The organism is Flavobacterium sp. JAS, assembly GCF_020991455.1.
Taxonomy (GTDB): Bacteria; Bacteroidota; Bacteroidia; order Flavobacteriales; family Flavobacteriaceae; genus Flavobacterium.
In genome coordinates this window covers 1-115343 of the sequence record NZ_JAJMOX010000003.1, presented here as the reverse complement: position 1 = coordinate 115343, position 115343 = coordinate 1, and the positions used below count along the sequence as shown (strand labels likewise).

General features: G+C 33.4%; 90 protein-coding genes (1 of these 90 running past the window's edge). 48 read left to right on the top strand and 42 right to left on the bottom strand.

Going from position 1 to position 115343, the window contains the following annotated elements; all coding sequences use genetic code 11:
- The 3 genes from LPB88_RS04540 to LPB88_RS04530 form a co-directional block, all read right to left on the bottom strand.
- Positions 1–875, bottom strand: partial view of a glycosyltransferase family 4 protein gene (locus LPB88_RS04540; RefSeq protein WP_230712893.1) — the 5' portion only. Its footprint begins 412 nt before the window's first position; only the first 875 of its 1287 coding nucleotides appear in the window; the start codon lies at positions 873–875; its stop codon lies beyond the left edge, outside the window.
- A 333-nt stretch (positions 876–1208) separates the two neighbouring features.
- Positions 1209–3656 (bottom strand): hypothetical protein, encoded by a 2448-nt coding sequence (locus LPB88_RS04535; protein WP_230712891.1) that lies wholly within the window; start codon positions 3654–3656, stop codon positions 1209–1211.
- 51 nt (positions 3657–3707) lie between these two features.
- Positions 3708–3992 carry a DUF4834 family protein gene (locus LPB88_RS04530; protein WP_230712889.1) on the bottom strand — a complete coding sequence of 95 codons (285 nt, stop codon included), beginning with the start codon at positions 3990–3992 and terminating at the stop codon, positions 3708–3710.
- A gap of 124 nt (positions 3993–4116) precedes the next feature.
- On the opposite strand from LPB88_RS04530, the gene LPB88_RS04525 reads away from it, so the two are divergent.
- On the top strand, positions 4117–5094 hold the full coding sequence (locus LPB88_RS04525) for a transporter (protein WP_230712887.1): 978 nt from the start codon (positions 4117–4119) through the stop codon (positions 5092–5094).
- 50 nt (positions 5095–5144) lie between these two features.
- Positions 5145–6263, top strand: a complete 1119-nt coding sequence (locus tag LPB88_RS04520; protein WP_230712884.1) for a GNAT family N-acetyltransferase — start codon at positions 5145–5147, stop codon at positions 6261–6263.
- Positions 6264–6309: 46 nt separating this feature from the next.
- Here the strand turns inward: LPB88_RS04520 and LPB88_RS04515 are convergent, their stop codons facing one another.
- Together LPB88_RS04515 and LPB88_RS04510 are read right to left on the bottom strand one after the other, a co-directional pair.
- Positions 6310–6786 (bottom strand): hypothetical protein, encoded by a 477-nt coding sequence (locus tag LPB88_RS04515; RefSeq protein ID WP_230712882.1) that lies wholly within the window; start codon positions 6784–6786, stop codon positions 6310–6312.
- Positions 6787–6903: 117 nt separating this feature from the next.
- Positions 6904–8166 (bottom strand): pyridoxal phosphate-dependent aminotransferase family protein, encoded by a 1263-nt coding sequence (locus tag LPB88_RS04510; protein WP_230712880.1) that lies wholly within the window; start codon positions 8164–8166, stop codon positions 6904–6906.
- Positions 8167–8455: 289 nt separating this feature from the next.
- On the opposite strand from LPB88_RS04510, the gene LPB88_RS04505 reads away from it, so the two are divergent.
- Positions 8456–9238, top strand: coding sequence for an NYN domain-containing protein (locus tag LPB88_RS04505; protein ID WP_230712878.1), 783 nt, complete (start codon positions 8456–8458; stop codon positions 9236–9238).
- A 32-nt stretch (positions 9239–9270) separates the two neighbouring features.
- Entirely contained in the window at positions 9271–10782 is a 1512-nt protein-coding gene (locus tag LPB88_RS04500; protein ID WP_230712876.1) for an FMN-binding glutamate synthase family protein, read from the top strand.
- A gap of 85 nt (positions 10783–10867) precedes the next feature.
- Here the strand turns inward: LPB88_RS04500 and LPB88_RS04495 are convergent, their stop codons facing one another.
- Together LPB88_RS04495 and LPB88_RS04490 are read right to left on the bottom strand one after the other, a co-directional pair.
- On the bottom strand, positions 10868–11272 hold the full coding sequence (locus LPB88_RS04495; RefSeq protein ID WP_230712874.1) for a hypothetical protein: 405 nt from the start codon (positions 11270–11272) through the stop codon (positions 10868–10870).
- 13 nt (positions 11273–11285) lie between these two features.
- Positions 11286–12464: a glycoside hydrolase family 88 protein gene (locus LPB88_RS04490; RefSeq protein ID WP_230712872.1), complete on the bottom strand. Its 1179-nt coding sequence runs from the start codon at positions 12462–12464 to the stop codon at positions 11286–11288.
- Between the two features lie 121 nt (positions 12465–12585).
- Between LPB88_RS04490 and LPB88_RS04485 the strand changes: the two genes are divergently transcribed.
- Positions 12586–12969, top strand: coding sequence for a DUF2809 domain-containing protein (locus tag LPB88_RS04485; protein WP_230712870.1), 384 nt, complete (start codon positions 12586–12588; stop codon positions 12967–12969).
- Between the two features lie 90 nt (positions 12970–13059).
- Here the strand turns inward: LPB88_RS04485 and LPB88_RS04480 are convergent, their stop codons facing one another.
- Positions 13060–13533: a hypothetical protein gene (locus LPB88_RS04480; protein WP_230712868.1), complete on the bottom strand. Its 474-nt coding sequence runs from the start codon at positions 13531–13533 to the stop codon at positions 13060–13062.
- Between the two features lie 277 nt (positions 13534–13810).
- Positions 13811–15589, bottom strand: coding sequence for an ABC transporter ATP-binding protein (locus LPB88_RS04475; RefSeq protein ID WP_230712866.1), 1779 nt, complete (start codon positions 15587–15589; stop codon positions 13811–13813).
- An 83-nt stretch (positions 15590–15672) separates the two neighbouring features.
- Here LPB88_RS04475 and LPB88_RS04470 point away from each other — a divergent pair, with 83 nt between their 5' ends.
- The 5 genes from LPB88_RS04470 (at position 15673) to LPB88_RS04450 (ending at position 21367) form a co-directional block, all read left to right on the top strand.
- Positions 15673–16251, top strand: coding sequence for a non-canonical purine NTP diphosphatase (locus LPB88_RS04470; RefSeq protein ID WP_230712864.1), 579 nt, complete (start codon positions 15673–15675; stop codon positions 16249–16251).
- A 204-nt stretch (positions 16252–16455) separates the two neighbouring features.
- Positions 16456–18381: a DEAD/DEAH box helicase gene (locus LPB88_RS04465; RefSeq protein WP_230712862.1), complete on the top strand. Its 1926-nt coding sequence runs from the start codon at positions 16456–16458 to the stop codon at positions 18379–18381.
- A 255-nt stretch (positions 18382–18636) separates the two neighbouring features.
- Positions 18637–19410, top strand: a complete 774-nt coding sequence (locus LPB88_RS04460) for a carboxypeptidase-like regulatory domain-containing protein (protein WP_230712860.1) — start codon at positions 18637–18639, stop codon at positions 19408–19410.
- A gap of 104 nt (positions 19411–19514) precedes the next feature.
- Positions 19515–19853, top strand: a complete 339-nt coding sequence (locus LPB88_RS04455) for a DHCW motif cupin fold protein (protein WP_230712858.1) — start codon at positions 19515–19517, stop codon at positions 19851–19853.
- Between the two features lie 203 nt (positions 19854–20056).
- Positions 20057–21367, top strand: coding sequence for a TIGR00341 family protein (locus LPB88_RS04450; protein WP_230712856.1), 1311 nt, complete (start codon positions 20057–20059; stop codon positions 21365–21367).
- Positions 21368–21615: 248 nt separating this feature from the next.
- Here LPB88_RS04450 and LPB88_RS04445 read toward each other — a convergent pair whose 3' ends face one another.
- Positions 21616–23076 carry an aminoacyl-histidine dipeptidase gene (locus LPB88_RS04445; RefSeq protein ID WP_230712854.1) on the bottom strand — a complete coding sequence of 487 codons (1461 nt, stop codon included), beginning with the start codon at positions 23074–23076 and terminating at the stop codon, positions 21616–21618.
- A gap of 252 nt (positions 23077–23328) precedes the next feature.
- On the opposite strand from LPB88_RS04445, the gene LPB88_RS04440 reads away from it, so the two are divergent.
- From LPB88_RS04440 to LPB88_RS04430, 3 genes are all read left to right on the top strand, one after another.
- The gene (locus tag LPB88_RS04440) at positions 23329–24390 is read left to right on the top strand and encodes a DUF3810 domain-containing protein (RefSeq protein WP_230712852.1); all 1062 of its coding nucleotides are present in this window, start codon (positions 23329–23331) and stop codon (positions 24388–24390) included.
- A 171-nt stretch (positions 24391–24561) separates the two neighbouring features.
- A complete protein-coding gene (locus LPB88_RS04435; RefSeq protein WP_068843197.1) occupies positions 24562–25056 on the top strand; it encodes an RNA polymerase sigma factor in 495 nt (164 codons plus the stop codon).
- Positions 25057–25064: 8 nt separating this feature from the next.
- Positions 25065–25697, top strand: coding sequence for a hypothetical protein (locus tag LPB88_RS04430; protein WP_230712850.1), 633 nt, complete (start codon positions 25065–25067; stop codon positions 25695–25697).
- Positions 25698–25781: 84 nt separating this feature from the next.
- On the opposite strand, the gene LPB88_RS04425 is transcribed toward LPB88_RS04430, so the two are convergent.
- Entirely contained in the window at positions 25782–26612 is an 831-nt protein-coding gene (locus LPB88_RS04425; protein WP_089352671.1) for a 1-acyl-sn-glycerol-3-phosphate acyltransferase, read from the bottom strand.
- A 124-nt stretch (positions 26613–26736) separates the two neighbouring features.
- Positions 26737–27387, bottom strand: coding sequence for a CoA pyrophosphatase (locus LPB88_RS04420; RefSeq protein ID WP_230712848.1), 651 nt, complete (start codon positions 27385–27387; stop codon positions 26737–26739).
- 92 nt (positions 27388–27479) lie between these two features.
- On the opposite strand from LPB88_RS04420, the gene LPB88_RS04415 reads away from it, so the two are divergent.
- Entirely contained in the window at positions 27480–27917 is a 438-nt protein-coding gene (locus tag LPB88_RS04415; protein ID WP_230712846.1) for a DUF4268 domain-containing protein, read from the top strand.
- 124 nt (positions 27918–28041) lie between these two features.
- Here LPB88_RS04415 and LPB88_RS04410 read toward each other — a convergent pair whose 3' ends face one another.
- From LPB88_RS04410 to mnmA, 5 genes are all read right to left on the bottom strand, one after another.
- On the bottom strand, positions 28042–28740 hold the full coding sequence (locus LPB88_RS04410; protein WP_230712844.1) for a DUF4386 domain-containing protein: 699 nt from the start codon (positions 28738–28740) through the stop codon (positions 28042–28044).
- A gap of 162 nt (positions 28741–28902) precedes the next feature.
- Positions 28903–29313, bottom strand: a complete 411-nt coding sequence (locus LPB88_RS04405) for a hypothetical protein (RefSeq protein ID WP_230712842.1) — start codon at positions 29311–29313, stop codon at positions 28903–28905.
- A gap of 20 nt (positions 29314–29333) precedes the next feature.
- Positions 29334–30278, bottom strand: coding sequence for a nitronate monooxygenase family protein (locus tag LPB88_RS04400; RefSeq protein ID WP_230712841.1), 945 nt, complete (start codon positions 30276–30278; stop codon positions 29334–29336).
- 12 nt (positions 30279–30290) lie between these two features.
- Entirely contained in the window at positions 30291–31898 is a 1608-nt protein-coding gene (locus LPB88_RS04395) for a S8 family serine peptidase (protein ID WP_230712839.1), read from the bottom strand.
- Positions 31899–31943: 45 nt separating this feature from the next.
- Complete coding sequence (gene mnmA, locus LPB88_RS04390) at positions 31944–33131, bottom strand: tRNA 2-thiouridine(34) synthase MnmA (RefSeq protein WP_230712837.1); 1188 nt, start codon at positions 33129–33131, stop codon at positions 31944–31946.
- 143 nt (positions 33132–33274) lie between these two features.
- Between mnmA and LPB88_RS04385 the strand changes: the two genes are divergently transcribed.
- Positions 33275–35152: a PEP/pyruvate-binding domain-containing protein gene (locus tag LPB88_RS04385; RefSeq protein ID WP_230712835.1), complete on the top strand. Its 1878-nt coding sequence runs from the start codon at positions 33275–33277 to the stop codon at positions 35150–35152.
- On the opposite strand, the gene LPB88_RS04380 is transcribed toward LPB88_RS04385, so the two are convergent.
- The 10 genes from LPB88_RS04380 to LPB88_RS04335 all read right to left on the bottom strand — a co-directional run bounded on the left by LPB88_RS04380 (position 35153) and on the right by LPB88_RS04335 (position 47824).
- Positions 35153–35710 (bottom strand): DUF4956 domain-containing protein, encoded by a 558-nt coding sequence (locus LPB88_RS04380; protein ID WP_230712833.1) that lies wholly within the window; start codon positions 35708–35710, stop codon positions 35153–35155.
- Positions 35711–35784: 74 nt separating this feature from the next.
- On the bottom strand, positions 35785–36837 hold the full coding sequence (locus LPB88_RS04375; protein ID WP_230712831.1) for a tetratricopeptide repeat protein: 1053 nt from the start codon (positions 36835–36837) through the stop codon (positions 35785–35787).
- Positions 36838–36902: 65 nt separating this feature from the next.
- A complete protein-coding gene (locus tag LPB88_RS04370) occupies positions 36903–37619 on the bottom strand; it encodes a toxin-antitoxin system YwqK family antitoxin (protein ID WP_230712829.1) in 717 nt (238 codons plus the stop codon).
- Positions 37620–37712: 93 nt separating this feature from the next.
- Positions 37713–39620: a membrane protein insertase YidC gene (gene yidC, locus LPB88_RS04365; RefSeq protein ID WP_230712827.1), complete on the bottom strand. Its 1908-nt coding sequence runs from the start codon at positions 39618–39620 to the stop codon at positions 37713–37715.
- 80 nt (positions 39621–39700) lie between these two features.
- Entirely contained in the window at positions 39701–41314 is a 1614-nt protein-coding gene (locus LPB88_RS04360; protein ID WP_089352741.1) for a CTP synthase, read from the bottom strand.
- Between the two features lie 552 nt (positions 41315–41866).
- The gene (locus LPB88_RS04355) at positions 41867–42100 is read right to left on the bottom strand and encodes a DUF3820 family protein (RefSeq protein ID WP_230712825.1); all 234 of its coding nucleotides are present in this window, start codon (positions 42098–42100) and stop codon (positions 41867–41869) included.
- Positions 42101–42327: 227 nt separating this feature from the next.
- Positions 42328–44256: a glucosamine-6-phosphate deaminase gene (gene nagB / locus LPB88_RS04350; RefSeq protein ID WP_230712824.1), complete on the bottom strand. Its 1929-nt coding sequence runs from the start codon at positions 44254–44256 to the stop codon at positions 42328–42330.
- A 28-nt stretch (positions 44257–44284) separates the two neighbouring features.
- Entirely contained in the window at positions 44285–45664 is a 1380-nt protein-coding gene (locus tag LPB88_RS04345; RefSeq protein WP_230712821.1) for a sugar MFS transporter, read from the bottom strand.
- A 183-nt stretch (positions 45665–45847) separates the two neighbouring features.
- On the bottom strand, positions 45848–46723 hold the full coding sequence (locus LPB88_RS04340; RefSeq protein WP_230712818.1) for a sugar phosphate nucleotidyltransferase: 876 nt from the start codon (positions 46721–46723) through the stop codon (positions 45848–45850).
- Between the two features lie 9 nt (positions 46724–46732).
- Positions 46733–47824, bottom strand: coding sequence for a galactokinase family protein (locus tag LPB88_RS04335; RefSeq protein WP_230712811.1), 1092 nt, complete (start codon positions 47822–47824; stop codon positions 46733–46735).
- Positions 47825–48055: 231 nt separating this feature from the next.
- Between LPB88_RS04335 and LPB88_RS04330 the strand changes: the two genes are divergently transcribed.
- Entirely contained in the window at positions 48056–49096 is a 1041-nt protein-coding gene (locus tag LPB88_RS04330) for a LacI family DNA-binding transcriptional regulator (RefSeq protein ID WP_230712809.1), read from the top strand.
- 251 nt (positions 49097–49347) lie between these two features.
- Here the strand turns inward: LPB88_RS04330 and LPB88_RS04325 are convergent, their stop codons facing one another.
- On the bottom strand, positions 49348–49986 hold the full coding sequence (locus LPB88_RS04325) for a sugar-binding protein (protein ID WP_230712807.1): 639 nt from the start codon (positions 49984–49986) through the stop codon (positions 49348–49350).
- A 712-nt stretch (positions 49987–50698) separates the two neighbouring features.
- Here LPB88_RS04325 and LPB88_RS04320 point away from each other — a divergent pair.
- The 12 genes from LPB88_RS04320 (at position 50699) to LPB88_RS04265 (ending at position 75963) form a co-directional block, all read left to right on the top strand.
- Positions 50699–53797, top strand: coding sequence for a TonB-dependent receptor (locus LPB88_RS04320; RefSeq protein WP_230712806.1), 3099 nt, complete (start codon positions 50699–50701; stop codon positions 53795–53797).
- 31 nt (positions 53798–53828) lie between these two features.
- A complete protein-coding gene (locus LPB88_RS04315) occupies positions 53829–55340 on the top strand; it encodes a RagB/SusD family nutrient uptake outer membrane protein (RefSeq protein ID WP_230712804.1) in 1512 nt (503 codons plus the stop codon).
- Positions 55341–55439: 99 nt separating this feature from the next.
- Positions 55440–56852, top strand: a complete 1413-nt coding sequence (locus LPB88_RS04310) for an aryl-sulfate sulfotransferase (protein ID WP_230712802.1) — start codon at positions 55440–55442, stop codon at positions 56850–56852.
- A 69-nt stretch (positions 56853–56921) separates the two neighbouring features.
- A complete protein-coding gene (locus LPB88_RS04305) occupies positions 56922–57911 on the top strand; it encodes a c-type cytochrome (RefSeq protein WP_230712800.1) in 990 nt (329 codons plus the stop codon).
- Between the two features lie 42 nt (positions 57912–57953).
- Entirely contained in the window at positions 57954–60962 is a 3009-nt protein-coding gene (locus tag LPB88_RS04300; RefSeq protein ID WP_230712798.1) for a glycoside hydrolase domain-containing protein, read from the top strand.
- Positions 60963–61342: 380 nt separating this feature from the next.
- Positions 61343–64438 (top strand): DUF5107 domain-containing protein, encoded by a 3096-nt coding sequence (locus LPB88_RS04295; protein WP_230712796.1) that lies wholly within the window; start codon positions 61343–61345, stop codon positions 64436–64438.
- Positions 64439–64705: 267 nt separating this feature from the next.
- Positions 64706–66256: a M60 family metallopeptidase gene (locus LPB88_RS04290; protein WP_230712794.1), complete on the top strand. Its 1551-nt coding sequence runs from the start codon at positions 64706–64708 to the stop codon at positions 66254–66256.
- A 55-nt stretch (positions 66257–66311) separates the two neighbouring features.
- On the top strand, positions 66312–68492 hold the full coding sequence (locus LPB88_RS04285) for a M1 family metallopeptidase (RefSeq protein ID WP_230712787.1): 2181 nt from the start codon (positions 66312–66314) through the stop codon (positions 68490–68492).
- A gap of 120 nt (positions 68493–68612) precedes the next feature.
- Entirely contained in the window at positions 68613–70472 is a 1860-nt protein-coding gene (locus tag LPB88_RS04280) for a hypothetical protein (RefSeq protein WP_230712785.1), read from the top strand.
- A 357-nt stretch (positions 70473–70829) separates the two neighbouring features.
- Positions 70830–72152: a DUF3472 domain-containing protein gene (locus tag LPB88_RS04275; protein ID WP_230712783.1), complete on the top strand. Its 1323-nt coding sequence runs from the start codon at positions 70830–70832 to the stop codon at positions 72150–72152.
- 28 nt (positions 72153–72180) lie between these two features.
- Positions 72181–73560, top strand: coding sequence for a Gfo/Idh/MocA family protein (locus LPB88_RS04270; RefSeq protein ID WP_230712781.1), 1380 nt, complete (start codon positions 72181–72183; stop codon positions 73558–73560).
- Positions 73561–73653: 93 nt separating this feature from the next.
- Positions 73654–75963 carry a glycoside hydrolase family 95-like protein gene (locus LPB88_RS04265; protein WP_230712779.1) on the top strand — a complete coding sequence of 770 codons (2310 nt, stop codon included), beginning with the start codon at positions 73654–73656 and terminating at the stop codon, positions 75961–75963.
- Positions 75964–76035: 72 nt separating this feature from the next.
- On the opposite strand, the gene LPB88_RS04260 is transcribed toward LPB88_RS04265, so the two are convergent.
- The 4 genes from LPB88_RS04260 to guaA form a co-directional block, all read right to left on the bottom strand.
- Positions 76036–76437 (bottom strand): OsmC family protein, encoded by a 402-nt coding sequence (locus tag LPB88_RS04260; protein WP_230712777.1) that lies wholly within the window; start codon positions 76435–76437, stop codon positions 76036–76038.
- On the bottom strand, positions 76437–78539 hold the full coding sequence (locus tag LPB88_RS04255) for a LysM peptidoglycan-binding domain-containing protein (RefSeq protein WP_230712775.1): 2103 nt from the start codon (positions 78537–78539) through the stop codon (positions 76437–76439). The genes LPB88_RS04260 and LPB88_RS04255 overlap by 1 nt, the downstream gene beginning before the upstream one ends.
- Positions 78540–78635: 96 nt before the next feature.
- A complete protein-coding gene (locus LPB88_RS04250; protein WP_230712773.1) occupies positions 78636–80552 on the bottom strand; it encodes a LysM peptidoglycan-binding domain-containing protein in 1917 nt (638 codons plus the stop codon).
- Positions 80553–80613: 61 nt separating this feature from the next.
- Positions 80614–82143 (bottom strand): glutamine-hydrolyzing GMP synthase, encoded by a 1530-nt coding sequence (guaA, locus tag LPB88_RS04245; RefSeq protein ID WP_230712771.1) that lies wholly within the window; start codon positions 82141–82143, stop codon positions 80614–80616.
- An 839-nt stretch (positions 82144–82982) separates the two neighbouring features.
- Between guaA and LPB88_RS04240 the strand changes: the two genes are divergently transcribed.
- Positions 82983–83510, top strand: coding sequence for a hypothetical protein (locus LPB88_RS04240; RefSeq protein WP_230712770.1), 528 nt, complete (start codon positions 82983–82985; stop codon positions 83508–83510).
- Positions 83511–83605: 95 nt separating this feature from the next.
- On the opposite strand, the gene LPB88_RS04235 is transcribed toward LPB88_RS04240, so the two are convergent.
- On the bottom strand, positions 83606–84319 hold the full coding sequence (locus LPB88_RS04235; RefSeq protein WP_230712768.1) for a hypothetical protein: 714 nt from the start codon (positions 84317–84319) through the stop codon (positions 83606–83608).
- A gap of 256 nt (positions 84320–84575) precedes the next feature.
- Positions 84576–84761: a hypothetical protein gene (locus tag LPB88_RS04230; RefSeq protein WP_230712766.1), complete on the bottom strand. Its 186-nt coding sequence runs from the start codon at positions 84759–84761 to the stop codon at positions 84576–84578.
- Between the two features lie 485 nt (positions 84762–85246).
- On the opposite strand from LPB88_RS04230, the gene LPB88_RS04225 reads away from it, so the two are divergent.
- The 15 genes from LPB88_RS04225 to LPB88_RS04155 all read left to right on the top strand — a co-directional run bounded on the left by LPB88_RS04225 (position 85247) and on the right by LPB88_RS04155 (position 98748).
- The gene (locus tag LPB88_RS04225) at positions 85247–86170 is read left to right on the top strand and encodes a DnaJ C-terminal domain-containing protein (protein WP_230712764.1); all 924 of its coding nucleotides are present in this window, start codon (positions 85247–85249) and stop codon (positions 86168–86170) included.
- Positions 86163–86471 (top strand): chaperone modulator CbpM, encoded by a 309-nt coding sequence (locus LPB88_RS04220; RefSeq protein WP_230712762.1) that lies wholly within the window; start codon positions 86163–86165, stop codon positions 86469–86471. Before LPB88_RS04225 ends, LPB88_RS04220 begins: the two co-directional genes overlap by 8 nt.
- A gap of 293 nt (positions 86472–86764) precedes the next feature.
- Positions 86765–87148 carry a RidA family protein gene (locus LPB88_RS04215; protein ID WP_089352738.1) on the top strand — a complete coding sequence of 128 codons (384 nt, stop codon included), beginning with the start codon at positions 86765–86767 and terminating at the stop codon, positions 87146–87148.
- Between the two features lie 154 nt (positions 87149–87302).
- Positions 87303–88559: a voltage-gated chloride channel family protein gene (locus tag LPB88_RS04210; protein ID WP_230712760.1), complete on the top strand. Its 1257-nt coding sequence runs from the start codon at positions 87303–87305 to the stop codon at positions 88557–88559.
- Positions 88560–88862: 303 nt separating this feature from the next.
- Entirely contained in the window at positions 88863–89867 is a 1005-nt protein-coding gene (locus tag LPB88_RS04205) for a bifunctional oligoribonuclease/PAP phosphatase NrnA (protein WP_230712758.1), read from the top strand.
- Positions 89868–89871: 4 nt separating this feature from the next.
- Positions 89872–90561: a gliding motility-associated peptidyl-prolyl isomerase GldI gene (gene gldI, locus LPB88_RS04200; protein WP_230712757.1), complete on the top strand. Its 690-nt coding sequence runs from the start codon at positions 89872–89874 to the stop codon at positions 90559–90561.
- Positions 90562–90576: 15 nt separating this feature from the next.
- Entirely contained in the window at positions 90577–91650 is a 1074-nt protein-coding gene (locus LPB88_RS04195; RefSeq protein ID WP_230712756.1) for a peptidylprolyl isomerase, read from the top strand.
- Positions 91651–91699: 49 nt separating this feature from the next.
- Entirely contained in the window at positions 91700–92836 is a 1137-nt protein-coding gene (locus tag LPB88_RS04190) for a peptidylprolyl isomerase (protein ID WP_230712755.1), read from the top strand.
- A gap of 221 nt (positions 92837–93057) precedes the next feature.
- Positions 93058–93954 carry a DMT family transporter gene (locus LPB88_RS04185; RefSeq protein WP_230712753.1) on the top strand — a complete coding sequence of 299 codons (897 nt, stop codon included), beginning with the start codon at positions 93058–93060 and terminating at the stop codon, positions 93952–93954.
- 87 nt (positions 93955–94041) lie between these two features.
- Positions 94042–94398, top strand: a complete 357-nt coding sequence (locus LPB88_RS04180; protein ID WP_230712751.1) for a DoxX family membrane protein — start codon at positions 94042–94044, stop codon at positions 94396–94398.
- Between the two features lie 31 nt (positions 94399–94429).
- Positions 94430–95137 carry an aquaporin Z gene (gene aqpZ, locus LPB88_RS04175; RefSeq protein ID WP_089352619.1) on the top strand — a complete coding sequence of 236 codons (708 nt, stop codon included), beginning with the start codon at positions 94430–94432 and terminating at the stop codon, positions 95135–95137.
- 42 nt (positions 95138–95179) lie between these two features.
- Positions 95180–95422: a GlsB/YeaQ/YmgE family stress response membrane protein gene (locus LPB88_RS04170; RefSeq protein WP_089352618.1), complete on the top strand. Its 243-nt coding sequence runs from the start codon at positions 95180–95182 to the stop codon at positions 95420–95422.
- Positions 95423–95562: 140 nt separating this feature from the next.
- On the top strand, positions 95563–96390 hold the full coding sequence (locus tag LPB88_RS04165) for a sterol desaturase family protein (RefSeq protein ID WP_230712749.1): 828 nt from the start codon (positions 95563–95565) through the stop codon (positions 96388–96390).
- Between the two features lie 120 nt (positions 96391–96510).
- Positions 96511–96789, top strand: coding sequence for a DUF2805 domain-containing protein (locus LPB88_RS04160; protein WP_055098339.1), 279 nt, complete (start codon positions 96511–96513; stop codon positions 96787–96789).
- A gap of 99 nt (positions 96790–96888) precedes the next feature.
- Positions 96889–98748: a peptidase M61 gene (locus tag LPB88_RS04155; protein WP_230712747.1), complete on the top strand. Its 1860-nt coding sequence runs from the start codon at positions 96889–96891 to the stop codon at positions 98746–98748.
- Positions 98749–98859: 111 nt separating this feature from the next.
- On the opposite strand, the gene LPB88_RS04150 is transcribed toward LPB88_RS04155, so the two are convergent.
- Both LPB88_RS04150 and LPB88_RS04145 read right to left on the bottom strand, forming a co-directional pair.
- The gene (locus LPB88_RS04150) at positions 98860–99303 is read right to left on the bottom strand and encodes a hypothetical protein (RefSeq protein WP_230712745.1); all 444 of its coding nucleotides are present in this window, start codon (positions 99301–99303) and stop codon (positions 98860–98862) included.
- A 240-nt stretch (positions 99304–99543) separates the two neighbouring features.
- A complete protein-coding gene (locus LPB88_RS04145; RefSeq protein ID WP_370635819.1) occupies positions 99544–101865 on the bottom strand; it encodes a GH92 family glycosyl hydrolase in 2322 nt (773 codons plus the stop codon).
- Positions 101866–102053: 188 nt separating this feature from the next.
- Between LPB88_RS04145 and LPB88_RS04140 the strand changes: the two genes are divergently transcribed.
- Complete coding sequence (locus LPB88_RS04140) at positions 102054–102677, top strand: M949_RS01915 family surface polysaccharide biosynthesis protein (protein ID WP_230712741.1); 624 nt, start codon at positions 102054–102056, stop codon at positions 102675–102677.
- A gap of 336 nt (positions 102678–103013) precedes the next feature.
- Here the strand turns inward: LPB88_RS04140 and LPB88_RS04135 are convergent, their stop codons facing one another.
- The 4 genes from LPB88_RS04135 to LPB88_RS04120 all read right to left on the bottom strand — a co-directional run bounded on the left by LPB88_RS04135 (position 103014) and on the right by LPB88_RS04120 (position 108228).
- On the bottom strand, positions 103014–103622 hold the full coding sequence (locus tag LPB88_RS04135) for a GNAT family N-acetyltransferase (protein WP_230712738.1): 609 nt from the start codon (positions 103620–103622) through the stop codon (positions 103014–103016).
- A gap of 156 nt (positions 103623–103778) precedes the next feature.
- Positions 103779–104135: a hypothetical protein gene (locus LPB88_RS04130; protein ID WP_230712737.1), complete on the bottom strand. Its 357-nt coding sequence runs from the start codon at positions 104133–104135 to the stop codon at positions 103779–103781.
- A 191-nt stretch (positions 104136–104326) separates the two neighbouring features.
- The gene (locus LPB88_RS04125; protein ID WP_230712735.1) at positions 104327–105505 is read right to left on the bottom strand and encodes an AIR synthase related protein; all 1179 of its coding nucleotides are present in this window, start codon (positions 105503–105505) and stop codon (positions 104327–104329) included.
- Positions 105506–106038: 533 nt separating this feature from the next.
- On the bottom strand, positions 106039–108228 hold the full coding sequence (locus LPB88_RS04120) for a glutamine synthetase III (RefSeq protein ID WP_230712733.1): 2190 nt from the start codon (positions 108226–108228) through the stop codon (positions 106039–106041).
- 428 nt (positions 108229–108656) lie between these two features.
- On the opposite strand from LPB88_RS04120, the gene LPB88_RS04115 reads away from it, so the two are divergent.
- From LPB88_RS04115 to LPB88_RS04105, 3 genes are all read left to right on the top strand, one after another.
- A complete protein-coding gene (locus LPB88_RS04115) occupies positions 108657–109673 on the top strand; it encodes a glutamine synthetase beta-grasp domain-containing protein (protein WP_230712731.1) in 1017 nt (338 codons plus the stop codon).
- 607 nt (positions 109674–110280) lie between these two features.
- Positions 110281–111249 (top strand): TerC family protein, encoded by a 969-nt coding sequence (locus LPB88_RS04110; RefSeq protein WP_230713492.1) that lies wholly within the window; start codon positions 110281–110283, stop codon positions 111247–111249.
- Between the two features lie 188 nt (positions 111250–111437).
- Positions 111438–113252, top strand: coding sequence for a T9SS type A sorting domain-containing protein (locus tag LPB88_RS04105; RefSeq protein ID WP_230712729.1), 1815 nt, complete (start codon positions 111438–111440; stop codon positions 113250–113252).
- Positions 113253–113315: 63 nt separating this feature from the next.
- Here the strand turns inward: LPB88_RS04105 and LPB88_RS04100 are convergent, their stop codons facing one another.
- Positions 113316–113837, bottom strand: a complete 522-nt coding sequence (locus LPB88_RS04100; RefSeq protein ID WP_230712727.1) for a hypothetical protein — start codon at positions 113835–113837, stop codon at positions 113316–113318.
- Positions 113838–114052: 215 nt separating this feature from the next.
- A partial coding sequence (locus tag LPB88_RS04095; RefSeq protein ID WP_230712725.1) for a T9SS type A sorting domain-containing protein occupies positions 114053–115343 on the bottom strand: 1291 nt, incomplete at its 5' end.

Sequence of the window (115343 nt, the reverse complement as noted above, 5' to 3'; positions counted from 1 at the left end):
TGGCTAACAGCACCAATTAATTTAATTTCTAAATGTGATTTAAAATCTGGAATTTCCTGCAATAATTCGACCAGACATTCCCATAAAAATCTAGGATTTCTATCCGATAAAAACGATCCGATATGAGCCAAAGTAAATTTGGCATCTAAAATCTGTTTCTCGACATTTTCGATATCATAACCATTTGTAATTACCGAAATTGGCTTATTAGTAATTGCCTGAAATTCGGCTTTTGTAGTTTTACTGGTTACAATAATAGTATCGGCAGCATTAAGAACTTTATGCTCTAATTGTTTGTGTTTTTTGTCTGCGTAAGCAGATAAACGCAAAGCTTTATGATAACCAATTGTTGTCCATGGATCACGGAAATCAGCAAACCATTTTACATTTAGTTTTTCTTTTAATTCTAAACCTATTAAATGCAAACTGTGCGGTGGTCCCGACGTTACAATAGTATCAATATTATTTTCTTTGATGTATTTTTCAAGATAAGAAACTGAAGGTTTTACCCAAAAAACGCGAGCATCGGGAATAAAAAGATTTCCTCGAACCCACAAAAAAGTCTTATCTAAAAAAGTCTGCTTCTTTTTATGCGGAAAAATTCCTGAGCTAATCTTCTTTGTTTTGTTTTTCGAAAAAATAGAAGCCAATTGATAAGGCTCCCAAATTTTATTTTTAAGAACAATTACCTGATCAGAAACTTCACTAACCAAACCTTTATCAACTATTGGATAAGTTGGATTCTCTGGAACATAAACAATTGGCTGAATATTAAATTCAGGCAAGTACTTTACAAATTTCAACCAACGCTGAACACCTGGTCCGCCAGCTGGTGGAAAATAATAGGTAATGATTAAGAGTTTTTTTTGTTCCAAGAAAATTGGGTTTACTGTTTTAAAAGTGCAAATTTAGAAGTTATTACAATCATTAAAAAGTTATTTCATAGTTGATTTCCTAAATGTTCTAAATAAGATATATAATAAAAATAGACAATTTAAAACAATCCAAAAATTATAGAAAATCCAAACCACTTTATATTCTGTTTGCATGCTTGAAAGGCTAAAATATTCTCCCTGACTTTCATCATAAAAATCATCATAACCCATCATATAAACTCCACAAAAAATAAATACTGCAATATCTAAAAAGACAAATAGGGTAATTTTTAGAACTTTCAGAAACATAATTAAATTGAGACTAAAAACGGATTACTGGTTACTTGTAGCTTTCTTTCTCTCAAAATAAATCCCACCAATTAAAAGTAAAAACATTCCAATAGAACTTGCCAAAACAATTGTTCCTCCAGTTTTGATAACCTGAGGTTCAAATTTAAACTCGATTATGTGTTTTTCTCCGGGAACTTTTTCTCCAGGAATCTCCATTGCTCTTAATACATAATCAACTGGGAAATGATCCGTCAATTTACCATCGATATAAGCATTCCATCCATTTTTATAATACATTTCAGAGAATACCGCCAAACCGTCTTTTTGGTTATCAGATTCGTATTTAATGTAGTTTGGTTTGTATTCTATTACTTTAATAGTTCCAGTTGTGTCCCAATCTTTTTTCATTCGGGCACTTTTAAATTTACCTTCATGTTCATGAACATTAAAAACTGCCACAGTTTTAGTATCAATATGATCTAAAGCTTTCATGACGTCATCTGGTTTATTTACCAATTTTACAGCACTAACAAACCAAGCATTTCCGTTAGCTGCGGGATTTGCAACAGGAAACTCTTTTCCTTCTTTATCCACTTGAATTACATACTTAACATTTAACATATTAAGTACTCCAATATTACCTTTTGAAATTTGATAATCCATTAATTGCTGCATTCTTCTTGGTCTTACAGCACTATATCCTCCAATTGTTTTATGAAAATAAGAAGATCTTCCTTGCAATTGTCCTTGTACATCAAATACTCGGTAAATTGATTTATCTTCTAAAATTTTCGCATCAATAGGAGTTTCCTGAAAAGGAGCTGCAATTTCAACCGGGCTCACAAAATCTTTTGCCGAAACGTATCTTTTATCTACAAAAAACAAATCAAAAATCATTAAAATACCAACTACAATTAAAGTTGTATTCTGACTTAATTTATTTTTAACAAACAACCATAAAATTCCAAAAGTAACTACAATAAAAAAGCCTGAACGCAATAAATCAGCAGAATAAAGACTCATTCTGTCTTCTTTTAATGCATCCACAAAAGCTGGTCCATACGCTTGCATGTAACTGCTGTCACTCATTCCTGTAAAGTGGAACATGCTTTTAGCAACTACTAAAATCAATAAAACTCCAAGACCAAAAACTCCTGTTTGCACTAAAGCTTTTTGCTGTAATTTTGGTTCGTCTTTTGCTTTAAAAAACGATTGTAATCCCATTACTGCAAGTACTGGGAAACATAATTCTAATATAACCTGAATAGAAGATACTGCTCTAAATTTATCATACATTGGAACGTATTCGATAAAAAAGTCTGTTAAAGCAGAAAAGTTTTTCCCCCAGGAAAGCATTAATGTAAATAAAGCTCCTGTAAGAAATACATATTTTATTTTTCTTTCGTCAATGAATAAAGCCAGAACTGCCAAAAAGAAAACCACAACTCCTATATAAGCCGGAGCTGAAACAATAGGCTGATCTCCCCAATACGTTGGCATTCCTGAAACAAAATCTTCTGCCTGACTTGCCGGCACACCTTGCTCTACCATAAAAGAGTACATACGACTGTCTGTACCAACATTTTCATGACTTGAACCTCCAAAAATTCTTGGTGCAATTAAGTTCAGACTTTCCGCAATTCCATAACTATACTCCGTAATATAGTCTGTTGTCATTGCTGCCGTTGTTGTGTTTTTAGAACCGTTAGGATTAAAAGTTAATTCACTTTTATCGCGAATACTATATTTAGCATATTCGCTTGTTGCCATCAAATTAGTGGCATTTGCTCCAATTGCAAGAATTCCGGCTACACCCAAAACTCCAATCGCAGTTAAAAGTGGTTTATATTCTTTTGCTTTAATAAAATTAAAGACATAATAACCTGAAAGTATCAATAAGAAAATCAATAAATAATAGGTCATTTGAAAGTGGTTAGCATTAACTTCTAATGCAACCGCAAACATGGTGAGCAGACCTCCCCAGACATATTTTTTCTGAAAAACCATTATAAATCCTGCAATAACCAGTGGCATATAAGCAATCGCATGCGCTTTTGCATTATGTCCTACACCAAGAATAATGATTAAATAAGTAGAGAAACCAAAAGCGATGGCTCCTATAAATGCTTTTAAAGGATCTGTTTTTAAAACTAATAACAATCCGTAGAAACCTAAGAAATATAAAAATAAATAATCTGCAGGGCGAGGTAAGAAACGTAAAACATCATCTAAATGCCCCACAAAATCGTTAGGATAATTTGCTCCTAACTGATATGTTGGCATACCGCCAAAACCAGAATTTGTCCAATAAGGTTCAGAATGCTCTGTTGCTCTAAAATCATTTTGCTCTTTAGCCATTCCGGTATATTGAGCAATATCAGACTGGTAGATTTGCTTTCCTTGTAAAACAGGATAAAAATAAATTAAAGAAACGAGAATAAAGCCCAATATAACAAGGGCATGCGGATAGAACTTATTTACTATTTTCAATTTAGGCTGATTTGGGTTAAATGATGAATCCTATATTTCTAGGACACAAACTTAATCTATTTCTTCGTAATCAACATAATCGCCAACCTTTTTGGTTTCGCGAGGATTTTTAGCATTAGCGGTATTAATGATTATTTCATCATTGTTTGTACGCGTTTTTTGCCATGTATTATCCTGACTATATTGTTGTTGTCTCTGAAAATTCTCCCCTGCTTTTTCAACCGCTTTTTTCACCAATACCGGCAAAAAGATTTTAGCCAAAAATTTAAAAATATAATAAAATGCCACCATATAGCATATGGCTTTTATTAAACCTGTAAAAGATGCTTCTTGCATAATCGTATAATTTTTTCCAAAATTAATAAATCCATTGTTTAAAATTAAAATATCAATCTTAAATAAATAATAAAATATAGTACATTTGAAATGCGTTATTACTTTTTAATCCAAAAACACATTTATGTTAAAAACTAAAAACTTATTTATTACAGCTCTTTTTTTTATACCGCAAGTTTTTTTTGCTCAATATACTGACATCATCAATTCTAACCGTCCCGGCGAAACAATGTCTGCATACGCAGTTGGGAAAACCGTATTTCAAGCAGAATTGGGTATTTATGGAATCAAAGAAAAACATGATTTATTAAACTATGACGCAAATGGTTTTGGCACAGATTTAACGCTTCGTTATGGTGCATTTCTTGAAAAACTGGAATTCATTCTTGACCTTCAGTATCAAATGGAAAATTTTGATACTCCTTTTACCAGTTATAAAAAAAACAACTTTAGACAAACTGTTTTAGGGGCCAAATATTTGATTTATGATCCTTATAAAAATTATAAAAGAGTGGAAAACATATATAGCTACAAAGCCAATCACAGCTTTAACTGGCATGAATTAATCCCTGCAGTTTCGATATTTGCAGGAGCTAATTTTGTGGGCGCCGATAATCCATATTATTTTTCTCCTCAATCAGCTATTTCTCCAAAAGTTGCATTGATTACCCAAAATCTTTTTGGAGGCGGAAAATGGGTTTTTGTAACCAACATCATCGCCGATTATATTGGTACTGATTATCCTAGTTATGGCTATGTATTAACTTTAACACACGGTTTTAATAATAAATGGTCTGGTTTTATCGAAAATCAGGGCTATAAAAGCGATTTCTATAGTGATGCCATTATTCGTGGTGGAGCTGCTTATTTGATTAATTCTAATCTTCAGGTTGATGCGTCTATTAGTACAAACTTCAAAAACACACCTTCTGTATTATACGGAGGAGTTGGAGTTTCATGGCGTTATGACGGACGCTACAAAGAGAAAGAAGTAGAATTCAAAAGCAATGAAAAAGCTAAAAAGAACAAAGATAACGAGCTAGAAAAAAAAGAAACAGATTATCAGGAGCAAGAAAGAAAACGTAAGTCTAAATACGAATAAGAATTTAACAACCAATCTCTCCTAAAGAGACTTTTTATAATACCAACTGAATGATTACAATAAAAGAAGCCAAAACCAAAAAAGAATTAACCGAATATATTAAGTTTCCGTTTTCATTATACAAAGACAATCCGTATTGGGTTCCGCCTATTATTGCTGATGAATTAGAATCGTTTGATAAAACCAAAAATCCAGCTTTTGATAATGCCGAAGCTTATTTTTATATCGCATACAAAAACAACGAAATTGTTGGTCGTGTTACGGCTATCATAAATTGGTCTGAAGTTAATAATCAGCATAAAAGAAAAGTTCGTTTTGGCTGGTTTGATGTTATTGATGATATCGAAGTTACAAAAGCTTTATTAGAAAAAGTTTATGAACTGGGAAGACAACATAACCTGGAGCATGTTGAAGGTCCGATGGGATTCTCGAATCTGGATAAAGTTGGAGTTCTTACTGAAGGTTACGACCAAATGGGAACCATGATTACATGGTACAACAATCCGTATTATGTAACTCATCTTGAACAATTAGGTTTTCAGGTTGAGAAGGAATATCTCGAAAGTATTTTTCCGTTTTCTAATGTTAAACCGGAATTTTTCCTTAAAGCACAGGAATTAATCAAGAAAAGATACGGTTTACGTGCTTTAACGTTCACTAAAACAAAAGACATTATGCCACATGTTGACAAAATGTTTGATTTGTTTAATGATTCTTATGCCAGTTTAGCTTCGTTTGTAGCAATTACAGATGTTCAAAAAGAGTATTTCAAAAAGAAATACATCAGTTTTATCAATCCGGAATACATTAAGTTTGTGGTTGACAAAGATGATAATCTAGTTGCTTTTAGTATTGTAATGCCAAGCTTTTCTGAAGCTTTACAGAAAGCAAAAGGAAAGTTATTTCCATTTGGATTCATACATTTATTGAGAGCCCGTAAAAAGAGTAAAGACGTTGTTTTTTACCTTATCGGAGTTCATCCTGATTACCAAAACAAAGGTGTTACGGCAATTATCTTTGATGAATATTTTAAAACTTTCTCTGAAAAAGGAATCAAAAATTGCATCAGAACTCCGGAATTAGCAGAAAATACAGCAATTCATTTATTATGGAAAAACTTTGACCCAAAAGTTCACTGTCAAAGAAAAACATATTTGAAATATCTTTAAAAAAGAAACCCGACAGTTATAAAATCTGTCGGGTTTTATTTTTTATTTATTCTACTTTACAATCTACTTTTGTCAAAATCATTTTCGGCTCAAACTTAAGTTTCTTTTTATCCTTAAAAGTTACTTTGCCATTTGCTTCCGTAATATCTCCATAGCCTTCTATATAAGTTCCGTCTTTTTGCAGAAAAGCTACTTCTCTAACAGATGAAATTCCTTCAGACATAAAAGTATAATCTGCAATTAACGTATCTCCTTTTATATTCCCTATCAAAGTACCTTCATTTTTATCTTTTCCATACAGCTTATAGCTTAGTTTTCCATTTACCTCCTGATGCGAATTCACATTAAAACTTAACTCAATAGTACTGCTATCGTTTGCAAAAGCAAAACACTGATCTCCGGAAGGCTCTGCATTTTCAGCTTCTTTTGGAGGGTCTGGAGCAATTTCAGGTACAGGTTCTGTCTTTTTACAAGAAACCAAAACAACTAAAATAATTACGGTCATTGCTAATACTTTTTTCATAATCTTATTTTTTACTATCGTTTAGAAGTATAAATTTAGCTTAAATAAAAAAAATCCATTCGCATAACGAATGGATTTTTTTACATAATTCCCATAAAGGAATCTATTCTCTAGAAATTAAGCGTCTAAATCGACTGTAGTTCTGCTTGCAATTTCTTTATAAGTACCGTTTTCTAATTTTTCACGAATTGCTTCAAATGCCGTAAGTGTTTCATCAATATCACCTAAAGTATGTGAAGTTGTTGGAATCATTCTCAACAAAATAATTCCTTTTGGAATTACAGGATAAATTACAATCGACAAGAAAATACCGTAGTTTTCTCTTAAATCGTTTACCATTACCATTGCTTCAGGAACACTTCCTTGCAAATAAACCGGCGTTACACAAGTATTTGTATCTCCAATATTGAAGTTTCTAGAACGTAATCCGTTTTGTAATGCATTTACATTCTCCCAAAGTTTATCTTTCAATTCCGGGTGATTACGCAATAACTCTAAACGTTTCAAAGAACCAATTGTTTGAATCATTGGCAATGCTTTTGCAAACATCTGAGAACGTAAATTATATTTTAAATAATCGATAATATCCTGATCAGCAGCTACAAAAGCTCCAATATTAGCCATTGATTTTGCAAATGTAGAGAAGTAGACATCAATACCGTCCTGAACTCCTTGCTCCTCACCTGCTCCTGCTCCTGTTTTACCAAGAGTACCAAAACCATGTGCATCATCTACTAATAAACGGAAATTATATTTTTCTTTTAAGGCAACAATTTCTTTTAATTTCCCTTGTTGTCCTCTCATTCCAAAAACACCTTCGGTAATAAACAAAATTCCACCACCAGTTTCTGTAGCCATTTTAGTAGCACGTTGCAGGTTTTTCTCCATACTTTCAAGATCATTGTGTTTGTATGTAAAACGCTTACCCATGTGCAAACGAACACCATCAATAATACAAGCATGAGAATCTACATCATAAACAATAATATCATTTTTAGTAACTAATGCATCAATAGTAGAAACCATTCCCTGATAACCAAAATTCAATAAATAAGCTGCTGGTTTCATTACAAATTCAGCCAATTCATTTTCTAATTGTTCGTGGTATTTAGTATGTCCAGACATCATACGAGCACCCATTGGATAAGCTGCACCGTATTGAGTTGCAGCATCAATATCAGCCTGACGAACCTCCGGATGATTTGCAAGACCTAAATAGTCATTCAAACTCCAATTTAAAATATTTTTTCCACCAAATTGCATTCTTGGACCAAGTTCACCTTCTAATTTAGGGAAAACAAAATAACCCTCAGCTTGTGAAGCCCATTTTCCTAATGGCCCTTTGTTGTTCTGAATTCTTTCGAATAAATCTTTTACCATAAATATATTTTGAAGTAATAATTTTAATTTATACAGGGTGCAAAAATAAATATTTATTCTATGGTATCATAATTATTTAAAATGATTATGATCAAAATTGTCGATTCCTATTTTTTTAACACCAAACAATATTCCATGTACTTTTTTTCTCAACAAATAAAGGTGCTGATCATAAAGTTTTATAATTTATACCTGTTATAAATTCAGGCGAAAAGACTGGAATTGTTTTATTTTTAGTAATTTTAAAAGCATTTTAAAAAAATGAATCATAAATTCTAACACCTAAATAATGGCTTTAAGCAACTCAAAAGATTTAAAATTAGCCGTTCTTATTGATGCCGACAACGTGCCTTACAGTAACGTAAAAGGTATGATGGAAGAAATAACAAAATTTGGAACACCAACCACAAAGCGTATTTATGCAGACTGGACCAAACCAAACGCTAATGGATGGAAAGGTGTTTTACTTGAACATGCCATTACTCCTATTCAACAATACAGTTATACTGTTGGAAAAAATTCCTCAGATTCTGCTCTAATTATCGACGCAATGGATTTGCTTTATTCCGGTAAACTAGACGGATTTTGCATTGTTTCGAGCGACAGCGATTTTACACGACTTGCCATTCGATTGCGAGAATCAGGCATGAAAGTTATTGGTATTGGCGAAAAGAAAACACCAAACTCTTTTATAGTTGCCTGCGACAGGTTTATCTATATTGAAGTTTTGGATGGTGCAATCCAGAAGAAAAAACCAAAAGTTGCTGCTACCGCTGATGCCAAAAAACCTGTTGAAAAACCCGCCGAAAAAGCATTGCATAAAATTGACAAGCAAACCATCGAACTTATTGAAGCTACTATTGAAGATATTGAAGACGACGATGGCTGGGCATTTTTAGGCGATGTTGGAAACTTAATCGTTAAGAAAAAACCCGAATTTGACCCACGAAATTATGGCTTTTCTAAGCTTACGCCAATGTTAAAATCTTTGACAGATATTCTTGAAATCGACGAAAGAGAATCAGACAAAAAAGGAATCAAACATGTTTACGTTCGGTTACGATTCAATTAATTACAAATTATTATATATTAAATTTTAAAAACATGAGAAAAAAATTCTTTATCTACGGATTCTTATTGTTTCTAATTGTTGCAGTTACTTATTATTATACTGATCGCGGTTTTTTACTAGTTATTATTCTACCAATATTATTAGTCGTTGGTATCTACAATGCAACTCAAACTAAACATGCTATTTTAAGAAACTTCCCAGTTTTGGGTTATTTCAGATATTTGTTTGAAATGATTGCTCCTGAAATTCAACAATATTTTATTGAAAGATCTACTGACGGAAAACCTTTTTCGAGAAATCAGCGTTCTTTAGTCTATCAAAGAGCTAAAAATATCGATTCAAGTACCCCTTTTGGAACACAGCAAAACTTAAATCATGATAGTTACGAAGGAATAAAACATTCTGTTTTTCCGGCAAAAGTTAATGAAGAATTACCTCGTGTATTAGTGGGAGGAAAAGATTGCAAACAACCATATCTTGCTTCTTTATTTAATGTTTCGGCTATGAGTTTTGGTTCGCTAAGCGAAAATGCTGTTCGCGCCATAAACATTGGTGCCAAAAAAGGAAATTTCTATCAAAATACAGGAGAAGGTGGTCTAACTGAGTTTCATCTTGCCGGTGGTGGCGATATTACCTGGCAAATTGGAACAGGATATTTTGGATGCCGAAATGCTGAAGGAAATTTTGATCCTGAAAAATTCTCAGAAAAAGCCAATCTTCCTAACGTAAAAATGATTGAGATTAAGCTTTCGCAAGGTGCAAAACCGGGTCATGGCGGTGTACTTCCTGCGGCTAAAAACACCGTACAGATTGCAAAAATAAGAGGTGTCGAACCACACACGATGATTCTTTCTCCTCCCGGACATCATGCTTTTTCAGACAGCAAAGGACTTATTCATTTTATTGCGCGATTGCGTGAATTATCAAACGGAAAACCTATTGGATTTAAATTATGTATTGGTAATACGAACGAATTTGAAGCTATTTGTCACGAGATGATTGCCGAAGATATTTTTCCTGATTTCATAACCGTTGATGGTGCCGAAGGAGGTACCGGAGCTGCTCCGTTAGAATTTGCAGATGGTGTTGGAATGCCTTTTGAACCGGCTTTAATCTTCGTAAACAAAACATTGGTCAGATTGAATATTCGCGATAAAATACGCATTATTGGCAGCGGAAAAATTATTTCCGGATATTCTATTTTACATGCCGTTGCTTTGGGTGCAGACATGTGCAATAGCGCTCGTGGTTTTATGTTCTCCTTAGGTTGTATTCAGGCATTGCGTTGTCATAATAACGAATGTCCGACAGGAGTTGCTACTCAAAACAAAATGCTAATGAAAGGTCTTGTTGTAACCGATAAATCAGATCGCGTTTATCATTTCCATAAAAATACTTTGCACGCTGCGAATGAACTTTTGGCCGCAGCCGGTAAGAAAAATTTTGCCGATGTTGACATTAACATCTTTATGCGTGGTGACGAATTTGGAAATTTATCCGATTCTTATTTCCCGGATATTTTAACGAATGTAACTAAACATTAATAACAAAAAGCCTCTTTGAAATTTCACAAAGAGGCTTTTTTATTAGAACTATTTTTACCAAATGCTGTTTAAAATCACACTCTCGTTATTTCAATAATTCAGCTATTACTTCCTTATTAATTATTTGTTTCATAAGAACTGTATTGTCATTCGCTAAAAAATAAGTATCAAATTGCACACCTTGCTCGACTAGATCTTTAGGAATCTCATTTTTATTTATCATTTCTTTCAGCAAGTTCGGAAATTCTTTATTAGCTGCAGCTTCATTCGATGCATTTTTTTCTAAACTGGTCTCAAAACGCAATTCAATTTTATTATCGTTTATATATCCTCTGGCGGTTGTAAGCGTAACATTTTCATGTTTAAAATTTACTGCAGTTTTATTGTATGAAGTAACATATTCCTGAAGTTTTTGTTTGGTGTTTTTACAGCTTACCAGCATTAAAACAATCATAATTGCAAAAGAGATTTGGCTTATTTTCCTGATCATAATTTTTATAAATTTATTTTAGTTTTTGAAGTCTTAAAAGTGCTTCAAGATAATAATAATCTGCGTAATTTATAGAACAATCAATTTCACTTCCGCCAGGTTTGTGTCCTGTTGAATGAAGTAAAAAAGCCGAATTAACATCGTGACTTTGATAATGATCTGAAAGTGAAACAATCATTTTTTTAGATTTCGTCAAATATTCGTTTTTCAAAGTTTCGTCTTTTGTATAAGAACTTAATTCAATAAGTGCCGAAGATACAATCGCAGCCGCAGAAGCATCTCTTGGTTCATTTGGAATCCCAGGTGCATTAAAATCCCAATACGGAATTAAATTATCCGTTGTTAATCTGTCCAAATATACACGAGCTACTTTATGAGCAAAATCAAGAAATTTAGGATCTTTTGTTTCTCTATAAACCATTGTAAAACCATAAATCGCCCAAGCCTGACCTCTCGCCCACATACTGTCATCGCTATAACCTTGTGCAGTTCTCCCTTTTATTTTTTTACCCGTTTCATAATCGTAAATTATAACATGATAAGAGGAATAATCAGGTCTGAAATGATTGTTCATAGTCGTTTCGGCATGTTTTACTGCAATATCATACAACTTTTTATTTCCTCCGTTTTTAGAAGCCCAGAAAAGCAATTCTAAGTTCATCATATTATCGATAATCGTATTGTGCCCACCCATTTTATTATGTGGCCACGACTGAATCGTTCCTACTTTTGGGTTAAAAAGTGTTGCCAAAGTATCGGCTGTTTTTAGGATAACATCTTTGTATGCCGGATTCTTAGTCAATCGATATCCGTTTCCAAAACTATTAAAAATCTGAAAACCTAAATCATGATCGTTTGCTTTGCTGACAGACAATGGCTTTAGAAACCGACTGAATTTATCAGCGTCTTTTTCCCATTTTTTATCTCCAGTTGCTTCATATAAATACCACAATTCTCCCGGCCAGAAACCACTTGTCCAATCTTTATAATCAACAAATTTCCATTCTTTGCTTCCCGTTGCAATACTTCTTGGAGAAGTTCCATCATTCGGAATTACTTTTAAAGTCTGAGAAGCCTGATTTGCACAATATTCGAACTGTTTTTTAATATTAAATGAATTGTCTTTTTGAGAATAACCTATATTTCCTAAAAGAAATAAAGTCAAAATCAGCGTGGTAAATCTAGTATTCATGTGGTTATTTTAATATGGGGTTTATAGAATCGATAAATTTATAAAATAAGAACAACCAATCCGAATCTTTGTATTTTTGTTTACCCAAAAAAGTACTAACGATACCAACCAAAGTTAAATTTTGAAGAAATCCAGAATCTATTATTCCATTTTATTCTTATTGACAATTTTCCTTGGAATTCTGTCAAGGAAAATTCCACAAGTCCCTTTAATTACTGGTGATTTTCTGTATGCTGTTATGATTTATTTATTGGTACGAATTGTATTTACAGACAAAAAAGCCTTATATGTTATAATGACTTCCTTATTAATATGTTATAGCATCGAGTTTTTACAACTTTATCAAGGAAACTGGATGATAGAACTTAGAAAAACTCTTTTGGGCAGATATGCTCTTGGACAAGGTTTTCTATGGAGTGATATTCTTGCCTATACTTTAGGGATTGCCTTTGTTTTTTGTATTGAACGAATTGTTTTGAAATATACTAATCAAGCGTCTGCGTAATTTTATCAAAAAAAAAATCTGTCGACAGCTATCTTTGTCAAAGTTTTAAACTTTGACAAAGATTCGTTTCCAATTGATAAACTAATGGAACTAAATCTCAAAATCGATAATTCTCTCATGACAGTAAATAAAATTTTCTAGATCATGAAACAACTCAATCACTTCCTCCCTCATCAATTTAGTTTTTAATAAAGACAAAACCGTTAAATATGATGAAAATTTATAGCTTCTAAAATTCAAGTTTATATCTGTAGGATTTTGATTTACATATATTATGACATTTTTCAAATACTCAATACTGTCAATTTTCTTTCGTTTAAACGGGGATTCAAATAAAGCTCCATGTCTTCTATGAACTTTATTATACGATTGTGTGTAGGAACTAATAAATCTACTAATTTGTTTGCTTACTAAATTTTGAACGGAATGTAATCCCTGATTTTTATGATGTCCAACTTTTTCATTTGCAAAAAGAAGTAATTCTTTTTCCGATTTTACTTTAATAACAAAATGAAAGTGATTTGGCATTAAACAATAACCATATACATTGCAAACATTAGTCATATATTTGAAAACTGTTTCATGAAAAATATAAAATTTTGTTGCTCTTCAAAAATTTTACCTCCGTTGATTCCTCGATTATAAATATGATAAAAGCAATCGGGTTCCAGGTTTTGTAATCTTATATCCATTTTTACTTTTTTGGCTTCGAAAAATTCAAAGCTAATAAATAATTAGGATTTTTCTTTCTTTTTGTTCTTGATTTAGTTTGCGCAAATCTTTGTCAAAGTTTAAAACTTTGACAAAGATCTCGATGTAGACGTTTGTATCGTAAGTATAATTAATCAAGCGTCTGAGTAATTTTATCAATATTCAAACTATTTGCCATTGCCGTAAATATCTCATAATACACAGACTTATTATCATAAAGTTCATCGTGCGCGCCTTGTTCTATACATTTTCCTTTTTCTAAAACTATAATATGAGAAGCGTCGATAATTTGAGAAATGCTGTGCGAAATAATAATTACCGTTCTGTCTTTTTTAATAGCATCCAGCGATTTCTTTATTTGCTCTGTTGCAATGGCATCCAAACTTGCTGTGGGTTCGTCTAAAAAGATAATTGGCGGATTTTTCAGAAACAATCTGGCAATTGCAATTCGCTGTTGTTGACCTCCGGAAAGTAAATGCGCATCAGAATCATATCCTTTTGGCAATTGCATTACTTGCTCATGAATATAAGCTTGTTTTGCCGCATCTATAACTTCTGACTCTGTAGCATCAGGGTTTCCATAGAGAATATTCTCCGCAATTGTTCCTTTAAAAATGTGATTCTTCTGCAAAACGAGTCCAATATTTTTTCGAAGAAAGTCCGTATCATAATCATTTAGATCAACTCCGTCTAAATAAATTTTCCCCGAAGAGGGCAAATAAAATTTATCCAACAAATTGATAACAGTACTTTTTCCAGCGCCGCTGAGTCCGACCAAAGCAGTTGTTTCATTTGGTTTTATAGTGAAATTAATGTCCGAAAGTGCTTTGGTTCCATTTGGATAGGCGAAATCAACATCTTTAACTTCAATTAGCCCTACTATTTTCTCTGGAATATAATCTCCGGTAGTTTCTTTTTCGTTCTCCGATTCTAAAATATCGAAGAAACCTTCTGAATAAATTAAAGCGTCATTTACTTCATCATAAATTCTGTGTAATTGTCTTATTGGAGACGAAACATTATTAAACAACATAATATGAAACATAATTGCGCCAATGGTCATTGTATTATTCAACACAAAATAAGCGGTAAGAATAATGATAATTACCACTCCTATTTGTTCAATAAAGCCTTTAATACTCTCAAAAATGAAACTGGTTTTTCTGGTCGCCAATTGATTTTCGGTCATTTCAAACTGAATTTTCTGATGACGATTGGCTTCCATTGGTTCTCTGACAAAAGATTTGATAACGGTTATAGATTCAATTAAACTGATGATTCCGTTGTTCTTTGTTTCGCGATAATTGCGCATTCTTCTTCTGAAACCACTTAATTTACCTGCCTGTAATTGACTTACGTAAAAATAAATTGGAATAATACACAAACTCACTAAACCTACATAAACATTGGCGTAAAACATAAGCACTAAAGCAACGAGAGAGTTAGCAAACAAAGGCAGAATGTCAATGAAAAAATTCTGAACCAATTTTGTCAAACTGCTGATTCCTAAATCAATTCTGGTCTGAAGTTTTCCGCTTTCGTTGTCACCCGAAGTATAAAACTCCATTCTGTAACTTAAAATTTTCTCTACTATAGTTTGAGAAATATCACGGGTTATAAAGATTCGTAGTTTTTCTCCATAAAATTTCTGTCCAAATTGCACTACTGAATAAATCAGTTCTTTAGAAAGTAAAACAATACTTATTATACCTAATAAATGAAACCCCTTTGAAAGTGGTTCATGTGCTACCATCAAATTACTGATAGTGTCAATGGTATACTTTAATATTAAAGCATTTACCTGAGCGGCAAACGAACCCAAAAAGGTAAGCAGTAAAGTTGCAATCACCATTTTTCGGTATGGTTTTACAAATGGGGTTATTTTTTTGTATAATGCGGATATCTCCATTTATTTTATTTTTTGGGCAACTATCAAATATAAGAATTCTAAATTTGTGTTTCAAAAATAGTCGTACCTTTAAATTCAATATTATGAAACTCGTTTTCGCATCAAACAATCAAAATAAAATAAAAGAAATTCAAAGTATCCTAAACGGATCGATACAATTATTAAGTCTTGAAGACATTGGCTGTTTTGAAGAAATAGAAGAAACTGCTGATACTATTGAAGGAAATGCAATTTTGAAAGCCAATTATGTAACTGAAAAATATGGCTACGATTGTTTTGCTGATGACACAGGTTTGGAAGTAGCAACTTTAAACGGAGAACCTGGCGTATACTCTGCAAGATATGCTGGCGAACAAAAAAATGCTGATGATAATATGAATAAACTTTTGGATGCTTTAAAAGACAAATCTGATCGCAGCGCACAGTTCAAGACCGTAATTGTTTTAAATCTAAAAGGAGAACAACATTTATTTACCGGAATCGTTAAAGGAAATATTATTTTGGAAAAAACAGGAAGTCAGGGTTTTGGATATGATCCGATATTTCAACCGGAAAATTATTCAGAAACTTTTGCCGAATTACCTTTGGAAATCAAAAATAAAATTGGGCACCGCGGAAAAGCAACTCAGCAACTAATTGATTTTCTGAACACAACAAAATAATTGTTTAAAATACAACATTTTAGAGTGCTAATTTTATATTTCACGACGTTTTTTCGCGGAAATTTCTTCAATATGTTGTGAAAATCATTTTACATTAAACATAACTTTTTGATAATCAAATCATAACAAATACATAATTCTTAAAATAGCATTAGTTTATCTGAATAATTAACAGTAATTTTGCACCCTATTTTAAAAACACATATGAATAAATTTGAACAATTAGGATTGAATGAATCGTTACTGAAGGCGATTTTAGATCTAGGATTTGAAAATCCGTCAGAGGTACAGGAAAAGGCGATTCCCCTATTATTGGAAAAAGACACAGATATGGTTGCGTTGGCTCAGACAGGGACAGGGAAAACGGCAGCTTTCGGTTTTCCGCTAATTCAAAAAATTGATGCTGACAACAGGAATACACAAGCATTAGTTTTATCGCCAACACGAGAACTTTGTTTACAGATTACCAACGAACTTAAAAACTACGCAAAATACGAGAAAGGTATTAATGTGGTAGCAGTTTACGGCGGGGCTAGTATTACAGAGCAAGCTAGGGACATTAAAAGAGGAGCACAAATTATTGTGGCTACTCCGGGAAGAATGCAAGACATGATTAACAGAGGTTTAGTTAACATTAAAAATATAGATTACTGTATTCTTGATGAGGCTGACGAAATGTTGAACATGGGATTCTATGAGGATATCGTATCTATTTTATCAGATACTCCAGATCAAAAAAGTACATGGTTGTTCTCTGCAACTATGCCACAAGAGGTTGCAAGAATTGCTAAGCAATTCATGAGCGAACCGGTCGAAATTACAGTTGGAGCTAAAAATTCAGGTTCTGCAACAGTTTCTCACGAATTTTACTTAGTAAATGCACGTGACCGTTACGAAGCTTTAAAACGTTTAGCCGATGCAAACCCAGACATTTTCTCTGTGGTTTTCTGTCGTACTAAAAGAGATACTCAGGCTGTTGCCGAAAAATTAATCGAAGATGGATACAGCGCTGCTGCATTGCACGGAGATTTATCTCAGGCGCAACGTGATGGTGTAATGAAATCTTTCCGTGGAAGACAAATTCAGATGCTTGTTGCTACTGACGTTGCTGCACGTGGTATTGACGTTGATAATATTACTCACGTAGTAAATTACCAACTTCCTGACGAAATTGAAACATACAATCACCGTTCTGGACGTACTGGTAGAGCTGGAAAATTAGGAACTTCTATTGTAATTGTTACAAAAAGTGAGTTGCGTAAAATTTCTTCTATCGAAAGAATCATCAAACAAAAATTTGAAGAGAAAACTATTCCATCAGGAATCGAAATCTGCGAAATTCAATTATTGCACTTAGCAAACAAAATTAAAGATACTGAGGTTGATCACGAAATTGACAACTACTTACCAGCAATCAACAATGTTCTTGAAGGTTTATCTAAAGAAGAGTTGATCAAGAAAATGGTTTCAGTAGAATTTAACCGTTTTATTGCTTACTACAAAAAGAACAGAGATATTTCATCTCAATCTGGAGAAAGACGCGAAAGAACTGATTCTGAGCCAAGAGAGTTCAACAATAACGGAGCAGTTCGTTATTTTGTAAACATCGGTTCAAGAGACAACTTCGATTGGATGACACTAAAAGATTATTTGAAAGAAACATTAGACTTAGGTCGTGATGACGTTTTCAAAGTAGATGTAAAAGAAGGTTTCTCTTTCTTTAACACTGATCCTGAGCACACTGATAAAGTAATGGAAGTATTAAACAACGTACAATTAGAAGGGCGTCGTATTAATGTTGAAATTTCTAAAAATGATGGTGGCGGAAGACGTGACCATAACGGACGCAGCGGTGGAGGACGTTCTTCTGGAGGCCCAAGACGTGAAGGTTCTGGTGGAGGAAGTTTCGGACCAAGACGTGAAGGTTCTGGTGGTGGAGGTTTTAGAAGCGACAGAAACTCTGCTCCTAGAGAAGGTGGTTTCAGAAGCGACAGAAATTCATCTGCTCCAAAAAGAGAAGGTGGTTTTAGAAGTTCAGCTCCAAGAAGCGAAGGTGGTTCAGACAGAGCTCCAAGACGTTCTGAAAGCTTTGGTGATTCACCAAGACCAAGAAGACCAAGAAGAGATTAATTTTTTAATATCTTAAAATATAAAATCCCAAATTCCAGACATAATTGGAATTTGGGATTTTTTTCTTATATCGAGAACCTTACGCTTTATGAATTAGTTTTCTAATTCACAACAATGTAATCCAATCTTTCTTATCCCTTTTTATTTAAATACCAAAAGCAACACTCCTTCCTTTGTTAATTTTCTTATAATTATATTCGAAGACTGCAAAATATTTAATCCCTATTTACTACTTTTAGTGCTTTAAATCAGGATATGAAATATTTCGCAGTTTTCTTTTTCACACTACTATCAGCCGTTGGTTTTGCGCAAGATGCAGAATCTACAGTCCCGCAAAGAGTTTCAGGCTATATCATTAATGATAATAGCAAGCAACCACTTCCTAACGTAAATGTTATCAATACAAACAAAGTACGGGGCGCTATGTCTGACGCTAAAGGATATTTTGAAATTGATGTACAGCCAAATGATACTATTCATTTCTCTATACTTGGTTTTCAATCTTTACGTGTTAGAGTTACCAATGACTGGATAAAAAATAAAGTAACGCGAATTCAACTTACTGAAAAAGCAATTGCACTTGAAGAAGTAATCATTGCTCCTTTTAACCTTACTGGTTATCTTGAAGTCGATTCTAAATTAATTCCAACCAAAGAGAATTACCGTTATAGTATTTCTGGCCTTACACAAGGTTATGAAGCGGGTGAATATTCTCCAAATGCTTTTGGAAAAGTTCTCGGATCTATCTTTAATCCTGCCGATGTATTGTATGGTTTCTTTGGAAAAAACGGAAAAGAACTGAAGAAATTAAAGGAGATGAAGAAAGATGATACGATTAGAAATCTACTAGAATCAAAGTATGATCGCGAAACTATCTCGGTACTTTTAGGCATTAGCAAAGACGAAATTCCTGAAATTTTACAGCGTTGTAATTATTCTGATTCTTTTATACAAACAGCTAATGATTTACAAATTATGGACGCAATTAGCGGTTGTTACGAACAATATAAAGTACTAAAAAGGAATTAAACTTTACTCTTAAATCAAAATATACAAATCCTCATTTACAATAGTAATTGAGGATTTTTTGTTTTTTCGCTATATTTGATTACTAACTGAATAAAACACAAACTATGTCTTTAATACCTTTTCAAAATATTGACTGGAGCTTAATTGCCAAAACAGAACATACCGGAGAAACCGGAACAGCATATTGGCAGACCTTACAATTAGAAGGTTTACGTATTCGAAAAGTTACCTATTCTAAAAATTATATTGCCGACCACTGGTGCCAAAAAGGACATATTGTACATTGTCTGGAAGGAGAATTAATTAGCGAACTGGAAACTGGAGAAAAGTTTAAACTTTCTAAAGGAATGACTTATGTCGTTTCAGATAATGCAAGCTCTCATCGTTCAATAACTACCAATAGAGTTGAGTTATTAATAATCGATGGAGATTTTTTAAAATAACATTCCAAACAAATCAAAATACACAAATCCTCAATCTCAAAGCTGAGGATTTTTTTATGCTTTTTAGAAATAATAAAGCTTTAGTTCTTTATATATTTCAACACTTACCTTAATAAATGTAGGGTTTCACGTTTTTTTTGACTAAATTAGATTTTGCTACTTCTATCAAAATTCAGATTCCAAACATAATCATACCGAATACAATGACTGATATCACACAAAAAATTCTAAATTTTATTGATCTTCACAAAGGTGAAGAAAATAAAAAATTAGTGATAGAAAACATCACTAGTGCTGTATCTTTTAGAGGTTCTAATATCTGGATTTTAGCTTGTGCGATTATTATTGCCTCCGTTGGTTTAAATGTAAACTCGACTGCTGTAATTATTGGTGCCATGTTAATTTCGCCATTAATGGGACCAATTGTAGGTGCGGGTTTTGGTTTAGGAATGTATGATTTTGAACTTGTAAAAAAATCAGTCAAAAATCTATTAATAGCAACTGTTGTTAGTTTAACCACTTCGGCAATTTATTTTTATATAAGCCCTTTTAAAGAAGCGCAATCAGAGTTATTAGCCAGAACTTCTCCAAACATTTACGATATTTTAATTGCCTTTTTTGGAGGTTTAGTGGGTGTGATTGCCGTAACTCGTGTCGAAAAAGGAAATCCTATTCCAGGTGTTGCCATTGCAACTGCCTTGATGCCTCCACTTTGTACAGCCGGATATGGGCTAGCTTTAGGAAATTACCTTTACTTTTTTGGTGCATTATATCTTTATACCATCAATTGTGTTTTTATTTGCATAGCCACTTTTGTAATCGTAAAATATTTAAATTATCCTATTGCAAAACAATTAGATCTAAAACACCAAAAGCGAGTAAAATATGGTGTTACAATTCTAATTTTACTTTTAATTATTCCGAGTATTTATTTTGCGTATCAATTATATATTCAAAAAAGTTACACTTCAAGAACGGAAGTTTTTATACAAAAAGAATTTCTGGATAACGATTATCCTATTATTTACAAAAGAATCAGATATAGCACAGATCCCAGAAGAATTGAATTGGCCTTTTTAGCCAAAAAATTCAGTGATGCTGAAATTGTCGACCTTAACAAAAGACTAGCCTATTATGATTTACCAAACACAAAATTAATTATCAGACAAGATACTGTCAATCTGAGAAAAGACATCATGAATCAAATCAATAATAACCAAAGCATTGTTGATCAAAAAGATATTGTAATCAATAATCTTCGAACTCAATTATCAAAATATCAATTTAATAATAATCAAATTAGCGCCGAAGCCAAAATATTGTTCCCTACAGTAACTTCTCTTGCAATTGGGAATTACACACTTGAAAATGAAGCAAATAAACCCAAAATAATTCCAGTAATTCTTTATCAAAGCAAAAAAGGTATTGATTTACAAACACAGCAAAAGATGAAATTGTGGCTAAAAGAAAGGCTTGCGAAGGACTCAATTGAAGTTTATCAGCAAAATAATTAACACACAAACCAAAAATAGGACTTATATTTACTTGAAAATAAATTAATTATCTAAATCAAAATATTATGGCAAAGAGTCAAGACGCAAAAAAAACCACAAAAAAAGAACCGTTAAAAACGGCTAAAGAAAAGAAAGAGGAAAAGAGAGAAAAGAAAAACTCTCCTAAAAGAGATTAATTTTTAATTTTCAGTTGCAGTTTTCAGTCTCAAAAAAAAGAAACTGAAAACTGTGACTAAAAACTGATTACTTTATTTAACTGGTATATTCGAAAGAATCTCTAATACAAATTTCCAGTATTTTTGAGCCGAAGAAATACTTGCTCTTTCGTCTGGAGAGTGCGCACCGTGAATAGTTGGTCCAAAAGAAATCATATCCATATCAGGATAATTTGTTCCTAAAATTCCGCATTCTAAACCAGCGTGACAAGCTACAACTTTTGGCTTCTCATTATTTTGTTTCTCATAAATCCCAACCAAAGTATCTAAAATTTCAGAATTTACATTTGGAGTCCAACCAGGATAAGAACCTGAAAGTTCTACTTCACAACCTACTAATTCGAAAGCAGAACGAAGAGAATTTGCCAAATCAAATTTTGAAGTTTCTACAGAAGAACGTGTCAAACATCCAACAGATATTTCACCATCTTTTACAATAACTCTTGCAATGTTGTTTGAAGTTTCAACTAAATTATCCATGTCAGCACTCATTCTGTAAACTCCATTATGAGCAGCATAAATAGCACGAATAATCCCTTCCTGAACACCTAAATCCATAACTTTTGCAGGCAAATCGCATTTTACGATTTCAATAGAAAGGTTTGGTTCAGTCGTTTTGTATTCTGTTTTAATATCGTTGATGATTTCCTGCATATCAAAAATATACGCTTCATCAAACATTTCAGAAATAATAACTTTTGCAACACTTTCTCTTGGAATCGCGTTACGTAAACTTCCACCATTAATTTCTGACACTTGTAAACCAAAGTTTTCAAAAGCATCAAATAATAAACGGTTCATGATTTTGTTAGCGTTTCCTAAACCTTTGTTGATATCCATTCCTGAATGTCCGCCATTTAATCCTTTTACGGCAATAATATGCCCAACTGATCCTTCCGGAACTTCTTCTTCATGATAAGTTCTTGTAGCCGTTACATCGATTCCACCAGCACAACCTATATCAATTTCGTCATCTTCTTCTGTATCTAAATTCAAAAGAATCTGACCTTGAAGAATTCCTCCTTTTAAGTTTAAAGCCCCTGTCATTCCAGTTTCCTCGTCGATTGTAAACAAAGCTTCAATTGCTGGATGCGGAATATCTTTACTTTCTAAAATAGCCATAATTGTTGCTACTCCAAGTCCGTTATCAGCACCAAGAGTTGTACCACGCGCACGAACCCAGTCACCATCTACATACATATCAATTCCTTGGGTATCGAAATCAAAAACGGTATCTGCATTTTTTTGGTGTACCATATCAAGGTGTCCCTGCATTACGATTGCTTTACGATTTTCCATTCCCGGAGTTGCAGGTTTACGGATAATTACATTTCGAATTTCGTCTTCAAAAGTTTCTAAACCTAAGCTATTTCCAAAGTTTTTCATGAACTCGATCACACGTTCTTCTTTCTTTGACGGACGCGGAACTGCGTTTAAATCCGCAAACTTATTCCATAGCGCTTTAGGCTCCAGATTTCTTATTTCCTGACTCATTATATTTTGTTTGAAGTTTAACAATTAAGAGTCCCAAAGTTACAAAGTTTAAAGGGAATGTGTTGTTGTTTTTGCCACGAATTGCACGAATTAGCACAAATTATAAGAATCTAAAAATTGGATTACTCGAATATTTTAAAATTTTGCGAACTATTAAAACAACTCAAATTAGTGAAAATTAGTGAAATTCGTGGCAAACCTTTTTCAATCTTTTAATATTGTATCTATATTTACGTATCCAAAATTTATGCTGTGAAATCAAAATACATCTTACCTTTATTATTTCTCATACAGATTATCATTTTAAAGATTCTTCGATTTTTACCGGAATTCATTGAAAGTTTTTACAGCAACGGATTGTACTTAAAAATATCTTACTTTTCGAGAACACTTTTAGGCAAAATCCCTTTTTCGGTTGGAGATTGTATTTACTCCATTTTGATTGTATTAGCTATAAGATGGTTTTGGAAAATTCGAAAAACATGGAAACTGCAATGGCAAGATAATCTTTTGAGAGTTTTAAGTTGTCTCTCCATATTTTATTTTTTCTTTCATTTGCTTTGGGCATTGAATTATTACAGAGAACCTCTTTTTGAAAAAATGAAGATCCAAAGAGAATATACTGACGCTGAGCTATTAGCTTTTACAAAAAAACTAATTGTTAAAACAAACGAAATTCAGTTTCAAATTACTCAAAAAGAAAGCTCAAAAATAGTTTTTCCATATTCGCAAAATCAAGCTTTCCAAATGAATTTAAATGGATATCGAAATCTTGCGCAGGAACATTCGTTTTTTAAATATGAAGTCTTAAGTATCAAAAAATCTCTTTTTAGTCTGCCTTTGACTTATATGGGTTTTGGAGGTTATCTGAATCCATTTACAAATGAAGCTCAAGTAAATGATTTGCTGCCAATGTATAATTTTCCACTTACGAGTTGTCATGAAATGGCACATCAAATGGGTTTCGCCAGTGAAAGTGAATGTAATTTCATTGGAGTTTTGGCTTCTGTAAAAAATGATAATCTGTATTATAAGTATTCCGGATATAGTTTTAGTTTACATTATTGTCTAAGCATTTGGAAAGTCAAAAACGAAAAGATATTTCAGCAATTGAAAAAATCTGTTCATGGCGGAATCTTAAAAAACTATCAGGAAAGTTATGATTTCTGGAAAAAGTACCAAACTCCTATCGAAACCGGATTTGAGATATTTTATGATAATTTCTTAAAATCTAACAATCAGAAAGATGGTATGGATAGTTACAGTAAATTTGTAGATTTGATGGTGAATTATTATAAAACCCGAGAATTATAAAAGTCTGTCACGAATTGCACCAATTTTCGCTAATTTTTATTATTGGTAAATAGTTTTGCTTTATAAACTTACAATTGTTAATTAAAAAATAATTTGGGGAATTTGTGAAATTTGTGGCTAAAAAAAAACATTTCACTGTAACAAAATTGTTTTCAGTACTACTAATACATTATGAGCGAAAATCTAGAACAGTCATTTGTTGCGCAATTGCAGGCAAATCAGAATATAATCCACAAGATTTGTAGATTATATACTGCTGGCGAAGATGCTCACAAAGACTTGTTTCAGGAGATTACCATACAATTATGGAAGGCATATCCTAAATTTAGAGGCGATAGTAAATTTTCGACCTGGACGTATCGCGTTGCCTTAAATACCGCCATAACCCTATACCGAAAAACCAAAAGAACCGTATCGACAGTAGAATATGAAAGCCATCAGCATTTTGTAAAGGATGTCGATTACAATTATGAAGAGGAAGAACAGATTAAATTGATGTATAAAGCCGTTTATCAGCTTAATGACATCGAAAAAGCATTAGTTTTTATGTATTTAGAAGACAAAGATTATCAAGAAATAGCCGAAACCTTAGGAATCAGCGAAGTGAATGCGCGCGTGAAAATGAACAGAATTAAAGGGAAACTTAAAAAAATACTAAATCCTTAAAAATTATTATGAAAGAACTGGATTTACTAAAAAAAGACTGGCAAAAGAACTCGGATTCTTTTCAACAAATTTCTGAAACAGAGATCTACAAAATGATTCACAAAAAATCGTCTTCGATCGTGAAGTGGATTTTGATTATTAGCATTTTGGAGGTTTCCTTTTGGACTTTTTCAAACTTTTTCATCAATACTGATGATGTCTTACAAAAAATAAATCATCCCGAAATCGTGATGGCACTTGAGTTTTTGACTTATTTCAATTATGTTGTTGTATTGATTTTTGTTTTCATTTTCTACAAAAACTACAAAACAATTTCGACAACTGTAGCCACAAAATCTTTAATGAGCGCTATTCTAAGAACCCGAAAAACGGTTCAGTATTATGTGTGGTATAATCTGGGAATGATTGTAATAACAGCTATTTTAAGCTTCTTTATTGCATTTGTTTACAATCCGGACATGGCATTTTTAAGAGAAAAATTAGCCATAAACGGAAAAGCAATGTTTGTTACAATTGGAATCTTAATCCTGGTTATTTTAGGTTTCTTTGGGCTGTTCTGGTGTTTTTACAGACTTATTTACGGAACTTTATTACGCAGATTACACGCAAATTATAAGGAGTTGAAGAAGATAGATTTTTAATTTAAGGCGCTAAGATTCTGAGATACTAAGGTTCTAAGTTTTTTTCTTGAAACTTGAAACCAATAAAACCTGAAACAAAAAAATTTAGTGTTCGTTTTCTGAAGCTTTGTAACTCCATCTTCTCATTTCGTTAAGTTCTTCCTCTACTTTAATTTCTTCGGCTGGAATTACTTTTAAAAATGATGGATGTTGCTCAATTGCGTATTCTACTTTTTCTACGATTTCTTCAATAGTATCGTTTTCATAATCAATATCAAGAGGTTCTTTGATGATGAATGATTGTAGAATTCCTTTTTTCTTCATTCGCAAACCCTTTTTGTCAAACGATCGGCGAAAGCCATCAATAACAATAGGAATTACAATTGGTTTGTGTTGTTTGATGATATGAGCAGTTCCTTTTCGAACAGGCTTAAATGATTTTGTTGTTCCTTGCGGAAATGTAATTACCCAGCCGTCCTCTAGCGCAATTCTGATATTTTCAGTGTCATTTGGGTTAACCTCACGTTTTTCAGTAACATCTACACCTTTGGCACGCCAGGTTCTTTCGACAGTAATTGCACCAACATAAGCTAAAATTCTTGGCAATAAACCGGCCTGCATGGTCTCTTTGGCAGCGACATAATAAATATTCATCTTTGGCTGCCACAAATAACCAATGTTCTTAATAGTATCTTGACGTCCGCTTAAACTTGCGTTAAAGACATGAAACATAGCTACAACATCGGCAAAATAAGTCTGGTGATTTGAAATAAACAAAACATTTGTATCCGGAAGCGTTTTAATAATTTCAGATCCTTCGATTTGCAATTCATTAAAACCCCTATATCTTCTATGCGTCATGGCACCCAAAACACGGATTAACCATTTTTTGATGAATAATATATGTCCGAAAGGATTTCGTTTAAACAATCCCATAGCTGTTTATTGTATTTTTTTGTTAGGACGCAAACATACAAAAATTATTCTTTTAGCGATACTTCAAAACAATTTCGGAAATAAATTGTTATTATAATGAATATCAAATTGTTAATTTTATGTTTTACGAATTTTCTTCAAAAGTCAATTTCAAGACATCTCTCAACTCACTTAAAATCATTGCGGTTGCTCCCCAAACAATATGATTTTGAATGTTAAATGCCGGAACTAAAATATTATTGGCGTAAGAAGTTGACAATGTGGCTTCGATAATAATTTCGTCATTCAAAAAAACAGATAATGGCAACTCTATAATATCAGCAACTTCTCTGACATCTGGATAAAAGGAGAGTTCTTCTTTCGAAATTCCTAAAAACGGATGTACTAAAAAATTACTCGGCGGAATATACATTGGAGAAAAATGCTTAATTATTTCTATTTTATTCGGCATTACCCCTACTTCTTCGTGTGTTTCTCTTAAGGCTGTTTCTGCAAAATCTGCATCAGTAGCTTCATACTTTCCTCCGGGAAAAGCAATTTGTGACGAATGAACTCCGTTATAAGCATTTCTGACAATTAAAACCAAATGAGTTTTTCCATTCTTTGGATAAAAAAGCATCATCACAGCAGCAATTCTTGGATTCTCGGCTTTGAAATCCATATTTTTTAAAGACTCTATTCTTTCTTTTGGAGCCATTTTTATATGTGCCGAAATTGCCGGAAGTTCAATCGGAATTAAATTAGGAACATATTGTAAAAAATATTGAAAATCCATGAGCAAAGTTTATTTTTGTACTTTCAAATAAAATATAAATATACTCCAGAAAACGCGGTTCCACAAGTTTTCTAAAAACCAAAGCCATAAAAATGTACAGTAAAGAAGAATCGCAGAAAATAAAAAGAGAATTTTGGGTGGCTTTCGCCGAAAAATATCCACGCAAATGGGTGCTTTATGATACCAAGATTAAAGATTTCTCTTTTAAATTTTATGTTGACAATAAAAAAGCACAGGTTTTAATTGATATCGAACACCGAAGCGACGAAAAACGAACAGCTTACTTTGAAAAAATAGAAGCTTTAAAAAACATTCTGGAAGAAGAATTTATCAAAGATTTGGTTTTCGAAAAAAACTACACTTTAGAAAGTGGTAAAACCATAAGCCGAATTTGGATCGAAAAACAAGGCGTAGGTTTCAGCAATCGCAATAATTGGGATGCTATTTTTGATTTCTTTTTTGAGAAAATGAATGCTCTTGAAATGTTTTATCTCGAATATGATGAGTTTATAAAGGATATTGATTCTTAAAAAGAGGTATTAAGGCGCTGAGACGCTAAGTAACTAAGGTTTTTATATAGTAAGCCCGACAAGTTTTTGAAACCTGTCGGGCTTGCTATTTCATGACGATATGATTCTTATTTATTTCGAAACTTTAAGTTGCAATTTTTTTAACTCCTTTTATCAATAACCAAAAAACCATTGCAAATTCGGCTACAGAAGAGGTTAATCCAACAATTATTCCTGTTACTGAATAATGATAAGCGGGAAATAATACAAAAGTAAAAGCATCTAACACATAAGCAGATCCTCCAATAATTAATAATATTCCTAAAATTTTAGGTATAAATCCGGATCTGTATACTAATTGCCCAAAAGGAATTAACCAAAGTCCCCAAAAGATTCCGATAACTACATTTCCGTAATTATACATTTTAATAAATGCCATTATTAATGATTGCAATTGAGCAGGTGGAAAACCTTTTGTCAAATTCTCTTTCAATAACAATAAGGCAAACAATTGATTAAAAATAATTAGAAACGCAATTGGAACTCCAACAATTACTAATGCAAACATAGTTCTGGACAAATGTTTGTTCACATGTTGAAATAATTTATAAAGCTGAAGGACTAAAAACACAAATAAAGTTTGGCAAACCAAATTGCTCATAATACCAGCACGAAACAAAAACTCATGACGCAAAATAGTTCGAATCGTGAGCGGTAAATTACCGAAATCAATTAATTGCATGGGCACATACATAATACCAAAAACACCCGTTATGGCAATAAATAAGTAAATTAAACCCGCAATTCTGGCTGTTCTTTTTAAGTTGATGTACTCCTGACTCATATCTTAAGTTATTGATTTACTGAAGATCTAAGATACTATTTTTATGTTTTGAAAATTATAATTTAATCGTGATGACTTTTTTATTTTAAATAATAAACCCCGACAGGTTTTGAAAATCTGTCGGGGTTGCTATCAATTTTATGGGTCTTTCACTAAAAAAACCTACACACTAAAAATATTATACACAATAATATGATCGTCGTAGTTAATATAAAGTTGTTTGCGGTAGTCTTGCTTTTTACGGGTAATTATTGAAACTTTACAATCTTTTCCATCATTATCTTTACACATAAAAGAGTAAACGATATCAGTATCGTTTTCTTCTCTTTCGATATAATCTTCAATATTAAAAAGTTGGATTTCCTGCGAATACACCACGATTCGGTGTTTATTGGTATCTAAAATCACGGAGAGATTTACCAAATCAAGATTAGACCATTCACCCCATTTTCCTTTTTCATTTTTCTCTAAGACACTAAATCCAGAAGTCTTAAATTGATAAGACTGACCTTGAACCTGTTGCAATCCAAAGGCAAAAAAAAGAAATATAATAAAGGTGCGTATAGTATTCATAATAGTATTCTTGCAGATAATTAAAACTCAAATTTAGCCATTTCTTTGGAAGCAATTTCAAAATCGGCCATCATTTGTTTAATAATTTGTTCTACCGGTAAAATTTCATGGATAATTCCGGCTATTTGACCAATTTCAAGTTCACCTTCTTCAAGGTCGCCCTCAAACATTCCTCTTTTGGCTCTTGCTCTGCCTAAAAGTTCGGCTAACTCCTCTTTAGAAGGACATCTTTCATATAAAGTCTGAACATCCTGATAAAACTTGTTTTTAATCAATCGTACTGGCGCCAATTCCTTTAATGTTAGCTGTGTGCCACCTTCTTTAACACTCACAATAGTTTGTTTAAAATTATCGTGTGAAGATGATTCTATTGATGCCGCAAAACGACTTCCAACCTGAGCACCATCAGCACCTAAAACCATTACGGCCAACATTCCTCTTCCTGTAGCGATTCCGCCCGCAGCAATAATTGGAATCTGAATTTTTTCTTTTACCATCGGAATCAAAGTCAGCGTTGTTGTTTCATCGCGTCCGTTATGTCCGCCCGCTTCAAAACCTTCTGCAACAATGGCGTCAACTCCCGCTTCTTGGGCTTTTAAGGCAAAAACGCTGCTACTAACAACATGGACAACTGTAATTCCTTTTTCCTTTAAAAAAGACGTCCATGTTTTGGGATTTCCTGCCGAAGTAAAAACGATTTTAACGCCTTCTTCAACCACAATATTCATGATTTCTTCAATGTTTGGATATAACATCGGAATGTTAACCCCGAACGGTTTATCAGTTGCTTTTTTGCACTTCTGAATATGTTCTCTTAAAACTTCCGGATACATTGATCCTGCTCCAATAAGTCCCAGACCTCCGGCATTACTAACCGCCGATGCTAATTTGTAACCACTGTTCCAAATCATTCCGCCTTGAATAATTGGATATTTAATATTGAAAAGTTGCGTAATTCTGTTCATTCAAAAATGCTGTTATTGTTTAATTATCTTTCCTGTTTTATGCAAACCTTCGGCATCAAAAGCATAAAAATAAAGTCCGCTTTGTAAAGATGCCACAGAAAGAATTGGATCTTGATTTGTTATTTGTTTTTCGATTACCTTTTGTCCTAAAACCGAATAAATTGTAACCGAAGCGTTATAATTCTCATCTGAAAATACAAACGAAACTGTTGTTTGAGCCGGATTTGGATATACTGAAAAAACAGAAAGGGCGGTTTGATAATTCTCAACTCCTAAAGTTGATCCAAAATTCGGAATTCCATAACCATAATTATTATCTGGTGCCGAATATCGATCAGAAGACTGAAGTATCATTTGTCGAATTTCTTTATTTGTTTTTGTTGGAAAAGCCTGCCACAAACACGCAATCATCCCTGCCATAATTGGACATGAAAATGAAGTACCGCTTGCTGTACCAATATTTCCATTTGGATCAGAAACAACAGCCGGTGCTCCTTGTGCCATAACATCGGGTTTTATTCTGTTATCAAAACTTGGCCCAATAGAACTGGAACCAGCTTTTACTTTTGCTGCCGTAACAGAACCAACTGTTATAACCGAAACTGCATCAGCCGGTGCGCCAATGTGCGGTTCGATAGTACTTCCTTCATTTCCTGCCGATGCGACTACGATTATTCCTTTACTAAAAGCGATTTCAGCTCCGCGGGAAATAAAATTTGTAGTACCGTTCATATCACTGTAAGTGTGGCTATAATTGGCGTTATCAAACCCAAAATATCCTAGCGAAGTCGTAATTATATCTACACCAAAATAATCTGCTCTTTCGGCAGCTTCTACCCAAAGTGACTCTTCTACAGGATTCTCAGAGGCATCGTTTTCTGTAATAAACAAATAAAATGAAGCACTTGGAGCAGTTCCTACCAAAGCATTTTCTTTATAACCGCCAATTGTAGAAAGCACTTTTGTACCATGATCATCCCCGGCATAAAAATTATCATTTCTGTTTACAAAATCATATCCACCTAAAATTTGATTGTTAGTGATAAGATTCTGAAAAGGCTGAGCTGTGTTTACACCTGGAAAACCTGCATCTAAAACTGCAATTATCTTACCTGAACCGGTATAATTTTTTTGGTGTAAAACTTGTCCATTAAGCATCTGAATTTGATTTGCTGAATTTCCGTAAGCATAATCAATTGTAGTTTTGAGCTTATCATTTGTCTGGGCTATTTTATTCTCAGAAACTTTTTTACCCGTTGTGTTTAGAGTTTTATTAGCAAAAACTACTTTATTGACAAATGAAAGTGTTTTTAAAACCAAAATATCCGTTTGCGTACCTCGAATATGAAGTACATTCAGCCATTTAGATTGTGCCATTACAACAATTCCTGTAGCTGATTTTACCTGATTGATATAAGTTTGCTCCACAGGAACGTCAGTAAGATCTAACGAGATATTTTGATTGGTTCTTCGTTGCAAAGCACGTGCAGAAAGCATTTCAGACGGATTGTCTAAAAAGTGCTGTGCATTTGGTTTATCTTTAAAATATACCCAAGCGTCTTCTTGCGAAAACATCACAGTCGAAAAAACCAATAAAAGAAATGTATAGTAGTGCTTCATAGTTTACTTTTTTAGAAGGGAAACCCTTTGTAAAAAAGTATAAAGCTAAGAAATTACTCCCGAACCAACTAATTCATTATCGAAATACCAAGCCACAAACTGACCTTCTGTAATTGCAGATTGTGGTTCGTCAAAACTAACGTACATTCCGTCTTCAAATTGGTGTAAAGTTGCTTTTTGTATTGGTTGACGGTAACGAATTCTTGCCATAACTTCCATAGTTTCGCCCACTTTTAAAGCCAAATCTGTACGGATCCAGTGTACTTCAGATTTTTCGATAAATAAAGCTTTTTTAAATAAACCAGGATGCTGACTTGTTAAACCAGTGTAAATAGTATTGGTTTCAACATCAGTAGCAATGATAAATAACGGATCTGTTGTTCCGCCTACATTCAATCCTTTTCTTTGTCCAATGGTAAAATAATGAGCACCTTGATGCTTTCCAACTACTTTACCCATTGTTGGAAGATAATCTCGTTTTTTAGCTTCTAATTTCAGTTCTTCTTCTACTGATAAACCAGTTGGTTTTTCGATCGTATAGATAGGATCGTTTTTATCAATCTGAACAATTTTACCTTCTTTTGGCTGCAATTTTTGTTGCAGAAATTCCGGTAAACGAACTTTTCCGATGAAACATAACCCTTGAGAATCTTTCTTTTCAGCAGTTACCAAATCCATTACGGCAGCGATTTCGCGAACTTCCGGTTTTGTTAAAGCACCAATTGGAAATAATGATTTGGCCAATTGCTCTTGCGACAACTGACATAAAAAATACGATTGATCTTTATTATTATCAGCTCCGGCAATTAATTGGTAAACTGGTTTTCCATCAACTTCAATTTCATTTTTTTGACAATAATGTCCTGTTGCCACATAATCAGCCCCAAGACTTAAAGCAATTTTCATGAAAACATCAAATTTGATTTCGCGATTACAAAGTACGTCAGGATTTGGAGTTCTTCCTTTTTCGTATTCGTTGAACATATAATCAACTATTTTTTCTTTGTATTCTTCACTTAAATCGACAGTTTGAAACGGTATTCCGAGTTTTTCAGCTACTAATAAAGCATCATTACTATCCTCTAACCACGGACATTCATTAGAAATAGTAACAGAATCATCGTGCCAATTTTTCATAAAAAGCCCAATAACTTCGTATCCTTGTTGTTGCAATAAATAAGCAGCAACACTAGAATCTACTCCACCAGAAAGTCCAACAACTACACGTTTCATTCTAAATCGTTTATATTTTTACAAGGGTGCAAAGATAAGCCATATTTTAGATAATCGTAATAGTTTTAATTAGTTTATATAATGCTGTAGTAGATAAAACTTATTGCTTTTTTTAATTACTTTTAATTATCAATAAAAATGTCATGCAAAAATATATTTACAGTCTGGTTTTTCTATTCGTCATAACTGCTTTAAGTGCGCAAAGATTCACTTCATCATTACCTAATTATGAAGCGTATAAAGCATTTAGAGGCAAACCTTTATCTGATAAATTTTCGAATATTGAATCTGTAAAAGTTATTTATGATCTAAAAAAGCAAAAGATGTATTACTTCAATAGTAACTTAATTCATTTGCATTATGATTTTGTAACCGGTTATTTAGGTTATAGCCAGGATTTGGAAGTTTTTAATAATGAAAACTATAGCGATACTCCAAAAGACAGAGATTTTTTATTGGGAAATCTAAATCACATCAAAGGAACCGAAAAATGGATTTTTGAATTAGCTGCTTCAGATCACATGCCAATTGAATCAATTGAACGATTTTACAATTTAATCGTAAAATCGACTTTTATTGGTTCAAATCTAAAATTCTACCTAAATAATCCCACTCAAATGGAATGGTTTCAGCAAGGTAAATTCAAAATTCCTTGTATAAAATCTGATTATATTTTTAATGAAATTAAATATCAGGAAGTGGTTGCCGGAACAAATGTTGGTATTCTGAAACAATATAAAATCAAAGACTTAGAAACTATAAAACCGAATCCTGATGAAATTATTCTTTTGGACGGAACACCAGATATTTTACCTAATGTAAGAGGAATTATTGTAAATGAATTACAAACTCCGTTGAGTCATTTAGTGCTTTTAGGTAAAAATAGAAAAATCCCGATAATGGCGTACACAACGGCTTTACAGGATAATAATATCAAAAGATTACTTTCGAAAAAAGTAGAACTAAAAATCGAAATTGATACTTTTTACATCAAAGAAACCACTAAAAAAATTGAGCAAAAAGCTATTACCAAAAAGAAAAAATTAATCATTGATAATAGCATTACTGATTTAGTCGATTTAGCTGTAATTCCGAAAAAGGGAATAAATTACATTGGTGCTAAAGCTCAAAACATGGCTTATTTAATTGCTATTTCAAAAGAAATTTCATTTAAAACTCCTGAAAATGCTCACGCCATTCCGTTTTACTTTTACACAAAACACATTCAGAAAAAGTCAATTTCGCCACTAATTTCAGAGCTTTTAGAATACCCCAATAAAGATTCAACAGTTTGGATTCACAAACAATTGAAAAAGATTCGTGATGCAATTAAAAAAGAACCTGTAGATCCGGAATTAATTGCAAAACTGAACCAAACCTTTAAAAATGCTGCTTTCAAGAATTTTAGATTTAGATCATCGACTAATGCCGAAGATTTAGATGATTTTAATGGCGCTGGATTATATGATTCTAAAACCGGAATTCTCGGTGATAGCATAAAGACTTTTGAAAAAGCTATTAAACAAGTTTGGGCAAGCGTTTGGAATGAAGCTTCGTATAATGAAAGAGAGCTTTTTGGTATCGATCAGCATAATATTGCAATGGGAGTTCTAGTGCATCGCTCTTTTCCGGACGAACTGGCAAATGGTGTCGCAATAACCAAAAACATCTTTAGAGAAAATTTCTCTGGCATCACTGTTAATGTTCAAAAAGGAGAAAACTCTGTGGTAAAACCCGAAAAAGGAGAAATCTGCGAGCAATTTGTTGCTTATCATTTTAATTCAGGAACTGATGATACAGACTTTGATGTAGATTATACCTCAAACTCTAACTTAAACAATAACGAGCCCTTGTTAAGCCGAAAAGAAATGAGCAGGCTTTTTCTTGTCAGTTCTAAAATTGAAGAGAAAATGTATCGCTATTGGAAAAAAAACCGATACCATCCAGTTGATATAGAATTTAAGATTGTTGGAGCAAACAGAGATTTATACGTCAAACAAGTACGACCTTTTAATGAATAATCAATAGAAAACCTGAAGATCGATTTCGTTTGAAACGGTATTTATATTCACGATTTTAAAATCAAAATCATCAATATTTATTTTTTGCTGAATAGAATCTCGAATGTTTTTATTGTCTAAAGAAAAATTACTTTCTAAGGTTATTTTCATATCTACTATATTCAAATATTTAGAAGCTTTTTTATTGACTAAAACGGAGGCTATAATATAGAATCCGATGATAATAGATTGGAAAAACAAAAGCACTTCTATCTTTTCATACGGATACATAATATCTAAAATAGAAAGTGTGATTGTGGCAAAAAGAAAGATAATCGCATTAACTGTAAAAGACTGGGTTCTAAATCTTAAAATAGAGAAAATAGCAAATAACCCAAACCCAATTCCAACGCCAATCTCGATTTTTGTAAACAAATAACAAAGTGAGAAAGTACACAGACCAACAATAACCATCAGAGGATTTATGGTTTCATTATCTTTTCTGTTAGAGAAAAAATACAAAATCAAAATTGAGAAAAACAATAATAAAAATCTTCCAGAAAGCTCGTTTAAATCCATTTGGCTAAAGTATTAAGTCAATCAAATTTAGAAAAAAGTTTGCCACTAATTTTAGGATTTTTCACCAATTATCATTACTGGTTATTTTTCCAATTATAATCTTTTGACCAATTATAAAACTTATCAAGTTCAGCTTGATTTTTTTTATGCCATTTCACAACATCTTCACTATCTGAATCTACATATGCAATATAGGCAAAAGCTTCAATAAGTTTTTTATTTTTCATTTCAATGAAGTATGGCGCAAAAAATTTCCAATAAAAACCAAAATTATCCTTTTTAGTTTCTTCCAGTGATGCACAAATTACCTCAAACTTTCGGATAAAATTTTCAACTTCTGTTTTTTTAATATTTTTTTTATCATAATCTAAACCCGAAGCCATTGACAAAATTAAATCTACCTGAGAAAAATCATCCTCTTTCTTTACACCCGTTGAATCAGGAAGCATACTGGAATTAATATTTATCGTAATCGATTTTTCATCCGTTTGTTTAACTCCTTGCGTCAATATTTTTTTTAAATTTTCAAGATTCTTTTTGGATCTGGATGTTTGAGGTTCCACAATTAAAAATCTTGAAAAAGCTAAAATTGCAGGAATTCTATGATCGCCCATTTCCAAGAGTCCGATAGCATTTAAAGAACCTGCATGTTTTGGATTGATAAGCAATGCTCTTTGAAAACAAGAAATCGCCTCACTATACCTATTACTATTCGTATAACAGATCCCTTTATTAAATTGCAATTGATAATAATTAGGATATTTTTGGATACCTTCTTCATAAATCCTAAGTGCTTCATCAGTCTTCTTTAAATGATCTAATGAATTAGCATAACTAACATATATATTTTTCAGATCATCACTTGAATGACTTAAAATAGCAAGTTTACAAACGTTTATTGACTCATCATATTTACCCGCTGAATTCAATGACATTGCTTTTTCGGATAATGCCAATAAGTTATCTTTATCTATTTCTAAAGCTTTACTATACTTATCTATTGCACCAGTGTAATCTCCTTTATCATGAAGAATAACACCTTCATTTACAAGTTTTTCAGCATCAACTTTATTTTGAGCATACGCACCTGAGATCAATAAGAACAATAATAAGACTTTAACTTTCATAGATTTTTATATTTATCGTATAAACTTAGTATTTTTTAATTTAAAAAATAAGTTTACCAAAAAATCTATTCAGTTTTAGGTTTTGAATCGGCTTGGTAATTGCTTTTTGGATCGCTCATGTTTACCTCTTTTGTAAATTTACCTTTTAAGTAAAACTGCCATTTTCCGACTTTTTTTCCATTTAAAAATTTTCCTTTAGAAGCAATTACTCCTTCAGAATCATAAAAAATAGCATCACCATTATATTGGTCATTAGCATAAATAGTTTGTTCTAAAAGAGTTCCATTCTGTCCGTATTTTTTATAAATACCCTCTTTCACACCATTCTTATACGTCATTTCTTCGGCAACTTTACTGTTGGGGTAATAAACAGTTCTCGCGCCTTCTAACTTACCATTTTTGTAATTCTCAAGAGTCATAACCACTTTAGAAGATTTGTGATAATACTTCCACTCCCCTTCATTATTCTTTCCAACTACTTTACCTTCGCTTACTATATTTTTATTCTGATCGTAAAAAATATTATAAGCGCTTCCGTTGTTTGCACTAAAATCACGAGTAGCAACGACATCGCCTTTTTTGGTATCATCAAAATATTTAAATATACCAGTTTCTTTTCCGTGGCTAAAAGTTCCTTCATAACGAGGACGTTTAGAAATTTCGTAAGTTCCTTTCCAAACCCCGTCTTTTTTTCCGTTAGCGTCCAGCTTATTAAAATCCTGCGCCGAAACGGCTAAGGCGTTTAAGAAAAGTAATCCGATAATTATCTTTTTATAAATCATATTATATTCAATTTTAAACTTTAACGAAAATGCTTTTCATAAAGTATAATTTAGATATAAAAAAATCCCGATGACTCGAGATTTTTTTACTTTTTATTTCTTTTTACCTTTTGCAGCTTCTTGTTGCTCCATAACTTCCTGAAGACGTTGTTGAAACTTGCTTTGTTTTTTAGGCTCTTTTAATTTATTCTCTTGAATTTGAGCATGAATTTTATCTGTATCAACAATATAATTTTTGATTACAAACATAATTCCAATTGTAATTAAGTTTGAAATAAAGTTATACAAACTCAAACCTGCACCATAACTATTGAAGAAAATTAACATCATTAATGGCGAAACATAAATCATGATTTTCATCATTTTCGCCATATCCGGCATACCTTCTTGCTGAGGCGCAGCCATTTGCTGATCTCCAGAAGTCATTTTCATGTAGAAGAAAATCGCAATTGCTGCCATAATTGGGAACAAACTGATATGATCTCCATACAACGGAATGTGGAATGGTAATTTTACAACAGCATCAAAAGATGATAAATCGTCTGCCCAAAGGAAACCTTTTTGTCTTAACTCAAAAGCAGATGGGAAGAACTGGAATGATGCATACATAAACGGAAGCTGAATCAATGCCGGGATACATCCTGCCATTGGGTTTACTCCTGCTTTGTTGTACAACTTCATTGTCTCTTGTTGTTTCTTCATTGGGTCTTTTTTGAATTTTTCTCCCAACTCTGTAATCTCCGGACGTAAAACTTTCATTTTAGCCTGTGACAAGAAAGACTTATATGTAATTGGCGACATAGCCAATTTGATAATAATTGTAAAAATGATAATCGCAATTCCTAATGACAATCCAATAGTAGAACTCAAGAATCCGAATAACGGAATGAAAATCCATTTGTTAATCCATCCGAAAATTCCCCAACCTAATGGAATAATTTTTTCGAAGTTTTTATCGTATGCTTTTAAAGTTTTATAATCAGCTGGTCCAAAATACCAACTCATTTTATAATCTACCTCTCCATTAGAAAAAGCTAAAGGAACAGTTGCTTTAAATTGTTTAATATAAGTGGTATCAATATTTTCATCTTTCACTAAATCGTCAGATTGTAATTTAGATCTTTCAAATGGTTTATCAGTTGATAAAATAGTGGTGAAAAAGTGTTGTTTAAAAGCTACATAACTCACTTTTGCAGGAGTATCTTCTTTTCCTACACCATGACTTACTGAACTGTATTTTTCATCACCATATTCATATTCAATTTGAGCAAAACGTTTTTCGATAGAAACACTTTTTTCATTTCTGTTCGTTTTCAAATCCCAAACTAAATCTAATGGCTTAGATGAATTTAAAACTTTATTCAATCCTTGAGAACGAATATCAAAACCAACTAAATAATCGTTTGGTTTCAATACATATTTGTATTCTAAGAATTCGTTAGCACCAGCTTTCAAACGCATTGTCAAAATTTGGTCTGCACCATTTTTTGTCAAAGTTGGTTCAAAAAATAAATCTTTAGAATTTAAAGTTCTGTTATCTGTAGTTTGTAATTGAATGTTTAGATTCGCATTATTATCTTTAATCAATTCAACTAATTGCCCAGAATTTTTCTCAAATCTTTTGAATTCTTTCAACTTAGCTTCAACTATATAACCACCTTTATTAGCGATTTTAAGTATCATCTTTTCGTTTTCGATAGTTGTGAAAGCTTCTTTTGCAGAAGGAAGTGTCGCTGAATAAGCAAAACCACCTAATGTTTTTTGCAATTGTGCCAATTGAACTGTATCGCCAGGAGTTGTAGCTGCAGCAATTGGTAAAACAGCTGTTTTAGTTTTATCCGCTTTAGCTTGTGCTTCTTGTTTAGCAACTAATTCTTTTTTAGCTTTTTCAGCAGCAATCTCTTTATCAGAAGGCTGATTTTGGTACATAATCCAAATCAAAATTCCAAATATCAATACAAAACCAATGATTGAATTAAGATCAAATTTTTTTTCTTCCATTATAATTTAAAAAAGTTATTCATTAAAGACTATTAGTAATGAGTTTGACTCAAAAGTTACATCCTTTAGAATATTAATTATTATTTTTTGTGCGCATTTACTGCAGCAGCCACAAAGTTTACAAAAATTGGATGTGGGTTTGCCACTGTACTTTTGTATTCAGGGTGGTATTGAACACCAATGAAAAACGGGTGATTTTCAAGCTCTACGATTTCTACTAAACCTGTATCAGGATTTACTCCAGAAGCTTTTAAACCTGCTTTTTGTAATTCATCAGCATATTTATTGTTGTACTCATAACGGTGACGGTGACGCTCTGAGATCGTTTTTTGACCGTAAATTTTATACGCTAAAGTGTTTGGTTTAATATCACATTTCCAAGCACCAAGACGCATTGTTCCACCTTTATCAGTAATTGTTTTTTGCTCTTCCATCAAATTCACAACCGGATGAGACGTTTTATCATTCATCTCAGTAGAATTCGCATCAGTATAACCTAAAATATTTCTTGAATATTCAATAACAGACATTTGCATTCCTAAACAAATTCCGAAGAATGGAATATTGTTTTCACGTGCATAACGAACTGCTTCAATTTTTCCTTCAATACCTCTTTCTCCAAAACCAGGAGCTACTAAAACTCCATCCAGACCACTTAATTTCTCAGCAATATTATCAATATTAATATGCTCTGAATGAATAGAAATTACATTTACTTTGGTTTCGTTTGCAGCACCTGCATGAATGAACGCCTCTAAAATAGATTTGTAACAATCCTGCATTTCTACATATTTTCCAATCAAACCAATATTTACAGTATGTTTTGGATTTTTTAATCTGCGTAAGAAAGTATTCCAGTTCTTTAAATCCGGAGATGCTTTTTTAGGTAAATCTAATTTTTTCAAAGCCACAACATCTAATCCTTCTTCAAGCATTAAATTTGGAACTTCGTATATTGTTGAAGCATCAATTGACTGAATAACTGCTTCTTTTTTAACATTGCAAAACAAAGCAAGTTTTTGACGTAATTCCTGAGACAATTCGTGCTCAGTTCTACAAACCAAAATATCTGCTTTGATACCGCTTTCCATCAAAGTTTTTACCGAGTGCTGTGTTGGTTTTGTTTTTAACTCACCCGCAGCAGCCAAATAAGGAACTAATGTTAAATGAATAACGATTCCGTTATTTTCACCTAATTCCCAAACTAATTGACGAACAGACTCTATATAAGGTAATGATTCAATATCACCAACAGTTCCACCAATTTCAGTAATAACAATATCATAATCACCAGATTTACCCAGCAATTGCATTCTGTCTTTGATTTCGTTTGTAATATGAGGAACAACCTGAACTGTTTTGCCTAAAAACTCTCCTCTTCTTTCTTTTTCAATAACCGAAAGATAAACTCTTCCTGTAGTAACGTTATTTGCCTGAGAAGTAGGAACATTCAGGAAACGCTCGTAGTGACCTAAATCTAAATCTGTTTCAGCACCATCATCTGTTACATAACATTCTCCGTGCTCATACGGATTTAACGTACCTGGATCTACATTTATGTACGGATCAAATTTTTGAATAGTTGTACGGTATCCTCTTCCTTGTAACAATTTTGCTAAAGATGCCGCGATAATTCCTTTTCCTAATGAAGAAGTCACACCGCCTGTAACAAAAATATATTTTGTTTGATTCATTCTGTTGTTGTTTGTATTGTAGTTGTGTAAAAAACTTGGCAAAAGTACAAATTTAATTAGATAATTTATCAATTAGAGAATGAGATAATTTGCAAATTTTTAATTAGATCGATTACTTGGTTTTGTAATCGATAATTTTAAGCTTTTATTAGGATTATTTTTGAAGAATACTCTTATTACTGAATATAAAATAATCTTTCAAATATCGTTTAGTAAAAGGACAAATGCAAAAACAAGGAGATTATTTGGTATCAATAACTAATATCAATTCTTATAGAGGTAAGTTTTAACCAAAAAAAAATATTATAATTTTAAAACATCGACTTGTACACATTTACGAATTCAGGCTGGAATTCTGTGGTGTCAATTTGTTTTTAAAAATTATAATATTTTTATGTTTCAAATATTAGAATTTCAAAATATTGACTTGTACACATTAATAAATTCAGTCTTGAATTCTGTGGTATCAATTAGTTTTTAAAAATTGTAATATTTTTATATATCAAACTTAAATAAAAAAAACGATATCGCCAAAGATTTTTCTTACTATTTTTAATTTGGTTTTGGATATTGTTTTTTAATGTTCCGAATTAATTCTTCCAGTCCGTTTAATTTTAATTCGTAAACAAGCGCTAATTGCTGCCCTAATTCCCCTTTTGGAAAGCCTTTATTGTGATACCAAACGACATAATATTCTGGTAAATCGATTAAAAACCATCCTTCGTATTTTCCGAAAGGCATTTTGGTATGAGCTAATTTTATGAGAAGTTTTTTGTCTGGTTCCATTTTTTTTTAAAGAAGAAAGAAGCAAGAGAAAAGAATATAGATTGATTCTTTTTTCTTGCTTCTTGTTGATGCAAAGCTATTCTTATTTTTTATTTTTTTGCTAAAGATTAAAAAAAATCGCCACAAATTCACGAATTAGTTTTAAATATAATTCGTGAATTCGTGGCGAATATTTTCAAATGCTAAATAATCTTAGTGACTTAGCAACTAAGAATCTTAGTAGCTTTTTAGTAGTGCCATCTTACGAAAGCTTCCATCGCAGCATACGTTGCCAAACCTAATTGTTGATACAAAGCAGCCGTTTCAGCATTTCTGTCTTCGGCTCTTTGCCAAAATTCTCTGGCATCGGTTCCTTGAAAAACAACTCCGTCTTTTTGAGATTGGTGTTTAAAGATTCCGTGACGTTTAGCCAAAACCTGATCCGGGCTCATTGGTACAGCCATTTCGACTTCATCAATTCCCCATTCCTGCCAAGCCCCGCGGTACAACCATAACCAACAATCATCCATAAATGATTTAGGTTTTAAAGCTTTTACAGCTTCAAAAATAGCATCCAGACAAACTTTATGCGTTCCGTGTGGATCTGCTAAATCTCCTGCAGCGTAGATTTGGTGTGGTTTAATTTTTTCAATTAAATCCATCGTCAACTGAATATCTTCTTTTCCGATTGGCTTTTTCTCGATAGTTCCCGTTTCATAGAAAGGTAATTCCATAAAATGAATCTGATCGTCTGTTAAACCAACAAAGTGACTTGTTGCTCTCGCCTCTCCTTTTCTGATTAATCCTTTAATGTAACGCACTTCAGGAATATCAATTTCGCTGTTCTTTTTATTAATTAAAAAAGTAGCTGCTTTTTGGTAGATGTTATCTGCTTCAGCACTTTTGATTCCGAATTTCTCGTTGTAATCAATTACGAATCTTGCAAAACGCAATGCTTCATCATCCGCTACAGCGATATTTCCAGAAGTTTGGTATGCTACATGCACTTCATGTCCTTGCTCTTGCAAACGCATGAAAGTCCCTCCCATACTAATGATATCATCATCAGGGTGCGGGCTAAAAATCAACACACGTTTTCTTGCCGGCTCTGCTCTTTCCGGACGATTTGTATCATCTGAATTTGGTTTTCCACCTGGCCAACCTGTAATTGTATTTTGCAATTTATTGAATATTTTAATATTGATATCGTAAGCCGGACCAGAATCTGCCAATAAATCGCTCATTCCGTGTTCGATATAATCTGCATCTGTAAGCATTAAAATTGGTTTTTTAAGCTGAAGTGCCAATCCTAAAACCGCTTTACGGGTTAATTTATCTGTCCAGATTACTTTTTCTACCAACCAAGGTTTGTTGATTCTGGTTAGTTTTGAAGAAGCTTCTTTATCTAAAATAAAAACAGCATTATTATGCTCTTGCAAAAATGAAGCAGGTACGCGATTTGTAACTTCGTCTTCTACAGATTTTTTTACAATATTTGCTTTTCCTTCTCCCCAAGCCATTAAAATAACTTGTTTTGCTTCCATAATTTTCTTTACTCCAAGCGTGATTGCTGTTCTTGGTGTATTGCTTAAACCGAAGAAATCTTTACTTGCCGCAACTCTCGTAATGTGATCTAAAGCTACTAAACGAGTTTTAGAGTTTTGTAACGATCCAGACTCATTAAAACCAATATGTCCGTTACCACCAATTCCAAGAATTTGAAGATCAATTCCGCCTAAAGCTTCGATTTTAGCTTCATAATCGTGGCAATAATCTGCAATTTGTTCTTTTGTTAAAAGTCCGTCGGGAACATGAGCGTTTTCAGGTAAAATATCGACATGATCAAACAGTAATTCTTTCATAAAACGAACATAACTGTTGATAGAATTTGGTTCCATTGGATAATATTCATCCAAATTAAAACTAATTACGTTCTTAAAACTTAAACCTTCTTCTTTATGCAAACGTACTAATTCTGCATATAATCCTTTTGGAGAAGAACCGGTTGCTAAACCTAAAATACAAGGCTTGTTTTCTTTTTGTTTGGATTGAATTAAAGCTGCAATTTCCTGAGCAACCGCTTTTGAAGCATCATTTGAATTTTCAAAAACAACTGTATTGATGTTTTCGAATCGTTTCTCGAACCCCGTTGCTTTGTCGATTTTACTTTTTAACATGGTATAGTCTTTTTTTTAATTTCTCTAGTTAAATTTTCCAACTTCGGTATTTATGACCTTTTACAGCATAAAAAAGAATCATTAAATAAGATGGCAACAACATTAAATACGCAATCTGATTTCCGCTTTTTGAAATTGCTGCGGTTCCGTTTGCAATATTTGATGCGTTAATATTTTCTGTGATCATTCCGTAAAACAAAGGAAAAATAGCTCCTCCAATGATTCCCATGATCAAAATTGCGCTTGCAATTTTAGTATATCCTCCTAAATCTTCTAATGCCATTGGCCAAATTGCGGGCCAACAAAGTGCATTTGCCAAACCAAGTAATGCTACTAAAAGCAATACAACTGGCAAGTTTGGAATTCCAGGCAACTGAATCATTATTTTTGGCGAAATCAAAACTATTGCCAATACTAAAATTAAACCCAAAACTCCTGACGCTTTCAAGGCTGTAACTTGCGAAACATATTTAGGTATTAATGTGATTCCTAATATATACCCCACAACCATTGCTGACATTGTGAAAGAGGTTAATTTTAAATAAAAATTCCCTTCTGTTCCATATACTCCAAGTTCTTTTCCGAAACCTCCAATTGAATCTCCGGCTAAAACTTCGGCAGCCAAATACAACATTAAAGTAATTACACCTAAAACCAATTGCGGACGTCTGAATGCGTTTCTGATTTGCTTAAAAATACTCAAATGCGTTACATTTCCGTCTTCATCCAAATCGATTTCAGGAAGCGGCGACAGCTTTACCATCAACGCCAAAACCATAATAATCAATCCCATATAAAGATATGGTCTTTGCAATTGTAATGCAAGTGAATTTAGAGCGTTTGTTTTTGAAACTGAATCCAGCAACGCAATTTTATCTGCTGTAAACTCCTGCATATTAGACAAAACCAAAGCTGTCAATATCAGTGGCGCTACAAATCCGGCTAATTTATTGGCAATTCCTAAAACACTAATTCTCGCAGCAGCACTTTCTCTTGGACCAATAACAACTACATAAGGATTCGAGGCTGTCTGCAAAATTGCCAAACCAGTTCCCATTACAAATAAAGCAATCAAAAATAATAAAAAAGTTCTACTTTCGGCTGCTGGATAGAACATAAATGCTCCGGCTGCAATGATTAATAATCCTAATGAAATACCATTTTTATACCCTACTTTTTCAATTACCCAAGATGATGGAACTGCCATTACAAAATAGGCAATATAAAAAGCAAAAGTTACAAAATAAGCCTGAGAAGAGGTCAACTCACACGCCAATTGAAAAAATGGAATTAATGGTCCGTTTAACCAGGTTACAAAACCCAGAATAAAAAATAATGCAGTTAAGATTATCATCGGAATAATAGTACTCCTCTTGTCTATATGTAATGCACTTTCAATGTTTGACATAATACTTTTGGTTGATTGTTAATAGATTAGTGGTTTTCTCAATCTAAAATAGCATCAACTTTTTTGCAAATATATCGCAATTAAAACACAGATTAATGCATTTTTTTTGCAATTTCAAAACAAAAATAGTCTAATAAGTTATACTTATCCGTAAATTAGATATCAATTTTTTGTTAATTTTTTTTAGTTGTCCCAGTCCAAAACGGGATAATATTTCTTTAAATACTCTTTTACATCTGCAATATCTTCTTTTGCAGTTAGATCCGGAACGTGTTCTGAAAACGGAATTCCCAAGGTTGTCTTTGGATTTTCTTTTACCGAATTTAATAGTACTGTTGGCAATTCTTTTTCATCTCTTTCAGGATGAACCGGGCAATTTTTAAGATGTGTATATAAAGTGCTTCCGTTAAATTTAAAAGCATTCATACTCACTCTTATTTTCTCTTCAACATCTTTATAATCGTTTAAAACATCTGCCGAAGGTTTTTCTAAAATGTCTAATAACTGATTGTTTTTATCCAATTTGGCAATAGCAAAACGCGAAATTCTTTCAGAAGGGAATTCCAATGCGTCACGATCATAAGCAATAAAAGCATTTGAGCTTTTGGTTTCTCTAAGTGCCAGTAAGGCTTCCGCCGAATATAAATTATCGCTGTTACAAACAGAATATTGCTGAAAATTTAACTCTGGAAATTGTTCTACGGCCTGAAACAAAGCATCAGCAGTACCAAATGGTTTTACCCTACCTTCGGGAATATATTGTACGGCAAATGAAATAGTAAGTCCGTGAAAATCATTATTGACATTCTGGCTTCCGTAAAACTCTTTAAACAACTCCCCTTGTTCACCAATAATAATGTAGATGTTTTTATATCCCGCTTTTTTAGCATTCAGTAAAAGATAATCTAATAAAGGTCTTCCGCTTGCGCCAACACCTATTAAACCTTTACTTCTTTCATTTGCCTGAGCAATTTCTTCAGGAGATAAATTATCTAAAACTGCTTCTTTTTTCATGCGGGAAGATGCTCCACCCGCAAGAATAACTAAATTGTTGTGCATACTTATTTTTTAAATTTCAATATTTTCAATAACTCTAACGCCCGGATCTACAGATACAGCATAAGCTTCCTGAGCTCCTGCTTTTAAAATAGCTTCGATTACCAAATCTTCTTTTTTGGGATCTGCAATGACAACAATACTTCCGCCGCCGCCTGAGCCTACAATTTTAGCTCCGTAAGCACCAGCTCGCAAAGCCGCATTGATCATATCATCAATTCGTGGAACTGTAATTTTTAATAAATCACGCAAAACTTCGTGATGCAGATTCATTAATTCGCCTATTTTTTTAAGATCTAAAACTGGTTTTTCGAACTCTTTTAAAGCTTCTTTGGTATAGTGATAATTTTTTAAAGCGGCTTCAAAAAACGGAATCAATCGGTCTGGCAAGCAGTTTCTATAACGATCTATATCTTCTATTTTAGAAGAATGTAAATCAAAATCAGGGAAATTTTGCTTGACAATTCCAATAGACATTAAAGCATTTCCTTTTACCTCACCAAGCAATCCAATGGTTTCTTTTGGAACTCCGGAAACTCCTGTAATTAAACCTTTTAATTCTGTTCCGATAATTTTGTATGAGAAAGGATCTTTTGTATTTATATAAACAATATTTCCAGCTCCAATACTAAAATGGTCCATCATTCCGCCTGGTTCTCCGTGTTCTAAAACCTCAGATTCGTACCCAATTTTCGAAATAAATTCTGGTGTTACTTCATGATCAACTCCAAAAGCGGTAATTAAAAACCGAATCCACGCCATTAATAACGCCGATGAACTTGATGTTCCAGAATTAATTGGAATATCTCCGGTAATTGTGATATTGTAACCTCCATTTGGTACACAACCATATCTGCGTAGTACACGCAATGAAGAGGCAAAATAATCTCTTGGCTCTAATTTATCGAAAGTTGCATCAATATCAATGATACGAATTTCGTCAATATCAATCATATTCAGAACAAATGTATTGGTTTCGTTTTGTTCGGCAGTTAGTTTAATATCTCGATCAATTGCACAGGCTATAACCGGCAATCCTAAATAATCTTGATGATCTCCAAAGAGACATGTTCGACCTGGGGCTAATGAAGTAATTTTTTTCACTTGAAATTTATATAATAAAACACTGTAAAACAATAAATTACAATGTAAATTGATTAAAGATTTATTTTAGTTTTCTGGTTTTAATTCTACGAAACTATAGATTATATTTTTATAAAACAAGAAAAAAACAAAAAATGTGCTCGAACACACTAAATAAATGTTCTCGAGCACACTAAATAATTATTAAAGGATTTTTAAAATAATTAAATCAAAGTTTCTATATTTGCTTATATGGATAAAAAGTACACAATTAAGGATATAGCAAAAATGGCTGGAGTTTCTAAAGGAACTGTTGACCGCGTTTTGCACAATAGAGGAAAAGTATCTCCGGCAGCTTTAGATAAAATAAACGAAGTTCTGAACGTTATCGACTATCAGCCGAACTTAATTGCCCGAAATTTAAAAAACACAAAAATTTACAGAATTTGTGTTTTACTTCCGGATCCGGAAATTGACTCTTACTGGCTTCCTTGTGTAAACGGAATTCAGGAAGCAATAACGGAGTTTAAAGCTTATAGTGTGGTTATTGAAACGCATTATTTTAATCCGGAAAGCACTAAATCATTTTTAAATGCAAACGAAAACATTATCAAGAAATCTCCTGACGCTGTTTTGCTTGCTCCATTTTTCTATAAAGAAACACTCGAAGTATTAAAACAATACGACGAATTGAATATTATAGTGAATACTTTTAACAATCAAATCGAAGGTAAATCCATCAAAAGTTTTGTTGGACAGGATTTGTATAAAAGTGGTCGCGTGGCTGCGAGTTTAATGAACCTGATTTTAAGCGATGGTCAAATTGCAATTATACATATTGACGAAAGCCTTAAAAATGCTGTTCACATGCAGGAAAAGGAAAAAGGCTTCAGAAGTTACTTTAACGAAAAAAACACCTCTGCCTTTTCACTGACAACTCTAAAATTAAAACATCCAAATGTTGAAACTAAGTTTTCGGCTTTTCTGGAGGAGAACCCAAACTTGAAAGGAATTTTCATTACAACTTCAAAAGCCTATCAAATTGCTTCTATCCTATCTTCTTTAAAAGATAAAAAGATTGCGATTATTGGTTACGATTTGGTCGAGAAGAATGTAAACTTCTTAAACCAGGGATTGGTTCATTTTTTAATTCACCAAAATCAAAAAAGACAAGCTTATCTTGGCGTAAGTACTTTAGTTGAGCATTTTTTATTCCGCAAAGATATTCCGGAAACAATTTTACTTCCTATTGATATTATTAATGTGGAGAATGCTTCATTTTACATTTCTTAGTTTGGTTTGCCACGAAGGCACAAAGACGCTAAGTTTATAAATGGCCCGCGGATTTTGCGGATTGAACGAGTTTTCGCAGATTTATTTTTTACCTGTGTGATAAAAGCTTGCTCGCAGATTTAGCAGATTTACACAGATTTTTTATTAAATTTTGTACAAAAAAACCAGCGAAAACTCGTTCAATCCGCAAAATCCGCGGGCAAAACCTTTGTTCCTTTGCTACTCTGTACCTTTGCTCCTTTCCCAAAAACCTATTTCATTAAAATAAATTTCCCGAAAGAAGAAGCGATGTGAAAATTAGGCGTATCGGTATTTGGATTTACCCACGAAATCCAGATTGCGTCGTATTGCAGATTTTCGACCAGAGAAAATTTTGCTCTAAAAACTCCCGCTTCGATTGTATTATTCTGAATTAAATTTAAATCATCTAAGGACTGAATACTAATTCGGCCTTCAACTGTAAATGAAGTTTTATCTTTTGAAGCTTTTACTTCTATATCCTTTTTAGGCCATTTCCAGTTAAAATCGAAATCTTTATTTGGTCGTGCTTCAAAATCCATTATTCTGGCTGCAGTGTCCATTTCAAGGCAATAATAAGGGTTTAAGGAATCGTTTGCACGAAAGAAAAGCTCTACTCTATCAGAGTTTCCAATACTGTCAAAACTATCGTCTTTTCTATCGATATAAATAGCGGTATCAAAAACCCTGAAATTAAAAAAGAGATTCTCAAGATCCCAAAGTGCTCTGAATTCTATTTTAGAAAAAGAATCATTTTTCCAGGGTGAAGAAAAATCAGTTAAACAATTTGCTTTTTCCCACAAAGCCAAATCTAAAATTTCAGCCGAACTTTTCTGATTTTTATATATTAAAACTACTTGATATTCTTTCACAATTTTGACTCTTAAATTTTGTTAATTTTTTATTTTTCTAAAAATTGAAAATACCCTAAAATGCGGCACACGTTTTTGATGTTTTTCAGAAGGACTAATATAGTTTAAAAGTTCATAAAAAAGCAGTTACTTTTTTAATAAAATAAAATCAGTTAAAATCAATTTTTCTGTTAAATAAATCCATAAGAAAAGCCTGTTTAATTATTATAAATTAGATCTCTAGATTACGAAATTCACAAGATTTCACAAAAACTATATTTATAATTCATATAAATAACAATTTGACCTAAAATAACCTCAAATATAGAGGAGCTATTATTCCCAAAACATTTTATAGTAATCACATCATTTTATGTCAAAAAAAACGTTTTGCATAATTTTATGTGCTCGAGAACATAAATTTTGTGTGTTCGAGCACATTTTTTGTGTTTTTTCTTGTTTTATAAAAATATAATCTATAGTTTCGTCAAGTATTAATCTTAAAACTAAGTTAATTAAGAAAAAAATTAAGCGTTTTTGGCCATCAAAAATGGAAGAAAAGTCGGCAAAACAGCCTTCAATTAAAGCAAAAATGAAACGACTGTTTTAAAAAGAAAATAACTCCATTTAAAACCAAATAAAAAGAGACAGTAAATTTTTCAGATCAAAAAAGAAATCTAAAACCTACAAACAAGAAAAAACAAATTAATCATTAACCAAAACCAATTTTAGTATGAAATTATTAACCCAAAAAAAGCCAAGGGATTTTCGGATTAAAAATGTATCCAATAAAGAAATTAAACTCACGATTCTTTCCTTATTAGCTTTAACGTTTCAGGCTTCAGCAGCTTCATCGATAAATACATCAACAAAAAACAACGTTGTGCTGTTTTTTGAAAAAACGGTAAAAGGTAAAGTAACGGATCAAAACGGACTTCCATTACCAGGTGCAAACATAGTAGTGAAAGGAACAACTAAAGGTGTTCAGACTGATGTTGACGGAAGTTTTGCAATTACAGTTCCTGATAATGCGACCAAACTTATTATAACTTATATTGGTATGGAAGATCAGGAAGTAACAATAGGAAGTGCTCCACTAAAAATTGTCATGAAAGAGGCAGGACAAAAATTAGAGGAAATTGTAATTGGATACGGAAAAGCCAAGAAAAAAGATCTTACCGGTTCTGTAAGTTCTGTTGGAAAAGACAATTTGAACTTAGGTGGAACCGTTTCGAATGTTGGACAAGCGCTACAAGGACGTGCATCAGGAGTTCAGGTACAACAAAATAGTTATGCACCTGGAACCAGCCCAACTATAGTTATTAGAGGAGGAAACTCAATTACTACCTCAAATGCTCCATTGTATGTAGTCGACGGATTTATTACAAGCACCGGAGCATCTATTAGCCCAAATGATATCGAAAGCATCCAGATTCTTAAAGATGCCGCTTCAACAGCAATTTATGGTTCAAGAGGAGGAAATGGAGTTATTATGATTACTACCAAAAAAGGTAAATCAGGTAAAATGCAGATTGAAGGTGAAATTTCAGACGGTTTTCAAAACATTATTCAGGAACCATCATTGTTAAATGGGCAACAATATGCCTCTATTCAAAATGCGATCGCTGCTGAAAATGGCAGACCGGCAGTTTTTCCAGCAAGTTTCCCAATTGCTAATACCAATTGGTTTGATGCTGCCACTCGTCCGGGTGAAGTATTAAACAGAACGCTTACTTTTAGCGGAAGCGATAAAACATCTAAATTTTTCTTATCCGGGAATTATCTAAAACAAACCGGAGCAATAGAAAATACTGATTTCACACGATATACTGTTCGTATTGGAGCTGAGAAAAAATTTAGTGACAAAGTAACGGTAGGAACCAATGTATATGGTGCTGCAAGCGAAGGTCACAACAGTGATTTTGGTGACAATATTTTATCTCCAATGTTTTCTATCCAGACAGCACCACCGGCAATTCCTATTTATAATGCTGACGGTTCGTACTACAAATATCAAGGAAAAGATAACGCTTTGGCACTTTTACTGGAACCAACAGATCATACCATCAACAGGTTAGTCAATGGAAACATGTTTTTGGATTATGAAATCATCAAAGGTTTAACATACCATTTTGGCGCTGGTGCAGAATGGCAAGAAAACATTCAGGGCAAATATACTCCGCGAACTCTTGTTGCGGGAGCAGCACTAAACGGTACTGGATCTGAGGAAAACAAAACTTATTTTAGATGGACTACAGAACAATATTTAACTTATAAGTTCAATATTAAAGAACAGCATTCTTTTACAGCAATGGTTGGAACATCAAACCAAAAAGATACTTACGAAAGAATGAAAGCATCTGGTTCTGGTTTTGCGAATGATATACTAACGTATTACAATCTTGAAAGTGCTTCTGTTTATTTAAAGCCTGAAACTCAAAAACAAGAAACAAAACTTACTTCGTATTTTGGAAGGTTAAGCTATTCTTTTGACGATAAATATTTAGCTTCATTTACAATTAGACGTGACGGTTCTTCTCGTTTTGGTCCAAATAACAAATACGGTACATTTCCATCTGGAGCAGTTGCGTGGAGAATCTCAAAAGAGGCATTTATGCAAAATCTAGAGGCTCTTTCAGAACTAAAACTAAGAGTAAGTTATGGTATTACAGGAAGTGATGGAATATTAGATTATTTATATTTTGCTAATCTTGCTCCTTGGAATGTCACTATTGCTGATGGCTCTTTTGTAGGCGGTAATGAACCAAAAAATTTATCGAATCCTGATTTAAAATGGGAACAACAAGCTCAAACCAACATTGGTTTAGATATGGGGTTCTTTAACGACAGACTTACTGCTACAATTGATGTTTACAAGAAAAGAACGACAGATGCACTTTTGGATGTACCTGTTGGAGGATGGTGGGGATTCAATACCCAAACACTTAACTCCGGTACAGTTGATAATAAAGGAATCGAATTGGGTATAAGCAGTGAAAATTTCAAAACTGATAAATTCTACTGGAGAACATCTTTAAATGTTGCGTACAATAAACAAGAGGTTGTTGCACTTGCAGATAATGTTAAAATAATCAGTGTTAATACTTCTAACCCAAGTGGTACTGTTTCTGGTCGTGAATTTACAAGATTGGAACCTGGAAAAGAAATGGGATTATTATACGGATTTAAATATGCCGGAGTATTAAAAACAGGAGAAACTTATGCTCCACAGCCATTATCTAAACCCGGAGATCCTAAATATGAAGATTTAGATGGTGACGGTGCGATTACAGCTAAGGACAGAACTTATTTAGGAAATTCAACTCCACATTATCTTGTTGGTTTTAATAATGATTTTAGATTTGGAAATTTTGATGTGAACGTCTTTTTCCAAGGCGCTCTTGACTACTCTGTTTACAATATGACTAAGATGGTTGGAGAATCAAGCACTAGTACAGATGCCTTGAATCGTTGGGTTGCCGGTACAAATGAAAATACCGATATTCCAAGAGATGGTTATTACAAAAGTTCATACGGAAGTTACGTAAATTCAAAATTTGTTGAAGATGCTTCTTATTTGCGTCTTAAAAACTTATCGATTGGATATTCTATTCCGGAAAGTCTTTTAAAACCAACCAAATTTATTGACAGCATAAGATTATACGCTATAGGCCAAAATCTATTGACTATTACAAATTATTCCGGAAATGATCCTGAAATAAATGGCCACACAGCCAATGCCAGAGCACAAAACCTTGGCGGAGGAATTGATTTCAACTCTTTCCCGGCTTCGAGAACGTTTATATTAGGAATTAAAATAGCAATTCATTAATAGCTTTTTCAATAACATTAAATTTATCAAAATGAAAAAATATACAATATTATTGCTTTTACTTGCTGCAGGTTTACAATATTCCTGCAACGAGGATCTGGATCCTACAGTATACAGCAATTTAAACACTTCAAATGGATATCAAACTAAATCAGATGCTATTGCTGCCGTTAACTCTATTTATGGCAGATTAAAAGGACCTTCTGTAGGAGATAACTTTTCGTACTGGGCAACCCGACATTTTGCACTAACAGATATTGCAACAGATTTAGGTCACTGCCAATACGGTGGAGATCCGGGACAATTGTCTTTAGGGACATGGAGTTCTACAAATGGTTTACTTCTTGAAGACTGGAATGCGATGTATAAATTAATTTCCAATGCTAATAATGCCATTTATTATATAGGAAAAATGTCTTCAATTTCAGAAGTTGAAAAAGCACAGTTTATTGCTGAAGCCAAATTTTTAAGAGCATCTGCTTATATGGATTTAACAGACTCTTGGGGTCCGGTTATTTTAATGACCGAAGACAACATAGCAAATCCAAATTATCTGGAACAAACACCAGCAACATCTGTAGAAAAAATTGATGAATTTATTATCAAAGACCTTACAGAAATCGCTACTATTCTACCTGTTAATTATAAAGAAAATATAATCTACGGATCTAATGATGTAGGTCGTGCTACAAAAGGTGCAGCACTTACTTTATTAGCAAAATTATATTTGCGCAGCCACGACTGGCAAAAAGTAGTGACGTTTACACAACAAGTAATGAGTCTTGGCGAATACAGCCTTTATCCTTCATATTTAGGTTTATTTAAAGAAAGTAACAAATGGTGCAGTGAAAATATTTTCTCTTCATTGAGTGATGCTAACACTAACGGAACTGAATTATTGAACCACTTTGGGCCAATTGATCATCCTGTTGTTCAAAACAGATGGCAATATTATACGGTTAACTGGGATTTCTACAATACTTTTGGTGATGAAGATGATAGAAAAAAATGTTTCTTTCCAGAGTTCATGGGCGTTGATGACCTATTGCACAAACAAGCACCTTCATTGGGTGCTGAACCGCCAGCTGGAGAATTTTACATGCCGGATGTATCGACCAGAAAATATGCTGATGATGAAACTACAACTTATTACGATGGTCACAGTGTAAACATCCTTCGTTATGCTGATGTATTATTAAGCAGAGCTGAGGCAATAAACGAAATTAGTGGTCCAACCATCGAAGCTATCGACCTTATCAATCAGGTTAAAGCAAGATCGCACGCTAAACTATTGGTTTTAGGCGATTACAATCAAACCTCATTAAGAGATGCTATTTTGCAAGAAAGAGGATGGGAACTTTTCTACGAAGGAAAACGCCGTGCCGATTTAATCAGAATGAACAAATATGATGTTCTTGTAAATGCTTACCATCTTAGAGTTGGAGAATCGGCACTAGTTAAGATGCCACAAAACAAATATTACACTTATCCACAAAGTCAGGTTGATCTTAATCCTAGTTTAAGTAACTCCGACAGACAATAAGTAAAACATAATCAAGAATAGACAGTTAAAATGGTCTGTCTATTCTTGATTTTTTAAACAAAAGAAGTACTTTTCTGTTTCACTAAAGAAACCTTTCAGATGATCAAAAAATTAGTATTAAAATGGAGTTTTATTTTGGCACTTCTTGCACTGGCAAGTTGTTCTCAAAATCAGGGTAATATTATCTCAACTATCAACATTGGGACTCATAGCAACAACGAATTGAAGATTCAGATCGATGTTACTACGAAGGACGATGCTCAGGTATACGCAGAATATTGGTCTGATAAAAAAGGAATAAAAAGCAAAATAACGTCTCCAATTTCAAAAAAAGGTCTCAAACACTCATTAGTACTTTGCAATATTACTCCCGAAACCAACTATAGTTATCAATTAGTTACGGTTCAGGGAGAAAACAAAAACACAAGTAAACTGTATACTTTCAAATCCAGAAAATTACCGGAATGGCTGCAAAAACAGTTTAAATCAAATTGCCCAAAACCGGAGCTTTTACCGCAAAATTTCAAAAAAGGCTTTATGCTAATGGCAAAAAGAGAAACACCCGGAGTTGCTTATATTGTTGATTATAAAGGAAATTTAAGATGGTATCATACCGTTGAAGGAACAGGATTTAAAGTAACTCATTTTACCAAAGAACAAACGATACTTTCTATTTTAGGAAAAAATGACGAACCAACAAGTTACGGAAGTGAGATTCTGGAAATCAATTTACAAGGCGATACTTTAACACACATTAAAAAAGGACAAGGTGATTTTAAACAAGTTATTCATCACGAAATTATTAAAAAATCGGCTAACGAAATTGTGACTTTATTTGTTGATGCCAGAATAACCGATTTAACTAAAATTGGTGGAAAACAAAAAGATACAATCAACGGTGACGGAATTCTTATTTTGGATAAAAAAGGAAAACAACTCTGGAAATGGAGCGTTTTTGATGACTTGGATCCAATGAAAGACAAAGCATTATTGAAAACCAAAAAAGACTGGATGCACGCCAACAGTCTGAATTATGATACAGACGGAAACTTTCTGATTTCGTTCTACAACAACGGTCAAATCTGGAAAGTAGATTCAAAAACCGGAAAAGTAATCTGGAAATTAGGAAAAGGCGGAAACATGAAAATGTCTGCCGATAGTAATTTCTCGCAAGCGCATGCCGCACACATTAATGCCGAAGGAAGTTTGATGTTTTTTGATAATGGTGTAGACAAAAAACAATCATCCGTTTATACACTCAAAGTAGATGAAAAAGGAAAATCTGCAAAACTGGATTTCCATATAAACCTTCCAAAAGATATTTACAATGACCGAATGGGAAGCGCTTATATGATTGATAAAGATGCCATATTAGTTTGTTGTTCAAAAAGACATATAACGGTTTTAACCAACAAAAAAGGAGTTTTACTTTGGGCTTTAGAGTCTGAGATACCTCCTTATCGCGTACAATTTATTCCAGAAGAAAACATGAAACCATTTCTTCTCAATTAAAGAAAAAGAGATGCCTACAAGGATTTTAAAATTTTGCAGGATAATGATATAGATTAAAAAATTTACGACATGAAAAAAATAATTCTTATTGGTATATTTTCAGCATTGCCAATTGTTGTTTTCAATTCTTGCAATACTTCAAATTCTCAAACATTGGCATCAAAAACTGCCGATGATGATTCGTACATTACAATTGATACGTCTAAAATTCCGGATGATCAATTTGGAGAATCCGTTCGTTATGGAAGAGAATTGATGATGAAAACAGCTTATTATATTGGTCCAAACGGAATTAAAGGAAAATATTTAGGCAACAAAATGAATTGTACCAATTGCCATCAGGACGCCGGTACAAAACCTCATGCTTTCAATTTAATGTCTTCGCACGACAATTATCCACAATATCGCGGACGTGAAAATAAAGTCTTAACACTTGCTGAACGTGTTAACAATTGCATTATGAGACCTCATTCCGGAAAACCGCTTCCGCTTGACAGTAAAGAAATGGTGGCTTTTTTATCGTACTTTAAATGGATCAGTAAATTTGTTCCTAAAGACGGACAATTTAAAGGAGCCAAAAACTTAGAAATAGAATTTCCTGATGTAGCAGCAAGTCCTGAAAGAGGAAAAGCGTTGTTTGTTGAAAATTGTGCCCGTTGTCACGGAAATAATGGCGAAGGAGTTTACAATGCCGACAAATCAGGTTATACTTACCCTCCGCTTTGGGGAGAATATGGATATCAGCCGGGTTCAAGTATGCACAGAGTTATCAAACAAGCACAATGGCTTAAAAGCAATATGCCGTATGATAAGGTTACAATTGGAAAACCATATTTAACAGATCAACAAGCATTGGATATTGCTGCTTTTGTAAATGATGATGAAATTCATAAAAGACCAAACCCTAAAACATTTGATTATCCTAACAAAATGGGCAAACCAATAGATTACTCACATAGCCCTTTTCAGGATAACTTTACCGAAGAACAACATAAATATGGCCCTTACAAACCCATTATTGCCTACTGGAAAAAGAATGGATGGAAAGCCGTTTACTAACTTATTAACTACGCATACTTTTTAAACCTGAACAATAAAACAATGAAACCAAACCTAAAAAACAGACAAATCTTAATTAGAATATTGATCATGTGTCTTTGCATTTTCAGTATTCCATTGGCTGCACAACAAATAAAATATACAGATGGCAATGATAGCTGGAATCCTAATTTGTTAGGAAATCACCGTGTTGTAGTCGAATTTACCGGCAAAGATAATGTTGCAAAAACAACAATCGAATGGCGCAGAAGAGACGAAAAACCGGAATTAAAAAGAATCATTGTTCAAGATGCTTCAGGCAAAGAAATTCAAAACATAAAAACCGCTGATATCAACAGAGAAAAAGGTACAATTTACTTTGAACCTGTTTCAGGAAAAGGAACTTATTATGTGTATTATATGCCTTATATCGATGAAGGTGATGCCAATTATTTAAAAGGAAATTATGCAAAACCAGAAGATAAAGCTGATGCACAATGGTTGGCAAAAATCAAAGCCAATTTAGCTGATAATTGTACTGTTAAAGAAATTCAAAGTGTAAATGCTTTCAATAGTTTTTATCCAATGGATGTTATTGCGACTGCGGCAGAAACGAATGATATTGTTGCAAAAAACAGCGGTAGTTCATTCTTAGTTTTCCCAGAAGACAGATTATATTCTATTAGAATGAGAAATGATTTGCCACAAAGATGGATTCAAAAAGGAGTTCAAAGCACTTTTGCAGATACCGCTTTAAAAGGAGAATATTTGGCATTTCAGTTGGGCGTTTATGCTTTACAGGATTTAGCGAATGTAAAAGTTACTTTTTCAAATTTAATCAGTTCTAACGGAGCTATAATTGAAGCAAAGGATATAAGTTGTATCAATACAGATGGAATTCGTTATGATGGATCTCCTTTTACTGCAAATGTTTCTGTTTCTAAAGGAAAAGTACAAGCAATGTGGTGCGGAATCGATGTTCCTCAAACCACAGCAGCAGGAAATTATACCGGAAAAGCTACTGTAATTGCTGATGGAAAATCTACAGTAATCACACTTCAAATAAAAGTAACTGACGAAGTGACTAAAAACGAAGGAATTGATTCTCCTGAGAAAATGACACGTCTAAAATGGTTAAACTCTACTTTAGCTCAGGAAAATACCGTAATCGCTCCTTACACGCCACTTGTTGTAAAAGATTCTGAAATCTCATTATTAGGAAGAAAATTAGTTTTAGGTTCAAACGGATTTCCTTCACAAATTCAGACTTATTTTATGCCGGAAATGACATCAGTTGGTACAAAAGCCAATGATATTTTGAGCGCTCCATTAGCATTTCATTTCCTTGATGCTTCAGGAAAAGAATCCTTACAATGGAAAAATACCGGAATTAAATTCTTGAAAAAAGAAGCCGGAACTGTTTCCTGGGAAAGTGTTTCTACTTCTCAATCTGTTCAAATGGATGTAAATGCTTCAATTGAATTTGATGGTTTTTTACATTACACTGTAAAAATTACAGCTCTTGAAGATGTTACTTTTAATGATATTAATTTCCAATTGCCTATTCAGCCAACATCTGCAAAATACATGATGGGATTAGGTCAAAAAGGTGGAGATCGTCCTGCAACTTTCGACTGGAAATGGGATGTTGCCCATAAAAATCAAGATGGTGCATGGATTGGAAATGTAAATTCAGGATTGCAGTTTTCATTAAGAGACGAGAAATACAGCCGTCCGTTGAACACCAATTTCTATTTGCAAAAACCATTATTATTGCCAACTTCCTGGGGTAACGAAAATAAAGGTGGAATCACGATTGCATCAAATCCAAAATCGGTTTTAGTAAATGCTTACAGCGGAGCCCGCAGCATGAAAAAAGGCGATGTTTTATACTATAACTTCAATTTATTGATCACACCTTTCCACAAAATAGACACTGATTTTCAATGGGATACTAAATTCTACCATAAATACTCTCCAATTGATACCATTGCAAAAACTGGCGCAACGGTAATCAATATTCACCATGCAAATGCTATAAATCCTTATATCAATTATCCTTTTATCGAATTTAAAAAGATGAAAAGTTATATCGACGAAGCACATGAAAAAGGATTAAAAGTTAAGATTTACAACACTGTTAGAGAGGTTTCGAACAAAGCTTATGAAACTTTTGCATTAAGAAGTTTAGGTCACGAAATCTATTCTCCAGGAAAAGGCGGTGGATTCTCATGGTTGCAGGAACATGTTGGTGACGATTATATCGCAGCTTGGTTTGTACCTGAAATTAAAGACGCTGCAATCGTAAATAGCGGTATGAACCGTTGGCATAATTATTATGTTGAAGGAATGAATTGGTTAACACAAAACGTTGGTATCGACGGAATTTATCTTGATGATGTTGCTTTTGACAGAATTACTATGAAACGTGTAAAAAGAGTTCTTACCAAAGATGGTCACCCGGGAATTATTGATTTACACAGTGCGAATCAATACAATAAAAGCGACGGATTTAACAATAGTGCCAACCTATATATGGAGCACTTTCCGTACATCAATAAACTTTGGTTTGGAGAATATTTTGATTACGAGAAAAACCAACCTGACTTTTTCTTAACTGAAGTAAGCGGAATTCCTTTTGGATTAATGGGCGAAATGCTTCAAGACGGAGGAAATCCATGGAGAGGAATGGTATTTGGAATGACAAACAGAATGCCTTGGAGCCACAATGCAGACCCAAGACCAATCTGGAAATTATGGGATACTTTTGGAATCAAAGGTTGTGAAATGATTGGATACTGGAGCGAAAACTGTCCTGTAAAAACAAACAACGATAAAGTTTTGGCAACCGTTTACAAAAAGAATGGTTCAACATTAATTTCGATTGCAAGCTGGGCTGATACTGATGTAAAAGTAAAACTAACAATCGACTGGAAAAAACTAGGAATCAATCCTGCAAAAGCAACAATAACAGCTCCGGAAGTTGCTAATTTCCAACCTGCACAGACTTTTACTGCAAAAGATGAATTGCCTGTAACAAAAGGAAAAGGATGGTTGCTAATTGTTAAGTAATAAATAACACGAATTTCACAAATTAACACAGATTAAAATCCAATTTTCGGTTGTATTTGTCATTTCGAGGAACGAGAAATCTCCGCAAGTAGCTCGACAAAGATTAAAGAATGTTGGAACGGAGTTTCTTGCGAGGATTTCTCGTTCCTCGAAATGACAAGATTGGGTTTTGATTACGAAAATATTATCATGAAAATGATTGCCCTAGCCCCGATAGAAGTGGAAATCCTTTTGTGTAATGAAATGAAACAAAAGATTGAAACGGATAGCGGGATTAGCTCCTAAAAAAAATGATTAATACAAAAACTAAATTTGGTTGCTTTTAAATTCAAAAAAAGCAACCAAATTAACTAACCAAATAACCACAAAATAGCTCCAGTATGAAACTTAAACCTTTCTTATCAATTCTACTCTTTGGAAGCCTGTTTGCCAACGCACAAAATAAACCCACTATAAAAGAATACAAAAAAGTATTCACGACCTATCCGTTTTCAGATCCTGATCCTATTCCTAAACCAGATACAAAAGTCTATCCGTATTTTCGTTTTGATGGTTTTACAGATAAACCGGTGCAGAAAGAATGGAAAGTTATCGAACTTGAAAACGATTATATCAAAATAATGATTCTGCCTGAAATTGGCGGAAAAGTTTGGTCGGCTATAGAAAAATCAACTGGAAAAGATTTTATTTACAACAATCATGTCATCAAATTTAGAGATATTGCCATGCGCGGTCCGTGGACAAGCGGCGGTGTTGAAGGGAATTACGGAATTATTGGGCATACGCCAAATTGCGCTACTCCAGTAGATTATACAACTATTACAAGACCTGACGGAAGTGTAAGTTGCGTTATTGGTGTTTTGGATTTATTGACACGTACTTCTTGGAAATTGGATATCAATTTGCCAAAAGACAAAGCTTATTTTACTACAAATTCATTTTGGTTTAACGCAACCGAAGCAGAACAACCTTATTATACGTGGATGAATACCGGTATAAAAGCTTCAGAAAATTTACAATTTATTTATCCGGGACAAAGTTATATTGGTCACAACGGCGAACATAATCCGTGGCCACTTGATAAAAAAACCGGCAAAGATTTATCTTTCTATAAAAACAATAATTTTGGCGGTTACAAATCGTATCACGTTTTTGGTAAATACGATGATTTCTTTGGCGGATATTACCATGACGAAGATTTCGGGATGGGACGATATGGCAATCACGATGACAAACCCGGCAAGAAAATATGGATCTGGGGATTGTCTCAACAAGGTATGATTTGGGAAAAATTATTGACCGATACTGACGGACAATATGTAGAAGTTCAAAGCGGAAGATTATTCAATCAGGCGAGTGAAGGCAGTAATTTAACGCCTTTTAAACAACGTTCTTTTGCGCCTTATCAAACTGATTCCTGGACAGAATACTGGTTTCCGGTAAAACAAACTAAAGGTTTTGTAAAAGCCAATAATTACGGAGCTGTAAATGTCAAAAACGAAAACGGCTGGTTGAAAATCTACTTTTCTCCGCTTCAAAAACTAAACGAAAAATTAGAAGTTTTTGATAACGATAAGAAAATCTATTCTAAAGATATTTCGGTAAACACCTTACAAGTATTCAAAGATTCGATTCAGATTTCGGTTAACGAAAACAAATTAAGATTGACACTTGGCGAAAATAAATTGGTTTGGAATTCGGCTCCGGAAGAGGGCAATTTGGCTCGACCATTAGAAGTTCCTAAAGATTTCGACAACAACTCGGTTTATGGACTATATCTGCAAGGAAAAAATTATATCAGTTTTAAAGATTATGTAAAAGCAGAAGAAAACCTGAATATGTGCCTTAAAAAAGATCCAAACTATGCTCCTGCTCTATCTGCTTTGGCCTCTTTACAAATTAGAAAATTGCAATACAAAGAAGCTGTAATTTCAGCAAGTAAAGCATTAGCTATAGATACTTACGATCCTGCTGCCAATTATTATTACGGACTTGCAAATCTGTATTTAGGAAATATAATGGATGCAAAAGACGGTTTTGATATTGCTGCGGCTGGTGTTGAATTCCGCAGTCCCGCTTACACCGCTTTGAGCAAAATTTACTTTAGTGAAAACGATCAGGCAAAAGCGATTGAATATGCTGAGAAAAGTTTGCTAAACAATCAATACAATCTCGAAGGTTTACAAGTTTTGGTGGTACTTTATCGTCTGCAAAACAATGCTGAGAAAGCAACCGAAACCTTAAATAAAATTAATACTGTTGATCCCTTAAATCATTTTGCTGGTTTCGAACGATTCCTTTGGGAAAATTCAGAAGCCACAAAACTGCATTTCACATCACTTATACAAAACGAAATGCCAGAACAAACCTATCTAGAACTAGGAATTTGGTATCAGCATCTGGGCCGCAAGGATGAAGCGCTTAAAGTCTTTTCGCTAGCGGCTCCAAGTGCCGAAATTATATACTGGAAAACATTTTTAGAAAACAAAGCTGTTGATTTATCTAAAATTCAACCGGGAACTAGCTTTCCATTCCGTGGAGAAACGGCAATTATTCTCGAAAAACTGATCCAGAAAAATGATCAATGGCAATTGAAATATCATTTAGGATTAGTTGAATGGAATCGTGATAATCTTTCAAAAGCAAAAGACTTATTCACGCAATGTGGCGCAAAACCAAACGATCCGGCTTTTTATGCGGCTAAAGCTTCTTTGTTCAAAGACGATTCGCAATTGGTAATTGCAAGCCTTCAACAAGCAATTAAACTGGACAATCAAAGTTGGAGATATCCTAAATTACTGGCAGAACATTATATCGCTTTAAAACAAAACGACAAAGCGCTGGCAATTGCTGAACCTTTTTATAAAAAACATCCCGAAAATTATTTAATGGGAATGTTGTATGCCAAAACATTATTGCTAAATAAAAAATATGCTGTCGCAGATGCTTTTTTAACCAAGTTGGAAATTCTTCCGTTTGAAGGCGCAACAATTGGACGTCAATTGTATCATGAAGCTAAATTAATGCAGGCTGTAGCCGAAATGAAAAACAAGCAATACAAAAAAGCATTACAATTTATTGCCGATGCAAAATTATGGCCTCAAAATCTGGGCGTAGGCAAACCGTATGATGTTGATATTGACGAAAGATTAGAAAATTGGCTGGATTATCAATGTTACACAAACCTTGATGATACCGAAAAAGCAAAACAATCACTACAAAAAATCACTGCTTTTAATCCGAAAATTGACAATACAGTTATGAATTTCCTGCCGGCAAATCAATTGATTTCGGCTTGGGCGATCGAGAAAACTTCTTCGGCAAAAGAAGCAGAAAAATGGTTAAAAAGTCAGGCAGATTTATATCCGACAAACAAGATTGTTCAATGGTCATTAGAAGTTTACACCAAAAAACAATCGGATATTTTAACTGCAGATGAAAAAGATGGTGAGGTTAGAATTATAGAAAAATTATAAGAAGCAACTGAATATAGAACCCGCTGGTTGTAATTATTTTAACACATAGAAACATAGGATTATTGAACTCAAAAAAGGCGTTTCACTTGCATTAACACACATAGCTATGTGTGAGAAACGAGTTTCTTTTTGATTTACTTTTTTTCAAAAACATAAAATCTATGTTTCTATGTGTTTAAATATTATTTTTTACGAATTACACCCAACAGTTGAATATAGAATCGATTACTAACCAAATTAACTACAGTTAATAAAAACCTACACTAAATGAAACATCTGGTTTTACTTTGCACTCTATTTTTCCTTTCTAATAATTATGCTCAAAGTTCTATAGACTCAGTTTCCTTAAAAGAAGATTTAGCTTTTTTTAAAGATAATTTAGCTACAAAATTAAAAAAGGGCATAAAATATGAACAATTAGATAAGATTAAAAATAAAGAAATTCATGATGCAGCCATACAAATGCTTAAGGGTGAATATGATTTCAATTATAGATTAGCTACTTACAAAGCTTATTTATCGCCAACAACCTTAGGAAAAAAGTTATCCATTGGTGATGGTTACAGCAAATATGAAAACATTACTGGCATTTATTTACCTTTAGGTAAACACGTAGTTCTGGTAGAGAATATTGCAAAAAATAAAACTGTCGATTTAGTTATACCTAATTGGAACAGACAGCCGCCTGCAGGAATTGCGCCCGATCAGGATCCTAATTGGGGAATTGAAAAAAAAACATATCCTTTAAAAAATGGTATAAACATTATAGAGGTTAAAGACTTCGATGGTTTGGCTTACATTAATTATTATTCTGAAGAACCTAAAAAAGAAAACGCAATTAAAATTCATTTTATTGATGCCCAAATAAATGGATTTTTTGATTCGGGAAAACAAAAAAATGAAGATTGGAATAAACTTTTGGACAACACTATTTATCCTATGATAGATGCCAGAGGAAAGTATATTCAAACCGTTTATCCTAAAGCTGATTTAAAAAAATATGCTTACAACAAAGGGGTAGAATTACTAAATTGTTATGACACTTTGATCCATCGTCAACATCGACTTATGGGTTTAATCAAATACAATCTTGTGCCAAACAATAGGATATTGGCTCGTGTAAACTACAATTACTATATGTTTAGGGACGAAGATGGAATAGCTTATATGGGTGGTAAATCAGGTTATGCATTAGGAATGGTACTTGATCCGGCAAAAGTAATAGCTGGTGATCCGGCATGGGGATTTAGCCACGAAACCGGTCATGTACATCAGCTCCAACCCTATTTTAATTGGGGAGGACTCTGTGAAGTAAGCAATAATGTTTTCACCATGTATGTTATCAAGTCATTAGGGATTAAATCTCGTCTTATAGAAGGTAACTACTATGATTCTGCAAGAAAAAAAGTTATCGAAAAAAAAGAAAGTTATTTAAAAGTGGGTGGGAGTTTTGAACCGCTTGTGCCTTTTTGGCAACTGCAATTATACTTCGAGAAAGCAGGTAAGAATCCTGATTTTTACCCAGACCTTTTTGAAGCATTTAGAAAACAAGCGAACAATACTAATAAAGTAAAAGCCAATGAAAATCCGGCTGTTTACCAACTCAATTTTATAAAAACTGCATGTGAAGTCAGTAAAGTTGATTTAACCGACTTTTTTGATTCCTATGGATTCTTTTATGTGGGCAATTTCGAAGGAGATTGTTACGGAAAATATCAATACAATATGACCGAAAAAATGGCAATGGATTGTAAAAAAGAAATAAAATCGAAAAATTATCCAAAACCAGTTTTAGATATAACTACCTTAACTGATTAATTTTTAAATTTAAAGTTTTAAAATATACTAAACCCGATAACCATAAATACAAAAAATGAATAAACAATTGCTAAAATATACCCTTTTAAGTCTTGTTGCCATAATGGGACAAAATATTGAGGCGCAAAATGCGGATCAAAATAAGGAAGACATCACCACTTACAGAGTTACACCACTAAAAGTTCATGACTTATTACATACAAAACTCGAAGTATCATTTGATTATGGAAAACGTTATTTGTACGGAAAAGAATGGCTGACTTTAAAACCGCATTTTTACGAAACTGATGCTCTTACGCTTGACGCCAAAGGAATGGATTTTAAAGAAATTGCTATAATTCAGGGAGCTAAAAAGATACCTTTAAAATACACGTATGACAACGAACAGGTTTTTATTACGCTGGACAGAAAGTATAAAGGTTCTGAAAAGTATATCATTTACATCGATTATACCGCAAAACCTGATGAATTAAAAGCAAAAGGAAGTGCTGCTATTACGGATGCAAAAGGATTGTATTTTATAAATCCTGACGGAAAAGACGACAAACCAATCCAGATTTGGACTCAAGGCGAGACAGAAGCTTCTTCTGCATGGTTTCCTACGATTGACAAACCAAACCAAAAAACAACTTCTGAAATTGCAATGACAGTTGATGCAAAATATGTTTCGTTATCAAATGGAAAATTAGTTTCGCAAAAAGCTAACAAAAACGGAACTCGTACCGATACCTGGAAAATGGATGTACCACATTCGCCATATTTGTTTATGATGGCGGTTGGAGATTTTAAAATTTTTAAAGATACTTATAACGGAAAAGAAGTTAATTACTATCTGGAGCCAAAATATGCGCCGTATGCCAAACAAATATTCGGAAAAACTCCTGATATGATGAAGTTTTACGGCAAAATGTTGGGTGTAGAATATCCATGGGTAAAATATTCTCAAGTCGTAGCCAGAGATTACGTTTCTGGTGCAATGGAAAATACATCGGCTACTTTGCATGGTGAATATGTACAAAAAACAGAAAGAGAATTATTAGATGACAATCAGGAAAGCACCATTGCTCACGAACTTTTTCACCAATGGTTTGGAGATTATGTAACGGCTGAATCATGGTCTAACTTAACAATGAACGAATCTTTTGCCACTTTTGGTGAGGTACTTTGGCACGGTCACGATGCCGGACAAGATGCTGAGGACAGATCTCGTTATGAAAAATTACAAAACTGTTTACGTTCTTCAAAAGATGGAGTAAGCCCGCCATTAGCCCGCTTTTATTACAAAGACAAAGAAGATATGTTTGACAATATCAGTTACTCAAAAGGCTCTATTATATTGTATGCGGCAAAAAATCAAATGGGTGACGAAGCGTTTTTCAAATCGTTAAATCGTTACTTAACTACAAATGCATACAAATCAGGTGAATCTCACCAATTGCGTTTGGCAATGGAAGAAGTTACCGGAAAAGACTGGAGCCCGTATTTTAACCAATGGTATTATCAGGGAGGAAATCCTATTTTGAATGTCGAATACGGATATGCAAACGGAAAAGCTACAATTGCAGTAAAACAAACTCAGGCAAGCTCAATTCAGACTTTTAGCTTACCATTAAAAGTTGATTTTTATGTAAACGGAACTAAAATCAGAAAAGACATTTTGATTGATCAAAGAGAACAAAGTTTCAGTTTTGATGTACCGGCACAACCAACTTTTATTGATCTTGATCCTGATAAAATTTTAGTTGGTCAGGTGATTGAAAACAAAAAAGTAGCGGATTATTTGTTCCAATATAAAAATGTTCCATCTTATTATAACAGAATAGAAGCTATCAAATTTGCGTCAAAAGAGAAAAGTCATGATTCACAATTGATACTTTTGGCAGGTCTTGAAGATCAACAAGATGATTTAAGAATCCTGAGTATCAAAGGAATTGATTTAAGTGATAATCAAATCAAAGATGCTGCAATTAAATCTTTACTTAACATTGCCAAAAATGATAAAAAGACAGCTGCCAGAGCTGCCGCGATTATAAAATTAGCCGGAACTGGCGATGCTTCTTATAAAGGACTAATGGAAGAAAGTATTAAAAACCAATCTTATAATGTAATTGCTGCGGGAATAACGGGATTATCAAAATACTCTGCAGATGAGGCAGACAAAGCATTATCTACATTAGACGAGGATACTAAAAAACACGTAACACCATTAATTAAAAGGTTAAATAATCAAAAATAGTTAGCAAAAATCTTTGCTGTTAATATCACATACGGAATATAATAAAGACTAAGTTTAGTCCTTGTTATATTCCGTTACTTTTTTCACGTCCAATATTTTAGAAATAAACATATAAATAAAATGAAAAAAATATTTTTAACATACACCCTATTATCTCTTTTAACCATTTGTACTGCACAAAATAAGGTCAAAAAAATAAATGTAAAAGATTATGGGATTATTCCCAATACTAAAGAAAATTTAACCGCAAAAGTTAATCAGCTCATTGAAGGATTGGGGAACGAATCGGTACAAATCATTTTTCCAAAAGGCCGCTATGATTTCTATCCGGATGCTAAATATTACAGAACCTATTACGAGAGTAATACTTATGATGCCGACACTCGAAAATTAGCAATCCTTATCAAAGAGAAAAAAAACATTTTGATTGATGCACAACAATCTGATTTTGTATATCATGAACATATTCAGCCTTTTACTTTAGACAATGCAGAAAACATCACTATTAAAAATGTAAATATTGATTGGGATGTTACGCTAACTTCTGAAAGTGAAGTTATTGAAGCCGATGAAAATCATATTTTAATGAAAATTGATATTGCTCAATCTCCATACAAAATCCATGAAAAAGGATTGACTTTTGTGGGTGAAAATGCAAAAGAAAACTGGGCGCTATCTGAGGGTTCCTGGCTAATTGAATTTGATAAAAACCACATCATTCCCGCAAACACTGGTGATAATGGTTGTGTAAAAGGGGATCTAAAAAATGTAAAATATAGCGAGATAAAACCTGGATTGGTATTAATGGAAGGGAAATTTACCAAAACTCCAAAAGTTGGAAATTTCCTTATACTAAGGCACGGCACTCGTGATCACGCCGGAATGTTTTTATTTCATAGTAAAAATACCAAACTCGAGAATATTAATGTCTATCATACTTCAGGATTGGGAATTTTATCTCAATACTGCGAAAACATAGAAATGAGAAACGTAAATATGATCCCGAATCCGCATAAGAATCGTTATCTCAGTGGTCACGATGATGGATTGCATTTTATGGGATGCAAAGGCGAAATCATAATAGACAATTGTGATGCACAAGGCTTAATGGATGATCCTATCAACATTCACGGAACTTATGTGCCTGTCATGCAAAAAATAGACGACTATGCGGTAAAATGCAACTTTGGGCAAGATATGTCTCACGGATTATTATGGGCAGTTGCTGGAGATAAAGTTGGTTTTATTCAGAAGAAAGAAATGAATACATTGTTTTATGGCACGGTTTCTAGTTTTGAACCTTTGGATGTAGATCATTTTATCATCAGATTCAAAGATAAAATTCCAGCTAACCTAGATGCCAATTTTGTCCTAGAGAATTTAAGCTGGACTCCAAATGCTACTATTACCAATTGTTTTGTAGGCAGCAACAGAGCGCGCGGGTATTTGATCTCTACTCCAGGTAAAGTAATTATCGAAAATAATGTATTCGAAACCAGCGGTTCGGCAATTCTTATTGCCGGCGATGCTAATTATTGGTTCGAAAGTGGTGCCGTAAAAGACATTACCATCAAAAACAATGAATTTAGGTTTCCTTGTAATTCCTCTTATTATCAGTTTTGTGAAGCCATTATCAGTATTTATCCTGAAATTCCGGCGCCAAATGCCTTGCAGCCTTTTCATAAAAATATAAAAATCGAAAACAATAGTTTTAATCCATCAGACTACCCTATTCTTTATGCCGTTTCTGTAGATGGATTAAGTTTTAAGAACAACATTATAAAACGCAGTTTTGCTTTCACGCCTTGGTATCCTGAAAAATACAATTTTAGAATTGAAGCTTGTAAAAACGTAGAAATTAGCGGAAACAAAATCGGAAAAGAGGTATTAGGAAAAAACATTCTTTTGAAAGGAATGCAACGTAAAGAATTAAACTTAAAGAATACAGAACTAAGTGTTGAAATAGCAAAATCGCATTAAATTCTCTTTGCAGTTTACAAAGAATATACATCACATTTAAATCAAAAAAATGATTTGTCTTATTTTATGTGCTCGAGAACACAAATTTAGTGTGTTCGAGCACATTTTTTATGTTTTTTCTTGGTTAATCAAAATATATTCGATAGTTTCGTTAAACAATAAAAATTCAGCACGAATTTATTCATGCCTTTCTATCATTTTAAGTCGCTCATTAATAGATTAAAACATAAAAAAAATCAAGTATTTAAAATAAAAACAACCAGACTCAAACCCATAATTTTTTAGGTTTTTGTTTTTGAAGCCTCTCTAATTTGGTTCATTAGAGAGGTAATTCAAAAAAAACTAATCAACCATAAAATGAAAAACTTATTTTACTTATTTCTCGCTTCAGTATTAGTGCCTTTTTCTGCTGTAGCTAAAGCCGATTCTTCGATAAAAAAGATAACTATCGGAAATCCGAAAAACGAAATCTCGCTGCCACTTGGCGGTAACGCTTACAGCTCTAAACATATTGACGGAAGCAATACCCTAACAGATAATGGCATCGAAAACTGGACAGATTCTAAGGAAATTTTTACGGCTTATTTTAGAATTTATAAAGCTGGGACATTTCGAATTACCGTTGAAGAATCTGTTGAAGTTTTTGGAAAATCAGAATTAGAATTTTTGATCAACGGAACTTCTAAAAAAGTAAAATTCGACACTACAAAAAAGGCAATAACTGTTGGAAACTGGAAAATCGACAAAGCAGGTTATGTTGCTATTAAAATAAAAGGAATCACTAAAACCGGAAATCAATTTCCGTCTATTAATCGTCTAACAATTTCAAGTGAAGATTATGATGGTAAAATTGCTTATGTCCCAAATGACGAAGGAAATTTTTACCATTGGGGACGCCGCGGACCATCTGTACATTTGAACTATCAGGTTCCTGAAACTACAAATGCCGAATGGTATTATAACGAAGTTACCGTTCCGGAAAATGAAGACAAAATAGGTTCTTATTTCATGGCAAACGGTTTTGGAGAAGGTTATTTTGGAATTCAGGTAAACTCGGCAACCGAAAGAAGAATTTTATTTTCGGTTTGGAGTCCGTTTAATACCGATGATCCCAAAAGTATTCCGGAAACGCATAAAATCAAAATGCTTAAAAAAGGGGAAAATGTTCATACTGGCGAATTCGGAAGCGAAGGTTCCGGCGGACAAAGTTATCTGCAATACAGTTGGAAATCAGGAACAACCTATAAATTCTTGCTTCACGGAATTCCCCAAAACAACAACAGCACCAATTATACCGCTTATTTTTTTGCTCCCGAGTTGAACAAATGGCTTTTAATTGCCAGTTTTAACCGTCCACAAACCAATACGTATTTAAAAAGATTTCATTCGTTTTTAGAAAATTTTGTTCCGGAACAAGGCGATTTATCACGCAAAGTTTTATTTAACAATCAGTGGATTTGCGACGATAAAGGAACCTGGACAGAAATTAATTCAACCCGTTTTACAACAGATAATACCGGCGCAAAAGAGTATCGAATGGATTTTGCAGGCGGACTTGACAAAGGTTCATTTTATCTAAAAGACGGAGGTTTTTTTAACGATTACATAACACCTAAAACCATTTTTACCAGACCATTAAACAATAAAAAACCAGAAATCAATTTCAACAATTTACCTTGATAAATTGATTAAAAAAAACAAATTAACTATGAAAACCAATTTTTTAAAATTCATATTAGTCGCTTTTGTTTTGTTCGGAGGAACGATTGCATCGGCACAAATGATTAAAACCAAAACTCCTTCACGTCCAAAAGATCAACAAGATGTTTTGCGTTTGGCCACAGATCCAATTCCAACTGTTCGCGTTGCCTTTATCGGACTTGGAATGCGCGGTCCCGGAGCTGTTGAACGTATGACTCATATTCCCGGTGTCGAAATCGTCGCGCTTTGTGATATGTTAGAAAAAAACACACAATCGGCAAATGAAATTCTGACCAAAGCGGGACTTCCAAAAGCACAGGAATTTTTTGGAGACGAAAATGCCTGGAGAAAAGTCACAGCATTGCCAAATGTAGATTTAGTCTATGTTGCCACAGATTGGAAACATCACGCTTTAATTGGAGTTCAGGCTATGAAACATGGTAAACACGTTGCAATAGAAGTTCCCGGAGCCTTAACAATGAAAGAAATTTGGGATCTTATCGATACCTCCGAAAAAACCAGAAAACATTGTATGCAGCTTGAAAATTGCGTTTATGATTTCTTCGAACTGACGACATTAAACATGGCGCAACAAGGTTTATTTGGCGAAATTCTGCATGCCGAAGGATCTTATATTCACGGACTTCAGCCTTTTTGGGGTGAATACTGGAACAACTGGAGAATGGATTACAACATCAAACATCGTGGTGATGTTTACGCCACTCACGGAATGGGGCCAGCTTGTCAGGCGTTGAATATTCATCGTGGTGACAAAATGAATTTTCTGGTTTCTATGGATACAAAAGCGGTTGGAAATCCGGCTTATATCAAAGAAAAATCAGGTCAGGAAATAAAAGATTTTAGAAACGGAGATCATACAATGACAATGATTCGTACTGAAAACGGAAAAACAATTCAAATTCAGCATGATGTGACTTCTCCTCGCCCTTATAGCAGAATGTATCAATTGAGCGGAACGAAAGGTTTTGCAAACAAATATCCGTTAGAAGGTTATGCTTTAGATGGTAAAGAATTAGGCGATGATGTAAAACCAAATCACGAAAAATTAAGCGCACATTCATTTGTTCCTGAAGAAGTTAAAAAAACTTTGATGGAAAAATACAAACATCCGATTGTGAAAAATATCGAAGAACAAGCCAAAAAAGTAGGCGGTCACGGCGGAATGGATTTCGTAATGGATTATCGTTTGATCCACTGCTTACAAAAAGGACTTCCACTTGATATGGATGTTTACGATTTAGCTGAGTGGTCTTGTTTAGGGCCTTTAACAGAAATATCATTGGATAAAGGTTCTGTTCCGGTAGAAATTCCTGATTTCACTCGTGGCGGATGGAACAAATTACAAAAATTAGAATTTTCAGAATAAATATTTATTGGTTAGTTGAAGGAAGCAAGAGGGCAAGTCATGGTGCCCTCTTGCTTATTTTATGACATTTTTGAACAAGAAATAAAACAAAAAATGAAAAACATTTCTTCATTTCTAATATTTGTATTAATGGTTTGTGCCGTAAATGCACAGCAATTTTCTGGCAAAACCCAACCTGTTTCTCAATATGAGCTTAATTTTAAAACTCTCGCAACAACATGGGATGAAGGCATTCCGTTGGGAAATGGAATGATTGGTGCTTTGGTATGGCAAAAAGGGAATAATTTACGGATGTCATTAGATCGCGCCGATTTATGGGATATACGACCGATGAAAGATTTACATCTTAAGGAATTTAGTTATAAATGGGTTGAAGAGCAAGTCGAAAAGAAAGAATACGACATTGTACAAAAATATTTTGATGACCCTTATGATAATGAACCCGCTCCGAGTAAAATACCTGGCGGTTCTTTAGAATTTGATATCCAAAATTGGGGAACAGTTACCTCTGTAAAACTTTCCCTTAAAGATGCTATATGCGAGGTAAAATGGGATAATGGGACCATTTTAAAAACATTTGTACATGCTACTCAACCTATTGGATGGTTTCGTTTTGAGAATCTAAAAGAGGAATTTACACCTCATTTATTAATGCCAAAATATCAAGGAGAAATAACAAACTCAGGAGACCCCGTTGGAGGAGATGATTTAGCCAGATTGGGATATAAACAAGGGAAAGTTACGCAGGAAGGAAACTCTATTTCGTATGAACAAGAAGGATGGGGAGGATTTAAATATCAGATAAGTCTGACCTGGAAAAAAATAAATAATACTACTATTGAAGGCGTATGGAGTATTTCTTCTCAAGATCCAAATAAAGAAATAAATCCTCTTGCTTCCAGTATTATCAAAAAGGCATTACAACGAGGATATAATACCGATTTAAAAAGTCACACCTTATGGTGGGCGAAATTCTGGAATCAGTCAGCCATTCAAATACCAGATTCTTTATTAGAAAAACAATGGTATTTAGAGCAATACAAGTTTGGTTCTGCAGCTCGAAAAGGAGCTCCTCCAATCTCATTACAAGCAGTTTGGACTGCAGATAATGGTCGTTTACCTCCATGGAAAGGTGATTACCATCATGATCTGAATACCCAATTAAGCTATTGGCCTTCTTATAGTAGCAACCATCTGGAAGAAGCCGCTGGGTATATAGATCATTTAGAAAAAAATAAAGCCAACTATAAACGGTATACCAAAATGTATTTTGGAGTTGATGGTCTGGCTGTTCCCGGAGTGACAACGCTGGATGGTACAGAAATGGGAGGATGGATACAATATTCTCTCTCTCCTACCGTATCTGCTTGGTTGGGACATCATTATTATCTACAATGGCGTTATAGCATGGATCGTAAATTCCTGGAACAAAAAGCATATCCGTGGATTAAAGACGTAGCAAAATTTTTGGAACAAATAACGGTTAAAGATGAAAAAGGCTTCAGAAAACTACCTATTAGTTCCAGCCCGGAGACTAATGATAATGACATTTCAGCCTGGTTTAATCAAAATTCCAATTATGATTTAGCTCTTATGACTTTTACCTTTAAAGCAGCATCAGAATTGGCTGAAGAACTGGGACTAAAACAAGAAGCAATTCATTGGAAACAAATACAGAATGAATTTCCCGATTATGCCATCTCCGTAAATAATGAAATGATGATTACACCAACATTACCCTATAATAATTCGCATCGTCACTTTTCTCATTTGATGGCGATACATCCCTTGGGACTTATTAAATGGGAGGATGGAGAAAAATCCCAAGCTCTTATTAAAAATACAATTAAGTTGTTAGATACTATTGGACCTGATTACTGGTGCGGATATTCTTATTCATGGATGGCAAACATAAAAGCAAGGGCTAAAGATGGTGAAGGTGCTGCCAAGGATTTGGAAATTTTTGCTAAGGCTTTTTGTCTTAAAAATAGTTTTCATGTAAATGGGGACCAAACCAAATCCGGTTATTCAAAATTTCAATACCGACCATTTACATTAGAAGGCAATTTTGCATTTGCCGCTGGCCTCCAAGAAATGCTATTGCAAAGTTACGCTGGTTTTATAGAGATTATGCCTGCAGTACCCGTTTTATGGAAGAACATTTCCTATGATAAATTAAGAGCAGAAGGAGCCTTTATTATAAGTGCTTCAAAAGAAAATGGATTGGTAAAACAAGTTAAGATAGTAGCGGAACAAGGAGGAAAAACAAAACTAAAAATACCTTTTAAAAACTGGATTGTCGATTCCAAAAATTCCGTAAAAATAAAACAACTCTCAGAGGATTTTTTGGAGCTTACTTTTAAGAAAAATGGATCGCTTGTTTTAAAAAATAATCCTAATTAATCAAGAGCCTATAAAAATAAAAAAGCCATCAGAAAATATATCTTGATGGCTTTTTAAATATTCATTACAAAATTACTTCCAGTTAAAAGTAATTCGTTTTTCAATTTCTGAACTTAAACTTAAAAATACCGGACAAGTCATTCCGGCACGTTCCAGGATTGTTCTGCTTTTCTCGTCTTCAACACCTTGCATATCAAACACAATTTCGATTGCACCAATTCTTCTTGGTTCAGCATTCATTATTTTGGTTACTTCAGCAGTTGATCCAATAAAATCTACGCTCAAATCGCGCGCTTTGATTCCCATAATCGTCATCATGCAGCTTGCTAAAGCATTAGCAACTGTATCTGTTGGAGAAAAAGCTTCACCTTTTCCGTTATTATCTACTGGTGCATCAGAGATGATTTCGCTTCCTGATTGCACATGAATTGAGCTTGTTCTTAAATCTCCTAAATAGGTTACTTTTGATGTCATTAATTTGCTACTTTTAAAGTTAAATCGGTGTCGTAATATAAAATGTAAACACCTTTGTTTGCGTGTCCGCCATCTTCTTTTTTATAAAACTGGAATTTATTGTCAACTTGTTCTGTTGTCATTAAATCTGCTGTTTCCTGATATGTTTTTCCTTGTACCAAACGCATCATTGTATCAAAAGTCACATCAAATCCGCGTGTTGCATAAGTATTAGGATTTACTTTATTTTTCAATCGGTATTGTTTTTCAAAAATCAAAACAGGCTGTTCATCACTTTCTCTTGTTACAGAAGGGTACATTAATTTCAATTTTATTAAGTTATCAAAACTAATTTCATCTGTATCAAGTGTGCTGTTTGGTTCTAAAATTACCAATTGCACCTGACACGTTTTTTGTGCATCAAGCAAAGCTTTTATCGTAGTTTTAACCATGGCTGTATTACCTGTTTCCATAACTACATAATTCATTCTGTTTGGCAATAATAGGCCCTTCAAATTAGCCACATCCAAACCTCCTGTTTCTGTCAAGGCAGCAAAAACAACTCCTTTTTGGTTTTGTTTGATGTAGTTAACAACAGATTCTTTTTTCTTGTCTACCACAGCAACAATATTTCCGTTTTTAGAACGCATATAATCAAAAACCGCATTTCTAACTACATCACTCGATGGTATTGTTTGATACAAATTATCAATAGAATTCGATGAATCTTTTGATAATGGCGAAATCACAGGAACATTGTACGAACGCAATGCGTTAGCCGCAGTTTCGGCATTACTTTGATAAAATGGCCCGACAACAGCATCTGCATCCTGCAATTTATTCTGAGCGATTAAGCTCGAAATGTTCGAAGAACTTTTAGTTTCCTGAGAGTCATAAATCGCAACATCAATAGGTAATTTTAAAGTTTTAGCCGAATCTATAGCCATCATTGCTCCTGAATAAAAATCAAGTGTCATATTCAAAAACTTATCACCTTTGATTCTGTTGGCTATGCTTGTAGTATCAGTTTGCATTTTTGCCAAATTAAACGGCAATAATAAAACTACTTTTTTACGTTCGGTCTGACCTCTTTTTTTAGTCAATTCCACCACTTCAGGATTAACCGAAACCGTTTCAGATTTTACTTTATCAACAACTTTAATACCTGCTGTATTTTCTGTCGATCTGTCGATTGCTTGTTCCGTTGCTTTTTCAACAGGTTGTGCCTGAACAATAATTGGTTGTGGTGCCAAATATCCTGCAGGAACTTTTAAAACCATTCCTTCTTTTACACCTTCAGCAAGCGCAGGATTAAGTTGCGTTAACTCTTCCTGAGAGATATGAAAAGTTCTTCCTAAACTATAAAAAGTCTCTTTTGGTTTTACCTGATATTCCATATAAGAAGTTGCTTTTTTAGAAGCTTCAGCCGCTTTTTTAGTTTCGGCTGGTTTAGCGACATTTGTCACTGTTTGTACAGGAGCTTCTGTTTTAGGAGCATGTCCTTTTATAGTCAATCGGTATCCAACTGGCAAACTCGAAACAATTTCTGGATTACGCTTTTCTAAATCTTCAATAGTAGTATCGTACTTTTTTGCTATCGAAAATTTAGTCTCTTTTGCTACAACATCATGATATACATACTTTTCCTGCGCAACAGATTTTACTGTTTTGCTAGCAGTAGCCGCTGTTTTTGCTGTTGATCCTTTTGCAGGAATCACCAATGTTTGTCCTATTTGCAAACCATCTTTTACTAAAAAAGGATTTGCTGCTTTTAAAGCTTCATCGGTAATATCATACTTTTTTTCAATTCCAAATAACGTTTCTTTAGGCTGTACCTCATGCGTACCTGGATTCTTACCCGCAGTTTTTTTAACTGATTTTTCTTCTGTTTTAGCAACAGCTTTAGCACCATTTGTCGGGATCAATAAAACCGTATTTGGTTTTACTCCGTTTCTGGCATCAGGATTTAGTGCATAAATATCATAAGGCGTAACCTTAAATTTTACGGCAATCTGGTTTATCGATTCTCCACTTGAAACCGTGTATTTAACGACTTTTTCTTGTGAAAAAGCATTACAGGTTACAAAAAAAACTAGAGACAATAATGTTGAATAATATTTCATAATAGGGCTTAAAACAATTTAATTTCTAATTCAAAAAAACAAGTTACTAATTTCTCTTCAAAACAAGATTCTTGTCACTTGTTAATTTTGCGCTAATTATTCTCTAAGATCAATTTCTAATTTAGCAATAACGATCTCTTTATATAACTCATCTTCTTCTTTTTTCTTGCATTTATACAGCACTTCTTCCATATTTTCGAACTTATCCGAATACACATAATACGAAAGACTGTTGATGTTAAAGAAGAAACTAGCGTTAAAATCGCCAGAATCAATGAGTTTCATAATGAGCTTATCTCTTAGCGTTGCGTCTGTAAATATACCTAAAACTAAGTAATAGCCGTTTGAAACTTCTTTAAGATTATCAAAAACTTCAACCTTTATCGTCTTATCATTTTTAAGAGGATTTTCCTTTAATTCGCGTTTCATCTCTTCCAGCGAAATTGTTTTTGAAGCTTCCGCCGATGTTGTTTTTCTTTGATTTTTAACTGCTTCATCCTGATATTTTTTCAATTTTACCAAAGCCAGTTTATCATCAAATTTTCGGGCTTCCATACTATAAAACGAAGCTTTGCTGATATGACGTTTTACTTCAATTTTTTTCTGAGTATCTAAAGAATCAATTTTAGCAATCAAAAGCTGGTTTTGTGCATCGCCTTGCTCCTGCTCTATTTTGTAACGCTTAATTTCTTCTAATGAAAGACGTTGTTGTAATGAAGTCGAAGCGGTGTTTTTCTCGCTTTCGCGGATTTTTTTCTTATATACCTGATTTTCTTCAACAGCAATTTGTTCTACTTTGTTCATTAATCCGGCGTAAACTTTTCGATTTTCCGCTAATTCTTTCTTTAATTGAGACGATAATTCACTGGTTTTCTCAATGCTTTCATACGATTGTTTTTCCAGACGTTTCGATTCGTTTACATTCAAAACATCCATTCTTTTCAAATCGACCAAATCACTGTTCATTGTATTTACCAATGAATCTAGTTTTGCCATTAAAACATCCTGCACATTTTTATTGGCTTCCAAAACCAAACGCAATTTCTCAACCGAATTTTCTTTAGAACCATTCATTTCGTTCAGATTGACTTTCAGATCATTAATTTTTATAATTTTCTGATTCATTTCTTTCTGAACAACCAATCTGTCTTTTAGATCTTCAAGTTCAACCGTTTTTGCTTTTGTTTTTTCGACTACGACTTGTTTTTCGGCAAGAGCCAACATCAATTCTTCGCTTTCGTTTGTTGGTTTAACTTCTTTGGTATTAATGGCTAATTTATTGCCAACTATTAATCCGTTTACAATTTCGGGATTTTGAGATTCTAATTGATCGATCGAAATTCCATATTTTTTGGCAATCGAAAATTTGGTTTCCTTTGGTTCAACCACATGAAAAACAGTTTCCTGATTAATCACGCGAACACGTCCGTCCAATGTTTTTCTTTTGTTAGGAATTGTAATTGTCTGACCAATCTGCAATCCGTTGACTAAAATTTCTTTATTCTGATTTTCTAAATCCTGAACGGATACATTGTATTGTCTCGCAATGCTAAACAAAGATTCTTTAGCAACGACCTGATGCGTAACTTTTGAAGAAGTTGTAATTTCAGTTTTAGGAAGATTTGCAGGATTCTGCGGAATAATTAATTCCTGACCAATCTGAAGTCCGTTGGCAAGAACTGGGTTTGCATTTTGAAGGGCTTCTACAGAAACATTATATTGTTTTGATAAGCCAAAAAGGGTTTCTTTTGCACCAACAATGTGTGTAATTTGTTGGTTTGAATTTTGTTTTTCTGTCGGATGGACTGGGATTTTAAGAACTTGATTGTCTTGGATTCCGCTTTGTGATTCAGGGTTGAGTTTGTAAATTTCATCAACAGAAACCTTGTACTTTTGGGCAATAAAATAGGCGGTTTCTCCTTTTTGAATTTTGTGTTCAATAATTGAATCTTGTGCAATTATTTTGTTAAAAGACAAAATAAAGACAAGAGAAATCGTTAAAAGTTCTCTCATAAATAGTAGGTTTAAAAATTTAAGGCGTTACAAATGTAACGCCTTAAATTGAAAAATATTACTATTCCCACTCAATTGTTGCAGGTGGTTTTGAACTTATATCGTAAACAACGCGATTCACGCCTTTTACCTTATTAATAATGTCATTTGACACTTTCATCAGGAAATCATACGGTAAATGTACCCAGTCAGCAGTCATACCATCTGTAGATTCAACTGCTCTAAGCGCTACTACTTTTTCGTACGTACGCTCATCGCCCATCACACCAACAGAATTTACAGGAAGCAAAATTGCTCCAGCCTGCCAAACTTTATCATACAATCCCCAAGATTTTAATCCGTCGATAAAAACAGCATCAACATCTTGTAAAATCTGAACTTTCTCAGGAGTAATATCTCCCAAAATTCTGATTGATAATCCTGGTCCCGGGAAAGGGTGTCTTCCTAATAATTCAGGATCTATTCCTAAAGTAGCACCAACTCTACGAACCTCGTCTTTAAACAACATTCTAAGTGGTTCTACAATTTTTAATTTCATATAATCCGGCAATCCACCTACGTTATGGTGCGATTTAATAGTTGCCGATGGTCCTTTTACCGAAACAGATTCGATTACGTCAGGATAAATTGTTCCTTGCGCCAACCATTTTACGTCTTCGATTAAGTGTGATTCATCATCAAAAACTTCGATAAATACACGACCAATAGTTTTACGTTTGGTTTCAGGATCACTGATTCCGGCTAACTCGCCTAAGAAACGATCTCCTGCATCTACTCCTTTTACGTTCAATCCCATTCCTTTGTATTGATCTAATACGTTTTGGAATTCGTTTTTACGAAGTAAACCGTTATTTACGAAAATACAGTATAGGTTTTTACCAATTGCCTGGTGTAATAAAACTGCCGCTACAGTAGAATCTACTCCGCCTGACAATCCTAAAACTACTTTGTCATTTCCTAATTTCTCTTTTAATTCTGCCACCATTTCTTCTACGAAAGCATTTGGTGTAAAATTTTGAGGAACTTCGGCAATGTCTACTAAAAAGTTTTTCAGCATTTTTGATCCATCTGTAGAATGGAAAACTTCTGGGTGATACTGAATTGCATAAGTTGTTTCACCTTCAATTTTGTAAGCAGCATATTCTACGTCATGCGTGCTTGCCAATTTTACAGCATTTGTTGGTAAAGCCTTGATACTATCGCTATGACTCATCCAAACCTGACTGTTTTCTGAAACTCCATTAAAGAAAGTTTCCCCTTCTTTAATATAAGATAAATTAGCTCTACCATATTCTCTGGTGTTCGAAGCTGCTACTTCACCTCCACTAAAATGTGCTAAGTATTGTGCTCCGTAACAAACTGCCAACATTGGAAGTTTGCCTCGAATTTGAGATAAATCAGGATGTGGAGCGTCTTCTGCACGAACAGAAAATGGGCTTCCTCCTAAAATTACGGCTTTATAAGGTGATAAATCACTTGGAAAGTGATTGTAAGGGAAAATTTCGCAGAATATATTTAATTCGCGAACTCTACGCGCAATAAGCTGAGTATATTGCGATCCGAAATCTAAAATAAGTACGTTGTGTTGCATGCGCAAAAATACTTTTTATATTCGAATTTGAAAAATCGGAACTGTGAAAAAAAAATATTTTTTTTCACAGTTCCGATTTTCTAGGTACAAAGTTGTAAAGTTGCAAAGGTTCAGAGGTTTTAAAATTTGCATTTTTATTGCTCCTTTTCTTTTTTGTTTTATTAAAAAAATTCAAAAGAACAAAAATAGACCAAGCGTAAAAAATCTGAATGTTTTCATTAAAACGTAAAAAAAATTACCACATTTATAGAAATTTAATAAATTCTCTTTTAACTAATGAATATTAAGAAACCCCTTAAAAAAATAGCTTTTCACATTCTAATTATTTTTATTGTAGTAATAATTCCTCCTATTGTATATGACTATATGGCCAGTTATCAATATTATGATTTTGCATTAATCGGAGGAATATCTTATTTTATTTATGCTTTCTATCTCGTCTTCAAAATTAAAAACCAACGTGCAAAAATTATTCTTTTAGGTATATTATATTCAATAATAACACTATGCATTGGAACATCACTCATGTTCATCAATGATTATTCAATTTTAATACTATTAACAATCAATCTAATAATTCAATACTTCCTATTAGCAAAGAACCCAAAATCTATAGATCCGAAAATACGGAAATCCTATTTAATTAACTTTGCAGTTACTATAATTTTATCTCTTTTTGGGGTCTGTTTTTGGTGTCTTATGCTAGCTGCAGGGGGAATGCCATCAAATCATTACTGATTATTAATAGCGATTTCAATTTAGAGTAATAGAATTATTCGCTTTTATTAACCCTTTTTTTGTTCATTTGTACCTTTGAACCTTTGAACCTAAAAAAAATTATGAAATCAAAATCAATTGCCCTAATCCTTTTCTTATCATTGTTTTTAAACTCTTGCAATACAGTTGATGATTTATTGACTTTTACTATTTCCAATGAAACTTCAATTCAGATAAAAAGTAATTTACCTATCAATTTACCCTCTGAAATTGTTACACCAGACGTTACCACAAATTCATCGGCTGAATTTTCGAACAACAAAACCAAAGCTAGTTTAGTGAAAGATGTAAAGCTGAAATCACTTCAATTAGCAATTACAAATCCTACAGACAAAACATTTACGTTTTTAAAATCGATTCATTTGTATATCTCAACCACAGATTCTGACGAGATAGAATTGGCTTATCAGGATAATATCAACTCAAACACAAATACGATTGATTTAATTTGTACCGATAAAAGACTGGATCAATACATTAAAGCTGATAAATACAAAATCAGAACTCAGGTTACTCTAAAAGAATCACTTACAAAAGACGTAACCGTTAAAGCAGATATGAAGTTTAAAGTGACTGCAGATCCGTTCTAAAAAAGGCACAAAGGTTCAAAGTGACAAAGGCTCAGAGGTTTTAAAAAAGTCCAACAACTTTGTTCCTTTGAACCTTTGTCGCTTTGAACCTGACTTTACTCTTTCGTAACAATAATAGAGGCTTTAAATCCAGCGGCAAGATTGTCCCAATAATCATTGGTTACTAATTGTCCTTTGTCATCGTAGACCTGGATTTCGGCAGTATTTCCTCCTAGGGAACCAATATTTAAGGCTTCGAAGTCTAATTTATTAAAGCCATTTACCAGATTAATTTTTACATCTTTAAAATTAGAATCCAAAAATAATTGATCTTTAATAATCTGGTCGTTTGAAGATACTTTTACCAAATCGCCATCGATGGCTCCAAAATCTCTGAATTTTACAATAAAGTATTGTGATTTGGTTTTAAATTCTCCTAACGAAATATTTTTCTTAACCAATGTTCCGCGGCCTTCTTTTAAGCCGGCATCTTTTAAAGCTTTATCTAAATCCTTTTCCATTTTGGCTACATAACGATCGCCGGGATTGGCAAAATCAGTTTCTGTAGACATGGTAAATTTGCTTTTTTCTTGTCCAATCTGGAATTGAGATTTTGGTGTAATACTCGTATTATCAAAAACATTTGGAGTTTTAATACTCGGAATATCACTATTATCAGCCTGAGGATCTTTTATTTGATGAATAGGTGTTTTCTTAGGTTTTGCACCAAATTTTGGCGCAGCAATAGGTTTGAATTTAGTTCCAAATTCGGTTTGTGCTGATACTGTTACAGCTGTAAAAAATAGTATGAAAAATAAAATGTGCTTCATTGAAAAAGTATTATCGAATCGGCTTTTATAGTTTTTATAAAATCTGAGCATAGCATCACAAAAATAGCATAATTTAATTAGGCGCTACAACTTTAAGACTATTATAACAATATATTAGGCTAATTTTTGGAATCAAAAAACCTGCCAAAAGAGAATTTTTCTTTAAATTTCATTAACCTCAATTGTATTAAGAATACAAAAAATCCGACTTGCATTGACAAGCCGGATCTAATGAAAAATAAATAACAAAAAAAAACTAGTCTTTAACAATAACTGCGGTCAATGTAGTAAGATCTAGTGTTTTGCCTACCGTATAATTAAGATGGACATCATCTGTATAGGTAACTCCGGCTTCGACATAATGTACGTATGTAGTACTTTGAAACACTGTCCCATCAGTAGTTTTAGCAGTAAACTTTACTGAGAAGTCTCCCTTGCCCATAAACACTATAGGATGTTTTAGAAGTGTTTTTTATATCAAAATCAATTACCAGATAATCATTATATAGTTTCTTGTTTGTAACTGTTAAAGCAAAATCAGCCACATTAAACGCAGTACCATTTGATGACGTATAATCATTATCGTTGCTTGAACTGCAACTTGTCAATAAAATGGACATGCATAATAAAAGAACAAGACTTAATGTTGATTTTAAAAAAGATAATTTTCTCATAACTATTAAATATTACCGTTACTATATTTCTTTATCATTTTTTACTTGCCTTAAAGAATAGATAATAGTTTACATTATTTATCGAAAACATAGACAATTTTCTATAACCAAAAAACTTTTTTTATAAGATTTATATTAAAAATAATTAGTTATTTTATTCTAAATCCTAATTCAAAAAATATAAAATTTTGATTATTACCAACTTATTCCTAACTTCAATACCTTAATTCACTTTTATTAAAATTGAGGCATTATGGATTATATAGACTATTATAAAGTATTAGAAATCACAAAATCGGCCACAGAAGCCGAAATCAAAAAAGCCTATCGGAAAATGGCTCGAAAATATCATCCAGATTTGAATCCGAATGATAAAGAAGCGGAGAAAAAATTCAAGGAAATAAATGAAGCTAATGAGGTTTTAAGCAATCCTGAAAATCGCAAAAAATACGATAAGTATGGAAAAGACTGGAAACATGCCGATGAATTTGAAAAAGCAGGTTACGATCCTAATCAACAACAATATTCGAGACAACAGCAAGGCGGCGGTCAAAGTTATTCTGGTTTTGAAGGAGGAGATTTTTCAGGAAGTGATTTCTCTGATTTCTTCAATTCTATGTATGGTTCTGCGGGAAGAAGTTCCAAAAGTCAGGCTAAATACAGAGGTCAGGATTTTAATGCCGAATTGCAATTAGACCTCACATCAGCCTATACAACACACAAACAAAACTTAACCGTAAACGGAAAAAACATCCGAATTACAATTCCGGCCGGTGTCGAAAACGGACAAATAATAAAGATCCCAAATCATGGTGCTCCCGGCGCAAACGGTGGTCCGAATGGTGATTTGTACATTACTTTTCTAGTTGATAACAATTCTGATTTTAAACGTGAAGGCAATAATTTATATGCCGATGTCGATCTGAATTTATACACTGCAATTCTTGGCGGTGAAATTTTCGTGAATACTTTTGACGGAAAAGTAAAAATTAAAGTTCCTGCCGAAACTCAGCCCGGAACTAAGGTTAAACTAAAAGGAAAAGGTTTTCCGATCTATAAAAAAGAAAATCAGTTTGGAGATTTATACATTACTTACACTCTAAAAATTCCGACCAAATTATCGACAAAAGAAAAAGAATTATTCGAAGAACTAGCTAAATTAAGAAATCATGAGTAGTAAAAACTTAATTCAAATAAAACAATTTTGCGTGTATCATGAAATTGAAAACACCTTTATAACAGAGTTGCACAATTATGGTCTGATAAAAATTATTGTTCTGGAAGAAGATGAATATTTACAGCCGGAACAATTGCCTGCTGTCGAAAAAATGATTCGCCTTCATTATGATTTAAAAATCAATCTTGAAGGTATTGATGTTATTGCAAACTTATTGGACAAAATTGAAGCTTTACAGCAAAATCTTACCACAACTCAAAACAAACTTCGTCTTTACGAACATCATCAAATTGAGCAATAAAGATTTTGTTTCACGCAGATTTAAATCTGCGTGAACGACTTTTGGCGATTTTGCGTTTCTGCGAGAAAAAGATTAAAACGTAATTTGCTAAATTAATGACATTAACCGATAACTATCGGGAGTGGCAAAAAATTAAATCTATCACTCAAAATATCACAAAAAAGAATGATTTTTGAAATGATTTTGCCCAAATTTGGTTCTTTTTCATCTCCATATTTTATAAATTGCAACACAATTAACGAACCGGAATTTGTTTTTAAAAATGCTAAAAACAATTCAAAAAAACATACAAAATGAAAAGAGAAAACATCTTAACAGGATCACCTTGGGAGGACAAAATGGGATATTGTCGTGCAGTAAGAATTGGCAATATTATTGAAGTTTCAGGAACAGTGGCTATTGTTGATGGTGAAAAAGTAAAAGCCGACGATGCTTATGCTCAAACCTATAACATCCTGGAACGTGTTGAAAAAGTATTAGAAGATTTGAGTGTTGGAATGAAAGATGTCATCAGAACAAGAATCTTTACAACCAATATTGCAACTTTTGAAGATGTAGCAAGAGCGCATTCAGCGTTTTTTAAAGATGTAAAACCAACTACAGGTTTTTATGAAATCAGTAAATTGGTTGCTCCTGAATATTTAGTTGAAATTGAATTTACAGCTGTTATACAGTAATATTTTTTTGCCACCAATTTCACGAATTTTCACGAATTACTTTTTCTACTAATCTAGAGAATTAGAAAAGATTTCTTTTTTAATTTCTTCAATTAAAAAGCAATTAATTCGTGAAAATTCGTGAAATTCGTGGCAAACTTTCTTTATATAATTAATGGCTCCTCAAAAACTAAAAAAAATATTCCTGACAACTTTCAAATGGATTTTGATCTGTGTTTTGATAGGTATTTTGTCTGGATCTGCATCGGCATTTTTTTTAGTTTCTCTGGAATGGGTTACTCAATTTAGAATTCACCACGATTGGATTATCTGGCTTTTGCCTTTCGGCGGATTATTGGTGGGATTGAGTTATTATTACTGGGGAGAATCAGTCGCAAAAGGCAATAATTTATTGCTGGAAGAATACGAAAATCCTCAGAAACTGATTCCGCTTAAAATGGCTCCTTTAGTACTTTTAGGAACTTTACTTACGCATCTATTTGGAGGTTCAGCAGGTCGCGAAGGTACAGCAGTACAAATGGGTGGAGCAATTGCGGATCAATTTACCAAACTTTTTAAACTGGATAATTCCGAAAGAAAAATTCTGATCATACTGGGAATCAGCGCCGGTTTTGCATCGGTTTTTGGAACTCCGCTGGCGGGTGCGATTTTTGCACTTGAAGTTTTATATTTCAGCAAAATCAATCTTAAAAGTATTGTTTTATCCTTTTTGGTGGCTTATGCAGCTTATTTTACGGTAGAATTTTGGCAAGTAAAACATACCCATTATAGCATTCCAGTTGTTCCTGAAATTAGTATTTCGACTTTAGGCTATGTTATTATAATTGGAATTTTATCAGGTTTTGCAGCTTTATTGTTTTCAAGAAGTACTCATTTTTGGGGTTCGCTTTTTTCAAAAAACATAAAATATCCTCCGTTACGCCCTTTTATTGGCGGAATTGTTCTTGCCATCGCCATTGCAGGTTTTGGACTCACAAAATTCTCAGGATTAGGTGTTCCTGTTATTATAGATTCTTTTTCGAATGCAAATCCCTGGTATGACTTTTTACTTAAAATTCTGTTTACGGGTTTTACTTTAGGAGCAGGTTTTAAAGGTGGTGAAGTCACTCCGTTATTCTTTGTTGGTGCCACTTTAGGAAGTGCTTTATCCTTAATAATTCCGTTGCCAATTGCCTTTTTAGCCGGACTGGGATTTGTTGCCGTATTTTCGGGCGCAACCCACACTCCTATTGCCTGCACGATTATGGGCATGGAACTTTTCGGGATTCAACCTGGTCTCTTTATTGCAATTGCGTGTATTATTGCTTACTTTTCTTCAGGTTCTGTCGGAATTTATAAAGCGCAAATTGTTAAGGGAGCTAAATTTAAGTTGTATCAGAAATTTCAAAAAGAGGAATTGGAACACCTATAATTAAATTCCAATTTTTTAAATTCCAAATTCCAAACTTGATCACTGAAACTATCGTTCCTTCGGAACTTTACAACGTTATTCAATATTAAAAAATCCGTTTAAATCAGCGTTTTCGCTTTAGCGAATCCGTTTTATCTGCGTATAGATTTAAATTTCAATAAACAAATTCCAAATTCCAAAAATCGCATCCCACATTTCTCAATTCACAGTCAACATAATTTCACAGTTCACAACCAACATAAAAGTGTGTTAATCTGTAAAATGATTTCAACATTACATTAAAAAAATGTAAATTCGCACACTATGAAAATACAAGATATTCAAGCGATACAATTATTACTCGCAACCCCAAAGAAAATCGCCATAATACCGCATAGAGGTCCTGATGGAGACGCTATGGGCTCGACCTTAGGTTTATACCATTTTTTATTAAAAAACAATCATCAGCCAACGGTGATTGCACCTAATGATTTTCCTGATTTCTTAGCTTGGTTACCAGGCTCTGAAACGGTAAAAATATTCGAAAAAGATACTGAAAACTGCGCCAAGATATTAGAAGAAGCTGAGCTGATTTTTACACTCGATTTTAATGCTTTTCATCGCACGGGCGAAATGGAACATACTTTAGCCAAACTAACCGCTCCGTTTGTCATGATTGATCATCATCAAAAGCCTGATGATTATGCTACTTATATGTATTCTGATACCACATTTGGGTCAACTTGCGAAATGGTTTATAACTTCATTTCATTTTTAGGCAAAAAAGAAGATCTGGACAAAACAATTGCAACGTGTATTTATACCGGAATTTTAACGGATTCAGGTTCGTTTCGTTTTCCGGGAACAACAGGAAACACACACCGAATCATAGCTGAATTAATTGATTTAGGCGTTGAGAACACATTAATTCCGGTTTTATTATTTGATAATAGTTCTTACAGCCGTTTGCAATTATTGGGGCGTGCTTTGCAAAACATGAAAGTTTTTGAAGAGCATAAAACCTCTTATACTTCGCTTACTCAGGACGAATTGGATTCTTTTAATTATATAAAAGGTGATACTGAAGGAATTGTAAATTATGGTTTAAGTATAAAAGGTATTCTGTTTACTGCTATTTTTATCGAAAATAAAGACGAGAAAATCATCAAGATTTCTTTCCGCTCGCAAGGCGGATTTGATGTGAATCAGTTTGCAAGAGACCATTTTAACGGAGGCGGACATAGTAATGCTGCCGGAGGAAGATCTGATGTTTCGATGCAAGAAACTTTGGCAAAATTTGAAGATTTAGTAACTAAACTAAAAATATAACCCCATGAACTACCTAAAACTAAGCATTTACACCCTACTTTTTGCTGTTTTACTGGTTAGCTGTAAACAACATGAAGATGCCAGAAGACCTATTTCAAGATCTTCAGGTACTTTCATGAAAAAATCAGTTGATCGTAACAAAAAAATAATTGCTAACGAAGAGAAGGTTATCAAAAAAATAATCAAAAGCAATCCTAAAACTAAATATTTTGCCACTAGAAAAGGATATTGGTTTTATTATGATGAAAGAAATCAAACGGATCTTTCGACACCTAAAAAAGGAGATATTGCTTATTACAACTTAGAAGTAAAAGATATAAAAGGCAATGTTATTTACTCAGAAGCAGATCTTGGTCCGCAGACTTATTATGTAGACAAACAAGACATCATGATGGGATTGCGCGACGGTATTAAACTGATGCATAAAAATGAAACAGTGACCTTCTTGTTTCCGTCTCATATTGCTTACGGATATCACGGAGATAATAAAAAAATTGGAACTAACCAGTCTTTAATTTGCACGGTAACACTTCGAAATTTCGTACCGGATCCTGCGGCGCCAAAAACAGCAACTCCTGCGGGACAACCTGCAGCTGCACAAACAGCAGGAGGACAAGCTCCAAAGCCTGCAACGCCAAAACCAACAGCTGTAAAACCAGCAAATCCAGTTAAAAAAGATACAATAAACCCATAAAAAAACATTTTAAAAATGAAAAAAAGTATTTTATTATTACTATTAGCCGTTACCTCATTTTATTCTTGTAAAGACGAACACGGCAATTTACCTGACGGTTTATATGCTGACATTGAAACTAATAAAGGACATATTATTGTTGAATTAGATTATAAAAAAGCTCCTATTACGGTTGCAAATTTTGTAACCTTAGCCGAAGGCAAAAATGAATTCGTAACTAAAGAATATCTAAAAGGAAAGCCTTTTTATGATGGATTAAAATTTCATAGAGTTATTGAAGATTTCATGATTCAAACCGGAGATCCTGAAGGAACTGGTTCTGGAGATACAGGTTATAAATTTAAAGATGAAATCACTGATCTTAAATTTGACAAAGCGGGTGTTTTGGCTATGGCAAACAATGGTCCGGGAACAAACAGCAGTCAATTTTTTATCACACACGTTGAAACGCCTTGGCTAGACGGAAAACATACTATTTTTGGTCATGTGGTTGAAAAAGGTCAGGAAGTTGTAAATCAAATCAAACAAGACGATAAAGTTGTTGCTGTAACTATTATCAGAAATGGTGAAGCTGCAAAGAAGTTTGATGCTGTAAAAGTATTTCATGATTATTTTTCTGAAATCGCAAAAGAAAAAAGTAAATATGCAGGAGTTCAAAAAGAAAAAGTAGCTTATTATGCTTCTGTTAGACCAAAAGCTACAAAAACAAGTACTGGTTTAGAATACTTAATTACTGAAAAAGGAACTGGTAAAAAACCTGCTGCAGGAACTCACATATACATTCACTATTCTGGTTTCTTAGAAGACGGAACTTTGTTTGATTCAAGTGTAGAAGATGTTAATAAAGCATTTGGAAAGTTTGATCGTGCAAGAGCAGAACAACACGGTTACCAGCCAATTCCTTTCCAGGCAGGTCGTAAAGATGGTATGATTCCTGGGTTTATCGAAGGAATTGAACAACTTTCTTTTGGAGATAAAGCAATTCTATTTATTCCGTCACATTTAGCTTACGGAGCAACTGGGGCTGGTGGAGTTATTCCTCCAAATGCAAATATTATTTTCGAAGTTCAATTATTAGAGAAACCGTAATAATATTCCTATATTTAAACCGTTATTACAGACTTAAATTCGAAACACGATGAAATTTAAATTTCTATTTTTATTTTGCCTGGCAATTGTAAACATTCAGGCACAAACAACAAAAAAACCAGTTGCAAAACCAAAACCTGCAGCAACAACAAAAGCTGCTCCTGCAACAAACCCTAATGAAGGTATTTTTGCTACAATCTCAACTACAAAAGGTGATATTGTTTTATCATTAGAATATGTAAAAGCTCCTGTAACGGTAGCAAACTTTATTACATTGGCAGAAGGTAAAAACCCTTACGTAAAAGTTGAAAAACTAAAAGGAAAACCTTTTTATGATGGATTAAAATTTCATAGAGTTATCAACGATTTTATGATTCAGGGTGGAGATCCACAAGGAAATGGTTCAGGAGATCCGGGATATTCATTTAAAGATGAGTTCGTTCCTGAGTTAAAATTTGATAAAGGCGGAGTTTTAGCAATGGCTAATTCAGGACCTGCAACAAATGGAAGTCAATTTTTTATCACACATAAAGATACACAATGGCTTAACGGAAAACATACTATTTTTGGTCACGTAGTTTCTGGAATGGACGTTGTAAATAAGATTGTTCAGGACGATGTTATTACAAAAATCACTATTACACGCAAAGGTGCTGCAGCTAAGAAATTTGATGCTGTAAAAGTTTTCACTGATGACGTAAAAAAACAAGAAGGTAAAAAAGCAGAAAGTCAAAAAGTGGTTACACAAAAAGCTGCTTCTTTTGCAAGTGCAAAAGCAACCGCTACAACAACTCCATCTGGTTTAAAATATGTCGTTACTAAAAAAGGAAATGGTGTAAAACCTGCTGAAGGATCTACAATTTATTTTCATTATGCAGGATACTTTGAAGACGGAAATCTTTTTGACAGCAGCATGGCAAGTGTAGCAAAAGATTATGGTAAATATGATGCTAGCAGAGATGCGCAAGGCGGTTATAAAGCTTTTCCTTTTACAGCCGGTAAAAAAGACGGGATGATTCCTGGTTTTATCGAAGCATTAGATATGATGACGGACGGAGAGAAAGCAACCTTTATTCTTCCATCAAACTTAGCTTATGGGGCAAGTGGCGCCGGAGGCGTAATTCCGCCAAATGCGACTTTGATTTTCGAAATCGAATTGTATCAAAATCAGCCAAATGTAAAATAAAAACAAATTTATTTTATCTCATATAAATCAAACCCATCAAAATTTAGATTTTGATGGGTTTCTTATTTTAACTATTCTCTAATTATATCAAATTCATAATTTTACATTAGAAATCGACCCCGCAACCATACTGATAATAATGTTTACATCCTTTTTCTACCAATTCTTAAACAAAATAGCTTACCTTTGCCGGCTTTATTTTTTTAATTAAACAAGTTAAGATGTCACAAAACAACGTATTAAAGGGAGTATTTTTAGTAGCAATTGGAGCAACAACTTACGGAATGTTAGCTACTTTCGTAAAGATGGCCTATTCCGAAGGATATTCTACTGCCGAAGTAACAACATCTCAATTTATATTAGGAATCATTGGTGTTTTGCTAATCAATACTTTCCAGAAAATTAAGCTTAAAGACAATGTTGTAAAAGCAACTCCCAAAAATATTTTCAATCTGATGCTTGCAGGAACTTCGCTAGGAATGACAAGCTTGTTCTATTATTTAGCTGTAAAATACATTCCGGTTTCTATTGGAATTATTTTATTAATGCAAACCGTTTGGATGGGTGTTTTGCTTGAAATGATTTTAGAAAAAAAATTACCTTCAAAACAAAAAGTCGTTGCTGTAATCATTGTACTTATTGGTACTGTTTTGGCAACTAATATTATCAACAACGATATAACATTAGATTGGAGAGGAATTGTTTGGGGAGTTTTAGCGGCTGCATCTTTTACTACAACTATGTTTACAGCAAATAGTGTTGCTACCGGAATTTCATCTGCACAACGAAGCTTATACATGCTTTTAGGCGGATCTATTATTGTGTTTTCATTTGCTTTTGCAACTCAAATAACACCTTTTAACTTTGAGATTTTCATGAAATGGGGAATTATATTAGCCTTATTCGGAACTATTATTCCTCCTATGTTAATGACTGCAGGTTTCCCGTTAACCGGAATTGGATTAGGAAGTATTGTTTCTGCTCTTGAACTTCCTGTTTCTGTTATGATGGCTTATGTTTTATTAAACGAAGAAGTTATCTTTTCTCAATGGGTTGGGATTGTATTAATCATTCTGGCCATAATTATTATGAATGTAAATTTCAAGCGAAAAAAATAACCTAATTTGCGAGACACGAAAAAAAAGCGTCTTGTAATGTTATAATTGTTAATTTTTTTATAAATTCGTGATAAACAATAAGATATCATGAATCTATCCTGGCATTTATATTTAATGGCTTTTCTTTATATAGTTGCCGGACTTAACCATTTTAGAAAACCGGCAATGTATATCAAAATCATTCCGCCAGTTTTTAAAAATCCCAAATTAATAAATATTTTAAGCGGAGCTGCCGAACTAATCTTTGGCATACTTCTGCTATTTCATCCTACGACTAATTTAGCAGCATGGGGCATTATTGCACTCTTAATTGCTGTATTCCCCGCTAATTTATACATGTTTCAAAATAAAAAAGCGAGTTTCGGCTTGCCAAAATGGATTTTATTTGTACGTTTGCCCTTACAAATTGTATTGATTTTTTGGGCATACCAATATACCCTTTAACAATCAAGTATTAATTAAAATTATTTTTATTATGAAAAAATTATTTGCAGAATTTTTCGGAACCTATTGGCTCGTTTTTGGAGGTTGCGGAAGCGCACTTTTTGCTGCCGGGATTCCTAATTTAGGAATTGGGTTTGCTGGTGTTGCTTTGGCATTTGGTTTAACAGTACTAACAATGGCCTATGCCGTTGGACATATCTCTGGCGGGCATTTTAATCCTGCTGTTTCTTTTGGTTTATGGGCTGGAGGAAGATTCCCGGCAAAAGATCTTTTGCCTTACATCATCTCACAATGCGTTGGTGCTCTTGCTGCTGCAGGAACATTATTTATAATCTGGTCAGGTAAAGCAGGAAATGTCATTGATAATACTAAAGCCGGAGCTTTTGCTTCAAATGGTTTTGGCGCATTCTCTCCTGATGGTTACTCTTTACAATCTGCATTTATAGCTGAATTTGTTCTGACATTATTCTTTTTATTAGTAATTCTTGGAGCTACTGATAAATTTGCAAACGGAAGATTTGCCGGAATTGCTATTGGTTTAGCCTTGACTTTAATTCACTTAATCAGTATTCCTATTACTAATACTTCAGTAAACCCTGCAAGATCATTATCACAAGCTATTTTTGTTGGGGGCGAGCCTTTATCTCAAGTTTGGTTGTTTTGGTTAGCACCAATTTTAGGAGCCATTGTCGCTGGATTTATCTATAAAACATTATTGCAAAATCACGCTGAAGCTTAATCACCTTTTGTAAATCAAATAATAACTAATAAACTTAACATTATGGAATTTTTATATTTTTTACTTATAGGAGCCATCTCAGGATGGCTGGCAGGTCAGGTCTGGAAAGGCGCTGGCTTTGGATTACTTGGTAATATCGTTGTTGGAATCATCGGCGGAATCGTTGGTGGCTGGATTGCCGGAAAACTAGGTATTGGCGGTGGCGGACTTCTTTGGCAAATTATTATAGCTGTTGGAGGTGCCTGGGTGCTATTATTTATAATTAGTCTGGTAAAAAAAGCATAATTACTTTATAGTCAACCTCATTTTGAAAGAGAAAATCTGATATATTTATATTTGATTTTCTCTTTCTTATTTTAGAGTAATGGCAATTTAGCCTTTAGGATAAGAGGAACATTTTGGTTATAAATCTAAATCCAATTATTATGAATGAAGTAATTGCTTATTTCAGTACAATTCCGTCTTCACATCGAAGTTTAATTTTGGTTGGAGGAATAACTTTTTTTTGGATCATAGAAAACACTTTCCCCCTATTCCAGATGCAGTATAAAAAATGGCATCATGCAGGAATTAATTTTTTCCTGACATTGACAACCATTATTATTAACTTTTTACTGGCTTTTATTCTAATTAAAATAGCATTCTGGACAACCGAAAATCATTTTGGGATTTTACAATGGCTACCGGAAATTCCAATTTTACTTTATACTTTAATCGGATTGCTTTTATTGGATTTAATTGGGGCTTATTTACCACATTACATCCAGCATAAAATAAAATTTCTGTGGCGTTTTCATATTGTTCATCATACTGATACCTGGATCGACACTACAACTGCCAACAGACATCATCCGGGCGAAAGCGTGATTCGTTTTGTATTTACTACTCTTGGGGTCTTAATAGTAGGAACTCCAATGTGGATGGTCTTTTTATATCAGACTTTATCTGTCGTTGCGACACAATTTAATCATGCCAATATTTCACTGCCCAATAGATTAGACGTTTTCCTAAGTTATTTTATCGTTTCTCCCAACATGCACAAAGTACATCACCATTATGTTGTTCCTTATACAGACAGTAATTATGGAAACATATTTTCGGTTTGGGATCGTCTTTTTGGCACCTTCACGACCTTATCCAAAGACAAATTAATTTATGGAGTTGATACTCACATGATGCCTGAAGAAAATAATAAACTGAAAAACTTATTGAAAATCCCGTTTCAAAAATCAAGATCCATAAAAAACAGTTAAAAACAGTAAAAAAAGTGCACTTGAACTCACCAACTAATTATTTTTTTTATTAATATTGATACTTAAATTGAAAATCAATCTATTAATCATTAACCTCTATTTTGAATTAATTTTCACGTGATGAAAAAGAGTAACCGCAAAGAATTGAATTGGGAACAAACGGAAAAACTTGTTTCGTTAGCTTTAGAAGAAAAAAATCCATTTGAAATCATAAAGAAAGAATTTGGATTAGCAGAAAAAGAAGTTCTGGAAATCATGAAAAAGAAAATGCCTCTTGAAAAATTTGAGATGTGGAAAAAGAAGGCCATTGCTAATAAACCAAAACCAAAACCAGTTAAAATAGATGATTTTGATGAAGATTTGGACGGTAAGTATTATATAAAAAACAAACTAGACTAAGACAAAACTCCTGTTCTTCAGGAGTTTTTTTTATATTTTTAATTTAATGTAACTTTTTTACCTTTTGTAAGTCAAATACACATAACTAAACTTATTCAAATGAAAAAAATACTTTACACCTTAGCTCTTGCCGTAACGCTTTGGAGCTGTAAAACAGGGAGCTCTTCGGGTGCTGCAAAAAGCAATGTCGTAGATGTCAATATTAATCTTGTCGACGTAAAAGACGACAAAGTTCTGGTAACGGTTACTCCTCCACAAATAAAAACTAACGAAATTATTTATAGTATTCCAAAAACAGTTCCGGGTACTTATTCTACGGATAATTATGGTAAATACTCTGATGGTTTTAAAGCTTTTGACGCAAAAGGAAATGCATTAACAGTAAAAAGAATTGACGATAATTCCTGGTCAATTTCAAATGCAAAATCATTGAAAAAAATAACTTATTTAGTAGGCGATACATTTGATACTGAAAAAGGAACCGGATTTGGTAATGATGACGTGTTTTCGCCAGCGGGAACAAACATCAATGCAGGAATCAATTTCATGGTAAATACACATGGTTTTGTGGGTTATTTTCAAGATAAGCTAGATGTTCCTTACAAAGTTACTATTACACATCCTGAAACACTTTGGGGAGCAACTTCAATGACTGACGAAGATGCAAGCAAAACAAGTGACGTTTTTACAACGCCTCGTTATGCTGTTTTGGTTGAGAACCCAATTATGTATTCAAAACCGGATTATACTACATTTAACGTAAACGGAATGGATATCTTAATCGCTGTTTATTCTCCAACAGGAAAATTTACTGCAGAAAGTATTACTCCGGAAATGAAAACAATGATGACGGCTCAGAAAAACTTTTTAGGAAAAGTAAATGCTAATAAGAAATATACCGTTTTATTGTACTTATCATCTATGGCAAAAGACGACGCACACGGTTTTGGAGCTTTAGAGCACCCAACTGCAACTACAGTTGTTTTACCTGAATCTATGCCAAAAGAAAAGTTGGTAGAATCTATGAAAGATGTTGTTTCGCACGAGTTTTTCCATATTGTAACGCCATTAACTATTCACTCAAAAGAAATTCAGTTTTTTGATTATAACGCACCAAAAATGTCTGAGCATTTATGGATGTACGAAGGTGTAACAGAATATTTTGCTAATCTTTTTCAAATCAACCAAGGTTTAATTAACGAAGCTGAATTCTATACTCGTATTGCTGATAAAATCGAGCAGGCAAAAGGTTTAAATGATACTATGTCATTTACAACAATGAGTAAAAATGTTCTAGTACAGCCTTATAAAGACCAATACTTAAATGTATATCAAAAAGGTGCTTTGATTGGTATGTGCATCGATATTATTATTAGAGAAAAAAGCAACGGGGAAAGAGGAATTCTTGATTTAATGCATAAATTATCTAGCGAATATGGCGTTGAGAAACCATTTAATGATGACGAGCTTTTTGCAAAAATTACACAACTAACTTATCCTGAAGTTGGAGAATTTTTGAACAAATATGTGGCAGGAACAACTCCAATTCCTTATGATTTTTATTTGGCAAAAGTTGGTGTTGGTAAAGCTTCTGAGAAAAAAGCAGGACCAGTTTTCTTAAAAGGACAAACTCCATATATTAGTGTTGACAAAGCGACTAAAGCAATAAATGTTCGTGCTGATATTGATTTAAATGTATTCTTCACTAATTTAAATCTTAAAGCTGGTGACATTATCACTGCTATCAACGGAAAAACTTACAACCTGGACAATATTTATGATTTGATTACCGAAAGTGAAAACTGGAAAGAAAATGATCCTATCACTCTTCAAATCAAACGTGCTGGAAAAGAAGAAACCATTAAAGGAACTGTGAAATTACCATACGAAGAAACAGAAACTTTTAAAGTAACAGATGCTTCAAAAGAGAAACTTAAAAATGCATGGTTAAAAGGATAATTCTTTTTTAGAGACATAAAAAAAACCGACAAGTGATTGTCGGTTTTTTTTATGTTATTGCGTGTAGACCTTTATCAAAGTTTAAAACTTTGACAAAGGTTTTCTACGTTATTATTTCTTTACAGGAAATTTCCAGTCAAATTCGTCTTTATCATTGATGATTGCACCAACTTCAAATTTTACAACTTCATCAAATTCTGTTTGTAAAATAAACCAATTGTCTTCATTGAAATAGTTTTCGAAAGTATCAAAAGTTTCCTGATTGTATTTTGTGATTCCTTTTGTCGCTAAATCTTTCTTTACATCAGCAATTTTTCTTCCGAGAAGCTTGAATCCAAAAACTTCTAAATCATTGCTTGAAGCTACTAAATAACCCAATTTCATATCTTCTTCCTGATAAAATGTCAATCTGATTTTTTGAGCGTTGTATACAAAAATTACGTTGTCGTCTTCGTCTACATAATTTTTATCCGGTTTTCCTAAAGCAGCCGTTACATCGTTTTGCTTCATTCCGAAAAGCAACTTATCAATTCCTGATTTTAGATTTATTTTCATAATACGTGTCTTTTATTTGAGGTGCAAATTTCGTGAAGTTTTTGGAAACTCTGTTATGATTCTGTTTTTATTAATTTTTTCGCCACGAATTGCACGAATCATCTCGAATTTAAAACGTGTGTTTGTCAGGCTGAGCGAAGGCGAAGCCCATTTCGTTGCAAAAGCCTTCGACTTCGCTCAGGGTGACACTACAGAAAAATCTTTGTTAACCCGTTTTATCTGCCTAATCCGTGGGTAAATTTAATTCTGGTAATTCTTCTTATTCGGTTTAGCGCTCATATAAAAAGTAATTTTTCCGCCATTAATAACATCTGAATGTTTTAAGAAAGGTTTGTCTAATTGTTTTCCATTTAAAAGCACTTTACTCACAAACACATTTTTATCAGATTGATTTACCGTTTCTACTTCGAAAGTTTTTTCGCTTTCTAAATTAAAAACAGCTTTTTTAACCAACGGACTTCCCAGTGCATATTCATCAGAACCCGGTGCAACAGGATAAAATCCTAAACTGCTAAAAATATACCAGGCACTCATTTGTCCAAAGTCGTCATTTCCACCCAAGCCATCTGCACCATTTCGGTACATTTTTTTCAGGATCATTCGGATCTTGTCTTGCGCTTTCCACGGCGAATTGGTCCAATCATACAAATAAACAACATGATGCGAAGGTTCGTTTCCGTGTACATAATTTCCAATGATTCCATCTCTGGTAATATCTTCTGTATTCTCGAAATATTTGTCCGGTAAATGCATGCTGAATAATGAATCTAAACGAACATTAAATTTGTCATTTCCTCCCATTATTTTAATCATTTCTGTCGGATCTTGCGGAACATACAAACTATAATTCCATGAATTTCCTTCAATAAACCCCTGTCCGTGGGTGTCTAACGGATCAAATTCTTTTTTGAAAGTTCCGTCGTTTAATTTAGGACGCATGAAACCAGTTTTAGCATCATAAACATTTTTATAATTTTTAGATCTTTCGATAAATTCATTATAAATATCTGTTTTACCAAGCTTTTTAGCTGCCTGAGCAATTGCCCAATCGTCATAAGCATATTCTAATGTTTTAGAAACCGAAGATCCATTTTTGTCCTCCGGAACATAACCCATTTTCATATAATATTCCAATCCGTCATAATAAGGTACTTTGGCTGTGTTTATACACGCCTGAAGTGCTTTTTCTTTATCAAAATTTCCATTCCCTTTTACAATAGCGTCTGCAATCACAGATACAGAATGATAGCCTATCATACACCAGTTTTCATTAGCATAATGTGACCAGATTGGCAGCATTTTATGCACACTTTGATCTGAATGTGCCAACATAGAACTTATCATATCTGAGTTTCTTGCTGGCTGAACCAAATTAAAAAGCGGATGCAAAGCTCTGTAGGTATCCCATAAAGAATAACTGGTATAATTTTTAAAATTATCGGCTTTATGAACATTCATATCCAAGCCTTTGTAGTTTCCGTCTAAATCCATGTATTCTGTTGGACCTAAAAACGCATGATACATTGCCGTGTAAAAATTGACTAAATCTTCCTTTTGAATGGTTTCAATCTGAATTTTATTCAATTCTTTGTTCCAAACTTCCTGACTTTGTTTTTTTACTTTTTCGAAATCCCAACCCGGAACTTCTTTTTTCATGTTTTCAAGTGCTCCTGCAGAACTTACCGGCGAAAGTGCTATTTTAATTTTGATTTTTTCTCCTTCTTCTGTATTGAAATCAAAGAACAATTTTAGGTTTTGACCTGCCATTTCCGGGAAATTTTTGGTTTGATCAAATCTTCCCCAAAAACCTCTGTAGACACTTTTTTCCTGTGCTGCTTGTCCGTAGCTTTTAATTGGTTTGCTAAAAGACATCGCAAAATAAACCGTTCTGGTTCTCGCCCAACCATTTGTTTGGCGATATCCGGTAATTAAAGTATCATTTTCTACACGAACAAATGTCCAGACGTTCTTTTTATCGTAATTATAAATTCCTGATGTTAAATCAAGAATAATATGCGCTTCATTAGATTTTGGAAAACTATATTGGTGCATTCCCACGCGCGTTGTTGCCGTAAGTTCGGCTTTAATTTTATGATCTTCCAGAAAAACACTGTAATAAGCTGGTTCTGCTTTTTCGGTCGAATGAGAAAACGCAGATCGATAACCTGATAATGGTTTTGAAGCTACTCCGGGATTTAATTGCAGTTTTCCGGTTGTTGGCATAATTAGAAAATCGCCAAGATCAGAATGCCCTGTTCCGCTAAAATGCGTGTGACTGAAACCTACAATCGTTTTATCTTCGTATTGATATCCTGCGCAATATTTATAGACCTCTCCATTGTATTTTCCGTTTAAACCGTAAGCAATTGTATCTGTTTCTGGACTCAACTGCACGCTCCCAAAGGGAACTGTTGCGCCAGGATAAGTATGTCCCATTTTGGCCGTGCCAATCATTGGATCGACATACTGAATCAAATTTTGTTTCTCTATTTTCTTTTGTGCATTTGCTCCATAACCAAGCATTAAAACAGTTAAGCCAAAAAGAAAACTTTTACATTTCATTCTATTCATCAGGTTATTTTTAATTATTATTTTGGTTTAAAATAAGATTGGTTATTTACTAAAACGATTTATCAATACTTTTAGGTTAGAAAAATACAACAAAATATGCTCTTTTAAAAATGTAAATTTATCTGTGCTAAATAAGGTTTTAAATATCTTTGAGTTATTCAAAAAACACATTTCTCTTCATGAAAAATTATATTTTAGTTCTATTACTTTCCTATTCTACTTTTGGAATTGCTCAAAAAGTAAGCAGCTATAGATTGACAAAGGAAGATATAATTCAAAAAGAACTTGACGGGGTTTCTGATTTTCCTATCTATAAAGCATTTGAATATCAGGATAAAGGCGGAGTTTATGAATTACTTTTATGCGAAAACCAAAAAAATATTTCTAAAAAAGATACTTTGAACACTAAGATTCAGGCGATTTCTACAATGAATGATCATGGCGGTTTTCTAGAAAAATGGAGAATTAATGATGTATTAGAATCTACTGAACCTAAGGAAACTAATATCTGGTTCTGGACAAAATATTGCAGTACCAAAGATCTTGATGCCGATGGTTATATTGAACCCATAATCGTTTACGGAACGAGAAATGAAAATGATGAAATAAAACGGGTTAAAATTATTACGGTTTACAAAAACAAAAAATATGTAATTCGTGCCGTGGAATGTGACTTAGACTATTGCAGAAGTTTTAAAAAAGATCAAAATTGGAATACGCTTCCGCAGAAAATAAAATCCTATGTCGATCAATTGGTGGTTAAGATTAGAAAAGAACAGGGGTTGTTGTTGAAAGATGGATAGGTGTTAGATGTTAGAGGCAAGATGTTAGAAGAAAGACTTTAGATGCAGACTTTTGATTATAACTGCAAGATATTAGACGATAAATGTTGGAATTAGCTTCGATGTATAATTTATATAAAAATACTTACATGAGAATGTTTTATTGTTGTAATTTTTCTACGCTTTAAGACAATGTCATAAAAATTAATCTCGCAAAGACAAAGCTTAAACACAATCTTGTCATTTCGACGCAGGAGAAATCCTCGTGAGAAGCTCGACAAAGATTGGATTCTCGTTGCGTAGACCGGATTAAAATCCGGCCCTACAATATATGTCGAGCCTCTGGCTCTTTCTTTACTAAAGCTTTTGCTTTAGATTCTCTTTTACCTCATCAAACCATTCATTCCTTAGAATACTTAGAACGATTGAATCACGGCGTACTTCGCTGTCTCTGGTTGGCATGTGGTTGCGAAAAACTCCTTCAACTTTACATCCGATGCTTTTCATGGCTGCGACACTGCGCTCGTTATTATTATCGGCGCGGAATTCTACACGCTCCATTCCAAGGGTTTCGAAGGCAAATTGCAATAATAAAAATTTGCAGTGTTTATTAAGTCCGGTTCCTCTAAAGGCTGATCCGTACCAGGTAAAGCCTAATTGCAGCGTTTTGTATTCAAGCTGAATGTCGTAAAAACGTGTTGATCCTGCGTATTTTTGAGATTTTTTATCGAATACTATAAACGGAAATTCTCTTTTATCTTCTCTCGCTTTTACTGCTGATTGGATATATTTTACCAAATTTTCTTTTCCGTCCGCACCAACTAAGGAATATTTCCAGGTTTCTGGCTCGTTGATGGAGATTTCTAATAAATTTTCGATGTCTGATTCTTGTATAGGACGTAATAAAACCAAATCATCCTCGAGGATAACGTTGTTTGAGAAACTGAAATTAGATGTTGTATTCATTTTTAAATTCTGATGAGATTGCTATGAAATGTTTCTATTTCTTCAAAAGAAGCTTTGTAAAGATATTTGAAAAAAATAAAAAGAAGAACAAAAAAATCAACAAATAAGCCTCTATTAGTTAGAGGCTTATTTGTTGATTTTTAGTTGATTTTAAAATTACTCACTCATTTCATCATAGCGCTCCGGAACTTGCGGATCGTATAACGGGCATTTGAATTCTTCCATCAACGCAACTAGTTTATTCATGGTTTTACCTTCGGTTCCGTAACAGTCGATTTTGACGCTTTGTGGGGTTGGGATTACTTGAAAGGCACCTCTTCCTTTGGTATTTTGCCAACTGTTTTCATCTACTTTTTCCCATTCTGAAAAAACAGAAGCGATTCGGTTCATGATTACTTCAACAGGAAGTTTTTCTAAACCTTCAATTTCTTCTTTTTCGACAAGGGCTTCGTAAACCTCATGATGGTTTAAATAGACTTCTTCTAAGTATTTCCAAAAAAGTAATTCGTACATAGCCTGATGTTTTTAGCCCCGATAGTAGTGAAAATCCTTTTGTGTCCGTTGCGGCGGACACAAAAGATTGTAACGGATAGCGGGATTAGCTCCTAAAAAAGCTAATTATTAATAAAAAAGGTCCTGTTGAAACTCCAGTATAAAAAAACCTTTGCAACTCAGAACCTTTGAACCTTTGTAACTTAAAAAAATTAATATTCGAATGTTCCGTACTCGCTGGTAATAGTAAGTTTTTTAGCATCGGCTGCTTCTACTCTACCTACGATTTGTGCGTCGACATTGAATGATTTTGAAATCGCAATAATATCTTGTGCGATGTTTTCAGGAACGTAAATTTCCATACGGTGACCGCAATTGAAAACCTGATACATTTCTTTCCAGTCTGTTTTTGATTGTTCCTGAATTAACTTGAACAATGGCGGAACAGGGAATAAATTGTCTTTTATAATGTGCAGGTTTTGAACAAAATGTAAAATTTTTGTCTGTGCTCCTCCACTGCAATGCACCATTCCGTGAATTTCGTTTGGTGTATAAGTGTCTAAAATTTTCTTGATAATTGGCGCGTAAGTTCTCGTTGGAGAAAGTACTAACTGACCTGCATTTATTGGGCTGTTCTCTACTTCATCAGTTAAATTTACCTGACCTGAGTAGATTAATTCTTCGGGAACAAGAGCATCGTAACTTTCAGGGTATTTTTTAGCTAAATATTTCCCGAAAACGTCGTGACGTGCAGATGTTAACCCGTTACTTCCCATTCCGCCATTATAGCTTTTTTCGTAAGTTGCCTGACCAAAAGATGTCAAACCAACAATTACGTCGCCTGCTTTAATATTTGCATTGTCTACTACATCGCTGCGTTTCATACGAGCGGTAACGGTAGAATCGACAATTATGGTGCGAACTACATCTCCAACATCGGCAGTTTCTCCTCCTGTTGAATGAATTGTTACGCCAAAAGATTTTAATTCGTTAATTAATTCTTCGGTTCCGTTGATGATTGCTGAAATAACTTCGGCCGGAATTAAATTTTTATTTCTTCCAATTGTAGAAGAAAGCAAGATATTATCTGTTGCACCAACGCATAATAAATCGTCGATGTTCATGATTAAAGCATCCTGAGCGATTCCTTTCCAAACTGAAATATCACCTGTTTCTTTCCAATACATATACGCTAATGACGATTTTGTACCTGCTCCGTCTGCGTGCATAATCAAGCAATATTCCTCATCCTGGGTTAGATAATCTGGAACAATTTTACAAAATGCTTGAGAAAATAAACCTTTATCAATATTTTTTATGGCGTTGTGTACGTCTTCTTTTGATGCCGAAACACCTCTTTGTGCGTACCTTTTGCTAGAATCTGAACTCATGAAACTTAGTTTGTGTTGATGTGGTGCAAAGATAATCCCTTTTTTTAATTCTTGGGACTATACTATTTAAAATTAGAACTTATTCTAATTAAAATCATATTTTCTTCTAATCTGTGATTCACAAAAAAAACGACAGTTTTTTGAATACTGTCGTTTTTTCTGTAACTAAATTGTTTTAAACATTTGAAGGCTTATATTTAATTGGCTACTAATACAACTTGTGATGTAGGTTATACAATTTGGAGAAGTATGTCATTCTAAAAAATAATTTGAAAACAAGATTTGTTCTTAATTTTCTCCTTTTTCATATTCAAATTTAGAAAACTTATCGTAAACCAAATCACACATATTTACTTATTTTTCAACACATTAGCTTCTTTTCGATAAAATGTGAGACTATCTCGATGAACTGCCCTTATCTTATTTTACAATAAGAAGAAAAATACTACTTTATATAATTCTTGTTTATTTAAAGTTAATCAAAAAAAACCTGTCTTTTTTGAGACAGGCTTTAAAGTATTATTTTGAGAATGTTATTTGGTAAACAACAATTCTCTGTATTTAGTTAAGGTCCAACTTTCGTCGTCTACTAATAATTCTAATTTATCACAGTGATTTCGAATATCTTCAAAATATGGTTTTACTTTATTGCAATATGCTTCGGCCATTTTTTGCGCATCTGTTAAACTGTTTGCCGTTTTTCTTTCATTGGTCATTGCCAATACTTTAGAATTTATACCTTCTATATGACCTGAAATTTCTTTGATTAAAACGATTTGCTCTTTTGCAATGGTTTCAAATTCTTTCCCGAAGATTTCTTTTAGCCCTTTTACGTTTTCAATTAAAGTATTTTGATAACGAATTGCTGTTGGAATTACGTGATTTCTTGAAATATCTCCTAAAATTCTTCCTTCAATCTGAATTTTCTTCGTGTATTCTTCTAATTCAATTTCGTAACGTGCCTCAACTTCAATATGATTCATAATCCCTAATTCTTCGAATAAGTCAAATGCTTGTTTAGAAACTTTGGCTTTTATAGCTTCAGGAGTAGTTTTAAAATTACTTAAACCTCTTTTAGCTGCTTCTTTTTCCCAAGCATCACTATACCCGTCTCCTTCAAAAAGTATTTTTTTAGATTGTTTAATGTATTCCCTTAAAACATTGAAGATTGCATCATCTTTTTTCATGTCTTTCGACTCAATTAAAGCATCTACTTCTATTTTAAAATCTTTCAATTGTTTGGCTACAATAGCATTCAAAGTAGTCATTGAATTTGAACAGTTCGAGTTTGAACCTACTGCCCTGAACTCAAATTTATTTCCTGTAAAGGCAAATGGCGAAGTTCTGTTTCTGTCTGTATTATCTAAAAGTACATCTGGAATTTTTCCAACTACATTTAGTTTTAAGTCTGTTTTTTCTTCAGGAGATAATTTTCCGGTAGTAACACTTTCCAATTCAGATAAAACTTTGGTTAATTGTGCTCCAATAAAAACAGAAATAATTGCCGGTGGCGCTTCGTTTGCTCCTAACCTGTGATCGTTACTTGCTGTTGCGATAGAAGCTCTTAACAAAGTTTCGTAATCGTTAACGGCTTTTATGGTATTGATAAAGAAAGTAAGAAACTGTAAATTGCTCATTGGCGTTTTACTTGGACTCAATAAATTAACTCCTGTATCTGTTGCCAATGACCAGTTATTATGTTTTCCGGAACCGTTTACTCCTTTAAATGGTTTTTCGTGAAATAATACTTTAAAATCATGACGCTCCGCAACTTTTTGCATCACATCCATTAATAAGGAGTTATGATCTACGGCAAGATTTGTTTCTTCAAAAATTGGTGCTAACTCAAACTGATTTGGCGCAACCTCATTGTGACGGGTTTTTACCGGAATTCCCAACAACATACATTCTTGTTCCAGATCTCTCATATACGTTAAAGCACGTGTTGGGATAGACCCGAAATAATGATCGTCAAGTTGTTGTCCTTTTGCAGATGTATGTCCTAATAATGTTCTTCCGGTCATCATTAAATCCGGACGTGAATTTGCCAAGGCTTTATCGATCAAAAAGTATTCTTGTTCCCATCCTAAAGTAGCGGTAACTTTTTTTACATTTTTATCAAAATATTTACATACTTCTGTCGCAGCTTCATCCATTGCTGATAATGCTCTTAATAACGGAATTTTATTATCTAAAGCTTCTCCTGTATAGGCAATAAAAACTGTCGGGATACATAAAGTTGTTCCATATATAAAGGCAGGTGAAGTTGGATCCCACGCTGTGTAACCTCTGGCTTCGAATGTATTTCTGATTCCACCATTTGGGAAACTTGATGCATCCGGTTCTTGTTGTACTAATTGTGCTCCGCCAAATTTTTCTACAGGATCACTTCCGTCATAAGAAGTTTCAAAAAAGGCATCGTGTTTTTCTGCAGTTGTTCCTGTAAGAGGCTGAAACCAGTGTGTATAATGTGTAACTCCTTTAGAAAGGGCCCATTCTTTCATTCCCATGGCAATATAATCTGCCAGTTTTCTATCTATTTTAGTTCCATGTTGAACCGCATCTCTTACCCCTTTTAAAGCATCTGAAGTTAAATATTGCTTCATTGCTTTTTCATTAAATACATTTGAACCAAAAATGTTAGATTTTCTATCTATTTCTTCAAAATGTACCGGCTTTCTTGTAGAAGCTTCTTGTAAAGCTTGAAAACGTAATGTTGACATGTATATAAGTTTAAAAATTTGTAATAATTTCTATTGAAAAAAGAAGAACAAATATAAAGAATAAAACCCCCTGTTTAAAAGATAAATTTCAGAAAATTATGCGACGATTTTTCAACAGAAGACGCTTTTTACAAAGAATAATGAATCTTAACTATAGAAATATAACAAAACACCTTGGTATTATTCATTAAATAAACATTTTTTCATAATTTCTTAACTCAGAAATTCAAAAAACCATCGTATTTATTACGAATTTATTTTTTTATGGTGTTAAAAATTGCTTTTTATAAAATATACCCCTACCAAAATTGCGCTTCTCTAAAAAATAATACTCTGCTAAACAAAATAGCCCCCTAATTTTTAGGACTAAAAAAATAAATCTATATTTGACCCAACGAAAAAAACAAAAAAAATTAATTTATATTATTATGGCTAAAATTAAGTTAGAGTACATTTGGTTAGATGGATATGAACCAACTCAAAATCTTAGAAGTAAAACTAAAGTTGAAGAGCACGAAAATTTCAAAGGAACATTAGAAGAACTTGGAAACTGGTCATTTGATGGTTCGTCAACAAAACAAGCTGAAGGTGGATCTTCAGACTGTCTATTAGTTCCAGTTGCGATTTATCCAGATCCAACTCGTATAAACGGTTACATTGTAATGTCAGAAGTTATGTATGCTGACGGAACACCACACCCTTCTAACGGTAGAGCTACAATTGATGATGATAATGATGATTTTTGGTTTGGTTTCGAACAAGAGTATTTCATCATGGATACTAAAACTTTATTGCCATTAGGTTTCCCTGTTGGAGGATATCCTGCTCCACAAGGTATGTACTACTGCTCTGTAGGTGGAAAAAACACTCACGGAAGAAAATTAGTAGAAGAGCATGCTGACTTATGTATCGCTGCCGGACTTAACTTTGAAGGTATTAACCAAGAGGTTGCCTGCGGACAATGGGAATTCCAATTATTTGCTAAAGGTGCTAAAAAAGCCGGAGACGAAATTTGGGTTGCTCGTTACTTATTAGATCGTTTGACTGAAAAATATGGTTACTATATAGAATATCACCCAAAACCACTTGGTGACACAGACTGGAATGGTTCAGGTATGCATGCTAACTTCTCTAACGAGATCTTAAGAACATGTGGTTCTAAAGAAACTTACGAAAGAATCTGTGAAGCTTTCCGTCCTGTTGTTGCAGAACACATTGCAGTTTACGGAGCTTACAACGACCAACGTTTAACTGGTAAACATGAAACTGCTTCTATTCACGATTTCTCTTATGGAGTATCTGATAGAGGAGCTTCAATCAGAATTCCTTTATATACAGTTCAAAAAGGATGGAAAGGATACCTTGAAGACAGAAGACCAGCTTCAAACGGTGATCCATACAAAATTGCTGCTAGAATTATCAAAACTGTAAAATCAGCGCTATAATTCTTAGTTTATAATATACTTAAAAGTGCCATCCTGATCAGATGGCACTTTTTTTATTGTCAATAGACCCGAAAGGTTTTAAAAACCTGTCGGGTTTGGCTTTACACAAAAACAACCACAATCATTGTCATTCCGAACGAGGAATCTCCGTAAGTAACTCTACAAAGATTAGCGAAATACTATGCGGAGTTACTTACGGAGATTCCTCGTTCCTCGGAATAACAAGATTGAGTTTTGATTGCGAATGATGGATTGAAATCCATCCCTACAATATATTTTGTTCCTATGGAACTGCTAGAAAAAATTCCAAAGGAATGATTTACATTGTAGCAACGTCCCGATAGCTATCGGGATTAATCCGTTGAAAAAAACGAATGAAAAAATAGTTTTTATCATAGAAATCGGGATGCAAAAAATGCGTGGACAAACTTTTTGTAGGGATCTTTGTCAAAGTTTTAAACTTTGACAAAGATTTTATGCGCATTCAAACCCGACAGGTTTTAAAAACCTGTCGGGTTTATAACACTAAATTTTTAAGGTAATTTTTATTAATAAATTTTTAAGTTAAACTTCAAAAACTATCTTTGTAAATCATTTAAAAATTATCATAATGGTTTGGATTTTCTTTTTAGTAGCTGTTGTAATTATTCTTGCTTTAGACTTGGGTGTTTTCAATAAAACACCACATATTATTAGTACCAAAGAAGCAAGTAAATGGACCCTGATTTGGGTAACGCTTTCATTCTTGTTTTCGGGAGTAATTTACTGGCTTTACACCACAGACTATATTGCAAATCCGGATCAGCTGAAACCAGCCGTAGCTTCAATGAAGTTTATTACCGGTTACTTAATCGAATTATCATTAAGTGTAGATAATATTTTTGTAATTGCAATTATTTTCGCTTCTTTCAAAATACCTCAAAAATACCAACACCGTGTTTTATTCTGGGGAATCCTTGGTGCAATCATTTTCCGTGGATTAATGATTTTCTTTGGCGTAATGCTTATCAATAAATTTACATGGACGACTTATTTATTTGGTGCTTTCTTAATTTTTACAGCTTTGAAAATGTTATTTTCAGGTGAAGAAGAAGATTTTCATCCAAAAGATTCATTCGTTTATAAAGCACTTGGAAAAATCATTCCGATTACCTCTGAAACGGATGGTGAGAAATTTTTCATTAGTACAAAAACAGCCAAAAAAGCTGCGACTCCTTTATTTGTAGCCTTGATTGTTATTGAAGTTATGGACGTTCTTTTTGCGGTAGACAGTGTTCCGGCAATTCTTGCTATTACATCAGATCCGTTTTTAGTATTTAGTTCTAATATTTTTGCCATTTTAGGTTTACGTTCTATGTATTTCTTCCTGGCAAATATGTTGGCAAAATTCAGTTTCTTAGAATACAGTCTGGTTGCTATTTTAGCTTTCGTAGGATTAAAAATGATTCTTCATGATTTTATTCACGTTCCGGAATGGGCTTCTCTAGGATTTATTGCTCTTTCGCTTTTAGTGGGAATTTTGGTTTCATTGAAATTTGGAGAAGAAAAAACACTTACAGATTCAAACGAAGAATAGTTTTCTTGACATATATACATAAAAAAAGGAGATTAAATGATCTCCTTTTTTTATGCTTTTGATAAGTTTTAAACCTTCAACAATAGTTAAATAATAAGATAAGTACTACAATTTAACTATTAAAAATAAGATTATACATTATTTATAACTATGTTTACTTTATTATAAATAATTTAAAAGCCTTTATCATGAGAAAAAATTACTTCTATCTCCTTTTCCTATTCTTATCTACTACAATTTCGTTTGCACAAAAAGTTACAATCACGCCAACATCCGTAAACGGGTCTAATGTTAATGCAGGCCCAATTAACCTTGCCTCTGTTCCTTACTCTTCTGTTTCATTAGGTGTAAAAGTTGAAATTCCTGACGGTGCCTCGGTGGACGACCAGGGAACTATAAAGATTTATTACATGAATTCTGTTGCCATAGGTCCTAATGTTGCTATTGGCGGCGACGGTGGTGCGTTATATTTTGGCGGCGCAAAAGTTGCTAATCGAAGTTTTACGATAAACTTAAACTGGGCAGATTTTCAAACCTCTGGAGGATTTATTTATGCCGAATATAAAAACATGAACAGCCCATCTGGAGCAGTATTTAAGAGTGCTTATCTTTCTGTGATTAAAAATGCAACCGTGACTACAGGAACCAATTTAAACCCTCCTGCAGATGCGCCAAACCCAACAAAAATTACAAATACATTGTGCTGTGACCAAACGGTTAGGCTTGGAGAAAAACCTGCACCAGTAACTGGTACTACCTATCTTAATCCTTATCAAAACGAACCTTATGGTATCAATTCTTCTTGGCAAGCTGCTGGACTAGGCAGTGTTAGATTTATAAGTAATAACCGTAGTACTTTAGAGATTGACAACATAACCGAACTTGGAAAATCTACAGTTACAAGAAGTTTAGGATATAACTATGGTGGTCAGTTTCCTAATAAAAGTAACTCTGTGACTATTACTGTTGTTCCATCACCAATAACTCCAAATGAAATTCGCATTAACGCTTCCATAAACACTGACGGTTCATCTGAAATTAATAATGCCAATCCAAAAGATATTTTTGGTGATAACTCATCTATAAATTTAAATATTCTTCAAGATCCTTTTTATGTTCCAAAAAGAGGAGATACAAATGTTATGATTGATAAGTACGAATGGGAATACCGCATAACAAACGGTACTACAGAAGACAGTTCTTCCTGGATCACAATTCCTAATCAATCTTCGCCTTCATTGAATTCGTCATATTTACCACGCTCTAACAGCGATAAAGACAATTTTTATTTATTAAGAAGAATAGCTATTTATCAAAATTTAAAAATAGCTAGTAATTCATTAAAAATATCACTAAGAGCTATTCGTGACAATAACACAATATGTTGTGATCAAACTTTAGAAGTATCATCTTCAAATATTGTTGAAAGACCATCTACTATTACAGGAACAACTACTGTCTCTAATAAAAATACTTATCTATTTTATCAATGGCAAAGTCAAACAGTTACAGAAAGAGGGGCGAAATTTAGTAATTGGACAAATATACCTTATGCTACGTCAAAGGATTACTTTCCGTCGACACCTGAATTTGTTCCCGGTGTTGGTAGAAACCAACCTACAGTACCGACTTATAATTACAGACGTATAGCAACAGATAATATTTACACTGGTGAAACATACTATAGTAATGAAGTAAGCTTAATCCCTTCTACAAATGTATATTCAACATCAACACTTAAAATATATCCAAATCCAGCGACTTCAATAATCAACATTGAAAATACATATAACAGAACTGGAGGAATCGATTTAAATGACGCTAATATTAATATTGTAAATATTACAGGTAATATTGTAAACTTAAATGATTTTACAAAAATAACCCCTACCCTTATTAGTATCAATGTCTCAAATTTAGTTAACGGAATATATTTTATAAATGTTTCAAATAATAGGTCAGGAAGATCATATACTGAACAATTTACTTTTATTAAAAATTAAATATTAAACGTAAAAAAAAGGAAATCTTGCGATTTCCTTTTTTTTACGTTTAATAAAGAATGATTATAATTTTACATTTTTAACATTACTATCATCAATGTTATATTTTGCAATAACAGCATTATAATCCGAATAATCTGCTTTTACTTTTTTTGCATTTACTCCGTCATCACCTGGAATAATAACAATTCTAAATGTTTTGCCAATTCTAAAACTAGCAGGTAATAGAGAAAAATCACTTAAACTACCATCAATAAAAATTGTAACATTATTTTTTGAAAAATTAAAATTATATTGAGCTGTTTCTGTGCCATTGTTAAAATAATATATCTGAGGTAATAATGCCCATTTATCAGCTTGATTTGAAGCACTAACTAATTCATATACTAAAACATTATCCCCTGATAGCATGCCTTTTAACGCAACATTATTTGCATAATTCGGACTAACAAAGTCCATTGTAGCTTCAGTAACAAAAGGAAGTGGGGCATCAAATCCTGGAGGTCCTTCTGGTCCTTCTGGTCCTTCACAACTAGAAAACGCGATTAGTCCAACGACTGCAAAAATGGTAAGTATCTTTTTCATAATTTTTATATTTTTTATATTTATAAAGGTATTCCAAAAACCAAACCAAAAAAAAGAAAAACATAATTTTTTTCCTAACTTTTTTAATCTCATTTGCATTTACTAAATCATTTCGCGCGTAAAATACCCGTAATCAAAGGGGAAACAAAAAAAATAATTTTCAAAAAAAAGCATCCGCTTTTAACGGATGCTTTAAATAAGGTTTATAAATTAATCTAATTACCGGCAGAAATAATTTTTTTAGAACTGCTGCCTTTATTAGTCGTAATTCTAAGAATATAAACTTGGAATTTACCTACGTAGAAATCAATATTTAAGGTATATTCTTTGTCTAAGTAAGAATTTGTATCTGTTTTAGAAGATAACAAAGTTCCTGATATATCAAACAATTCAATTTTGACATCGCTCGCATAATTAAAGTTATAACGAATTGTAATGTAATTTTTAAATGGAACGGGATAAGCATCAAAACTAGGTTTTTTGCTTTCTTTTCCACTGCTTTCAACTATAGGTGTTTCTGTAGTTGTAGGTGTCTCAGCAACTATAGGTGCTTGAGTAGCTACACAAGCAAGTGGCGGAATGTTGTATCCTATTGCAATTCTACATTCATCAAATGCATTGTTTATCAAATCTACCAAACTTGCGATATCAGAAAGAGAAGCTCCATTGGTATTTCCTCCTCCTAACGCTTGATTGGCTAAGTTAAACAAGTCCCAGACTGTTTTATCTCCTCCTAGTTTACTAACTACACTGTTCGAAATAGTGTAATATTTATATTCATTACTTACTGTTCCGTCAGGATTACAAATACGTTCTTTTGGAGTTTTAGATCCGCAACCACCAACAGGCTGGGCAACAGCTAATATACCTGCTTGCAATTTGAATTTACTCAACTCACTATCAATACCTAAATTAAGTCCTAAAGTAATGGTTTGAGCCAATAAGGTATTATTGATTTTACCATTTTTAAGATAGTCAGCAGTTAATGCACTAATGTGAGGATTTCCGTTTGGCAACACTTTGCTTCCTCCTCCTCCAGGTAAATAGGCTATAACACCATCAATATCAGCTGGATTATTAGATACTAAAACAGATTTTCCAACTAAACCAATTGTCATTGTTCCACCTGGATAAGTACTTAATGATTTCGCAATAAGAGCTTTGGTTGTGTAAGAAACTCCTCCTGCACATGACATACCTCCAATATTTCCATAAGCACCTTGAGTATAGGTACAAATTGGAGTTGTACACGGAGTGATCAAAAATGTTGACACTTTTTTAATCGTTTCACAATTGTTCGAAACAACATATTCAATAACTAATGGCACCCCTATTTGAGGTTTCACAAATTGAGATAAATCTGTAGCCTGAACATTTCCAGAGCATCCTCCTGTATATTTAAATCCAGCAATCCATGCCACAAATGCAGCATCTGGATTTTCACCACAAGCAACTGTTTTATTTGGAGGACTTGAAACATTAAGTAAATCAGCTTTAGTAATGGTA

Coding starts and splice junctions, on each gene's coding strand:
- LPB88_RS04510 (WP_230712880.1), bottom strand. CDS start 8,166: ATGGTAAAAGATTTATTCGAAAGAATTCAGAACAACAAAGGGCCATTA.
- LPB88_RS04355 (WP_230712825.1), bottom strand. CDS start 42,100: ATGGAACCAGACAAAAAACTTCTCATAAAATTAGCTCATACCAAAATG.
- LPB88_RS04425 (WP_089352671.1), bottom strand. CDS start 26,612: ATGGGATTGTTTAAACGAAATCCTTTCGGACATATATTATTCATCAAA.
- LPB88_RS04205 (WP_230712758.1), top strand. CDS start 88,863: ATGAAAATACAAGATATTCAAGCGATACAATTATTACTCGCAACCCCA.
- LPB88_RS04340 (WP_230712818.1), bottom strand. CDS start 46,723: ATGCACAACAATTTAGTTATTCTTGCGGGTGGAGCATCTTCCCGCATG.
- LPB88_RS04375 (WP_230712831.1), bottom strand. CDS start 36,837: ATGAAAGTTAAAGTCTTATTATTGTTCTTATTGATCTCAGGTGCGTAT.
- LPB88_RS04410 (WP_230712844.1), bottom strand. CDS start 28,740: ATGAGTCAGGAGTACATCAACTTAAAAAGAACAGCCAGAATTGCGGGT.
- LPB88_RS04195 (WP_230712756.1), top strand. CDS start 90,577: ATGAAAAAAAGTATTTTATTATTACTATTAGCCGTTACCTCATTTTAT.
- LPB88_RS04125 (WP_230712735.1), bottom strand. CDS start 105,505: ATGAGTTCAGATTCTAGCAAAAGGTACGCACAAAGAGGTGTTTCGGCA.
- LPB88_RS04455 (WP_230712858.1), top strand. CDS start 19,515: ATGTCTTTAATACCTTTTCAAAATATTGACTGGAGCTTAATTGCCAAA.
- LPB88_RS04120 (WP_230712733.1), bottom strand. CDS start 108,228: ATGTCAACATTACGTTTTCAAGCTTTACAAGAAGCTTCTACAAGAAAG.
- LPB88_RS04235 (WP_230712768.1), bottom strand. CDS start 84,319: ATGAAGCACATTTTATTTTTCATACTATTTTTTACAGCTGTAACAGTA.
- LPB88_RS04150 (WP_230712745.1), bottom strand. CDS start 99,303: ATGAAAATAAATCTAAAATCAGGAATTGATAAGTTGCTTTTCGGAATG.
- nagB (WP_230712824.1), bottom strand. CDS start 44,256: ATGTTAAAAAGTAAAATCGACAAAGCAACGGGGTTCGAGAAACGATTC.
- LPB88_RS04260 (WP_230712777.1), bottom strand. CDS start 76,437: ATGACATCAAAAGTAACCTATTTAGGAGATTTAAGAACAAGCTCAATT.
- LPB88_RS04210 (WP_230712760.1), top strand. CDS start 87,303: ATGGCTCCTCAAAAACTAAAAAAAATATTCCTGACAACTTTCAAATGG.
- LPB88_RS04115 (WP_230712731.1), top strand. CDS start 108,657: ATGGCTAAAATTAAGTTAGAGTACATTTGGTTAGATGGATATGAACCA.
- LPB88_RS04290 (WP_230712794.1), top strand. CDS start 64,706: ATGAAACATCTGGTTTTACTTTGCACTCTATTTTTCCTTTCTAATAAT.
- aqpZ (WP_089352619.1), top strand. CDS start 94,430: ATGAAAAAATTATTTGCAGAATTTTTCGGAACCTATTGGCTCGTTTTT.
- LPB88_RS04135 (WP_230712738.1), bottom strand. CDS start 103,622: ATGAATACAACATCTAATTTCAGTTTCTCAAACAACGTTATCCTCGAG.
- LPB88_RS04250 (WP_230712773.1), bottom strand. CDS start 80,552: ATGAGAGAACTTTTAACGATTTCTCTTGTCTTTATTTTGTCTTTTAAC.
- LPB88_RS04435 (WP_068843197.1), top strand. CDS start 24,562: ATGAGCGAAAATCTAGAACAGTCATTTGTTGCGCAATTGCAGGCAAAT.
- mnmA (WP_230712837.1), bottom strand. CDS start 33,131: ATGAAACGTGTAGTTGTTGGACTTTCTGGTGGAGTAGATTCTAGTGTT.
- LPB88_RS04255 (WP_230712775.1), bottom strand. CDS start 78,539: ATGAAATATTATTCAACATTATTGTCTCTAGTTTTTTTTGTAACCTGT.
- LPB88_RS04505 (WP_230712878.1), top strand. CDS start 8,456: ATGGCTTTAAGCAACTCAAAAGATTTAAAATTAGCCGTTCTTATTGAT.
- LPB88_RS04490 (WP_230712872.1), bottom strand. CDS start 12,464: ATGAATACTAGATTTACCACGCTGATTTTGACTTTATTTCTTTTAGGA.
- LPB88_RS04525 (WP_230712887.1), top strand. CDS start 4,117: ATGTTAAAAACTAAAAACTTATTTATTACAGCTCTTTTTTTTATACCG.
- LPB88_RS04185 (WP_230712753.1), top strand. CDS start 93,058: ATGTCACAAAACAACGTATTAAAGGGAGTATTTTTAGTAGCAATTGGA.
- LPB88_RS04285 (WP_230712787.1), top strand. CDS start 66,312: ATGAATAAACAATTGCTAAAATATACCCTTTTAAGTCTTGTTGCCATA.
- LPB88_RS04170 (WP_089352618.1), top strand. CDS start 95,180: ATGGAATTTTTATATTTTTTACTTATAGGAGCCATCTCAGGATGGCTG.
- LPB88_RS04305 (WP_230712800.1), top strand. CDS start 56,922: ATGAAAAAAATAATTCTTATTGGTATATTTTCAGCATTGCCAATTGTT.
- guaA (WP_230712771.1), bottom strand. CDS start 82,143: ATGCAACACAACGTACTTATTTTAGATTTCGGATCGCAATATACTCAG.
- LPB88_RS04320 (WP_230712806.1), top strand. CDS start 50,699: ATGAAATTATTAACCCAAAAAAAGCCAAGGGATTTTCGGATTAAAAAT.
- LPB88_RS04405 (WP_230712842.1), bottom strand. CDS start 29,313: ATGAATACTATACGCACCTTTATTATATTTCTTTTTTTTGCCTTTGGA.
- LPB88_RS04315 (WP_230712804.1), top strand. CDS start 53,829: ATGAAAAAATATACAATATTATTGCTTTTACTTGCTGCAGGTTTACAA.
- LPB88_RS04460 (WP_230712860.1), top strand. CDS start 18,637: ATGAAATATTTCGCAGTTTTCTTTTTCACACTACTATCAGCCGTTGGT.
- LPB88_RS04190 (WP_230712755.1), top strand. CDS start 91,700: ATGAAATTTAAATTTCTATTTTTATTTTGCCTGGCAATTGTAAACATT.
- LPB88_RS04180 (WP_230712751.1), top strand. CDS start 94,042: ATGAATCTATCCTGGCATTTATATTTAATGGCTTTTCTTTATATAGTT.
- LPB88_RS04380 (WP_230712833.1), bottom strand. CDS start 35,710: ATGGATTTAAACGAGCTTTCTGGAAGATTTTTATTATTGTTTTTCTCA.
- LPB88_RS04275 (WP_230712783.1), top strand. CDS start 70,830: ATGAAAAACTTATTTTACTTATTTCTCGCTTCAGTATTAGTGCCTTTT.
- LPB88_RS04495 (WP_230712874.1), bottom strand. CDS start 11,272: ATGATCAGGAAAATAAGCCAAATCTCTTTTGCAATTATGATTGTTTTA.
- LPB88_RS04465 (WP_230712862.1), top strand. CDS start 16,456: ATGAATAAATTTGAACAATTAGGATTGAATGAATCGTTACTGAAGGCG.
- LPB88_RS04475 (WP_230712866.1), bottom strand. CDS start 15,589: ATGGAGATATCCGCATTATACAAAAAAATAACCCCATTTGTAAAACCA.
- LPB88_RS04155 (WP_230712747.1), top strand. CDS start 96,889: ATGAAAAAAATACTTTACACCTTAGCTCTTGCCGTAACGCTTTGGAGC.
- LPB88_RS04265 (WP_230712779.1), top strand. CDS start 73,654: ATGAAAAACATTTCTTCATTTCTAATATTTGTATTAATGGTTTGTGCC.
- LPB88_RS04400 (WP_230712841.1), bottom strand. CDS start 30,278: ATGAACAGAATTACGCAACTTTTCAATATTAAATATCCAATTATTCAA.
- LPB88_RS04415 (WP_230712846.1), top strand. CDS start 27,480: ATGTACAGTAAAGAAGAATCGCAGAAAATAAAAAGAGAATTTTGGGTG.
- LPB88_RS04295 (WP_230712796.1), top strand. CDS start 61,343: ATGAAACTTAAACCTTTCTTATCAATTCTACTCTTTGGAAGCCTGTTT.
- LPB88_RS04450 (WP_230712856.1), top strand. CDS start 20,057: ATGACTGATATCACACAAAAAATTCTAAATTTTATTGATCTTCACAAA.
- LPB88_RS04395 (WP_230712839.1), bottom strand. CDS start 31,898: ATGAAGCACTACTATACATTTCTTTTATTGGTTTTTTCGACTGTGATG.
- LPB88_RS04165 (WP_230712749.1), top strand. CDS start 95,563: ATGAATGAAGTAATTGCTTATTTCAGTACAATTCCGTCTTCACATCGA.
- LPB88_RS04280 (WP_230712785.1), top strand. CDS start 68,613: ATGAAAAAAATATTTTTAACATACACCCTATTATCTCTTTTAACCATT.
- LPB88_RS04160 (WP_055098339.1), top strand. CDS start 96,511: ATGAAAAAGAGTAACCGCAAAGAATTGAATTGGGAACAAACGGAAAAA.
- LPB88_RS04370 (WP_230712829.1), bottom strand. CDS start 37,619: ATGATTTATAAAAAGATAATTATCGGATTACTTTTCTTAAACGCCTTA.
- LPB88_RS04230 (WP_230712766.1), bottom strand. CDS start 84,761: ATGGGCAAGGGAGACTTCTCAGTAAAGTTTACTGCTAAAACTACTGAT.
- LPB88_RS04520 (WP_230712884.1), top strand. CDS start 5,145: ATGATTACAATAAAAGAAGCCAAAACCAAAAAAGAATTAACCGAATAT.
- LPB88_RS04500 (WP_230712876.1), top strand. CDS start 9,271: ATGAGAAAAAAATTCTTTATCTACGGATTCTTATTGTTTCTAATTGTT.
- LPB88_RS04220 (WP_230712762.1), top strand. CDS start 86,163: ATGAGTAGTAAAAACTTAATTCAAATAAAACAATTTTGCGTGTATCAT.
- LPB88_RS04130 (WP_230712737.1), bottom strand. CDS start 104,135: ATGTACGAATTACTTTTTTGGAAATACTTAGAAGAAGTCTATTTAAAC.
- LPB88_RS04105 (WP_230712729.1), top strand. CDS start 111,438: ATGAGAAAAAATTACTTCTATCTCCTTTTCCTATTCTTATCTACTACA.
- LPB88_RS04215 (WP_089352738.1), top strand. CDS start 86,765: ATGAAAAGAGAAAACATCTTAACAGGATCACCTTGGGAGGACAAAATG.
- LPB88_RS04470 (WP_230712864.1), top strand. CDS start 15,673: ATGAAACTCGTTTTCGCATCAAACAATCAAAATAAAATAAAAGAAATT.
- LPB88_RS04530 (WP_230712889.1), bottom strand. CDS start 3,992: ATGCAAGAAGCATCTTTTACAGGTTTAATAAAAGCCATATGCTATATG.
- LPB88_RS04345 (WP_230712821.1), bottom strand. CDS start 45,664: ATGTCAAACATTGAAAGTGCATTACATATAGACAAGAGGAGTACTATT.
- LPB88_RS04445 (WP_230712854.1), bottom strand. CDS start 23,076: ATGAGTCAGGAAATAAGAAATCTGGAGCCTAAAGCGCTATGGAATAAG.
- LPB88_RS04430 (WP_230712850.1), top strand. CDS start 25,065: ATGAAAGAACTGGATTTACTAAAAAAAGACTGGCAAAAGAACTCGGAT.
- LPB88_RS04240 (WP_230712770.1), top strand. CDS start 82,983: ATGAAATCAAAATCAATTGCCCTAATCCTTTTCTTATCATTGTTTTTA.
- LPB88_RS04310 (WP_230712802.1), top strand. CDS start 55,440: ATGATCAAAAAATTAGTATTAAAATGGAGTTTTATTTTGGCACTTCTT.
- LPB88_RS04270 (WP_230712781.1), top strand. CDS start 72,181: ATGAAAACCAATTTTTTAAAATTCATATTAGTCGCTTTTGTTTTGTTC.
- LPB88_RS04100 (WP_230712727.1), bottom strand. CDS start 113,837: ATGAAAAAGATACTTACCATTTTTGCAGTCGTTGGACTAATCGCGTTT.
- LPB88_RS04480 (WP_230712868.1), bottom strand. CDS start 13,533: ATGACTAATGTTTGCAATGTATATGGTTATTGTTTAATGCCAAATCAC.
- LPB88_RS04420 (WP_230712848.1), bottom strand. CDS start 27,387: ATGGATTTTCAATATTTTTTACAATATGTTCCTAATTTAATTCCGATT.
- LPB88_RS04145 (WP_370635819.1), bottom strand. CDS start 101,865: ATGAAATGTAAAAGTTTTCTTTTTGGCTTAACTGTTTTAATGCTTGGT.
- LPB88_RS04225 (WP_230712764.1), top strand. CDS start 85,247: ATGGATTATATAGACTATTATAAAGTATTAGAAATCACAAAATCGGCC.
- LPB88_RS04360 (WP_089352741.1), bottom strand. CDS start 41,314: ATGAATCAAACAAAATATATTTTTGTTACAGGCGGTGTGACTTCTTCA.
- LPB88_RS04385 (WP_230712835.1), top strand. CDS start 33,275: ATGCAAAAATATATTTACAGTCTGGTTTTTCTATTCGTCATAACTGCT.
- LPB88_RS04300 (WP_230712798.1), top strand. CDS start 57,954: ATGAAACCAAACCTAAAAAACAGACAAATCTTAATTAGAATATTGATC.
- LPB88_RS04330 (WP_230712809.1), top strand. CDS start 48,056: ATGGATAAAAAGTACACAATTAAGGATATAGCAAAAATGGCTGGAGTT.
- LPB88_RS04515 (WP_230712882.1), bottom strand. CDS start 6,786: ATGAAAAAAGTATTAGCAATGACCGTAATTATTTTAGTTGTTTTGGTT.
- gldI (WP_230712757.1), top strand. CDS start 89,872: ATGAACTACCTAAAACTAAGCATTTACACCCTACTTTTTGCTGTTTTA.
- LPB88_RS04140 (WP_230712741.1), top strand. CDS start 102,054: ATGAAAAATTATATTTTAGTTCTATTACTTTCCTATTCTACTTTTGGA.
- yidC (WP_230712827.1), bottom strand. CDS start 39,620: ATGGAAGAAAAAAAATTTGATCTTAATTCAATCATTGGTTTTGTATTG.